We start from the raw sequence: 114,218 nt of genomic DNA, 5'->3' as shown, positions 1-114,218 counted from the left end.
ATGGGAGCACTACGCGCGCACGCGCGCGAGGGATTTGGTGGAAACTTAGTGGTAACTGGCAATCAGTGAGAACACCATGGACGACGTTGACGAAGCCGAGCGCCGCCGGTTGCGGAAGCTGTGGCGAGAGCACTTTGCCGAGCACGAGAAGGTGGCGGCCGAATGGCGTGCCCGGGATTACCAGTACCCGCCTCCGGTGTTCCCGCCGTTCCCGGATGAATTGAGGGGCCTGACCTGTGGAGCCAAGACCAGGGCCGGGACACCGTGCAAGCGAAAAGACCTCTACACAAGCGCCCGCTGCCCGCTCCATGGCGGTCTGTCCACCGGGCCGACGACGCCCGAGGGCAAGGCCAAGGCCGCCAAAAACGGCCGCAAACCGAAGCGGAAAAAGCGGACCCCATGAGAGGTAGATAAAACTCTATTTTTTACGGCGAGTTTCGGTGACGGGATTGCCGTCAAGACAAAGTAACTTGAAGTGACTTGCCCGTTGGCCCGAAAAATACGGACAAATACGGCCGAGGCCCCGGCCCGGCATCACGTCGTCCGCAAGATTACGTACTCCAAGACCAGTTCCCGCATGTGGTAGAAAGACGGCGCGTCCAGCCCTCGCTGGTGAAGCTCCCGGGCTTCGTCATGGAGGTCGGCTTTCCGTAGCGCGGAGACGGCGGCGAGGTGAAACTCGTACATATCCCAGCCGGGGAGGACGGTAAGCGACGGCTTGGCCATGGCGGGCTGGTATCAGGCCGAGGCCCCGGCGGTCTACCAGTGGACAGTGAGTGGACACCTGAAAAAGGGCTGGCAGTTTACACCGAGTTTACACCTGAAAAAGCCCCCCGCTGCTGACAATCGACTTACACCTGAAAAAAGGGTAGCGACGTGTCATGATGAAGGGGAGAGATGAGAGAAAAAAATGCAGGGCGAGCACAAACCGGATAACTTTCCGGATAACAGGATTAATCCGAACAAGATTTATTCTGTAAGATAAGTAAGTTATGCCTTCAATGTGAAGTCCTCTCCCTCCGCCATTTTGCGGGCTTTGGCCCATTTTCAAAAAGTCTTCCCCCGCGCTGTCCCACTTCCCATAACAATCCCAAAGCCCGCCCTCTGGCGGCTTTGCCCTCTCCTCTCCATGTTGCTTTGCTGCCTTTGCCTGCCTCCCTCACGCAACCACTTCACCTTTGCCCGGACGTTTTCAACAAGGCGCGCCACTTGCGGGCGCATGGCGTCCTGGTCCGTACCGGTTTCGGCGCCGGCAGCACCATGCGCCGCCCGAAGTCCAAGCGACCGGGGACCGATGCCGGACAAGACCGTCGCTGCCGACCCGGGCCGTGGACGTGCCGGCTCGGCCGTCTTGCCGGACGTCGCGCCCGCCGCGAACGGACGGCCCCGCAAATTCCGGACCGACGGAAAATGAATCATGGTGGCTGCGTCCCGAGTGTGCTAACGAGGGAAGACAATGCAAAATGTCCTCATGCTGCACCCACCGTTGCCCTTGTCGTTCTGGAGCTTTCGCGAAACCCTGGCCATGACCGGAAAGAAAGCCCTGCTGCCGCCGCTGGGCCTGCTGACCGTGGCGGCCCTGCTGCCACGGGACTGGAACATCCGGCTGGTTGACCTCAACGTGCGGCCGCTGGTCGAGGCGGACTGGGACGGGATCGACCTGCTGCTCGTCACGGGCATGCTGGTGCAGCGCGAAAGCCTGCTGGAACTGCTCGCCGAGGCCAAGGCCCGCGGCATCGCCACGGCGGCCGGCGGGGCCTACCCCACCACTTCGCCCCAGGAGGTGCTGGACGCCGGCTGCGACTTTCTCATCCAGGGCGAAGGGGAAAACACCATCCCGGACCTGGTCGCCGCGCTTGCGGCCGGCCGCACCGGCGGCACGTTCGCGTGCGCGGACAAGCCCGCCCTGGCCGCTTCGCCCGCGCCCCGCTTCGATCTCATCAACCCCGGGGATTACGAATCCATGTCCCTTCAGACCTCCCGGGGTTGTCCTTTCGCCTGCGAATTCTGCGACATCGTGAGCCTGTTCGGACGGACCCCGCGCCACAAGACGCCGGAACAGGTCATCGAGGAACTGGAGGCCATCCGCCGGCTCGGCTTCCGCGGCACGGTGTTCGTGGCCGACGACAACTTCATCGGCAACCGTCCCCGGGCCGTGGCCCTGCTCGAGCGCATCATCGAATGGCAGGCCCGGTATGGCGAGCCGTTCGATTTCATCACCCAGGCATCGGTGAACCTGGGCCAGGACATCCCGCTGATCGACCTGCTGACCGCCGCCAATTTCTCCTATGTCTTCGTCGGCATCGAATCCCCGGACGAGGACGTGCTGACCGCCGCGCACAAGCTCCAGAACGTGCGCAATCCGCTGCTGGATTCCCTGCGGGCCATAAACGCCAACGGCCTCAGCGTCATCGGCAGCTTCATCCTCGGCATGGACGGCGAAAAAGCCGGAGCCGGAGAGCGCATGCGGGCCTTTGCCGAGGCGGCGGATTTGCCGTGGGTCATGGTCAACGTCCTGCGCGCCCTTCCTCTCACCGCCCTGTGGGACAGGCTCAAGGCGGAAGGCCGGCTGCACGACGGCATCGAGGAAAGCGGCTGGGACGCCCTGACCAATTTCACGCCCCTGCGGCCCATCGAGACGATCTTCGCCGAACAGGTCTCGGCCTTAAGCGCCCTTTACGCGCCGGGGGCCTACCTGGGACGGGTGCTTCGGGCCACGCTCGGCATGCGCCCGACCCGGGCCTCCATGCCGGGGGCCGCGCCCAGGGCGAAAGCCGATCCGGCCCTGGCCGTGGCCCGGAAAAACCCCAGCCCGGACTTCACGCCTCTGTTGCGCCTGCTCTGGCGACAGGGGGTGATCGGCGAGGCGCGCTGGCAATTCTGGCGGCAGTTGGCCCTCGTTGCCTGGCGCAACCCCAGCCGGCTGCGCCGCTACATTGTGCTCTGCGGCATGGGGGAAAACCTCTTTGCCTTTGTCCGCCACATCCGGGCCCAGGCCGAAACGCGGCGGTGCGCCCCGTCCTGTGCGCAGGCTTCCGCGATCGAACCGCAGCCGGCGGTCGCACCTCCGGCCGTGTGAGGAGCACCCGTCGTTTTTTTGGGGGGGCGATCCGCCATCCATGGACCGTTTCCCGCCCCGGCCCCGGCTGGACGAACCGCTTGCCGGGAGGATAGTGAAGAAGGCCGTCGGGGGGCGGCATCCGGGAACATGCCCGCCGCCACCCGCGCGACACCTTCATGGAAGCCACGACCGTCACCCGCTTTGCGCCGAGTCCGACGGGGCTGCTCCACCTGGGGCACGCCTTTTCGGCGCTCACGGCCTACTGCGCGGCGCGCGAGGCGGGAGGCCGGTTTCTGCTGCGCATCGAGGACATCGACCCCGTGCGCTGCAAGCCCGTCTTTGCCCAGGCGCTTTTTGACGACCTGCGCTGGCTCGGCCTGACCTGGGAGGAGCCCGTGCGCTTCCAGTCCGCGCACGGCGCGGACTACGCCGCGGCCCTCGAAATATTGCGGGAGATGGGGCTGCTCTACCCCTGCTTTTGCACGCGCAAGGAGATCGGAGCGCTTGCCGCGCCGCAGGAAAACGACGACGCGGGGCCGGTCTACCCCGGCACCTGCCGCGACCTGTCCGCGCAGGCGCGCGAGGCCCTGGCGCAAACCCGCCCCCATGTCTGGCGGCTGGACATGGCGCGGGCCTGCGCCCGGGCGGGAGCTTTGTTCTGGCATGACGCAGCAAAGGGCGAGGTCCGGGCCGATCCCGCGCGTTTCGGCGACGTCGTGCTGGCGCGCAAGGACGTGCCCACGAGCTACCACCTAAGCGTCACGGTCGACGACGCGCTCCAGGGCGTCACCTGCGTCACGCGCGGCGAGGACCTCTTCGCGGCCACGGACATCCACCGCCTCCTGCAAGCGCTCCTTTGCCTGCCGACGCCGCGCTATCGCCACCATGCGCTCTTGCGCGACGCCACGGGCCGCCGCTTCGCCAAACGCGATAAGGCCCTGACTCTGCGCTCCCTGCGCGAAGCCGGGAAAACGCCCCGGGACGTGCGTGCCATGGTCGGCTTCGGCGACCTGTCCCTTTGAGGGCTTCCGCCGCGACCGCGCCTACGCCTTGAAGGTGACATGCGCCCGCGACCGCAGCCTCCGTTCCATCTCCAGAGCCTGTTCGGCCACCTCCCTGGCACCGAGCTTTTCACTGAGGCACGACTCGATCCGAGAGAGCGGTCGATCGATATGCTGGAAGCAACCGGAGCAGAGATTCATGGAAAAAAGGAAAGACAACAAGCAAATCGCCACATTCTTCTGCATCGTTTCGACCTCGCCGACGCAACCACACGGCGCGTTCCACGCAGCGCTCCCGACTTTCTCTCGCGCGCATTGATATTGCAGGGTCTGCGAACGGGCCGACCCCAGGCACAGGAAGCCGCGCAAGTGTTTCCTTCCATGGTCCGCCCTGTAGTGCGCCGGGCACCTGTTGTCACTATAACAAATTGTCATGTGCGCCCCCGCCCGGGCAGGGCAGGCGGCGTGGCCGCGGCGGCCGCAACCCCGCATCCGGAGAATGGCAGCCGGGCGCGCGGCGCTGGGCGAAGGGTTGCGTGGGAGGCACGCGCAGGCGGCCGAGTGTGGCGGATTGTAAAAATACGGTCATATTTTATAGTAAAATATTTATTTCAAAGCATTATTCTCTTGATTTGATGCCCGAATTTCGTGAACGCGACACTAGTCGAGCTTGAAGCGCACGGCCAGCAGGGCCTTGCTCGGGACGGGACGGCCATTGCGTTTGGCCGGGAAAAACGACGACTTGCGGATGGCCCGCAGGGCCTCCTCGGCGAATTCCAGACCGGTGTGCGAGACGACTTCCGCATCGCGCAGCAGGCCCTCGGCGTCGATGGACAGGCGCAGGACCACCTTGCCTTCCTGGTTGTCCCGCTTGGCCTCGCTCGGGTATTGCGGCAGGGCGCGATGCCGGAAGACGGGGCCGTCTCCACGGCCGAACTGGCCCACGTACTCGCCGCCCCCCCCGCCGCCGGGGCCTTCCCCGCCGAAACCGCCCGGTCCGGGCCCCTGCCCCGGGCCCTTGCCCTGTCCAGGACCTTCCGGGCCGCCCGTGCCTGTTCCCGCGCCGACGCCCGTCCCCTGTCCCGCCGGTGCGACAGCGACCGCGGCAGGCGACGCCGCGACCGCCGGCCGGGCCTCGCGCGCGGCCGCTTGCGGCTGCGGCTTGCGGCGCGGCGTAGGCTCCGGCTTGGGTTTGGGCGTAACCGCCGGTTTCGGTTCCGGCTTCGGCTCGGGTTTTGGCTCAGGCGGCTTGGCCGGCTCGGGCACGGGCTGCGGCGCGAGGACCGGCTCCGGCTCGGGCGGCGCTTGCTGCGGCAACGCCTCCTGCGGCGGTTCGGGCGGGTCCGCCGCCGCGTCCTGTGTCGGGAACGCAGCCTGTGCTTCGGCAGCAGCCCCACCTGCGCCGCCGCCCGGCATTTGCCCGTCCCCGCCGCTGCCGCCGGGGCCGGCCAGGCTGCCGAGAGTCAGCTCCACCACGGTTTCCACAGGCGGTTGAGGCGGGTCCCAGGAAAAGACTCCGGCGCAGGCCAGAGAAAAAAACAGCATGGCGTGCAGCGTCAGGGACACGCCGAACCAGATGCCGGTCCTCTCGCGCAGGGCACGTGGCGCGGGCACGGCCTCGGCCGCCGGATCGCGCAGGGCGAAGCAGCATTCCCCGAGCCCTTCCAGTTCCTGCGACGCGCACAGCGCGCTCCCGGCGTCGGGACACCCCGGCTCCGGCTCCCTCGCGGAGAGGATCAGCTGGTTATAGTTTTCCATATCGATCTTGCTTGCGAACCAAGCGACAATAACGACTAGAGTGACGAAGGTACTCAAGCCATCACGGTTTTCATTAAATCGTGACGCCTTGCTATTTGTTTGAGCTTTCCCTATGAGACAGCCGTTGTCAAGGCATGCAACTTCGCCAAACGGTGCGTCTTTCAATCAGACCTGTACGTTTTGTGACAACATGCGTGTCGTCACATCACGGATCAATTGACTATCATGCAATTTTTACTATGCGTGACAGTCATTGCACTAGAGCATTTGCCGCGCGCTCCATTCCGCGACCCGTTTGGCCGCAGGCTTCGGGGGTACGGAAAAGGAGGACGGCGCGCGGAAACGGGCCGCGGGAGAGGCCTCCGCCGGATGCCGGCGGGATGTTGCGGCCCGGATCACCGGGCGCAAACGCGGTCGCGGGGCAGGCGTCTCTGTCACGGCTTCCCCGGGGGGGGGTAGGCCGCAGAGGCGCGCTTTCGTGACCGCAGCGCCGCGGCGACGGCGGAGTCGTGCCAAGACGTACCAACCGTAGAGCGATCAAGGGGAGGGAGTATGAAACGTTTTCTCGTCGTGTCGTCGGTCCTGGCCATGTGCCTTGCGCCGCTTGCCGCTTTCGCCCAGGGCGGGGAAGGGGACAACGTGGACGCCAGGATGGACGACATGGTGGTCACGGCCACGCGCACCGAGCAGCCGCTCAAGGAAGTGCCCGGCCGCGTCGCGGTCATCACGCGGCAGGAACTCAAGGACATGCCCGTGCAGACCGTGGACGAGGCCCTTTCCTACATCTCCGGCGCGCACGTGGAGCGCCCGAGCGGCATCTTCAGCTTCAAGTCCGTGGTGTCCCTGCGCGGGCTCGGCAACGAACAGGGCCGCACCCTGGTCCTCATCGACGGCGTGCCGCAAAACACCTCGGACATGGGCGACGTGAACTGGAACCGCATCAACCTCGAGGACGTCAAGCGCATCGAGATCCTCAAGGGCCCCGCCGCCTCCATCTACGGCAACAACGCCATGGGCGGCGTCATCAACATCATCACCGAAAAGCCCACCAAGCGCCTGTCCGGCGCGGCCTCGACCAGCTACGGCACCTATGACGACTGGAAGGTGCGCGCCGTGGCCGCCGGGCGCACGTCCGAGTCCTTAAGCAACGCCCTCTACGCCCGCGTCTCGGCGCTCTATCACAATTCCCCCGGCTACATGGCCACGCCGAGCGACGAGCAGACCCCCTGGTCGGTCGATTCCTACATCCGGGAAAAGACCGTCAACGCCAAGGTCGGCTGGGACATCAGCGAGGGCAACAACCTCGAATTCCAGTACACCAAGGACAACCAGAAGGCCGGCGAAGGCACGGAATACTTCGCCTACGACGGCGTGCACCGCGGCTACGACACCGACGCCTGGCAGGGCAAGTTCACGGGCTCCTGGGCGGGCTGGTCCACCATCATCAACGCCTATTTCACCGACATCCACTACGACCGCACCAACGAGTCCTGGAAGGACACCACGGACATCGACACCTACAGCCGCACCGACACCAAGGTGAACCGCAAGCAGTACGGCCTGCTCACCAACGTGTCCAAGGAAATCGGGTTCAACACCGTCACCGTGGGCTTCGATTGCAGCGTCGGCATCATGGACGGCACGGACTACTACCGCACCGCGCCAAACTTCGCCACGGACTACGGCAAGATCCGCAGCTACGGCATCTTCGCCCAGGATCAGCTCAAGTTCCTCGACGACCGCCTCATTTTCCTGGGCGGCCTGCGCTACGACAACGCCACCACCTTCGACGGCCACTACGACACCAACATCTCCAACCTCAGCAAGTACACCGAGTACTACCCCGACCATACCTGGGACGCCTGGAGTCCGCGCGGCGCGGTCAAATACTTCTTCATGGACAACTTGAGCGCCTACGCCTCCTACGGCCACGCCTTCCGCGCGCCGCTACTCGACGACATGTACCGCAGCGGCAAGATGAAGGGCGGCACCAAGATCTCCAACCCCTCGCTCGGGCCGGAACAGATCGACTCCGTGGAACTCGGCTCGGACTGGCAGCCCGTGGAAAATGTGCGCCTGTCCGGTTCCGGCTACTTCTCCGTCGCCCGCGACCTCCAGTCGTACATCACGGTCGCCTCCGGCATCTACCAGAAGCAGAACATCGGCCAGGTGCAGATCTGGGGCGCGGAATTGAACGGCGAATGGGACCCGTTCAAGTTCCAGAACATCGACGTGCTCAAGAAATTCACGCTGTTCTCCAACTACACCTTCAACGATTCCCGCGTCACGGATTTCACCGGCCGGCCCGACCTCGTCGGCAAGCTCCTGCCCATGGTGCCGCAGAACTCGTTCAACGTCGGGTTTACCTGGCTCAACAAGTACGTCAACAGCAAGGTCGCGGTGCAGTACGTGGGCCTCATGTACGGCGACGACCTCAACACCGACGCCAACATCATCCCGCCCCACGCCCTGCTCAACGCCAAGGTCTGGCGCAACCTGGACTTCCTCGGCAGCTACGGCGAGAAGTTCACCGTATCGCTTTCCGGCGAGAACCTGCTCGACCACCAGTACGTGGACGCCCACAACCCCAATACGCTGAACGTCGGACGGATGCTGTTCCTGGAACTGTCATGCAAGTTCTGAAAAAACGCGGGCTCACCACCGCCCAGGTCGTGTTCTTCGCGTCCATGGTGGCCCTGGACTTCGGCTGGGGCATGGTCTTTAAGACCGCGCTCCAGCTGACGGCCATCCATTCCGTGGCGCGCCTGGAAATGATCGTCTCGGTCATGCTCATGGTGCTCACCCGCCTGATGCTCGACCGTTTCGGCACGCTCATTGCCTACGAACTGGCCTGGGGGCTCCTGGCCGCCGTGTTCATGCCGGCGGCCGGGGGCGAGCCCGGTTTCCTCAAGCTCGTGCCCGCGCTGACCCAGGGCGTCGTTTTCGACGCCCTGTTCACCCTGCTGCGCCGGCCCCTGCCGTTTGGCCGCGCCTATGTCGCCATCCTCGCCGGCGGGCTGATCGGCCCGTCGGCCGCCATGGTCGTACGCACGGCCATGGGCGTACCCTGGGCCACGGCCACGCAGTTCCTCTTCAGCATCTCCCTGGTCACGTCCCTGGCGATAAACGGCCTCGGCGTCTGGCTGGCGCTTTCGGTCTGGAAACGCATCAACGGTCTGCAGGCCGTGGCCATGCTGCGCACGGCATGATCGCGCTGACGGGCGTCTCCTTCACCCCGGCCGGCGCGGACCGGCCCATCCTCGCGGACGTGCGCCTTTCCGTCGCGCCCGGCGAACGCATCGGCATCGTCGGGCCGTCGGGATCGGGCAAATCCACCCTGGGCTACCACCTGTGCGGCGCGCACCGCCTGGCCCTGGCCGGCGAAACCACGGGCAGCCTGCGCTACGACGGCGAGGACGGCACGGACGGCGCGCCGGACGGCTTCGCCGGACTCGTCGGCCAGAACCCCGAGGCGCAGCTCTTCTGCCGCACGGTCTACGAGGAACTGGCGCTCGCCCTTCGCGTGCGCGGCGAACCCGAAGGCCGCTGCGCCGCCGTGGCCGACGCGCTGCTTGACCGCTACGCCTTCGCCGGCAAGCGCGACAGGCCCGTGGCGACGCTGTCGCTTGGCCAGAAGCAGCTCACCGCCGTGCTGTCCATGCTGGCCATGGAACCCCGGGTGCTGCTCCTCGACGAGCCCACGAGCTACCTGGACGCGGCCACGGCGGACCGGCTTTTCGCGCACCTCGGCACGCTGTGCCGCTGCCATGGCTGGATCGTCGTCGTCATCGAGCACGACCTCGCGCGCCTCGGCGGCTTTGCCGAGCGCGTGCTCGCGGTGTCGGACGGCCGCATCGTGGCCGACGGCCCGCCCGGGCGCATCGTCCGCCGCGCACCCGGGGCGCTTGCCGCCGGGCTGCCGCCGTTCGCGCCTGTCGCGCCCAGGGAGCCGGCCGTCGCCTGCGAAGGCGTCGCGTTCGGCTACGCCAAGGACAAACCGGTGCTTGCGGGCGTGGACCTCGCCGTGCGCCCCGGCGAATCCGTGGCCCTGCTCGGGGGCAACGGCGCGGGCAAGTCCACGCTGTTGCGCCTGATCAAGGGCCTGGCCAAACCCCATGCCGGCCGGGTCCGCCTCGGGCCGGGGCTTGGTGCCGCGCGCGACGTGGGGCTCATGTTCCAGAATCCCGAGGAGCAGATTTTCGCCCATACCGTGGAAGCCGAGTGCGGCTACTGGCTGGCCAACCTGGGGCTGCCCGCCGAGGAGCGGGCCGCGCGCTGCGCGCCGCTGCTTGCCGCCCTGGGCCTTGGCGGCATGGAGACGCGCGCGCCGCTCACCCTGAGCTTCGGGGAAAAGCGCCGCCTGTGCCTGGCCGCGATCCTCGTGGCCGAGCCGGCCATCCTCTGCCTGGACGAACCGACCACGGGCCTCGACGACGCCAACATGGCGGCCATGGCCGCGCGCGTGCGCGCCCTGGCCAGCGCGGGCAAGGCCGTGGTCTTCGCCACGCACGAGGAGGCCTTCGCGACCATGGCCGCCACGCGCCGCGTCACCCTCGAAGGCGGGCGCATCGTCGCCGACGTCCCCAATGGCCCCAACGTCCCCGACGCGCCGCAACCGGAGGCCGCACCATGCTCCTGACGCTCAAGCGGTCCAATCCCCTGGCCAAGTGTCTCTTCGCCGCCTCGCTTTCGGCCTACGTCTTCTACTGCCAGGACTGGCGCGTGCTTGTGGCGCTCATCGTCGCCCTGGCCGGGCTGCTCGCGCTGTCGCGCGATTTCGACCGCACGGTGCTGCTCGTGCCGGTCGTTTTCGCCGCGACCCTGCCCACCCTGCTCCTGCTGTTCATCCTGGGCGGCATGGAAAAGGCCCCGGACTGGCAAACGGGCGTGCTCCTCGGTCTCTCGTGGCTCGCGGTCTTTTCCCTGCGCCTGTTCGTGGTGGTTTTGGCCGACATCCTGGTCGTCAAATGGACGACCTTCTCCGATCTGCTGCTCGCCCTGCGCGCCTTGCGCCTGCCGGGCAAGCTCGTGCTTTTCGCCTCCACCCTGGCGACCATGCTCCCCAACGTCTTCGCCCTGGCCATGCACATCCTCGAGGTGCAGCGCTGCCGGGGCTTCGCGCCGAAAAAACTCTGGAACCCGAAAAATTTCCTGCCCCTGTTCGTGCCGGTGTTCCTGGCGCAGATGCGCCGCGCCACGGACCTCGCCCTGTCCCTGGAGTTGCGGGGCATCTCCGGCCGGGCGCTTACCGGCGGCGCGCGCCTTTCGTTTCGCGCCGGCGACGCCGTGCTCGTCGCGGCCGCGCTTGCGGTCTGGTGCGCCGGCAGGGGTTTTCCGGGCCTGCCGGGCTAGTCCGGCTTGCCATTTTACGCACCCGGCGTTCAGATACGCCGGGACGCCTGCCCGGCGTCGCGCCCGAAGCGCCGCGCGGCCAGGCAAGGAGCGGCCTTATGGAATGCGATTACTGCGAACGGCGCTGCCGGCTCGGGCCGGACAGCTTCGGCTATTGCAAGATGTACCGGCAGGAAGGCGGCAGGATCGTGGAGCGCTTTCCGGACCGCTGGTGCGCCTACGCCATCTCGCGCGTGGAAACGATCCCCTTCTACCACGCCTGGCCCGGGGCGCGCTGCCTCGTGGTCGGCACGTCCGGCTGCAACTTCAATTGCCGCTATTGCGCCAACGCCGAGGTGGTCAAGGTCGATCCGGCGGGCCTTGCCGACATCATGCTCGACATCGGCCCCGAAGCCATGGTGGCCAAGGCGGTAAAGCACGGCTGCCACGCCATCGTCTTCGCCGTCAACGAGCCCACCGTCTCCCTGCCGACGCTCTCCCGCGTCGCCGAGGCCGCCAGGGAAGCCGGCATCGCCATGGGCTGCCTGACCAACGGCTACGGCACGCCGCAATCCACGGCCCTGCTCGGACGCATCTTTTCCTTCGTCAACGTGAGCCTCAAGGGACTCTCGCCGGAATTCTGCGTCGATTACCTCAGCGTTCCCGAGGCCGGCCCGATCCTGCGCAACATCGAGGCGCTCGCGCGCACCTGCCACGTGGAGGTGACCACGCCCGTCATCGAAGGCGTCAACGACCACGAGATGGAGGCCATGGCCGATTTTCTGGCCGGTGTGCGCCGCGACATCCCCTGGCACGTCTTCCGCCTGCTGCCGGAATACCGGATGCAGCAGGAGCACTACCCGAGCATCGAGTCCTTAAGCGCCAAGGTCGAAGCCGTCAAAAGCCGCCTGGACTACGTCTATTTCCATAACTTCATCGGCTCGCGCTGGGTCAACACCCACTGCCCGTCCTGCGGGGCCGTGGCCATCTCGCGCCACAGCCTGGGCTGCGGCGGGGACAAGCTCGACACCTTTTTCGCCGCGGGTGGTCGCTGCCCGTCATGTGGCGGCCCCATCGCCCTCTACGGCGGGCATGTGGCCTGGAACGCCAAGGAGGTCTCGGCATGACGCTTGCCCTGCTCGACGCGCGGCAATGGCAACAGGCCGTGGACCTGCGCTCCGGCCGCCCCACCGAGGCCGTTTCGCCGCTCTCCGGCATGGTCGGCGACATCCTCGCCCGCCATCCCTTTCCCGGCGACCGCGACGGCGGCAGCAACGCCTGGGTCACGGACACCGCCCTGGATTTCGTCGCCCGCTACGACCCCGGTTTCGCCTTCCTGGCCTACGCCCAGCAGTACTATTCCAGCCGCTACGGTGCGCTTGCCCCGGAAACGCGCCGCGCATACGTGGAAAACGCCTTTGCCGAGGCGGCGCGCTTCGCCCGGGAGTCGGGCATGACCACCGTGCTCGTGGGCACGGGCGATCTCGTCCCGGCCACGACCCCCATCGACCTCGAAGACCTCGACGGCCTGGCCGTGGCCAGCAACTGGTGCGCGCATTACGCCGGGCTCTACGACCTGTCGGACCGCGACCGGGAGGCGCTCGCCAAAAATCCGCACCTCACGCGCATCGTCTCCAGACAGGAAATCCTCGACCTCTTCGGCGGCGGCCCCGAGGACGGCGGCCGGCTCCCCGACGACATGGCCGTGGCCTGTCGCGGCGGCTACTTCAAGGGCAGCTCGCTGCGCCGGCTGGTCATGGTGCCGGAACCGAGCGCCGTGATCCCGGTCTCGCAAAACCTCGGCCCGGCGACGTCGATCCTGGACATCCGGCCGCGCCTGCTCGAACTGCTCGAAGCCGGCAACCGCGTCGCCCTGGCGCTCATCGAAGGCGTGGGCTGCGCGGAATTCCAGCCCCCCTACACCACTTGCGCCAACGGCAAGGACTGGTTCCGCTACGAACCCGGCGACGCCCAGTACCTGGCGCTCACCACCGGCCGCCACCCCATTTTCGAGCACAACGGCGGCTACCGCTATTACCTGGACGACGGCGAACACAAGCCCTACCCGTTCTCCGGCTATTTCAAGGAGCTCCCCGGCGGGACCATCGGCGAGGCCTACCCGGGCCGCAGCATCGCCGTGGGCAACCGCAGCATGTTCATGCACGTGTGCACGGGCTGCGACGTGACCTGCGAATGCTTCGCCCGCAACCTCTACAACCAGGGGCTCATGTCCGTGATTTTCCGCGACGACAAAGCGGGAAAGTAGGGGGAGAGAGGGGAGAGGGAAAAGACGGGAAGAAATGCCTCCGGCGGCCAGGAGGGGCCGAGGGCCCCTCCTGGACCACCCCGATAGGGGGGAAGGCCCTTGGGCGCTGACGTGGTCGGAGGAAATGCGGCGAAAAAGGAGGTGCGGGACGTGGGAGAGGAACGTGCGGACGGGCCCATGGATGTGGAGGGCTTTCTTGCCATCGCACGGGAGGTCTTTGCGCCGCTTTATCCCTACTACGCCGACCTGTTCCTGCGCGAGTCAGGGCTGACGCGCGGCGTGTGCCTGGACATCGGCTGCGGCGGCGGGGACCTGGGCCTGGCCGTGGCCGGGCGCAGCGCAATGCGCGCGGTCCTGCTCGACCACGCCCCGGCCATGCTAAAGGCGGCGGCGCGTTGCGCCCGGGAACGCGGCCTCGCCCGGCGCGCGCTGGTCCTTGCCGGCGACGCCTGCGCCCTGCCCCTTGCCGACGCCAGCGCGGACCTCATCGTCAGCCGGGGCTCGGTCATGTTCTGGAAGGACCTGCCCCGGGCCTTCGCCGAAGTGCGGCGCGCGCTCGCCCCGCACGGCCGGGCCTACCTCGGCGGCGGGCTCGGCACGCCGCAGATGCGCGAGGCCATCTGTCGGCAGATGGCTTCCCGCCATCCGCGTTGGGCCTCGGGCTCGCCACCGCCGCCACGGCCCGGCACCGATCCCGAAACCCACGAAAAAGCCCTGCGCGCCGCCGGCGTCACCGACTACCGCATCGAGCGGGAAGACGCCGGCCACTGGATCGTCATCGGCGCGTAGGCTATCCTCGTGGTCCGGCCGACGCGGACGCTACGGATGGCGCCCCCGGCCCCGCGCGACCCTTTTCCCTTTCGGAGGTGCCCTATGCGACGCCCGATCCCCTGGCTGTTCCTGCTGCTGTTTCTGCTGGCTTCGCCCCTGTCCCTGCCCGCGGCCGAGAGCGTCCCGGCCCCCGGGCAGCCCATCGACTTCACCCGGCTGCTGCCGCCGCCCCCCGCCCCGGGCTCGGTCGCGGACCGCGAGGACAAGGCCGTGGTGCGGGCATGGCAGCAACGCCGCACGCCGGAGATGGAGGCCCTGGCCCAGGCCGACGCCGCGCGTACGGCGCAGCCCTTCCTCCCGGCCCTGGGACGGGATCTCGCGCCGGAAAAGCTCCCCCTGACCATGGCCTTCTTCGAAACGCTGCGAAAGGACGCCGACGCCATGCTCGGCGAAGCCAAGGCGCACTGGAACCGGCCGCGCCCGCCCCAGGCCGACCCCGACATCCGCCCGAGCCTGCGCCTTCCCCACAACGCCTCCTACCCCAGCGGCCATTCCACGTACGCCACGGCGGCGGCCGTCATGCTCGCCGGCATGGTGCCCGAACGCGCAACGGAAATTTTCGACCGGGCGGAAGCCTACCGCCTGAGCCGCATCATCGGCGGCGTGCACTACCCGAGCGACATCGTGGCCGGGCGCATCGCCGGCACGGTCATCGCGGCGACCCTGCTCGAAAACGCGGCCTTCGTGGAGGGCATGTGCGCGGCAGGCGCGGAACTGCGCCAAAACCTCGGGCTTGCGCCCCGGCCCTGCCCCGGGCCGGGCATCGCGGCCAAGCCCGCGAACTGAAGAAGGCGCGAAAGGAGACGCCCCGGCTGCTGCCGGCGGCGGAAAGCCTGTTGCGGGGACGGCGCATTGCCGTCCCCGCAACGGGAAAAGCGGGACCTAGTTGGCCCGGGCCTGCCAGCGCGCCGCGGCCGCGCGCACGGCCTGACCGGCAAGGCGGGCGTGCCGGCGGGCCTCTTGGGGGAAGTCGCCGAGCGTGGCCACGATGGCCGCTTCGTCCGTGGCGGCAACCTCGTCGAGCGTGCGCCCCATGGCCCAATGCGCGGCCGCGGCCGCCGCGATCTTGGCCGAGGGGCAGCCCTCGGCGTCGAAATCCGTCTGCGCCACGATCTCCCCGTACATGCCGAGCGCGATGGAAATGCGGCAGCCTTCGGCATCGGTCGCCGTGCCGATGGACGTGGGCGCGAGCAGACGCTGGGGATGGCGCGCGTCGCACCAGAGGCGGTAGGCCTTTTCGCCGAAGCGGGCGATCAGCGCTTCGCGATGTTCGGGTGCGGCCGCCTCCTTGGCGGTCAGGACGCAAGTGTGGTCATGGTGCGTGATCATGGTCGGTCCCGTGGTTGACGTGCAAAGGAAAGGCACATTCCAATGACGGCAGGAAAACCGGACTACGCCCGCAACCGGGGCCGCGTGTCCCGCTGCGGCCGGGGGCGCGCGGCCGGGGCCGGCGGCGCGACGGGCGTAACGCGCGGCTCGCCGGTGACGGCGTCGCGCGAAAAATAGACGTACCAGCCGGTTTCGCTCCCCGCCGTCAGGGCCTCGCCCACGGCGGCCAGCGGCCGGGACAAGCCGAGCGCCCCGGCCAGGCGCGCAAGGACGCCCGGGATGCGGTCGGCAAGCGCAACGGCGCAAAAGGCGATCAGGAATTCCGTAAAAGCCAGCCGCATGTCCATGGCATCCTCCTGGGATAAAGGTTCTCAGGGATCGAGCGCGCCGACCACGTCGTCGGGGTCGCCGGGCCCGGACTTGACGATGAGCACCGGGCACGAAGCCAGGGCGAGCACGCGCTCGGCCACGCTGCCGAGCATGAGCCGGCGCAGGCCGCTTTTGCCGTAGGAACCGAGCACGAGGCAGCCGGCCCCGATCTCGGCGGCGAACCCGGCGATGGCCCGGAAGGGCGCGCCCTCGAGCACCGTCGCCAGGGCCGTGACCTCCCTGGCCTGGGCCGCCTTGACCACCGCGCTGACGGCGATCAGCGCCCGGCGCTTGATGTCCTCGAAAATGCCGTAGATGAGGTTGCGCTCGACCGGCACGTCCACCACGGCCAGCACGTCCAGCTTGCCGGCGTAGGCGGCGCACAGCCCGATGGCGCGCCCCGCGGCGGCCATGCTCTGGCGCGAGCCGTCCACGGCCGTGACCACGCGGGTGAAATCCAGTCTGGTCCCTTCCGGGACCACGAGCACGTCGCAGGGGCTGTAGCCGATGACCTTGGCCACGTTGCGTCCGAGCAGCACGCGCTCCATGTAGGCGCGCCGGGCGTCGCCGATGACCACGAGGCTCGCTTCCTCGGCCTCGGCCACGTCCACCAGGCGTTCGAAGGATTCGCCGGCCTCCAGCACCTTTTTTAGCGGCAATCCGGCCTGCGCGGCCGCGTCCGACGCGTCCTCCAGGGCCTGCTCGAAGGGGCGCGAAAGCTCGCGAATCTCCTCGCGGCCGATGCGTTCGAGCCCGGCAAGCGACGGCGCGACGGAGACGGCCACGAGCCGCGCCCGCAACGACGCGGCGAGGATCATGGCCTGCTCGAACGCCCCCCGGGAGGCCGGGGAGCCGTCGAGCCCGACGACGATGGTCTTGGGTCGATGCATGATCATGCGCGCACCGCGATCCTCGCCGTTTTTCCCGCCATGCGCCCCGGAATGGTTTCCGGGACGCCATGGCGGGAGTGATGGTTCGCTGAAAATCCTACCGACTTGTTCCCGGGCGCGGTCAGGCCTGGTTTTCCAGACGGCGGGCCTTGAACATGGAGGCCAGGATGATGCCCGCGCCGATGAGCAGGGCGACGACCATCACGCCGAAGCTGGTCTTGGAGAGGATGGACACCGTGGTGTCGCCGAAGTTGGTCAGCGACAGCTTGTCCAGGTACTTGGGCATGGCCAGGAAGCGGCTTAAGGCCACGATCAGCATGATGACGGCCATGACCATCTTGATCATGTATTCCTTGACGTAGGTGGTGCCGATGGCGCCGAGCTGCACGCCGAAGAGCGACCCGCCGAGGATGATGAGCGTGAGGCGGATGTCCACCATGCCGTAGTAGGCCCAGATGAGCGTGCCGCCGAGGCCCATGACGAAGGCGATGACCAGCTCCGTGGCCGAGGCGACGATGCTCGTGACGCCGATGACGTACATGAGGCCGGGCACGCCGATGAAGCCGCCGACGGCGATGGTCGCGGCCAGCATGCCCGTGGCGATGGCGACGGGGATGAGGAACCACACGGAGATGCGCACGTTGGCGCGCTTGAAGGTCATCATCGGCCACAGTTCGATGGACTGGAGGCGCTTGCACAGGTTGTTGGGCTTGCCGTCGCCTTCGCCGGACTTGGCCAGGCGCAGGGCGTCGCGCATGACGAAGCTGCCGACCGTGAGCAGCACCGCGACGAAGGCCACGCTCACGTAGAGGTTGGAGCCGGCCTCGCCCCACTTCTCCAGAATCATGGTCTGCGCCTTGATGCCGACCTGGACGCCGATTTCGGCGAAAAGCCCCATGATCACGCCCATCTTGATGTCCACTTGGCCGTAGCGGTAGCGCTTGATGGAACCGACGAGGGCCTTGGGGAACTTGTGGCACATGTTGCTGGCCACGGCCACCGGGCCGGGCACGCCCAGGCTCATCATGCCCGGGGTCAGGACGAAGGCTCCGCCGGAGCCGATGAACCCGCTCACCAGCCCGCCGATGAAGCCGACCAGGAACAGGAAAATGATGGAGTACATATTGAGGTCGATGAAGGTGATCATTTCGCCAGCGCCGTGCATGTCCGTCTCCTCCCGAAAACTCGTTGTGATCGCTGCGGTCTGAACGTTAGGCGTTGACTTGCGCCGTGGCCCGGCTGTCCTTGCGCTTGGCCGCGCCCGCAGTGGCCTGCTTCTTGGCCGCAGTGGCCTTGGAGGCTTCGATGCCGAGCGCGGACCAGAACGCGCCGGTGAAGCTGCCGTGGATGTAGGAGAACAGGAACACGGTGAGGACCGGCACAACGGCGTAGACGCCGCCCTTGGCCGACAGGGTGGTGATGAAGTCGGTGTGGGTGAAAACCGCGGCGTACAAAGCCACGGCCGCAGCGCCGAAAACGATGGTGCGGACCACGTTGCGTTTGCGTGTCGTCTCGGACATGGTCAACCTCCCAGGGGTTCGCTGTTGTAGCATGCTGCGGCTCCGGCCGCGCGCGCCCTTCCCGCCGGCCACGTCCAGGCCGAACACGGGAACGGACGAACGCCGGGCCACGTCCTCAATCCCGATGGCCGGATCGAGCACCACGAAGTCGATGCGCCGGCCGCCGTGCACGATGGCCGGAACGACTTCGCACGCCTTGCCGCAGGCCATGACGTGCTCGAAACCGATGCCGCGTTGGCTCGCCTTGTCCCGAAACGACGCCGCGTCGCCGCTTATGCCGGCGGCGAAGCGTTCGCGCCGGGACAACCTGTCGCCGTAACGAGGCCGCGTATCCACGTAGGCGGCCAGCACCCCGAGCCCCAGCCGCTCGGCCACGCCCAGGGCGTAGTCCACGAGCGCCTGGCCGGCGACGCCGCCCCGGACCACCACCAGCACCTGATGGGGCCGTGCGGTCGGCGTCGTGTCGCCAAAGGGTCGTGCCGTGTCTGCCTGCATGCCGTTTCCTCGTTCGGGCGCGTGCGCCCGTTTGCGCCTTTAAGAACAATTTGCGTGCCAATCTGAAACATTCCACTTGTAATCTGTTTTCATTGGACTTTTTGTAAAATTGCAAAAACCGACTGACCACTCAGTCAGTATTGCGATGTGCAACACCCCCGCAGCCCGGACATGAACGACGCGTTTCAGACCTTGCCAGCGCGGCGTTTCAAGATGAGACGTTTCAGATCGCAACAGGGGGGAGTATCTGTTACAATACGCAACAGTCGCCCGGCGCGCGGATTGCCGCCCCATTTGCGCCGCGCCGGCTTTTGGCGCTAGATTCCCCGCACCCGTCCCGCAAGGAGATGCCCATGCTTTTCGGCAACAAGCCCCGCGCGGCCGCGCCCGCCGCGCCCGCCGCACCAGACGCCGAAGCCGGCGTGCTCGAGACCCTGCGCCGCGCCGTGGACGACGCCGGCCTCCCCGCCCAGGCCGCCGAAGCCGCCCGGCGCGAACTGGCCAGGCTCGAAACCACCGACCCGGCCGTGGCCGAATATGCTGTCGGCATCAATTACCTGGAATTCCTGCTCAAACTTCCCTGGACCACCTGCACGCGCGACACCCTCGACCTGCGCCGCGCGCGGGAAGTCCTCGACGCCCGCCACCGGGGCCTCGACGCCGTCAAGGAACGCATTCTGGAATTTCTCGCCGCCAGGGCGCTTCGCGGCGCAGCCAAGCCGAAAATCCTCATCGTGGACGACGAGGAGATCGCCCGTGCCAACATGGCCCACGTGCTCGGCAAGGAAGGCTACGAAATCCGCACGGCCGCCGACGGCCTGGAAGCCCTGGACATCCTCGCTTCCGGTTTCGCCGCCGACGTCGTGGTCACGGATCTCAAAATGGAACGCCTGGACGGCATGGAGCTTCTGCGGCGCATGCGCCGCACCGCCCCGGACGCCGCCGTGGTCATGGTCACGGGCTTCGCCACCGTCGGCACGGCCGTGGAAGCCCTGCGCGCCGGCGCGGCCCACTACCTGGGCAAGCCCGTCAATCTGGTGGAACTCAAAAAGACCGTGGCCGAAATCCTCGAAGCGCGCCTGTCCGCCTCGCCGGGACGCGGACCGGTGCTGTGCTTCTCCGGGCCTCCGGGCGTGGGCAAGACCTCCGTGGGCCAGGCCGTGGCCGAGGCGCTCGGGCGCGAATTCGTGCGCCTGTCCGTGGCCGGGCTTCGCGACGAGGCCGAACTGCGCGGCCACCGCCGCACCTACGTCGGGGCCATGCCCGGGCGCATCCTCAAGGAACTCGCCCGCATCGGCGTCGCCAACCCCGTTTTCATGCTGGATGAAATCGACAAGATCGGCGCGGAATTCCGCGGCGACGCCGCCGCCGCCCTGCTCGAAATCCTCGACCCCGAGCAAAACGCCCGCTTCTCCGACAACTATTTGGAAATCCCCTTCGACCTCTCGCGCATCATGTTCATCAGCACCGCCAACGACGTCTCGCGCCTGCCCGGCCCCCTGCTCGACCGCCTGGAAATCCTCGATTTCCCCGGCTACACCGACCGCGAAAAACGCGATATCGCCCGCGACTTCCTCCTGCCGCGACACCTGCACGAAAACGGTCTTTCCACCGAACAGGTCGCCTTCACCGACGCCGCGCTTTCCCGCATCATCGACGACTACACCCGCGAATCCGGCCTGCGCGGCCTCTCCCGCACCGTGGCCGCCGCCTGCCGCCGCCTCGCCCGCCTCACCTTCGACGACGCCGCCACCGCCCCGGCAAGCGTGGACGCCGCCGACATCCCAAGCCTGCTCGGCCCGCGCCGCTTCACCCGCGAAGCCGCCGAAGCCGGCGACCGCGTCGGCGTCGTCACCGGTCTCGTCGTCGGCCAGCACGGCGGCGAAATCCTCTTCGTCGAAACCGCGCGCATGCCAGGCTCGGGCCAGCTCCTGCTCACCGGGTCGCTCGGCGAAATGTTGCGCGAATCCGCCCAGGCGGCGCTCAGCCTCATCCGCAGCCGCGCGGCCGAGCTCGGCGTGGACCCGGGATTTTTCGAGAAATCCGATATCCACGTCCACTTCCCCGCCGCCGCCATCACCAAGGACGGCCCCTCCGCCGGCGTCACCATCTTCTGCGCGCTGCTCTCGCTTCTAACCGGCCGCCCCGCGCGCTGCGACACCGCCGCCACCGGAGAAATCACCCTCTCCGGCCGCATGCTGCCCGTGGCCGGACTGCGCGAAAAATGCCTCGCCGCCAAACGCGCCGGCATCGCCACCGTCGTCGTGCCCAAAGCCAACGGCGATGTCATAGCCGGCCTTCCGGCCGACGTGCTGGAAGGCTTGCAGGTGGTCGAGGCAGGCGATGTCGTCGAAGCGGCGGGCGTGGTGCTGCGGGGACGGGAAGAATAGGCGATGGAGGAAGAGGCAAGGCGAAGGCATCTTCCCTCTTTCCTCTCCCCTACCCCTCTACCTCCCTACCCCTCTGCATCTCTACACCTCTGCATCTACTCCAATCCGTACCGCTTCAGCTTGCGCCACAGTGACACGCGGTCGATGGCCAGCACGCGGGCGGCCTTGGATTTGTTGCCTTCGACTTCCTCGAGCACGTCGCGGATGTAGTTTTTCTCGTGTTCTTCGAGGGAGGGCCATTCCTGCCGCGCGGCGCTGCGGGTGGGGCGCACGCCTTCGTCGCGCAGGTCGGCGAGCAGGTGTTCGGGCCGGATGACGTCCCCGTCGCACATGGTGAGGGCCTTCTGGATGATGTTTTCCAGTTCGCGGACGTTGCCGGGGTATTCGTAGAGGAGCAGACGGTCGAGGACTTCGGGCGAGAGCGCGACTTCGCGGCAGGCCTGGCCGGCGTGTTTGGCCAGGAAGTGCCGGGCGAGCTGGGGGATGTCTTCGCGGCGCTGGGCGAGCGGCGGCACGTGCAGGGTGACGACGTCGAGGCGGTAGAAGAGGTCCTGGCGGAACGCGCCGGTTTCGGCTTCCTTTTTGAGGTCCTTGTTGGTGGCGGAGAGCACGCGGGCGTCCATGGGAGCTTCCTCGGTGCCGCCGACGCGCAGGAAGGTGCGTTCCTGGAGCACGCGCAGCAGTTTGACCTGCATGGTCAGCGGCAGTTCGCCGATTTCGTCGAGGAAGAGCGTGCCGCCGGAGGCGGCTTCGATGAGGCCTTTGCGTCGCGCGGCCGCGCCGGTGAAGGCTTCGCGTTCGTGGCCGAAGAGTTCGTTGCTGATGAGTTCCTCGGAGAACGCGCCGCAGTTGACGGCCATGAACCGGCCTTCGCAGCGGGGGCTCAGGTCGTGGACGGTGCGGGCCACGAGTTCCTTGCCGGTGCCGGTTTCGCCGGTGATGAGCACGTTGCATTCCAGGCGCGCGACCTGGACGATGGATTCGCGCAGTGCCTCCATGGCGGCGCTCTGGCCGATGAGGCGCGACAGTCCCGAGGCGGGATCGACCTTGCGCTTGAGGCTGGCCAGTTCCCGGCGCATGGCGGATTTTTCCAGGGCCTTGGCGGCCTGCGCCAGCACTTCCGCGACCTGCACGGGTTTGGCCACGTAGGTGAACGCGCCCAGGCGCATGGCGGCCACGGCCGAATCCACGGCGGCGTGGCCGGTGACGACGATGACCTCCACTTCCGGGTAGCGGCGCTTGATGGCGGCGAGCAGTTCCATGCCGTCCATTTCCGGCATGCGCAGGTCCGTGAGCACGAGGTCGCAGGGCTCCTCGGCCAGGACGGCAAGGGCCTGGCGGCCGTCGGCGGCGGCCGCGGCGCGGTAGCCGGCTTTGGTCAGGCTGTGGACGAGGTTTTCGCGGGCGATTTCCTCGTCGTCCACGACCAGGATGCGTTCGCGGCTCATGCCGGGTCCTCGGCGGGCGCGTTCTGCGGCTCCCCGGCCAGGGGCAGGTGGATAACAAAGGACGCGCCGCGGCGGGGCGCGCTGTCCACGGCGATGGTGCCGGCGTGTTTCTCGATGATGCCGTAGACGATGGAGAGCCCGAGCCCGGTGCCCTTGCCCTCTTCCTTGGTGGTGTAGAAGGGGTCGAAGATGCGGCTCTGGATGGCTTCGGGGATGCCTGGGCCGGTGTCAGCCACGGTGACGACGGCCTGCCCGTTTTCCTGCCGGGCGGAAAGCGTGACGTCGCCCGCGCCGTCCACGGCCTGGATGGCGTTTAACAGCAGATTGAGCAACGCTTCCTGGAGCCGGGAGGCGTCGGCGGCGAGCACGAGGTCGTCCGGCACGTCGGCGCGCAGGCGCACGCCCGAGCCGGCCTGGCTCGAGACCAGGCGCAGGGTGCGCGCGGCAAGCTCGGAAAGCCGCACCGGGCGCAGGGAGAAATCCCGCGCGCGGGAGAATTCGAGCAGCCCCGCGACGATGTCGCGCGCGCGCAGGGTTTCCTGGGCGATGTTGCCGAGGAGCTTGCGCAGAAATGCGGGGTCGGCCGATTCCAGTTCCTCCTGGGCAATCTGGCAGGAGGTGGAGATGTTGTTGAGGGGGTTGTTGAGCTGGTGGGCGACGCCGGCGGTCAGCGTGCCGATGGAGGACAGTTTTCGCGTCTGCACGAGCTGGTCCTGGCGGCGTTCGATCTCGGCCACCATGCGGTTGATGGCCTCCATGACCTGCTCGATCTCGTCGTTGGTGTTGACCACGGGGATGCGGTTGTAGCGGCCGGCGGCGATGTCGCGGGTGGCCAGGCGGATGATCCCGAGCGGCTTGAAGATGTTGCGGAACATCAGCACCGGCAGGGCAACGCCGAGCGCCATGGCCACGACCACCGCGCCGAGCAGTTGCCAGGCGAGCAGCCGCAGCAGGTCATGGATGCGCCGGCGCTCGAAGTCCACGACCTGGTCCGCGGCCTCGGTCAGGGCCTTGCCGATTTCGCGCAATTTGAGCGCCGCCTCGCCTTCGGCCTCCACCTGCCCGGGGCCGGATGCGGCCAGGGCGTCGAGGCCCTGGCGGTACTGCGCGAGCAGCGCGCCCAGGGTGTCGAGCTGCGGCGAGACGCGCAGGTCGCGGGCCTCGGCAGTGAGCACGGCCAGGGTCCTGAAGGATTCGTCCAGGTAGCGCCGGTCTTCGTCGAGATCCTCGGGCAGTCCGTAGAGCAGGTAGTTTTTCTCGTAGCGCCGCACTTCGAGGATGGTGTTGGCGATGACGTGCCCCAGGCGCGTGAATTCCAGCTTGTCCTCCATGGTGGACAAGTCCTGGTAGGAGACGAGCGCCATGGCCCCGATGCCGAACACGTAGAGCAGCAGGATGACGACGATGCGCTGGCGCAGGTTGAGCCTGGTCGAAAAGGGCGCGGTCATGGCGGCGAGCTTACCGCCGGCCGGGGCCGGGGGCAAACCCAATTCTCCCCGCCGGGACGTCGCGACGCGCGCCGCCCCGACAGGGAGGGAGGGGGGTGATCCCTTAGCGTCGGCCGCTGTCGCCGCCGATGGCGAGCGGCGCGCCCCCGCGTGCGCCGGGCGGCAGGGGCACGGCGGACACGGCGCGTCCTGCGCCCTGCATCTCGTCGATCAGGGCCGAAAGCGCGTCCACCTGCCGCGCCAGCACCTTGACCGCTTCGGAGGACTGCTCCATGGCCACGGCGGTTTCCGAGGAAATGGCACTGATTTCCCCGATGGTGCGGTTGATTTCGTCACTCGTGGCGGATTGTTGTTCCGAAGCCGTGGCGATGGAGCGGACCTGGTCCGCGGTGGCGTCGACCAGGGTCACGATGCGCTGCAGCGCCTCGCCGGCCTCGCCGGCAAGGCTGGCGGTCTGTTCGATGGCAACGGCGGCGCTGTCCACGGCCGCGACGTTGCCCCGCGTACCGTCCGTGATGCCGCGCGTGGCCTCGCCCACTTCCTTGGTGGCGTGCATGGTCTTTTCGGCGAGCTTCCTGACCTCGTCGGCGACCACGGCGAAGCCGCGCCCCGCCTCGCCTGCACGCGCGGCCTCGATGGCGGCGTTGAGCGCAAGCAGGTTGGTCTGGTCGGCGATGTCCGAAATGATGCCGAGGATATGGCCGATGTTTTCCGCCTCCCTGCCGAGGGCGGCCATGCGCTCCCGGGAAGCCTGGGCATCGCTGCGCACCCGCTCCATGGCCGTGGCCACGCGGGCCATGGTCGCGCGCCCCGCCTCGGCCTTCTCGCGGGCCTGGGCGGATGTGACGGCGGCTTCGGACGCGTTGCGCGCGACTTCGAGCACGGTGGCGTTCATTTCGGTCATGGCCGAGGCCGTCTCCCCGGCGCGCAGGGCCTGGGCCGCCGCGCCACGGCTGGCCAGATCGACTTGCGACGTCAGGGACTGCGTGGCCGCGGACACCACGGAAACGACCTCCTCCAGACTGCCGGCCGCCTGGAGCATGCCTTCCTCCCGTGCGATCAGGGCCTGGCGCGAGGCTTCCTCGGCCTTGTCCGTGGCCGCCTGGCAGGCCAGGGCCTTTTCCTCGGCCTCACGGCTCTTGGCGCGCACGTCGTCGATGGTTTCGCCCAGGCGCGCGGCCATGGCATTGAGGGCCGCGAACATGGCGGCGATCTCGTCGCGGCGATGCGGGTTCTCCAGGCGAGTGCCGTACTCGCCCGAGCCCATGGCCCGGAGGAATCCGCCGACACGGGAAAGCGGCCGGATCACGGAGCGGTCCATGAACACCCACAGCGCGCCGATGATAAGAACAAGACTTGCAAGGGAGACCCAGGCGATGGCGGTCACGGTCCTGCGCGCCGGCTCCAGGAGCTCCCACTTCTCGATGCAGGTGACGTAACGCCAGCCGTTGCCCGGCGCGTCGTGAACTTCGGCCACGTAGTCCTTGCCGGCAAGCGTCAGCGCGACCTCTCCGGCCGGCCCGGAAAAAAGCGACGCCAGGGCGGGCTCGCCGAGTTCGCCCAGGGGCTTGAGGCTCGCCAGCGGATGCGCGGTGTCGGCGATGACCACGCCGCCCTTTTCGGCAACGACCACGAAGCCGGTCTTGCCCGGGCGGATGGCCGCCACCATGTCGGTGATCACGGACAGGGAGATGTCGGCCGAGACCACGCCGAGCACTTTGCCGGTCGCGTCGGTGAAGGCCCTGGCCGCGCTGATGGTGGGCCGGCCGTCCGTGGAGCGGAAGGGTGCGGAAACCACGGCCGCCCCGGGCGTGGCGGCAGCGTCCTTGTACCAGGCGCGCACGCGGGGATCGTAGGCGCTTCGCGGCGCGTCGGAGCTGCTCACGAATCCGCCGTAGCGCGTGCCGAGGTAGACCTTGCGGTAGTCGGGATGGGTTTTTTGCAGCTGGACGCACCAGGCGCGCAGGCGCTTGCCCAGGACGTCGTCCTCGCGCGGCACGGTCTTCACCTTGTCCCTGGCCTGCAAAAAGTCGGTGAGGCCCGCGTCGGTCTCGCGCAACTCCGGATACGCGGCCAGGTGGTCCATGTTGGCCTTGGCCTCGTCCAGGAACATTTCGACGGCCCGGCTCGTGCGCGTAAGCTCGGTACGGGAGACGGCGATGTAGTTTTCGTGGGACAGATCGACGATATTGCTGGCGATGATGCCGAAGATGCACAGAAGCGGCAGGGTGATGATGGCGACGACGCCGCAGATGAGCCTGACGCGGATGGAACGTCTCATGGTTCGCCTCGCTGCGTTGGAAAGACCTCGCAAAGGCGCGGGCCGCCGGGAAGGGGGCGACCCGGCGGCCGCCCCCTTTCCCGCCTAGCCGCAGGAACCCGCCGCCGCCTTGAGCACGGGCCTGGCGTCCACGATATGCCGGCCAAGCCCCATGGTCTTGGCCGTAAGGCCCAGGGCCTGCCCCACCAGCTGCGCCAGGTGCAGCACGGGCACGGGCGTCTCGCCGCAGGCCGCGGACAGGGCATCGGGCTGGTACATGTCGAGCTGCATGTGGCAAAGCGGGCACGGGGTGAGCAGGCAATCGGCCCCGGCCCTGGCCGCGCTGGTCACGGCGGAGGCGGTCATGCGCATGGCCGTGTGCTCGGCCGGGAACACGGCGTGGAAGCCGCAGCAGCGCAGCCGCTCCGGGATGGCCACGGGGGTCGCCCCGCAGGCGCGGATGATCCGCTCCAGGCTCTGGGGATTGAGGTGGCTCTCGTAGTCCATGATTTCCGGTGGACGCACGGAATGGCAGCCGTAGAAGGGAGCCACGCGCAGGTGGTCCAGGGGCCTCTCGACCTTGTGCGTCCACTGCTCGCTGGTGTCGGCCAGAAGCCAGAGGAAATGGACCACTTCCGAGGCACCCGTGAAACGCAGGCCGATCTCGGCCAGGCGCGCGTTGGCCCGGTCCATGGCCCCGGCCAGCAGCGTGGCCCGGGCCTGGCGCAGCATGAGCGCGCAGGTGCTGCACGCGGTGACGACGGGCAGGCCCATGTTCTCGGCAAGGGCCAGGTTGCGGGCGTTGGCGACAAGCGCCGCCTCGGGATCGACGTCCTGCACGTGACTCGCCCCGCAGCAGGACCAGCCGGGGATTTCCACAAGCTCCATGCCGAGCTTGTCGGCCACGGCCAGGGTGGACGACAGGGCTTCCTTGGCGGCGGCGTGGAGGACGCAGCCGGGAAAAAACGCATACTTCATGACGGGCTCCTCTCGGCGGCGAGGACCTTGCGCAGGCCGTCGATGTTTTCCACAGGGGGATTGTCGGCCATGAACAGCCGGGCCGCTTCCACGACGCCGAGCTTGCCCTTTGCGAACATGCGCAGGGTGAAGGGCAGGTGCTTGGTGGCGGCGCTGACCATGCCCTCGGTGCGGGGCACGAGCTTGACCTCGTTGAGCCGTCCGGTCGCGCCGAGGTCCGTACGGAAGGCCTCGGCATGGCGCGGGCCGGGGCCGTCGGTATGGCCCGCCTCCACGGCCATGCGCCGCATGGCCGCGATGTCCTCGCCGGGACGGATGTGCTTGGGGCATTTGGTCACGCATTCCATGCAATGGACGCATTTCCACAGGCCGTGCTCGAGCATGGCCTCGACGTGGCGCATGGGCACGGCGCTGCGCGAATCCCCGGCGTAGCGGGCGGCGTGGGTGAAGATGAAGGGCTCGAGGAAGTCCTTTTCGGAGTCTGTCAGCTTGTTGCACTCCGAGGCGCAGCTGCCGCACAGGATGCAGTCCCACTGCCTGGCGATGGCCTGCATATCCGCGGGGGCCTGCCGGCAGCCCTTCTGCGCGGAAAACTCCGGCTTGGCGTCAAGCCCTGGCCTGGCCAGGCGCAACCGCTCGACCTTCTCCTCCCAGGCGACCACGAGGTCGCTGACCACCCTGGCGTTGCCGAGCGGGCTCACGCCAAGCGCGCCCTCGCCCCAGATCCGCAGCAGGTCGTCGACCATGGTGTCGCAGGCGAGCAGCGCATGGCCGTTGACCCGCACGGCACAGGCCCCGCAGATGGCGCTGCGGCAGGAGGCCGTGAAGTTGAGCGTGGGGTCCAGGCGTTCCTTGATGTAAATGAGGCTGGCCAGGACCGTCATGCCGGGCTTGTAGGGGATCTCGTAACGCTGCCGCCAGGAATCCGTGCCGTCGAAACGGTCGATGAGAAACGTGAGGGTGTCCATATCAGTACTTGCGCTCCTGCGGTTGGTGCCGGGTGACGGTCACCGGGCGGTAGTCCAGGCGGTAGTCGCCGCCGGACACGGTGACGAGGCTGTGCTTGAGGAAGGCGGCGTCGTCGCGCGCGGGGTAGTCCTCGCGGGTGTGCGCGCCGCGCGACTCGTGGCGCGCCTTGGCCGCGACCAGGGAGCACCGGGCCAGGGAGAGGAGGTTTCCCACCTCCAGAAAGTGGGCGTAGGCCGTGTTGCAGACCGGATTGGCGTTGCCGACCACGGCGGTCTCGAACTCCTTTTGCAGGCCGACTACGGCGTCGAGCGCCCCGGCGAGCTTTTCCTCGGTGCGGAAGATGCCCATGCCCTCCCAGAGTACGGCGGCCAGCTTCTCGCGCAGCTGCGGCGCTGTGGCCCTGTCGCCCTTGCGGGAGGTGGCCTCGCGGAAGTGCTCGCGCCAGGACGCGGCGAGGGTTTCCAGGGCGGCGTCGCCGCCGAACGTGGCGGTCGGGATGGAACAGGCCGCGCCGATGCCGGCCTGCTTGCCCGTGACCATGGCGTCGGCCAGGGAATTGCCGCCCAGGCGGTTGGCGCCGTGGATGGAGACGCAGGAGCACTCGCCCGCCGCGAAAAGCCCGGGCACGGTCGTTTTCATGTGCTCGTGGTCCACCACATCGATGCCGCCCATGGAGTAGTGGGCCGTGGGGCGCACGGGAATGGGCTGTTCCACGAGATCGAGGTTCTCGAACAGCAGGCCGACGTGGCGGATCTGGGGCAGCCGCTCCAGGATGCGCTCGCGGCCGAGGTGGCGCAGGTCTAAAAGCACGTGCGCGCCCAGGCCCTCGCCGTAGCCCCGGCCCTCGAGGATCTCGGTCTCGATGGCCCGGGCGGTGATGTCGCGCGGGGCGAGCTCCATGCGGTCCGGGGCGTAGCGGGCCATGAAGCGTTCCCCGTCCTTGTTGACCAGATAGCCGCCCTCGCCACGCGCGGCCTCGGTGATCAGCACGCCGCCGTTGGCCACACCCGTGGGGTGGAACTGGACCATTTCCGGGTCCTTGAACGCCACCCCGGCGCGCAGCGCCACGCCCACGCCGTCGCCCGTGGCGATGTAGGGCGTGCTCGTGCGCGCCCAGAACATGCGCGTGTAGCCGCCCGTGGCCAGGACCACGGCCCTGGCGCGGAGGGGCGTCACTTCGCCGGTATTGGTGTCGCGCACCACGACGCCCCGGCACACGCCGTCCGTAACGGCCACGTCCAGGAGTTGGGAGTTGATGCGGAAACGCACGCCGCACTTGAGCGCGTAGTCGAAATTGGAATGCAGCAGGATGTGGCCGGTCTTGTCGGCGGAGAAATTGGTGCGGGCGTACTTGTGACCGCCCATCAGGCGGCAGGCCACACGGCCGTCGCCCTCGCGGCTGTAGGGCGTGCCCCAGAAATCGGTCTCGCGCACGGCCTCGGAGGCCTTTTGCACGAAGAACTCGATGGCGTCCTGGTCGCCCAGGTAGTCGCTGCCCTTGATGGTGTCGAAGCTGTGCGCGTCGAGCGAATCCTCCTGGCCGGGAAAATCCAGCACGCCGTTGATGCCGCCTTCGGCCATGCACGTGGCCGAACGGGTGGGCATGGTCTTGGTGACGACCAGGATGTCCAGGCCCGGGTTGGTCTGCAAAGCGCCCACGGCCGCCCGCAGTCCGGCTCCGCCCGAGCCGACGATGACGATGTCATGCGATTCCATGCTGTCCTCTCTCCCTCCGGCGGCTGCCGCTTGCACGCGCCCGCGGAAGGGGGTTGCCGTTATTTTTCGTCCGCGGCCGCAAGCGCCAGGGCCTCGGCCGGTTGTTCCAGGGAGATGCCGTCGCCAGGATCGCCGCAGGAGCGCCCGGCGAGCGTCAGTCGCAGCCGGTTCGCGTCCAGGGCGTTTTCCCACTTGGCCACGACGATGGTGGCCACGCCGTTGCCGATCATGTTGGTGATGGCCCGGGCCTCGGACATGAAACGGTCGACGCCCAAAAGCAGCGTCAGCGAGGCGACCGGGATGGAGCTCACGGTTTGCAGCGTGGCGGCAAGCGTGATGAAGCCGCCGCCCGTGACCGCGGCCGCGCCCTTGGAGGTGAGGAGCAAGATGGCCAAAAGCGAGAGCTGGTGGCCGATATCGAGGGGCGTGGCCGTGGCCTGGGCCAGGAACACGGCGGCCATGGTCAGGTAGATGCAGGTGCCGTCGAGGTTGAAGGAATAGCCCATGGGCAGGCACAGCCCGACGACCGACTTGTCCGCGCCGGCGTTTTCGAGCTTGGCCATCATGCGCGGCAGCGCCGCCTCGGACGAGGAGGTGCCGAGCACGAGGAGGATTTCCTCCTTGATGTAGACGAGGTAGCGCCACAGGGAAAACCCGGCCAGCTTGCAGACCACGCCCAGCACGCCGAAGACGAAGAGGAGGCAGGTGGTGTAGACGCCGAGCATGAGAAAGACGAGCCGCGCCAGGGCGTCCGCCCCCTGGGAGGCGACCACGTAGGCGATGGCCCCGAACGCGCCGAGCGGCGCGAAGTACATGACGTAGTGGATGACCCGGAAAAGCCCCTTGGAGAATGCGTCGAGGATGCCGACGAAATCGCGGGCCTTTCCCCCCAGGTTGGCCAGGGCGATGCCGAAGAGGATGGAGAAGAAGAGCACCTGCAGGATGTCGCCCTTGGCGAAGGCGTCCACCACGGACGACGGCACGATGTGGAGCAGGAAGTCCGCCGTGGACATCTTCTTCGCCGCCCCGGCATAGGCCTCGACCTTGGCGATCTCGGCCTGGTCGGCCTGCATTTTCGCGGCGTAGTCGTCCATGCCCGCGCCGGGCTTGTAGAGGTTGACGACGACGAGGCCGATGGCCAGGGCGCACAGCGTCATGGCCCAGAAGTAGAGCATGCACTTGAGCCCCACCCGGCCGACCCGCCCCATGTCGCCCATCTTGGCGATGCCCGTGACCACGGTGCAGAAGATGATCGGCGCGATGAGCATCTTCACCATGCGGATAAACGCCACGCCGAAGGGCTGCATCTGCATGGCCAGGCCCTTGGTCGCGGGCACGAGTCCGAGGAGGATGCCCGCGGCGATGGCGGCCAGCACCCAGAAGTAGAGCGAGGCGTACAGCGGCTTGCGGCCGCCCGGGCAGGGGGGTCCGGACCCGCCCGCAACGGCCGTAAGTCGTGTCTCGCTTGCGTGAAATCGTTTCATCGCAACTCCCATCGCAAGAATATGCCCGAAGACTTGTCGCGCACGCGCCTCACGCGCCGAGCGCCGCCTCCAGGTCCGGCACGGCGTAAAGATCGCCGCCGTGGCAATCGTTTATGACCAGGACCGGGAAATCGATGACGGTGAGCTCCCGCACGGCCTCTGGGCCGAGATCCTCGTAGGCGATGACCCTGGCTTCCTTGATGCGAAGCCCGAGCAGCGCCCCGGCGCCGCCCGTGGCCCCGAAGTAGACGGCCTTGCGCGCGGCCATGGCCGCCTTGACCTCGGGGGCGCGCATGCCCTTGCCGATCATGCCCCTCAGGCCCTCGGCAATAAGCCGCGGCGCGTAGGAATCCATGCGGTAGCTCGTGGTGGGGCCGGCCGCGCCGATGGGGTAGCCGGGCCGCGCCGGAGAGGGGCCCACGTAGTAGATCACCGCGCCCTTGGGATCGAAGGGCAGTTCCCGGCCGGCGTCCAGGGCCTCGACCAGGCGTTTGTGGGCCGCGTCGCGGCCGGTGTAGATGATGCCCGTGAGGTAGACGACGTCGCCTGCGTGGAGCTTTTCCACGTCCGCGTCGGTCATCGGCGTGGTCAGATGCTGTTCGGCCATTAGAGCGTCACCTCCTTGTGCCGGGCGCTGTGGCACTGGATGTTGACGGCCAGCGGCAGGCTGGCCAGGTGGCAGGGCGCGACCTTGATCTTGACGCCAAGGCAGGTGGTGGCTCCGCCGAGGCCCATGGGGCCGATGCCCAGGCGGTTGATGGAGGCAAGGAGGTCGGCTTCCATGGCCGCGACCTCGGGGTCGGGATGCACGTCGTCCACGTCGCGCATGAGCGCCTTTTTGGAGTTGATGGCGGCCAGCTCGAAATTGCCGCCGATGCCGACGCCGACGAGAATGGGCGGGCAGGGGTTGGAGCCCGATTCCGCCACGCGGCGGATGACGAACTCGCGCACCCCGTTCCAGCCCTGGGCCGGGGCGAGCATCATCACGCGCGACATGTTCTCCGAGCCGCCGCCCTTGGCCATCATGCAGATCCGAAGCGATTCCCCCGCGACCAGGTCGAAATGGACGATGGCCGGCGAGTTGTCGCCCACGTTTTTCCGGGTGAAGGGGTCGCAGGTGGACTTGCGCAGGTAGCCGTCCTTATAGCCCTTGACCATGCCTTCGTTTACGGCCTCGCGCAGCGTGCCCTCCGACAGGCGCACGCCCTCGCCGGCTTCGACGAAGAAGACGCCCAGGCCGCAGTCCTGGCACAGCGGCAGGCCGGTCGATGCGGCGAGCGCCGCGTTTTCCTCGAGCTGGCCGAAGATTTCCCTGGCGGCCGGCAGCGTTTCCGCGGCCTTGGCCCGGGCGAAGGACGCCAGGACATCCTCCGGCAGGTGGCGGTTGGCGTCGATGCACATGGCGGCCACGGCGTCGACGACGGTTTGTTTGGCGAGGGTACGCATGCTTGCTCCTTGTTTTCTCACCGGGAAAACCCGGCCGTTAGCCCCGTGCGACGATCCAGGGAAAACCCACGGCCAGGAAGACGCCGAGGTAGATCACGCCGAAGATGGTGCCGAGCACCCAGAACTCCTTGCTCTTCACGTAGCCGGAGCCGAAATAGATGGGCGAGGGGCCGGTGCCGTAAGGGGTGATGATGCCCATGATGCCGAGCGTGGCGCAAAGGACCATGGAGGCCTTGGCGATATCGAGGCCGGGCACGGCCATGGCCGTGGCCAGCATGACGGGCAAAAGCGCCGCCACGTGGGCGGTGACGCTCGCGAACATGTAGTGGCTGACGAAAAAGAGCACGGTCAGGCCGAGCAGCGTGGCCGTGGGGGACATGCCCTGCAGGTGGGCCGCGGCGGCCCCGGCGAACCACTTGAGAAAGCCCGTCTTGCCCAGGCCGTCGGCCAGGGTGACCAGGGTCGCGAACCAGGCCAGCACGTTCCAGGCCTGCTTGTAGCCGATGACGTCGTTCCAGGTGACCACCTTGGCCACGCACATGACGCAGATGGCGGCCAGGGCGACCGTGGTGCCGTCGACATAATCCTTGAGGAAAATCCAGCCGAGCAGCGCGGCCACGGCCAGGGCGGCCATGGTGACCTCGCGGCCGGAGAGCGGCCCGAGCTTGCGCAGCTCCTCGGCGGCCCAGATCGGGGCGTTTTCCGAGGTCTTCTGGGTCGGCGGATAGATGATGTAGGCCAGAAGCGGCGTGAGCAGGAAAAGGATGATGCCCGCAGGCAGGACGGCGACGAACCACTGGCTCCAGCCAAGGGACACGTGGGCGGTCTTTTCGACCAGGGACTGGGCCAGGACGTTGGGGGCGAGGCCGGTCAAGAACATGGACGAGGTGACGCAGGTGGTGGCGAGCGCCGTCCACATGAGGTACGCGCCCATGCCCCGGGGATTTTCCTCGGGCGTGGAGCCGTAGAGCGGCGGAATGTTCTTGATGATGGGGAAGATGGTGCCGCCGCTGCGCGCCGTGTTGGAGGGCATGAACGGCGCGAGGATGAGGTCGGCCAGGGCCACGGCGTAGCCCAGTCCCAGGGTCTTTTTGCCCATGCGCCTGATGAGCGTGAGCCCGAGGCGCTTGCCGAGCCCGGTCTTTTCGTAGCCCAGCGCGAACATGAACGCCGCGAAGATGAGCCAGACCGTACCGTTGGAAAAACCCGACAAGGCCCATTTGACGGCCTCGCCCGGGGACGGGACCTTGCCCGGGGCAAGAGGCACCAGGCGCAGGATGGCGGCCAGGGTGACGCCGAAAAGGCCGGCCAGCGCCGGGGGCACGGGTTCGAGCACCAGGGCGAGCACCACGGCGGCGAACAGGGCGAAGTAGGTCCAGGTGGCGGGCGTGAGGCCTTGGGGGACCGGCAGCAGCCAGATCACGAGGCCAAGCAGGATCGGGGCGAGGGCCTTGAGGGAGCGTTGCATGGGAGTCTCCTTGGGAATGGGGTCGTTGCCCGCCAGCGCCTGGCCTGTCCGCGTCTGATCCCTGGCGCGGCGGTGGGTCGCCGCGCCAGGGCGGAGCGAGGCCGCATGGCGAAACAGCCTTTGCGGCGGATAAAAGCAGGATGAGTGCCAGGAGGGTGACGTGCGGCGCAACATGCAGGGATGACGAAAGAAAACAGCGCCGGCGTGTGAAAAAACAAACAAGAACCCCCATAACCGAGGTTATGGGGGCGCGGCGCAATCTCAGGGAATACTCTGGGGAATCAAGAAGTTATGTGGCATAACCGCAGGTTATGCCCATACCCTGGGCTATGAGGGTTTGGCCGCGGCGTGCTTGAGGCGCTTGCTGAGCGCAGGCTGGGAGATGCCGAGCAGGCGCGCGGCCAGTGTCTGGTTGCCGCCCGAACGCGAGAGCGCCTCCTCGACGAGAAAGTGCGCCGCTTCGGCGAAGGTGGGCAGCTGCTCGAACGGGGCGAAGGGATTAAGCGGCGGCGCGGCCGGTTGGCAGGCCTGCTGCGTGCGGCCCATGGCGGCGAGGAAGCTCTTCATGGAGAGCATCCGGCCCGTGTGCAGGCTCACGGCGTCGAAGACCATGGCCCGCAACTCCCGGATGTTGCCCGGGAAATGGTAGGCGGCCAGGCAGGCCGTAAGCTCCGGAGGGAAAGTGGGCACGGCCTTGCGCATGGCGGCGGCGGCCTCGGCCAAAAAGTGGCGCAGCAGCGGTTCGATGTCCTCCTTGCGCTCGCGCAGGGGCGGAATGTGGACGTGGTGGGTGCGCAGGCGGAAATAGAGGTCGCGCCGGAAGCGCCCCTCGGCCTCGTGGGCGGCGAGGTCGCGGTGGGTGGCCACGATGACCCGCGCGCGCAGGCGCTTGGGCAGGTCCGAACCCAGAGCGAAGTATTCGCCCTCCTGGAGCAGACGCAAAAGCTTCACCTGGGAGGCCACGGACAGGTCGCCGATCTCGTCGAGAAAAAGCGTCCCGCCGGCCGCCTCCTCGACCATGCCCCGGCGCGCGGCCTCGGCACCGGTGTAGGCCCCGCGCACGTGGCCAAAAAGCGTGTCCGCGAAAACCGCGTCGTCGAGCCCGGCCACGTTGACGGCGACGAGCGGCCCGTCGCGGCCGCTCACGGCATGGGCGGCGCACACGAGGTTCTCCTTGCCCACGCCCGATTCGCCGGTCACGAGCAGGGGCTGGGGGCTTGCCGCCACGGCCTCGATGTAGGCGAACACGGCGTGCATGGCCCGGGAGCGGGTGACGATGCCGGCAAAGGCCTCGGGATGGGCCGGGCCGCCGGCCACCAGGCGGTTCTTGACGGCGAGGTTCTCGTCGCGCAGCTCCTGCATGCGGATGGCGCGCAGCACGCCGCCGACGATGCGGTCCTCCTCGTCGGTCTTGACGTAGTAGTCGAAGGCGCCGAGCCGCATGCAGCGCACGGCCGTGTCCAACTGGCTCACGCCGCTGATGATGATGCAGGTCACGTCGGGGTGGCGCTCGGCAATGGCGGCGAGCAACTCCTCGCCGGAGAGCCCGGGCATGGTCAGGTCGAGCAGGACCAGGCCGATGCCGCCCTTGTCCAGAAGCGGCAGCACCTCGCGGCTGTCCTGGCAGAGAAACGTGTTGGTGATGCCGGCCGAGGACTCGAGCGTGAGGGAGAGCGAACGCAGCCAGGCCGGCTCGTCGTCCACGATCAGGATGCCGAAAGCGGGATACGGGGCGGTGTTCACGCGGCGGATTCCTCCTTGGCCACAGGCAGCTCCAGGCAGGCCAGGGTAAACTGGCCCGGGCTCGACTCGAACACCAGCGCGCCGCCGTGCTCCTTGGCGATGCCGGCGGAGACGGACAGTCCAAGGCCCGTGCCGCCCGCGTCGCGCTTGGTGGTGAAAAAGGGATCGGTCAGGTGCGGCAGGTGTTCGGGCGCGATGCCGCTGCCCTCGTCGCGCACGCACAGGACGACGAGCCCCCGCGCCGCGTCGTGGCGCGTGGTGACGGCGATGCCGCGGGACTTGTCGGGCAGGGCCTGGCAGGCGTTCAAGACGAGATTGACCACGACCTGCTCGATGCGCTGGGAATTGCCCCAAACGAGGGGCAGGTCCTCCTCGTAGTCGGCCGTGAAATGGTCGGTGTGCTTGCGGATGGTGGCCTCGACGAGGCGCACGGCCTTGCGCGAGGCGTCGCCCACGTCGATGAGCGCCTTGCCGGCCCCCTCCTCGCGCCGGGCGAAGTCCTTGAGGTCGTTGACGATGCGCTTGATGCGCAGCGCCCCTTCCTGCATCTCCTCGAGCATCTTGGGAATCTCCTGACGCATGCGCACGTAGGCGATGCCCCCAAGCGTAAACTCCCCTTCCCGCTCGCGCAGGCCGTCGAGCAGCCGCGAGACATCGGCCTGTACCTTGCGCAGGATGGGGATATTGAGCAGAATCAAGCCGTTGGGATTGTTGATCTCGTGGGCCACACCCGAAACCAGGATGCCGAGCGCCGCCATCTTGTCGGCCTGGACGAGCTGGCGCTGGTTGCGGGAAAGCTCCTCCAGGGCTTCGGTGAGGGAACGCGTGCGCTGGGCCACCTGCTTGCGCAGGAAATGGGTCCAGAGCATGGCTCCGCCGAGCAGGGCCAGAAGCGGCGTGACCACGGCCCCGACGTAGAGGCCGATGGTGTCCCAGCGGACCTTGCCGCTTTCGAGCACGCCCAGCCACTTGTCGTGGATGGCCTGGTAGCGCCCGGTCTCTCGCAGGATGGCCAGCCCCTCGCTGAAGCGGGCGAGCAGGGCCTCGTTTTTCGGGGTCACGGCGTAGCCGTAGCGCACCGTGGCCACGGAACGGGCCACGGGCAGGATGTTGTCGAGCTTGTTCTCGCGGATGATGTAGATGCCCGGCAGCATGGCCACCACGGCGTATTCGCCCTTGCCCGAGGCGAGCAGGCGCAGGCCGTCGGCCGGGGTGTCGGAGAAGACCAGGTCGGGCTCGAACCCCCTGGCGGCCAGGACGTCGTGCATGTAGCCGCTGCGGTGCACGATGACCTTCTTGCCGGCCAGATCGTCGAGGGTCGCCACGGGCGGCGTGCCGCGACGGGCGAAAATGGCGTGGTTGACGATGGTGTGCGGGGCGAAGTCCAGGTACTGGGCGCGCTCGTCGGAGTAGGTCATGCCCTCGAGGATATCGATGTCCCCGTCCATGAGGGCCTGGCGTTCCCCGGCCCAGGCCCCCAGGCGGAACTCCACCTGCATGCCCATGACTTCGGCCACGGCCCGGGTGAGGTCCACGTTGAACCCCGCCGGCTTGCCGTCCTTGTCCAGGAACTCGTAGGGCGGGTAGTCCCGGTCGCCGCCCACCCTGACAGGGCGCAGGATGCCGGGGATGACCCGGGCGAGGTCCTCGACGGCGGCGGCCTGGGCCGCGTCCAGGGCGACGCAGGAAAGCAGCAGGACCCAGGCCCAGAGGAACAGGCGCGGCGTGCGGCGTGTCATGGCCCTGCCCTGCCGGGTTTCCCGTTGCGCGTCAATTCCCTTGCTCCGGGGAGCCCTTGCCTCCGCCTTCGCTTATGCTATGCTAGAACCATTCCCCGTCCGGGGCGAACACGCCGCGTTCGCGCCAAGCGAGGAGCGACGAACACCAACCACGGAGTCTCCGTATGCCGCTCGTCCGCGAAGTCACCTTCGACCTGCTGCGCCGCCTGGGACTGACCACCGTCGTCGGCAATCCCGGCTCCACCGAAGAGACCTTTCTCAAGGACTTCCCGTCGGATTTCACCTATGTCCTGGCCTTGCAGGAGACCAACGTCGTGGCCATCGCCGACGGCCTCGCCCAGGGCCTGAAAAAGCCGGTGCTGGTCAACGTGCACACCGGCGCGGGGCTCGGCAACGCCATGGGCGCGATGCTCTCCGCCTTCCTCAACAAGACGCCGCTGATCATCACCGCCGGCCAGCAGACCCGGCAGATGCTGCTCGCCGAGCCGTTCCTCACCAATTTCGAGCCCACGCTCCTGCCGCGGCCCTACGTGAAGTGGAGCTACGAACCGGCCCGGCCCCAGGACGTGCCCGGCGCGTTCATGCGCGCCTACGCCATGGCCATGCAGCAGCCGACCGGCCCGGTGTTCCTGTCCCTGCCGCTTGACGACTGGGACCAGGAGATGGCGGACGTGGACGTGCTGCGCGGCGTCTCCACGCGCGTCGCCCCGGACCCGGCGCGCATCGCGGACTTTGCCGCGCGCATAAGCGCCAGCGAAAACCCCGTGCTCGTCTACGGCGGCGACCTTGCCCGCAGCGAAGCCTGGGACGCGGGCATCGCCCTGGCCGAAAAGCTGCGCGTTCCGGTCTGGCTCGCCCCTTTTACGGAAAACGTGCCCTTTCCCCAGACCCATCCGCTCTACGCCGGCACCCTGCCGCCGGCCATCGGCCCCCTGGGCAAGGCCCTGGCCGGCCATGATCTGATCGTGGTCGTGGGCGCGCCGGTCTTTCGCTACTATCCCTGGGTGCCAGGCGAGTACCTGCCGGCCGGAGCCAAGCTCCTCCAGGTCACGGACGACGCCTTCGACGCGGCCAAATCCGTGGCCGGCGACAGCCTCGTCGGCGACAGCGGGCTCGCCCTGGAGGCGCTCCTGCCCCTGGTGCGCGCACGGACGGGCAATCCCGCGCGCGAGCCGTACCTGCGGCGCGAGCCCGCCGCGGACATCCTCAAGGACGCCCGGGAGCCGCTCACCGCCGAGCAGGTCTTCGCCGTGCTCTCCGAGCGCGTGCCCGAGGACTACGTGCTCGTCAACGAGTCGCCGTCCAACATGGGGGAGCTGGCGCAAACGAGGCTCGGGACCATCGCCAAGCCCGACAGCTGGTACATGATGGCCTCGGGTGCGCTCGGCTGGGGCATGCCCGCGGCCGTGGGCCTGGCCCTGGCCGAGCAGCGCACGGGCAGGAACCGGCCCGTGATCGCCGTCATCGGCGACGGCTCGTTCCAGTACGCGCTCCAGTCCGTCTGGACGGCGGTGCAGCACGGGCTGCACATGGTCTTCCTGGTGCTGCGCAACGGCGAGTACGGCATCCTCAAATCCTTCGCCATGCTCGAGAAGACGCCTGGCGTGCCGGGCCTCGATTTGCCCGGGCTCGACATCGTCTCCCTCGGCAAGGGCTACGGGGCCGCATCCTGGCGCGCCGCGACGGTTGCGGACATCCGCGACGGCTTCGCCAAGGCCCTTGGCGAAAAGGGCGTGAGCGTCATCGAAATCCCCATCGACACGGCGATTCACACGCTGCTCTCCGCCGGCTAGGGACGCTTCTGCGTACGACGCGACAGGCCGGCGCTCCCCCGCAAAAGGAGAGCGCCGGCCTTGCCATCCGCGGCGCGGTTTCGCGCCCGGCTTACACAATTCTAATGTTCGTGGTCGTGGGGCTCGTGCTCGTGTCCTTCGTGGGCATGGTCGTGCGCGCCGTGCTCGCCGGGATGCTCGTGGTCGTGGACGCCTGCCGCCGCGCCATGGTCGTGGGGATGCTTGTGGTCGTGGCCGTGCTCGTGGGAATGGACATGCACATGCTTGTGGCTGTGCCGGCCGGAGCCCGGATGTTCGTGCTCGTGCTCGTGTTCGTGGGAGTGCTCGTGGGCATGCTCGTGGTGATGTTCGTGGTCGCCTTGCATACTGCACACCTCCTTTTCCTGTCTTATGCGTCCTCTCGCCGCCCCTGTACAGACGGCATGATTTTTTTCGCCATCGCACAAGATGCCCGAAACGAACCGTCTTGCAGTTTCCCGCGCATATGAAACGCGCGTGCGTGCGCTTTGGCCCCGCACGCGCCGCGGGAACCGGCTCGGGGCAGTCCGGCCTTGCCTTGGCGCACGAGGCGGATTACGAACCTCGCACTTTCTTGTGACGGATGCGCCTGCACTCCCCGCGGCCGTCTCCGGACACAGCGGAGCCGCTCCTCGGAAATGCGCTTTTTCTCGGGGAGAACACCCTTATATGATTATTAAAAAATACTGACGTATTTTTTGGGGACGCGGCGTCAGGCGTTGCGGACCGCTTCGCGATGTGCAGTGGGGGAAAAGATGCACGACAACCGGACGCAGACGCTTGCGCGGGCGCTCGGCGATGCGGATTTCGAGGTTCCCAAGGCATTCCGGGGCCGGGGGGCGCTTGCCGCCATGCGCGCCGGCCTGTGGGTCCCCATCGGCTGCGACGGCGCGACCGTGCTGGTCGCCGCCGCGCCACCCGAACGCGAGGGCCTGGCGCGGGAAGCCGCGGCCGCCCTCGGCGCAAGCGACGTCACGGTGCTGCCGGCCGACCGCGAGGCGGTTGCGCGCATCCTCGACAATTCCGCCGACGTCTGCCCCGGATTCCCGCCCGAGGCCGGCCGGGTGGAGCTGGCCAAGGTGCGCACCTACCTGGCCGCGCGCCGCTCGTTTCTCGCGGGTTTCCGCACCACCCTGGCCCGGGGCCGCACCGGGCTTTCCATGTTCCGCACCGGGATCGCCTTCCTGACCGTCGTGCTCGTGCTGTTGCGCATTTTCGGCCTCGGACCGGCGCTGCCGTTCGAGGCGCTGCTGTGCGGCGCGGGGCTTTTTTTTATCGTGGACGGCATCCTCTGGTATTTGCCCGCCAGGCGCATGTCGCGCCGGGGACTGCCCGCGTGCGTGCCCGAGCCGGACCCGGCGCTCGGCAACACGGGTGTGCTCGCCGTGTCGGCCGACCTGCGCTGGCCGCGCTTTCGCTGGCTGCCGGCCGTGCCCGGCGCGCGGGCGCTGCGCGCGGCCTGGGAGCTCCTGTCCCCGGTGGCGCGCCGCCGTTTCCTGGCCATGGACCGTACGGCCCTGGCCCTGGAGCGCACCACCCTGGCCGAGCTGCGTTCGATCATGGCCCGCTCGCGCACGGGCCTGGCGCTCGGGCGCACGGGCATCGCCGTGGCCGGTGTCGGCATCGCCATGATCCGCCAGTTCCACCACGGCCCGTGGGATGTCACGAGCTTCGGCCTGATCGGCGTCGGCGCGGTCATGGCCCTGGAGGGCCTGTCGTGGTACCTGCCGGCCCGGCGCGCCGGCAGGCTCTATCAGGCCGCGATGTGCCGCGCCGCGGCCTGCCCGAGCCCCCGCACCCTGGACCGGCCCGACGCAGCTTGCGCGCAGGGCATGGAAGACGCCTGCGACGGCCTCTGCGGCACGACGGGGCTGGCGCTTAAGCGCACCGTCCTCGCCGAGGAGCGCAACGTCCTGGCGCGGCTGCGCACGCAGATGGCCAAGGGCCGCACCGGGCTTTCCTTCATCCGCACGGGGCTCAACGCCGTGGCCGTGGGCCTGGGCCTGCTCGCCTGGTTCGGCACGGCGTCCACGGGCTGGACCGTGTTCGACCTGTGCCTGCTCGGCACGGGGCTCGCCCTGCTCGCGGACGGCCTGTACTGGTATCTGCCGGCGGCGGCCGAGCGCCGGAGCTCGGGCCTGTGCACGGCCGATTTCGAACTGGCCGTGCCGGACTACGCCGCGCCCGAGTCCTCCTGGGGCCGCGCCAGCGCCGGATTGGGCGGAAGCCATGGCGCATAAGCAAGACGCCCCCTGCTTTTTCGAGGAACGGCTGCGGATTCCGGCCGACCTGCTCGCCCGGCTTGCCGCGGAGGATTTCCGCCAGGACAGCTGGTTTCCCCTCTTCCGCGACGCCGACGGAACCGCCGTCGTCGCCCTGGCCCAGGGGCGCGAGGCCGCCGGGCGCGAGGCCGCGGCAACGGCCCTGGCCGGCCTGCGGCTGCGCTTCGTTCCCGCCGCGCCCGGGGACATCGCCCGCGTGGCCGCGGACTACAAGCCGGCCGTGACCGGCGCGGCCGTGGGCGTGGTGCGCACCAACCTGGCGCACTGGCGCAACACCATGGCCCATTGGCGTACCCATCTGGCCTGCTGGCGCACGGACATGGCCACGGGGCGCACCTGGCTGAGCGTTTCGCGCTTCGGCCTGGGGCTCATGGCCCTCGGCAACACGCTGCTGCGCGGCGCGCAAACGCCTTCGGCCCAAAACGCGGACATCGCCTGCCTCGTCTTCGGCCTCGTCCTGGCCGGGGCCGCCGCAGGGGGCTACCTGCGCCTGCGCTTTTCAAGGCGTAGCCTGCCCGGCGTCCAGACCCTGGTCGAAATCTCCGCCGCCACGCTCCAGTTCCTCGAGGAATACCACTTCATCGACAGCCCGGGCCGGCGGCGGCCGCCGTCGAAACCCACCATGCTGGCGCGCCTGGGCGACATGCTCGAAAACCACGCCACCATCCTGGAAATCGCCTCGGGCGCGCCGGAACGCATCCACCTCGCCCGGGAGCGCAACGTCCTGGCCGCCCAGCGCACGGTCTGCGCCTGCTACCGCACCATCGCCGCACGGGCGCGCACGGGCCTGGCCTTCATCCGCACCGGCGTGGCCGTGCTCAGCCTCGGCATCGGCCTGCTGCGCTACTACGGCGGCGGCCCGCTCTCCCTGGTCGACTGGCTGCTCGCCGTGGTCGGCGCGGCCATGGTCGTCGATGGCCTGTTGTGGTATTGGCCGGTGCGCCAGGAGCCGGTCCGCACGCCCAGGTGCGTGGACCCGCCGGGGGAACGGGCATGAGGATCAAGACCAAGCTGATCGTGGGCAGCTGCACGAGCCTGGCCCTGCTGGTGCTTCTCGCCGTGCTCGCCCGGCACGACATGGACCGGGTGGTGGACAAGCTGCGCTTCGTGGAGGTCCAGGACGACCTCAACACCGGCTTCCTGGAAATGCGCCTGGCGGAGAAAAACCTGTTCCTGTTCGGCGACAAGGCGGCGCTCGGCGAGATCGCGACCAGGATCGACGCCACGCGCGAGGTGCTGTCCAAATCGCGCGGCCGCATCGTCCGGGGCGCGGGCGAGGCCAACTACCAGTCCCTCACGCGCCATCTCGACGCCTACGCCGCCGCCGTCAGGCAGGCCGCCGCCGCGGACATGCCCCGGGACGACGTGGAGGCGGCCATGCGGGAGTCCGGCCGCGCGCTGCGGGAATTCTCCACCGCGCTCGTGCGCCGGGAGCGGGCGCAGGTCGGGGAGATCATCGCCTCGTCCCGCAGCACCATGACCTTGTCCCTGGCGGCCGTGGTCTGCACGGCGGTGCTCGCCGCGCCGCTTCTGTTCCGCAAGGTGCTGCGCTCCCTGGCCCAGGTGGAGCGGCTGGCCGGGGCCATCGCCGACGGCAAGTTCGAGAGCATCGAGGAGCCCAAGAGCCACGACGAACTGGCGTCGGTCATCCGGGCGGTCAACACCATGTCCGAGCGCCTGAGTTCCCGCGAGGCCGAGATCCTGCAATCGAAAAAACTCGCCTCGCTCGGCACCCTGACCGCAGGCGTGGCCCACGAGATCACCAACCCGGTCAACAACATCTCCATGATCGCCGAGACGTTCGAGGCCATGGGCGAGGAGCTCCCCCCCGACGACCGCCTGGAGATGGTGCGGCAGATCCGGAAGGAGTGCGGCCGCATCCACGGCATCGTCACCAACCTGCTCGACTTCTCCAAGCCCAAGGCCGCCAGCATGCGCGCGGTCGGCATCAACGCCCTGGTCGCGGACACGCTGCCGCTCGTGCGCAACATGCTCCACGTCTCCAACATCGACCTCGCCCTGGACATCGCCCCGGACGAGACCCGGGTGTTCGCCGACACCGCGCAGATGCACCAGGTGCTCGTCAACCTCATCACCAACGCCATCCAGTCCATGCGGCCCGGCGGAGAGCTGCGCGTGTCCACCCGGGGCCAGCCCGGGCAAACGGCGCATATCGTCATCGCCGACAACGGCCAGGGCATTCCCCCCGACGCCCTGCCCCACGTCTTCGACCCGTTTTTCAGCACCAAGGGCACCGAAGGCACGGGGCTCGGGCTTTCGGTCAGCTACGGCATCGTCAAAAACCACGGCGGGCGGCTGCGTGTGGAGAGCGCGGTGGGCAAAGGCACCACCTGCTCCGTCGAGCTGCCGGCCCTTCCCCCGACGGAGGCTTCTCATGGACACGCAACGACTTAGGATCATGGTCATCGACGACGAAAAAGTGGTCGGGGACATGCTGCGCATCCACCTGACCAAGCACGGCTTCACGGTGGAGACCTTTCTCGACGCCGCTTCGGCCCTGCGCCGCCTGTCCGAGGAGCGCTTCGCCCTGATCGTCACGGATTTCAAGATGAAGGGCATGGACGGCATGGAACTGCTCAAGACCGTCAAAACGCTCTACCCGGACATCCACGTCATCATGATCACTGCCTTCGCCCACCTGGACACGGCCATCGAGGCCTTCCGCGGCCAGGTGCACGACTTCTTTCCCAAGCCGTTCAAGATCAAGGAACTGCTCGAATCCGTGGAACGCGCCTTGTCGCGGGACGCGGGCGCGCACCAGGACGCCTGACCGCGCCGGCGCACGCCGGCTCCCTTACCCCCGCCCCGAACACGGCGGCACGACGCAAAGCCCGGCCTTGCACCGTGTCGCTCTTTTTATGCCCCGCGCAACGGATGCGGCGCGCACGAAATCACCGCTGCAATACCATATACAAGGCGTTGTGCCCTGGAATATCCCGGCCTGACGGAGCCCACTTTTCGTCATGAATTCGTAACGCCATGGTATCATGAATTATTACTCGCAATGTAAAATCTACCGTCATTTTTATTTTCCCTTCAAAAACAATTATGCTATGCGATATTCGAAATTACTGTCAGACAGCGGCAACCGCCCCCGCGCCCATCGCATCCCCATCACCGTCGGCCAAAGAGGGTACCCACGCATGACCGGAAAAACGAAACTCTCGGTGTTTACGCTGTGCATGATGACCGTTGCGGCCGTGGTGAGCCTGCGCGGCCTGCCCATGATGGCCAAGGAAGGGCTGTCGCTGATTTTCTACATCCTCTTTTCCACGATCATGTTCCTCATCCCCGCCTCCCTCGTGGCGGCGGAGCTCGGCAGCGCCTTCAGCAGCCAGGGCGGCGGCGTCTACACCTGGGTCAAGGAGGCCTTCGGCTCGCGCTGGGGCTTCACCGCCATCTGGCTGCAATGGATCCAGAACGTGGTCTGGTATCCCACGGTGCTCGGGTTCGCGGCCAGCTGCCTGGCCTACGCGGTCATGAAGCCCGCCCTGGCCGAAAACGGCGTCTACACCGGCCTCGTGATCCTGGCCTGCTACTGGATGGCCACGTTCCTGACCCTGGCCGGCTCGAGCGTCGCGAGCTTCGTCACCAAGTACGGCGCGCTGTGCGGCACGGTCCTGCCCGGGCTGATCGTCATCGTCCTGGGGCTTCTCTGGGTCGACCAGGGCAACCCCATCGCCTTTTTGACCCCCGGCCCGGTCGCCGACGCGGCGGGAAGCCTCGCCCACTCGGGCGCGCACGCCCGGCTTTTCCCCCACATCACGAGCCTTGGCAGCATCGCGTTTCTGGCCGGCATCATCCTGCTTTTCGCCGGCGTGGAAGTGCATGCCGTGCACGCGAGCGAACTGGAAGAGCCCGCCAAGCAGTTCCCGGAAAGCATGTTCCTGGCCGCGGCGGTCATCTTCCTGCTCTTCATGCTCGGCTCCCTGGCCGTGGCCGCCGTGGTCCCGGCCGCGGAAATCAGCCTCACGGCCGGGCTCATGCAGGCCTTCGAACTGCTGCTTTCCAAATTCCATCTCGAATTCCTCACCCCGGTCATGGGCGTGCTCACGGCCTTCGGCTCCATCGGCGGCGTCATGTCCTGGGTCGGCGGCCCGAGCCGGGGCCTGCTCGAAACGGCCAAGCAGGGCGAGATTCCGCCTTTCATGGCCAAGGTCAACAAGCACGGCGTGCAGATCAACATCCTGCTCATCCAGGCCGTGATCGTCAGCCTCCTCGCCTGCCTCTACTTCGTCATGGACAACGTGAGCGTGGCCTTTTTCGTGCTCTCGGCCATGACCGTCACCCTCTACCTCGTGATGTACATCCTCATGTACGCCGCCGCCATCAAGCTGCGCCGCACCCGGCCCGACCTGCCGCGCGCCTACAAGGTGCCCGGCGGCCTCGGCGGCATGTGGTTCGTCGCCGGCACGGGCCTCGTCGGCGTGTGCTTCTCCCTGGTGGTCGGGTTTTTCCCGCCGACCAACCTGCCTGTGGGCAATCCCGCGCTCTACGTGGGCCTGGTGGCGGCCGGCATGGTGGTCTTCGTCGGCCTGCCGCTTGTCATTAACGCCTGCAAGAAACCCGGCTGGCGCCAGGGCGGCAACTAGGCCGCCCGGCGACGCCCCAACGAAGGAGGCGATGCATGGTCTTGCATCAGAAGGAAACGGTCCGCGGCGATCTCCTCGACGACGTCTACGCCTCGAGCGACCTGTCGGTGCGCATGCCCAAGTACCGGTTTCCCGAAAAGGAAATCGAGCCCAGGCACGCCTACCAGGTCGTGCACGACGAACTCATGCTCGACGGCAACTCCCGCCAGAACCTGGCCACCTTTTGCCAGACCTGGGCCGATCCCGAAGTGCACCGGCTCATGGACGAGTGCCTCGACAAGAACATGATCGACAAGGACGAGTATCCGCAGACCGCGGAACTCGAGGCGCGTTGCGTACACATGCTGGCCGACCTGTGGCATTCGCCCGAGGCCGCCAACACCATGGGCTGCTCCACCACCGGCTCGAGCGAGGCGGCCATGCTCGGCGGGCTGGCCATGAAATGGCGCTGGCGCGCCGCGCGAAACGCCGCGCACAAGCCGACCGACAAGCCCAACCTCGTCTGCGGCCCGGTCCAGATCTGCTGGCACAAGTTCGCCCGTTACTGGGACGTGGAGCTGCGCGAGATCCCCATGGAACGGGATCGGCTCATCATGAGCCCCGAAGAGGCCGTGGCGCGCTGCGACGAGAACACCATCGGCGTCGTGCCCACCCTCGGCGTGACCTACACCTGCCAGTACGAGCCCGTGGCGGACGTGTGCGCCGCGCTCGACAAGTTGCAGGCCGAAAAAGGCTTCGACATCCCCGTCCACGTGGACGGGGCCAGCGGCGGCTTCCTCGCCCCCTTCTGCGACCCCGGCCTCGCCTGGGACTTCCGCCTGCCCCGGGTCAAGTCCATCAACGCCTCGGGCCACAAGTTCGGCCTGTCGCCCTTGGGCGTCGGCTGGGTGGTCTGGCGCGACGCCAAGGAGCTGCCCGAGGACCTGATCTTCAACGTCAACTACCTGGGCGGCAACATGCCGACCTTCGCGCTCAACTTCTCGCGCCCGGGCGGCCAGATCGTGGCCCAGTACTACAACTTCCTGCGCCTGGGCCGGGAAGGCTACCGCAAGATCCAAAGCGCCTGCTACGCCACGGCCGCCTACCTCGGCGACGCGTTGCGCAAGATTCCCTGCTTCGACGTCATCTACGACGGCCGGGGCGGCATTCCGGCCGTGACCTGGAGCCTCAAGGAAGGCGCGGCCAAGGGATTCACCCTCTACGACCTGTCCGACCGGCTGCGCTCGCGCGGCTGGCAGGTGCCGGCCTACTCCATGCCCGCCGACCGCACGGACCTCGTGGTCATGCGCGCCCTGGTGCGCCACGGCTTCAGCCGCGACCTGGCCGACCTGCTCATGGAAGACATGGAACGCTGCCTGGACTACTTCGCGAAAAACCCCGTGACCCATTCCCTCACGGCCGAAACGGCCTCGGGATTCAGCCACACCTAAGCCGTTCCGGGCACGCCGCCGGACCGCGGGCCGCCACGGCGGCCCGCGGCCGTGCGCCCGGGAAGGGAGTTCCCATGCCACGCCCGCGCTTCGCCGCCGCCTGCCTGGCCGCGCTCTGCCTCGTCGCCGCCGTTCCCGCCTTGGCCACGTCCGTGGCCATGTACGGCGATTTCCGCGTCCAAGGCACGTTTTTCAGCGGCCAGAACTACACCGGCTGGAACGCCGCCGGTACGCAGACCGAAGACACCCTCAACATCTGGCAGCGCATGCGGCTGCACGTCGATTTCACCGCCAACGAGAACCTTTCCTTCCGGCTCGGGCTGCGCGTCAACAACGAAACCTGGGGCCACGGCACCCTGACCGCGGCCAACCCGACCGTGGCCGTGCAGCCCTACCAGTGCTACCTCCAGTTCACCGTGCCGGATACGCGCGTGCAGGTGACCGCCGGCTACCAGCCCGTGTCCCTGCCGCATACCGAGGTTTTTTACGATTCGCTGGTCTTTGGCACCGATTCGGGCAACAGCGACGCAGCCGCCCTCATCGTGCGCGCCCCGCTGCTCGACGACGCCCTCGCGGTCACGGCGGGCTACGCCCGGCTGGTGGACACGAACAGGACCTACGACACGACCACGACGCAGGTCGGCGACGAACTGGATTTCACCTTTCTCACGCTGCCGATAACGGTTTCGGGCCTGCGCCTCACGCCTTGGGGCGCGGCGGCCATCCTCGGCCGCTCCGCCGACCTGCCGAGCCCCATGGGCAACACCCTGCTGGCCGCCGGCAGCTACGCCTCGCCGTCAACGGCGTTCGCCAACAACCAGAACGCCGCGTTCTGGACCGGCGCGGCCCTGACCTACGAACTGCCCATCCCGGTCAAGGTCTATGCCGACGGCATCTACGGCAACGCCTTCGCCGGCGACCGTTCGCGCAACCACCGGCAGGGCTGGTTCGCGGACGCGGCCCTGGAATACACGGGATTTACCGCGGTCGCGCCGCAGTTGCTCGGCTGGTGGGGCAGCGGCGAGGACGCCGGGCTCTCCAACGGCTCCGAGCGGCTGCCGGGCGTCAATCCGCAGTGGGGGCCGCGCGGCTCGTTTCTCTTCAACGCCGACCAGTACCTGACCCAGGCGTCCATGAACACCACGCCGCAAGGGAGCATGGGCCTTGTGGTCAACTTCGACCGCATCAGCCTGATCGACCGCCTGACCTCGCTCGTCGCCTTTTCCTACGCCACGGGCACGAGCTCCCCTGCCGGGCTGCGCAAGGCCGTGGCGGCCACGGGCGGCCCGGGGCAGTACGTGACCATGGGCCAGGACCTCGCCCAGGGGGAGCGGCTGCTCTCCATCGCCAGCGAGCACGCCTTCGCCCTCACGGATGCCGTCAACCTGATCGTGGAAACGGGCTGGGCCAGGGGCTACGACTTCCGCGCGAGCATCTGGGGCCGGCGCATGGTCAACCAGGCCGGCGACGCCTGGCAGGGGGCGATCGGCCTCATCTACAAGTTCTAGGGCGGCTGCGCCCCGAAAACGCCGACGGGCCTGCGGCACCGGAGTGCCGCAGGCCCGTTTTTCACGTCCGGGTCCGCGCCGGGCGTCTAGGCCCGCGCCGCGCCGCGCAGTTCGAGCGCCAGGGCGAGCACACCGCAGGCCGCGCCCATCACGCACACGCCAAGCCAGCCGAACCGGGAAAACGCCTGTGCGCCAAGAGCCGTGCCCAGCGCGCCGCCGACGAACATCAACGTCATGAAGACCGTGTTGACGCGGCTGCGCGCCGCGGCGTCCAGGGCGTAGATCCGGGCCTGGTTGGCCACGAGCGCCCCTTGCAGGCCGACGTCCATGAGCAGGATGCCGGCGACCAGGGCGAGCCACGACTCCCGAAACAGCGCCAGCAGCACAAACGCCGCGGCAACGTTCACGGCCCCGTAGGCGACGAGCCTGCCCTGGCCGCCCCGGTCCGCCAACCGCCCGGCCAGGGGCGCGGCAGCGACGCCGGCCACCCCGACCAGGCCCAGCATTCCCGCCGCCGCGCTGCCCTGGTGAAACGGCGGCTGTTCGAGGAACAGGGCCAGATTGGCCCAGAAGGCCACGAAGCCGCCGAAAAGCACCCCCTGCACGAACCCCGCCCGCCGCAGTTCCTTGTGCGCGGCAAAAAGCCGCACCAGGGAGGCAAGCATGCGCGGATACGAGATCGTGGTCACGGGCGTCACGCGCGGCAGCCACAGCAGCAGCACGGCGCTCATGACAAGCGACGCGCCGCTGGCAAAGGCGAACATCTCCCGCCAGTCGCCATACGCGGCCACGAGCCCGCTGACCGTGCGCGAGAGGAGGACGCCCGCGAGCACCCCGGCCATGACCGTGCCGAGGACGCTGCCCCGCCGCCCCTCCCCGGCCAGATGGGCGGCCATGGGCAACACCTGTTGCGCCACGGTCGCCAGCACGCCGATGCCGAGGCTCGCCCCGAGCAGCATGCCGAGCCCCGTGGACGCCGCGGCCGTGGCCAGAGCCACGGCCAGGGCGAGGAACGTCACAACGATGAGCCCCCGCCGCTCGAAGCGGTCCCCGAGCGGGGCCAGCAGCAGCAGGCCCAAGGCGTAGCCGACCTGCGTGAGCACCGCGATCCAGGAGATGGACGCCGCATCGGCATGGAACACCTCGGCCAGAATGCCGAGCATCGGCTGGTTGTAGTAGATGCTCGCCACGGCGAGCCCGGCCGCGCCGGCCATCAGGGCCACGACGCCCCGTCCCGGCTCCCGGGCCTCGGACGTTTCGAGGGAAAGACATGCGCAGTGGTGCATGGGAAGTCTCCTGCTTAAATAGAAACGGTACGTATCGTAAACAATCAATCCCCGTCGGACGTCAAGAGGCAGGCCTTGGCCGCTGTCCCGCTCAGTCCGCGGCGCTTACGCGCTTTCCCGCGAAGCTCGGGCAACGGATGCCTTCGCCGGCGAAAATCGGCGCGTAGCAGGCATTGTCCGACACGCACAGGGCCGGGCGGCGATCGCCTTCCCGCCAGCGCCCGATCAGGCCGGGTTCGCAGACAAGGGGGCGGCTTAGGGCGACATAGTCGGCCACGCCCGTGCGCACGAGCGCCTCGGCCACGCCGTGGGAGCGGATGCCGCCGACCAGCGCCAGCGGGATGCGCAGCCGCTCCTTGAAGCGCACGGCCGCCGCCCGGTAGTAGGCCTCCTGGTCCGGGCCCTTGATCCTGCCCTTGCGCGCGGGCATGAACGCCGGTCCGGCCTGCTTGCAGCCGCCCGAGAGCTCCAGCGCGTCCACACCGGCCGCCTCCAGCATCCCGGCCACGGCCAGGGATTCGTCCACGGTCAGGCCGCCCGGCACGAAATCCTCGCTGTTGCACTTGACCAGCAGCGGAAAGTCCGGTCCCACGACGGCGCGCACCGCGTCCACGACTTCGAGGAGCATGCGCGCCCGGTTTTCGAGTGCGCCGCCGTAGGCGTCGTCGCGGCTGTTCCAGGCCGACGAGAGGAACTGGTGCAACAGGTAGCCGTGGGCAGCATGGACCTGCACGGCGTCGAACCCGGCGGTCTTGGCCCGGGCGGCCGCCCTGGCGAAAGCCGCGACCAGGGCGGCGATGCCGGCGACGTCCAGGGCCTCGCCCCCGGGCTGGTCCGGATCGGGGCTCGGCCCAACGGGCGGCAGGCCGGAATGCGCCGTATCGGCGATCTCGCCCGCATGGGCCAGTTGCAAAGCGATGCGCCCCCCTGCGGCATGCACGGCCCCGGTCAGGGCGGCAAGGCCCGGGACGCGGGCGTCGTCCTGCACGCCGAGCTGCCTGTGGCCGCCCCGCCCCTCCGGGCTGACAAAGGCGTTGCCCGTGATGACAAGCCCCACTCCCCCCCGGGCCAGAGCGACCAGCTTCGCGATGTACGCCGGGGTCACGCCGCCGTCGTCGGCGGCGAGCCCTTCCCAGGTGGCGGAACGGATGGTGCGGTTTTGCAGCGACATGGTCTTGAGGGCGGTTTCCTCGAAAAGCGTATTCATGGCTGCCTCCTTTGCCGGCCGCGCGGCGGCAGGCAGGATGGTTGTCCTGGTTTGTTTCGAAACGATACGTTTCGTATATAATCAAGACAAAACCGGAGTCAAGGAGAAAAGGCAAAAACCATTCTCCTGCGATTACGGGAGAACATACCTCAAGGGAGCGAGGAGGCGGGGGATGGCGGGATTATTTCGGGGCGAGGCTGGTGAAGACGAGGGCGGCGATGCCGCGCACGAAGGCATCGTCCAGGGGCTGGTGGCGCAGCAGCATGCGGTGGAAGATCGGGGCGTAGAGGGCGTCCACGGCAAGCTCCAGGTCGGCGTCGGCACGGATCTCCCCGGATGCGATGCCGCGTCGCAGCGCCTCCTTGGCCGCGTCGCGGCGGGGAAACATGTATCCGTCGAGAAAGGCGGCGCGAATCTCGGGGTCGGCCTGACCCAGGGCGATCATTTCGCACACGATCTTGCCGATCGTCCCCCGGTAGGCTGCGGCCAGGCGCAGCATCTGCGCGGTGATGTCGGCCACGGCGGAAACGGTGTGGGGAAAGGCGATCTTCGGGGACACGACGGCCAGGAAGGCCTCCATGGCGACCGCGCCCTTGCCCGGCCACCAACGGTAGAGCGTGGCCTTGCCCACGCCGGCCCGCGCGGCGATACCCTCCATGGTCAGCCTGGAAAAGCCCGCTTCTTCGAGCAGGCCGTAGGCGGCCTCCAGCACGGCGCTGCGCGCGGCGTCGCTTCGCGGCCGTCCCGGCAGGCGTTTGGCGCCTGCCGTGCCCTTTGGCTGTTCCCCGCGCATCCTAGAAGCCCTTGTCCAGCGCGCCGGCGATGGCCCCGGGCGCGCCGCCTGCGGTGCGGGGCATGAGCCGCCCGAGCAGGGGCACGCGCCGCGCGGCTTCGCGGAAGGCCGTGGAGCGGCGCAGGTTGACCACGAGGAGCGTGGCGATCATGACCGGAAAAGGCGCGATCTGGAACAACGCGCCCGAAAGCCCGGGCAGCGCGTCCTGGAGCGCGATGCCGGCCACCTGGATGGCTGCGAAAAAAAGCGCGCCGAGCGCCACGCGCACGGGTTTCCAGCCGCCGAAGATGACGATGGCCAGCGCAATCCAGCCCGCGCCCTCGCAGCCCTGCGGATGTCCCCAGCCGGGCTTGACGGAGAGGGAGTAGAGCCCTCCGGCGCAGCCGGCGAGCGCCCCGCCGGCCAGGCAGCACAACAGCTGCACCTTGCGCACGGCCACGCCCCGGCTGGCCGCGGCCTTGGGTGATTCGCCCACGGCGCGAAGCGTGAGGCCCGCCCGCGTGCGCGCGAGAAACCACCACACGCCCCCCAGGCCCGCGAGGCTTAGCAGCACCACCGGACTCTGGCCGAACAGCGCCTTGCCGAAAAGCGGGAGGTCGGAGAGCACCGGCACGGCGAGGCTGCCGAGGTCCGGCCCGGGTTGGCGGGACACGCCGTGGCCCAGGAAGTAGGCGAGTTCGCGGCAAAAAAGCGTCAGCACGAACCCAACGGCCAGCTCCGACGCGCCGAGAAAGAGGCCGAACACGGCCAGGACCAGCGCGATGCACGCGCCGGCCGCGGCCCCGGCGGCCAGTCCCAGCCAGGGATCGCCGCTGCCCCGGGCCACGGCGAACGCGGCCATGGCCGCAAAAAGCACGGTGCCGTCCAGGGACAGGTTGATCATGCCGCCCCGCTCGGACACGGTCTCGCCGAGCGCGGCCAGAATGAGCGGCGCGGCGGCGAAAAAGACGGCCGCGACCAGGGCGCCGGCGTACTCGAGGCTCACCGTTCCCTCCCGGGCGACGCCGGACGCAGGCGTCTGGCCGCGAAAAGCGTGAGCACGAACACGCCCTGGATCACGCCGGCCAGGGACGAATCCAGGGAAAGCGACAGCGGCAGCTGCACCGAGCCGACCGTGAGCACCGCGAAGAAAAGGCATGCGGCCGGCAGGGCCCACAAGCTCCCCGAGGCCAGCAGCACGGCCAGGATGGCGGTGTAGCCGTAGTTGCCGGAAATCGACGGGATGAGCCGGTGGTAGAGGCCGGCGACGAGAATGCCGCCGGCAAGGCCGGCCAGCGCGCCGCAGATGGCCATGGCCGCCAGGATGCGCATTTTCGGCCGCAGGCCCAGGCGTGTGGCGGCCAGGGCGTTCTGGCGCACGGCGGCGAGGGTCAGGCCGAAAAAGGTGCGGGTGAGCAGCCAGGCCACGGCGGCGAAGGCGACGACGGCGAGGATCGGTCCGACAAGGCTCATGGGCCGCCCGCCCAGGGCCGGCAGCCACAGCGCGGCGTCCAGCGGCTCGGTGCCGCTCATGGAGGCCATGCCCGGCCGTTTCCAGGGGCCGAGAATGAGCCACAGCGATATGCCCATGGCCACGAAATTGAGCCCCAGGCCGGAAAATATCTCGTGCACGCGGCCATGAGTGCGCAGCACGCCGGCCAAAAGCGACCAGAGCATGCCGCCAAGGGCCGCCGCGCCGAGCCCGAGCGCCATGTCCAGGCCCTGCGGCAGCCCGCCTGCCGGATCGGCGGCACGCAGCACGCCCTGGGCGAAGATCGCGCCCAGGGTGATCTGGCCCTCGACGCCGATGTTCCAGAGGTTGGCGGCGAAGGTGACGCAAAGGGCCGCGCCGCACAATAAAAGCGGCGTAAAGGCGGCGAGCGTGCGCAGGATCGCCGCTTCGGATCCGAGGCCCCCCTGCGCCATGACGGCGAGGGTGGCGAAAGGCGGCGCGCCGGTTGCGACCACGATGGCGAGCGTCACGCCGAGCGCCGCGGCCAGGGCATAGGCGGCGCGCAGCAGCACGGTCGCGCGGCCGCTCACGAGACGCTCCCGGCGGCCGTGGCGCGGCCGGTCATGAGGTCGCCGACACGGCCCGGATCGAGGCTTGCCGCGGGAAGGTCGGCGGTCATGTCGCGGTTGTAGAAAACGAGCACCCGGCCGGCATGGGCGAGCAGTTCGTCGAGATCCTCGGAGAAAAAGAGCACGGCCGCGCCGGCGGCGGCGCGTTCGCGGAAATGGTCCCAGATCTGGGCGATGGAAGCGGCGTCGAGGCCCCGTGTGGGGTTGTCGGCGAGCAGGAGCCTGGTGTCGTCGGGAATAAGCGACAGGAGCAGACGCTGCTGGTTGCCGCCGGAGAGCGCGTCGGCGCGGGCGTGCGGCGTATCGGTCAGGCGGAACTTGCCCACGCAGCGTTCGGCGAAAATGGTCTTGGCCTTGCGCCGCCTGTCCGGGAAGGCCAGGCGCACGTGGTCGAGAAGCGAGAGCCCCGGGAAAAGCCCCTCCTCCATGCGCGCCGCGGGCAGGTAGTGGATGCCGGCGGCCAGGAAGTCCGTGGCCGGCCGGCCGGCCAGGGCGCGGCCGCCCACGTCGAGGTTCCCGGCGACGCTCGGCGCGATGCCGGCCAGTCCCCGCAGCAAGGCTTCCTGGCCGCCGCCGGAAATGCCGGCCAGCCCCACGATTTCGCCCGGCCAGATTTCCAGGCAGACGTCGTCGAGCACGGCCTTGTCGTCGGCGATGACCAGATGGGCGGCGCGCAGCACCGGGACGTCGCCAGCCCCGGGCGCGGCCTTTGGCGGCGGCGGGGGCGCGGCCTCGGCAACGGCCGCGACCTCGGCCCCGAACATGGCCGTGAGGATGGCCTGGCCGTCGAGCGGCGCGGCGAAGCTGCCGGCGAGGCGGCCGTGGCGCAGGATGGTCACGGCGTCGCACAGCTCCCGGGCCTCGGCCAGCTTGTGCGTGACCAGGGCCACGAGCCGGTCGCCGCCCGAGACGAAGGCGCGCAGCACGGCGAAAAGCGTCTCGCGCTGGGCCGGGGAGATGCCGGAAGTGGGCTCGTCGAGGATGAGCAGGCGCACGTCGCGGTCGAAAAGCCGCGCCAGTTCCAGGTGCTGCCGCTCGGCCACGGTGAGGTCGGAGACGGGGATGTCCGGGCGCAGGCAAAAGCCCATGCGCGCGCACACCGCATCCAGGCGCTTGCGGGCGGCGGCGCGGGGAAGCACGGGCCCGCCGCCCAGGGCGAAGTTCTCCCAGACCTTTAGCGGCGGGAAATCCAGGGGGTCCTGGGGCAGCATGCCGATGCCGCAGTGCGCGGCCATGTCCGGGGTCAGCCGCCTGTGGGCGACGCCGTCCACGACGATTTCGCCCGCCTCCGGGGCCAGCTGGCCGCACAGCACCTTCATGAGGGTGGACTTGCCGGCCCCGTTCTCGCCCAATAGCCCGTGGATGCGCCCGGCCTCGAGGGTCACGCTGACGTCGTCGTTTGCGACAAGCCGCCCGAAGCGCTTGACGATATGGTTAAGGACGACGTCCATGCCGGGCACTCTCCGCCGCGCCCTACTTGGAGGCGCTGGCCCCCTCCATGCCGTGGAGCAGCTGCGGGCAGAACCACAGTTCCTTGTCCGTGGCCGTGCGGCCGGCGGGAACGAATACCGTGCCGTCCTGGTAGGCGAGCGGTCCGGCGAAGAGGTTGACCTTGCCCGAGCCGAGGTCGGCCGTGAACTGGTCCAGGGCCTTTTTGTTCTCGGGGGAAAGCCCCTGGCCGGGCAGGAAGCCCACCGGGCTCTTGTCCGGGTCGTTTAGGGCGGCGAAATCCGGGGCGAGCCAGACGAAATCAGGCTTCCAGGTGCCGTCGGCGACGTCCTTGACGATGGGCAAAAGCGCCGGGCCCCAGTTGAAATAGGGCACGCCGAGGCAGGCCTCGGGAGCACTGGCGCAGGCGTCCTTGTAGTCGTAGGGCAAGGCGTGGACGTCGGCCCCGGCCTTGCGGCGGGCGGCGGCCACGGTCAGTGCCTCGGGGGTGTCGATGCCGGAGATGACCACGTCGTAGCCCTGGTCGAAAAACGACCCGGCGACCTGGTTGGGGTCGGAGGTCACACCCGGGATGTTGAACCAGAAGCCGATCCAGGTGACCTTGAACGAGAGGTCCCCGGCCTTTTGGCCACGCACCTTCTCCCAGGCGTAGCGCGCGCCGAGATAGGCGGCGTCGGCCAGGCGGCGGGTCTCGTCGTTAATGAGCGGCCCGAGGAAGGCGATCTTGCCGGTCTTGGTGGTCATGGCCGCGGAAAAACCGGCCATCATCTTGGCGTATTCCATCTTGGAGAAGAGGTTGCCCATGTTCTTCGGAGCCTTGCCCGTGAGCACGTCGTCGCCGGAAATCTGGATGAAGGTCAGGTCGGGATGCTGTTCGGCGGCCTCGCGGATGCCGTCCTTCATGTCGTCGGAGCCGGCGAAGATGAGCGTCGCGCCCTTGGCCGCCAGATCGTCCACCACCTGCGGCACGGTGACGCCCGGGCGGTCGGCGGGATTGAGCTTGTCGAGATAGAGCATCTTCGCGCCGGGGAGGTGCGCCTCGACGTACTTGCCGCCCTCGTACTGGGCCTGGCTGTAGCCTTTGTCGTTGTAGGGGCCGACGAGCAGCATGCCGAAGGTCAGCGGCTTTTCGGCGGCCGGGGCGGGGACGACCAGGGCCAGGCAAAAGGCCAGGGCCGCCAGGGAGGAAAGGATGCGGCGCATGGGGCACTCCTTTTGGCAGTTGATGGGGCGTGGCGAATGTAAATGAAGCCGGTGCGATGCGCCAGGGGCAAGGCCCGGATTCATGACCTTCCCGGCAGCGCGCCGTCGCGCAGGAAATCCTCGACCAGGGCGAGCACGGCCTCGTTGCCGCAGAAACTGCCGCCGGCGATGCGACGGCGCATGGCGTCGAGGCTCTTTTCGAAATCCGGCAGCAACTCCGGCGTCAGGCGCTCCATGGACGCGGACCGGCCGTAGCCCAGGCGCTCCAGGTAGAGGGCGTTCAACTGCTGCTCGAACGCCCCGGGCACGGGGAACGACAGCACGGGCTTGCCGTAGTAAAGCGCCTCGCTCATGAGATTGTGGCTGCCGCCGCAGATGACGTAGGCGCACGACGCCAGATCGTCAAGAAACCCCTCCTCGGAGTAGTCCCGGAAGGTCAGGTTCCCGTCCACCTTGTCCATGCGGTAGCCGTAGACGCGAAATTCCCGGTCGATGGCGCGCAGGTAGGGCGCGAAGGCGTCGCAGATGCCACAGCTCTGGTAGACGAGGATGTGGCCGCCCCGGGTGGGCGTTTTCGCGCGCACGCTCTGGCGCAGGATGGCCGGGGCGATGCGGGCGCGCGCGCCGGGTTTGGGCGGCGGCTGGAAAAAGGAAATGGCCAGGTAGTCCGTGGCCGCGGAAAAAAGGAAGCGGATGGAGGCGCGGATGCCCCAGTAGTCCGGCCACAGGCGCGGCGGGATGTCGTGGTCGCAGCAGGAGACGACGTGCTGGTGGTCGATGGACAGGCAGGGGATGCCGGCGCGCCGGGCGGCGATGGGCACGAAATATTCGTAGTCGGAGATGGCGCGGTCGGGCCTGAATTCCGCGATCATGCCCGCCAGGCGCGCCAGTTCGCCCGGGCGTTTGGCCAGGGTGCGCGCCGCGAGCTTCAGTGTTGCCGGCATGTCCAGGCGCTGGTTCCTGTAGCGCGTGCCGGGGTTTTCGAACCGCTCCACCGGGAATTCGCGACCGACCAGCTGCAGGCCCTCTTCGCTGGAGACGAACAGGAACTCGTGCCCGAGCGCCTTGAGGTGCCGGGCCAGGATGAGCGCGCGGATGGCATGCCCGTGCTGGGTGCCGTGCACGCCGTAGAGGATGCGGGCCATGGTCGCCTCCCGGGATGACTGCGCGCCCCGTACCGGGCGCAGCCGCCGGCGTCAAGTCGGAGGCCGGACGCGCGGCGGGGGGGCGCGGATGCGCCGGAGGCTAGAAGAGCCAGATGTGGTCGAGCTCCGCCCCGCTTCTGCCCTCGGTGCGGCGCTCGCGCAGGACCGTGGCCGGCCGGCCGGCCACAACCATGTTGTCCGGCACGTCGTGGGTGACCAGCGCCCCGGCGGCGACGATGGCCTGTGCGCCCACGGTCACGCCCGGCAACAGCACAGCCCCGGAATAGACCTTGGCATAGTCGCCGACGACGACCGGGGCGTACGTGCGCTCGATGTGGGACGCCTCGCCGTGGTTGTGGGTGAAAACGCGCACGTCCTCGGCGATGGCCACGCCGTCGCCAAGCGTCACGCCGCCCTTGGTGTCGAGAAAGACGTTGCGGTTGACGAACACCCCCGCGCCCACGCGCAGAAGCGGCCCGAAATTGAAGCGCAGGTTCTCCTCGGCGGTGAACGCGCTGCCGCACGCGCCGAAAAGCCGCTTGGCGATGAGCCGGCGAAACGGAATGGCGAAGGGCACGATCAGGCAGATCGGCAGCTTGTCGAAGGCGTCCCAGAGAAAATGCAGATGGCGCTGCGCCGGTGTCAGCGGGCAGTCCTCGGCCCGGGGCAGGGTCTCGGCGTAGAGGTGCATGTGGCAAAGCGCTTCCAGGGACAGGCGCGGCGCGGACAAATCGGCCATGACGTCCTGGAGCACCTCGGAGTCCCCGATGGCGTCCAGGCGTTCCTCGATGCGTGACAGCAGGGCTTTGTAACACGCGGTCATAGGGTGTCTCCCGGTCGTTCGGCCAGGGGATGGCGAGGCGCGGCGCGCGGCCGAGCGCGCGCCGCGCCGGACAGACGTCTTGCGAGTCCTTCCCTACCGCAATCCCTCGCGCAGCGCCACCACGCCGAAGCCCGCGGCCTTGAGCATCCTGCCGGCAAGGGGGCTGACCTCGCCCGAGACCACGAGCTTTTTGCTCTTGACCTTGAGCGCGGCGGCGGAGGCCCCCACGGTCCTGGCGATGCCGGCCATGGTCGGCGTCCAGGCCAGGTAGTCCAGGGGATAGCCGACGAGCAGTCCGTTATCGGCGGTCACGGCGGCGATGTATTTGTCGGCGCGCACGAAGCGGGCCACCTTGTCGGTGGTGGCGTTCAAGTTGGCGTAAAGCTCCGCCTGCCGGGTGCGGAACCAGGCCATGTCGTCGCTGTCGGCCAGGATGGCCTGGTGGATGAAAACCGTGCGGTCCGCGACCTTGGTCATGCGGTCGAGGGCAAGAACCAGCCGCGTCTGCTCGATGGGCGTGTAGTGGGTGTTTTCCACGAGCAGATCGGCCATGTCGGCGGTTGCGCCCATGGCCTTGAGGCGCTCGCGGTTGGCGGTGAAGAGGTCCTCGGGGGGAATGGAGACGTCCACTGCGCTGGCCGGCGCGCCGGTCTGGGAAAAGGCGACCAGGGCCGCGCCGCCGGGAATGGCGGCCGTGGCCGTAAATGAACCGAAAAAGCCCGCCCCGGCCAGGCGCTTGAGGCTTTGCTGGAGCACGGGGTTGCGCGAATAGGGGTCCACGCCGTAGGCCTTGGCGTATTGCCGCATGGCCTTGTTGTAGCCGAGCAGTTCGCCCACCGTGCCCTTGTCGTCGCTCGGGCGCTGCTCCTTGGAGGACGCCTGGGCGCGGCTGAAGCTCTTGCCCACGCTGGAGAGGGTTTCGCCGGGCTTGGTCAGCAGGTTGAACACGCCCTTGACGGCGTTGACCCCGGACTGGCCGATGGATTTGCCGATTTCCGCGCCCTTGTTCACGTCGTCCATGGCAGCGGCGGCCTGCAATTCCTTGATGCGGGTATAAAGCAGCGACGTGGACTCCACGTGCAGGTCGCCCTTGGGCGTGTGGATGACGTAGAGGTTCATGTAGCCGTCGTTTGCCACCTTGTCGTCCACGGCATAGTTGGATCCGGAGAGGATTTTTTCCGGCAGGATGGCCTTGGCGGAAAAGACCGGCGGCGTTTCCGTCTCTTCCGGATTGGCTTTCGCGGCCCGGGCGGCGGCCCCGGACGGCAGCAGGAAGACGCAGGCAAGAAAAAGGGACAGGAAAAGGCGTATGGTCATGGCATGCTCCAAGCAAGTGATGTGAACGACATGGCGACTGCCGTGCTTACGCGTCCGGGCGAAATTTGTCATGGCCGACTTTACACGCCGGGCTGCTTGGTTTAGAGGGCCGCCAAATCGCGGGAGGCATGCGATGAATATCGTCAAGGACCCTCAGGAATTGCGCGAGCGCTGCCGCGACTGGCAGCGCCGGGGCGTCGTGACCGGGCTTGTGCCGACCATGGGCTATCTGCACGCCGGGCACGCGAGCCTGCTTCGCATCGCCCGGGAGCGCGCCGCGCGCGTGGTGGCGAGCGTGTTCGTCAATCCGACCCAGTTCGGGCCGGGCGAAGACCTGGACGCCTATCCGCGCGACCTGGACCATGACGCGGCCCTGGCGCGCGAGGCCGGCGTGGACGTGCTTTTCACCCCCTCCGCCGAAGCCATGTACGCGCCCGGGGCCGCCACGTGGGTGGAGGTGCCGGAACTTTCCAAAATGCTCTGCGGCGCGACCCGGCCCATCCATTTCCGGGGCGTGTGCACCGTGGTGTCCAAGCTCTTTCTGCTCGTCCAGCCGCGCCTCGCCGTTTTCGGGGAAAAGGACTGGCAGCAACTGGCGATCCTGCGCCGCATGACGGCCGACCTGGGCTTTCCCGTGGAAATCGTGGGCGCGCCCATCGTGCGCGAGGCCGACGGGCTGGCGCTGTCCTCGCGCAACGTCTACCTGACGCCCGAGGAACGTGCCGCCGCGCCGCACATTCACAGAGGACTGGAGCTCGCCGCGTCGCGCGTCGCGGCCGGCGAACGCGACGCGGGGCGCATCCTTGCGGCGACGGCGGCCTATTTTGCGGAGAAGATGCCGTCCGCGACCCCGGAATACCTTGCCTGCGTGCATCCCGAGCGGCTTTTTGCCCTGGACGTGATCGACGGCCCGGCGCTTTTCGCCACAGCGGTGAAATTTTCCCGGGCGCGGCTGATCGACAACCGCCTGGCCGGCGTCACCGCAACGCCAAGCTGACGCCGCGGTATTGCAACTTGCTTTTTGACGATACGCCGGGTATCGGACTAAATTTCGAATCAGTGAACGTCGTTTTCCTATAAGACATGTCATGTCCGCTCTGAACGGACCGCTGACACACGGAGGATATCGTATATGATCAATGCCAAGGGCCGGTACCTTTTCAGTTCCGAGTCCGTGACCGAGGGGCACCCGGACAAGGTCGCCGATCAGATTTCCGACGGCATCCTGGACGCCATCCTGACCCAGGACCCCGACGCCCACGTGGCCTGCGAAACCCTGGTCACCACCGGCCTGGCTTTCATCGCCGGCGAGATCACCACCAAGGCCTATGCCGATTTTCCGTCCATCGTGCGCGAGACGGTCAAGGAGATCGGGTACAACAGCTCAACCATGGGCTTTGACTGGGAAACCTGCGCCGTCATCTCCTCCGTGGACAAGCAGTCCGTGGACATCGCCCAGGGCGTCACCCGCGAGAAGCCCGAGGAACAGGGCGCGGGCGACCAGGGCATGATGTTCGGCTTCGCCTGCGACGAGACCGAAACCCTCATGCCCGCGCCCATCTACTGGGCGCACAAGCTGTCGCGCCGGCTGTCCTACGTGCGCAAGAACAAGATTCTCGACTTCCTGCGCCCTGACGGCAAGACGCAGGTGGCCGTGGAGTACGTGGACGGCAAGCCCGTGCGCATCGACAATGTGGTCGTGGCCTGCCAGCACGACGAGAACATCTCCTATTCCGACCTCGTGGACGCGGTGCGCCAGGAAGTCATCTTCCACACCCTGCCCGAGTCCCTGGTGGACAAGAACACCAAGGTCTACATCAACACCACCGGCCGGTTCGTCATCGGCGGCCCCATGGGCGACTGCGGCCTGACCGGGCGCAAGATCATCCAGGACACCTACGGCGGCATGGGCAACCATGGCGGCGGCGCGTTCTCGGGCAAGGACCCCTCCAAGGTGGACCGCTCGGGCGCGTACATGGCCCGGTACGTGGCGAAGAACCTCGTCGCCAGCGGCGCGGCCAGCCGTTGCGAAGTCCAGATCGCCTACTGCATCGGCGTGGCCGAGCCACTGTCCGTGCTGGTCACCTCCATGGGCTCGAGCGACATCCCCGACGAGACGCTGACCAAGGCCGTGCGCGAGGTCTTCGACCTGCGCCCCTACTTCATCTCCAAGCGCCTGGACCTGCGCCGCCCCATCTACAAGCCGACCTCGTGCTACGGCCATTTCGGCCGGGAGCGTCCCGAGTTCACCTGGGAACGCACCGACGCGGCCGCCGACATCAAGACGGCGCTCAAGCTGTAGCCAGCCAGCCGCCAGGGCGGCCTCCGTCCGAACCGGGCCGGAGGCCGCCTGCGGCAAAGCGCCCCCCCATGCTGCGCCGCCTGTCCGAATCCATCGACCGTTTCGTCTCCGCGCAGGAGGCGGCGAGCCGGCGCAATTTCGTGGCCGTGTGCCGGCGCTGGTCCGAAATCGTGGGGCCGGAGACGGCCGAGCTCGTGCGTCCGCTGGGGCATCGCCGCCGCGACCTGCTGCTCGGGGCGGACGATCCGGTGGTCATGCAGGAGATGCATTTCGCCGCGCCGGAAATTTTATCGCTGGTCAATGCCGCCTTGGGGCACGAAGCCTTTGACAGAGTGCGGTTCGACTTGCTAGGAAACCAAGTTTCCTTGGATGCGCTACGGGCCGTGCCCCCCCGTTTTGCCGTACCGCCGGAGCGAAAGCCGGAGCAGTTGGGCGGTTTGCTGGGGGCGCTTGATCCGGCGACGCCTGTCGGGCGTTGTTATGCGAAGTATGTCGCGTATTTCGAGGCCGGGCCGCAGCCGTCCGGCCGGGACCGCCGGATGGCCGCAGGCAAGCGGACGCGGCGGCCGAAGACGGCGTGAAGAGATATTTTTCGTGGAGGCGAACATGAGCGAAGGTATGCAGCTTGATCTGAAGAAGCCGCTGGACAAGATGACAGCCAAGGAGCTTCGTGATCTGGTGCTCAAGCAGATTCCGCAGATCACGGGCGCATCGGGCCTGGGCAAGGAAGAACTGCTTGTGCAGATCAAGGGAGTGCTTGGCATCGGCGGCGAGGAAGGGCCTGCGGTTTCCCCGTACAAAACGAAGATCCTGTCGATGAAGGGCAAGATGCGTGAACTGCGCGTCAAGCGCACGGCGGTTGCAGGCGACGGCGGGCGCAAGCAGAAAGAGATCCTGCGTCGGCAGATCAACAAGCTGAAGAAGCGGACGCGCCGTCTGGCCAAGGCGTCCTGATTTTTCGGGCCGCCAAGAAAGTTCTTGACGGCCCGCCCCCGACTGCGTAAAGCAATGGGCTCTTGAGCCTGCTGGGGGATCGTCTAGCGGCAGGACTATGGACTCTGACTCCATCAACCTAGGTTCGAATCCTAGTCCCCCAGCCAAGATACATACTGCGTCCCCATCGTCTAGCCTGGTCCAGGACATCGGCCTTTCACGCCGGTAACAGGGGTTCAAATCCCCTTGGGGACGCCAAGAAATTCAGCGGGTTACCTGTCCAGGGTAACCCGCTTTTTCGTTGGTCCACACGAAGTCCACATTTACGACTTCAATAGTCTGGTATTTCCTCTCACTCTTGGGAAGCTTTCTGGATGCTGACGACTTTATTGGGACCGCGCTGTCCCATTACAGCTTCCATAGCTTCCTGGGTCTGCTTGAGACCAAGGGTCTGGAGGTAGCGGGTCGTGGTCTGGGGACTTTTATGACGAAGGACAGCTTGGGCCACCGCCACGGGCTGCCCCTCACGGTAAAGGAGACTCGCCGTGAGGTGACGGATCGCGTGAAACCCGAACTCTTTGACCCCTGCTTTCTTGCACAGTCGCTCCATGAAGTGCTGCCGGTTTGTGAACGGCTGCCCCAGGTATTCCTTGCAGAAGGCATGCTCCTCCACATTGACGAACACGTACTCGGAGACAATGGGGCGGTGCTCCCACCACGCCATGAGGACCTTCTTGAGCCGTTGCACCATGGGGACCGGGTCAGGCTCCAGATCACCTCCTGCGCGTTTTCTCGTCCAAAGGGTGACGGTATTCCCTGCGAAATCGATATCCGCCCACTTGAGTCGGAAAACTTCTCCACGCCGTGCAGCGAGGAAAAGGAATACCAGCAGCATAACCCGGTCTTGTCCTGAAGCGACCTCGTAGACCTTCCAAAAGTCTTCCTCGGGTGGGACATACCGGGGCTGTCGCGTCTCCGGGAACCGGTCGATGACCTGAAATGGACACTGGCGGTCAGGAAAGTTCGCCAGATACCTCTTGCCCCAATTCCAGGCGGTGACGAGGACCTTTCGCTCTTTGTTCGCCGCGTACCCCGAACGCTTCCTATACTGCTCTGTAAGGAACTTTAGTCCTTCGGGGACGGTGATGTCCTCAAGGAACGTGGACTTGCCAAATCGGCTGACAAAGCGCTTCAAGACCCCATGCTTCTCAGCGTAGGTTTTTTTGGACTGTCGTTCCTTGACGAAGTCGAGGTAGGAGTTTGCCAGGTCAATCACCGTCGGCGGCGAGTCCGTGTCGATCGGGGTCGGTTTCTTCAGCTTGCGCCGTTGTCTTTCCTCCCATTTTTCCGCAGATCGTCTGCTCTTCTCGGTCCCGTCGGGAAAGAGTTTTTCCTTCCGTTTTCCGTTGACGGTGACGACCGCTCGCCACCGAGGCGGACTGAATTTCGTAATCAGTGCTGGCATGGATTGCCTCCCGAACTTTGTTTTCAAAGAACCTGAGTTTCCCAGGGACCACCTCAACACCACCCCACCGGTCGCGGTACTTCCGTACCGTGTTCGTGCATACGCCAAGCATTTTAGCGAGTTGCTGTGGTGTCATGGTCCGCCCCAGCTCTTCTTCCAGCGCCATAAGCGTTTCCAGCGGCATCTACTCCTCCTTAACCCATCGAAAATATTTGTTTTTAAACAGACAAGCCGCGTGACTCTGTGCCAGTGGATTTTTTATGGAGTTGCACTGCAACAAGGCAGTATATCACTGTATAAAATCCGTGCAAGATAAAATATAAATTTTATATGATCCGATAATTCATCTTTAATCTACTCAAACCAAATAGTTTTGATGGGCCTCGCTATGAGGCCCATCTTGTTTATATTGTGTGGTGAAGAATCTCAGTGACGCACTCATCTGTCAGGCCCAGATAACATCGAGTGATACTGGGCGAGCTATGATTGAGTCTTCGGCTCAGGACCTCCCAACTGGTTCCGTACTTGGTCCGTTGGAACCAGCAGAAGGTTTTACGAAGCGAATGGGCACCCAGATTCTGCTTCAATCCGATCATGGCTCCCCATTCCTTCACGAGCCGGGTGACTCGGAAAGTCGTCAGGGGGTAGTTCGACCCTTTGCGGCTACGGAACAGAAAATGGGTTTCGTCGGGTTTCACCTCCGCGTAGTATTCGTCGAAGGCTTTCTTGATTTCCTTATTGACCACGAAGACATTGGTCTTCCCCGTCTTGCGTTCCTTGACGGTGATGCTGTCGCCCAGCTTTGCATAAAGCAGATGCTTCACACGAAGCTCAGTGAGGATCGTTTGAACTCTTAATCCTGAATTAATTCCGAGGATAAATAGCAATCTGTCTCTTGGTTTGTCGCGAAGCAACTTCTTTATCGCCTTGACTTGCTGTTCCTCTCGAATTGGTTCGACTCGCATGGTCCCTCCTTGAATGTCCGTTTTCAGTTCCAGGATGGTAGAATCATCCTTTTGAAATGGCACGACGGGGGATGCCCAAGGGGCAATCCCATATAAATAGTCAAAATACTTCGACGTTTTCAGGGGATGGGCTCGAATGTCCGTTTCTATGATAAAACGGACATTGGCACCCTATGATTTAATATCTCTTTCAAGACAGAGAAAAATGCTGAAGGAGAGCAGCGAAATTGCCGTTATTTCTAAGCGTTCAAAAGAAGAAGGCACCACATAAGAGTGCCTTCCCCGTGAAAAGTACTGCTACAGTGATTTTCGTATTACGACGATAATAGCTGCTTTTAGTACCTCCCTGAATATATCTGACTGCATAGCGCCAACGACAAGCCCTAATGGGCCAGATAGTGCTAGTAGCATCAGGCAACCTCCTGGTTAAAGGTGTATTCATTGACTATTAATATCTGTATGTAGAGGATTATATCCTCGTCGTTTTGCAGGGCATTGGCCTGATGTGACTGTCGCAATGCGTGTCAACGTAGTGCAGAGGCTGACAATCCGTCGCAGAGGTGTTAGGGAATGAGGAAGAAGGGGCTGCGAGTGGACGGCAGTGCCGTTAATGAAATCCAAAAACCAGACGTTGTCTTGTTATGGAAAGTAAAACATGGAAATTGCATTGGGAATACGTAGATGAAATCCGTCAATGACAAACAAGATGTCGGAAATATATTTCAAAATCGTACTAAGTTTAAGGAGTATTATAATTATTTATGTAATTTTTCAAAAAACTCAGAATTTGACTCCATCGAGTATTTAAAGACTAAAGACGCGTCAAAGCTCTCCTACCTCCAACAGCATCTTGACTTCGACTATTTTGATATATCAATTGCTCTATCAATAGATTTTGTGAAAATTTTTTATCCGGTAAAATGTTTCAGCAGATCAACTGCAAAAGAAATTATTAAGAACCACTGTACGAATGTTCATTATGTCAAAGATTCAAAGTCGATTTCTTGTGGATTCGTTGATGTCAAAGGGGTTAAATATAAAGTTGTTTTTACTTTTGTTTCGTTTCAGGGCTTCTACAAGGGGCTGTCCATTCGACTGATCCACCCTTCTCCAGATTTAATTGAATACATTGAGAAAGTATTTGGATTGGTCTATGTGATTACATCTGTAGAGTACTCGATGGACCTTCGAAGCAATGACAATGAAAGGCTTTTAAGTATCATTGCCTGTACCATGGTCCAGAAGTATTCCAGGAAGTCGTTGGCGAAAGTATACAACACTACTTATTATTGCAGTAACCCAAGAACAGCCGCAACACTTGGGTCGTATGTGTACCATAAAACTGTTGACACCGATGACTTTGTTAGAATCGAGTGCCGTTATAAAAATCCATTCTTTAAGAAGAATAAAATAACGAAGATGAAAGATGCGTGTTCTGTTAGCCCCCAGGTAATAATTCAAAGTATTGACTTTAAGTTGTTCAATCTACGTCGATTCCTTAAAAAATTTCTCCGTATGATGTCCGTTACAGATGGTGACGACACTTCAAAAGCGCGAACATTTGAGGAATACTTCTTTGAAAATTTTAACGAACGGCAAGGTGGTGGCATCCTTTCTGTGGCAAAGATGCTCCAACAGATGCTGAAAAATTGTCATACCTATTTCGATACGTATCCATTTAAGGATTATTTGGAAAAGCTGATGGTTGGTAAATCTTTTATGTAGCGTGTTTTTTTTGTTATCTTTGTGTCTCTGTTCTATTTGTTCAATTGCGAGCATGTGTTGACGTGGATTGTCCATCGATATTGGATCACGATTTTAAAGATAATATTTTGATAAAGAAAATTGAGAACAGGCTTATGGTGTATTGATGTCGTGCAAGACAAGATGAAAGAGCTTGATAGCTATTGCTTTGATAACGGCAAAGTAGCTTGTCTCGTTTGGTGAATTTTCTCTGAGAGTTGAGGGGATATTTTCATATCCCAAAAAATGAAAAAATGCCGAAGGACACCTATGCCCTGCGAATGGTCACACCCACCATTGTAGGCAGGTGTGACCGATTCCAGTTATAGCCCCTCCGAGCTTTCCGGTTCAGGTGCCGCAGTGGGTACCGCATCAATGATCCTGAGGAGAACGATCTTTTCGTTATCGATCTCGATTTCGAATTGGTCATTGGGCTCGTAGGTCGATCCGGGGAAGTCCAGCATGTTCCTGGTAAGGCGGACTTCGCCCTTAAAATTGACCATGGGCCTTTTCAAATTTCGGACGTACAGGCCCGGCACCTCGTAGACCTTGCGGTCACGGGTGATGAGCTTCAAGACGTGCTGCCTGAGACTCTGCTTGCTGACCACGCCAAGGGCCTGCTGAATTTCGTCAGCGGTTTTCCCGGCATTGATCATGTCCCTGAGGACCTTCTCATCAAACTTCGATTCGAAGTGCTTCCGCTTGGAACCATCCTTGGGAGTATCGGCAGTTTTCTTGGACATAGAGATAACCTCCTGTGTTTAAGAGGTAATATCTCTATCACTGGTCCCAAAAAATCGGGATGTCAGGTAGTGACGGGACCGTTTGCGCAGGATGCTGCGCATTTGGTTGGCATTGAACATAAAAAAAGGACCGGCTCGACACCGGTCCCTTGGCATTGAAATCTGACCATTTTACTCGAACGTGATCCCCCTCAGTCGGTTGTCTTCGTTGATCCGCTCCTCCAACTCCATGAAGTAAAGGGCATTCACCAGACTCAGCGACATTGATTGGGTCTGTGCAGCGATGAGGTCATCCTGGACAAGGCCAAGCTTGGACTTAATGTGAGCCAGAAATGCATCCATGTACTTGTAGTCCTTGTAGTAGACAGCATTCCCAAGGTTGCTGAATTTTTCCTTATTGGGGAAGTAGATCAAGTTTTCCTTGTTCAGGAATTTTACTTCGGGGTTATAGTACAGGGCGCGCCCCCTGCTCGCGTAATCATTCCACGTCACAGAGTCGCACGAGTAGGCAGGAACGTGGCTGACGAGGCTGGGGGTCGACATACCGAAGAGATGGACCTTGATCCTTTCCCTGTAGAGCTTGTCTACCGCCTCGAAGAGGACGCTGAGATTGGTCCGATCATCCCCCCGGCACTGACCAATGGCAACGAGCGAATATTTGGGCTTCTCGTTAATGAAGAAGTCGATCTCATGGTTGTGCAGATTATGGATGACCGGCACCGCCCTGACACCGGCAGCTTCAAGGTCGAGCAACCGCTGGAAGTTATGGTCGAATCCATCGGGAGTGAAGTCATCGTCGAAGCTGAACAGGAAGTCGTAATCGTTTTGGGTCAGCTTCGTGTAGTCCCTGTACTGCATGAAGAGCTTGTCACATTCAAGAACGTGAGCCTCATAGCCAAGCTTTTTATTGTTCAGACTGAATGCACCGCAGTCCAGGATCAACCCGTTGATCATGTTTCTGTAGGTCTTTGTGTAGTCCTTGGGGGAATTGAGCCCATAGAAGGTGATAAGCACGTTGGGCTTCAACGCAGGGTTGATTTCGTGCAGCCGCTTGAGCACGGGGATGCTCAGAGAGGAAAGAAATATCTTCATTATGGTTTGTCCTTGTGGTGGCCCCTCCAGGTGATCCCAGAGGGGCCTTGGTGGTCATTCAGGTTAAGCAGCCTCGACCTGCGCGTCCTGGGGAAGTTCCAGCAACTGCTCGATGTAGACCTTGAGCTGGACCAACGCGTCCCGGTCGAACTTGCCATCGAGCTTGACAGTGTTAGAGGCAACGGGCTTCAGCGACTTGCAAAGGGTGCTCACCATCCGGTCGATATTCGGTCCCGTCAGAGAATCGTCGGGGCTGGTATCGGTGGAAGCCTTCTGGGTATCACCGGACGCCCCCGTTTCGGATGAAGGAGTGTCAGTCCCCGCGATGAAGTTCTTGCGGTTCAACTCCTTGGTGATGATCTGGGTGAGGAGCTTGATCGCCTCTTCCTTGCCCAGCTTCTTCAGGTGTTTGCGCTCTTCACTCGTCAGCGGGTCCTGCACACGAAGGAAGTTGATCATCACATCCAAAGGGAAGTCGACCCCGATACGGTTCAGCTTGCTCACCTCGATGACGGCATCAACATAGTTCTTGCGTTCGTCGTGGCTGGTGCCCATCTCAAGATTGAACGACTTCATATAGTTGCTGAAGGGGTCGCTGCCCAGCGCAGTCTTATCCGTTTCGCTCTTCGGGGAGTAGATGGCGCCGAACTCAGCCAGGCGTTCGACCCCGTACTCAAAGTGGTTTTCCACTCCGGGAACAGCTGCCAGGCTCATATACTTCTCCCGGGTACGCTTTTTGAGGTTGGGGAGCTTGGCGGTGATCCACTTGATCCAGTCGCGGCTGTTCTGCATGCTGCGGATGGACTGGAGTTTGAGGAGGCGCTTGCCCTGCATGAACGCGAAGTAGGCATTGACCGCGTTGGTTTTTGACATGACAAGGTTGAACACACCCTGGCACTCGTTGAAGTCCTTCAAGATCTCCTCGGTGTCCTCCAACTTCCCGATCTGCTTCGAGAACTTTTTGCTGATGTCCGCAAGCGACACGTTCTTGTTGGCAGCGTCTTCAAGAGTGCCGATCCCGCCCGCTCCGCCGGTGGCGCCGTAAAGTCCAGCGTAAGCAACATGCTTGGCAAAATCCTCAACGCTTTCATTCATGTCCATGATGGAGTTGATGGCTTTGCCGACATCACCACCAAGTCCAGAAGCACCGGTACTGCCAATGAAACCGGTGCCGCCAGTGCCGCCAGTGCCACCGGTGAAACCGGCACCTCCGGTACCGCCAGTGCCTTTGGTGGGATCGACATCGTTGCTGGGGTCACGGTGTTGCGAGTTGTCGACATTCGGCGAACCAACGATCTTTTTCATGGCCTCGTTCATGGTAGCCTCCAAGAAGCACCCCGAGTTGGGGGCTGGTGGAACTTTGAAGTGCGGTCTCTGTAACCGCCCTCCATCGCGCCGTTCATGTTGGCTACGGTCTAATCAAGGCACGCGGGACGATGTGGACAAGAGGTCTAGACACCTTTTGTCTCTCACAAGACCAGAAAGATCAGATGGTTATCGTTCGGTTTTCGAAGGAAGTTTTGAGAAGGGGCGGAAGAAAGGCGATGAACGCGGCGGGAAGAGCCTTAAAGGCTGAGGACGTCTTTTATCGAGGGGAGTTGCCTTCCATTTTGCTTGGTGCAAAGCGGATTCATCGTATTGATCTTGTTGCAGATCTTTTCGTAATATTCGAGAAGTCTCTGCTTTTTTTGAAGCAATGTGGCTATCTTGTCATTATATCTGTACTTTAACGGGATAGCTTGCTTGAGGAGCTTTTGAACAGTATCGAAATCAAGTGGGCTATTTTCATCTTCCTCATGGGCCTTGTCCCACATCCATAATAGAATGAGTCGTGTTATGTCGGCGCTTACGATATTTTCTCCAGAAAGACAGAGTTTGTAAACCGCTTCCAATGTTTCATCGCTTATCCGTTTGTTTGTAAAAATACTCTCCATGGTTGCATTGAATATCTTGACGGCATGAAGTTCACGCATAACTTGTTCAGGATCTTTGAGTGCTTGCTTGTGGTCCAAAAGAATGCCTGATGTCTTGTCCAAGTCAGACATGTAATGATTCGGAGCCTCCTCATCGATGCTCATCGCCCATTTATAATAAGAACGAAGTAAAGCATTGATATCAGAATGGTCTTTGCTCTCAAATACGACAGGCTTACCCTTGAGGACGGCAGTGAGTGCTTCGTCAGTATCTAGCCCGATGTAGCAGTTGCGGTACAGTCTATGGAAACGTCTCCTCACTGCTTCAACCAAGAATGATAGCTTGCAGAAAGCAAGGCGAGCTTCCCTTCCGTATTTCTCCTCAAGATACAAGGCATAGGGATGGTTCTTCGGATTGGGGTCTTCCATGTCAAAGGCGTCGGATTCGAATTTTTTGCAGCCCTCTTCAGACTCGATGACTTCAAGTTCGCCAAGCTCTTCGAAATAAGACCTATAATATTCAATGGCATATGAGAATTTGCGGTAGGCGGGGTTCCTCCGCTGGTACTCCCAGAACCAGAAGGCAACGCTTTTGAGCCTGTGGGAGTCGAACCGGATGACTTTTTTCTCGTCAGACTTCTTGGCCATGGTCCCGAGGTAGCAAATCTCCCTTCGAGCGACAATCCAGGCGGATTCCAGGATAATCCCGCCACTGAAACCAGTTGCGCAGCATCCTGCGCAAAGAGTTCACGACGATCTCGGGCAGTGGCCCAGCTGGGGGATGCGAGAAACGGACATTGGGCCATATCTGCGATTTCCTGCGATTTTGTCCAGGGGGGGACACCCAAACCCCAGGACCAGCCCCAAATCCCAGGAAGGGGGTGCCCCGCGCGAATCCAGGGGGCCGGGGAAGATGCCGGGGTGGTGGAGCACAAGTTTTTTCAGAATACCAGCATGATAAGCACGGTATGAAGGCTCCTGCCGTTCGTATTTACCCCGAATATCGAGAGCCTCACGGATCAGCGTGCAAGCACCGTTTGCGGCACCACTTAAATTGCCATGCGTTACCACTTTACCCATGAACTCTGAAGGCTGGTGCTCGAAAAACCGGGGTTAGAGATTTGAGTTTGCCACTTCCTCAGGGGATTCGGTCTGAAGATCATGATCTGTCACCACTTTGTTTCGAATGGAATCGCGGCTATTTCATCTGAAAATCGCATGAAATTGCTGCGTGGCAAGAGAAACCTGGGTCGATCTCTTTGCTCCGCATTGCTTGTTAAATCAGTGTGATGGTAAACACTCAAGGAGCTTGGCAGGCTAAGGCAGGTTGGCGCGTGAGAGTCATAGGAAGACAAGGTGACAAGAGGGGCAGGGTAATTTCCCTACCCGCCCTATCTCACTCAGGCAGGAGCCGCGTCTTCTCTGGACCTGGGGTCAGGCAAGATGGTTCCCAACAAGAGAGCCCAGGGACGGGCTTTGTGAGTTTGCTTCCCTTGGTCAGAAGGCGGTGATCTGGGCGAGCTTCAACGTCATCAGCACCCGGTTGACGGTGGCCAGGGAGAAGTCGTCAGCCAGCAAGGGTCTTATCTCGTGCATCGCGAAAGCCGGTTTCGAGGGATCGGTCGACCGCAGGGCCATGATGAGTCGGTCGATTTTGTTCTTCGAGAAGTCCTCGGAAAGCAGCCCCCTAATGTCGTTGATTTCAAACGTGTTGTTATCGCTACGATCTGTATTCATGATTTCCTCCGGTGAAATCGGCTATCCAGTGATCAACTGCAATGCCATCTTCGGCATCGAATTGGCTTGGGTCAGCATCGCCGTCGCGGCCTGGGTCAATATTTGCTCACGGACAAAAGACGTCATTTCCTGCGCGACGTCGGTGTCGGATATTTGCGATTCGGCAGCCTGAAGATTCTCGGATTGGATTTGTAAGTTCGAAATGGTGTTCTCAAGGCGGTTCTGAGTTGCTCCGAGGTTGGCACGAACAGTATCTGTTTTTATCATTGCGGAAGAAAGCTCGCCCAGCGAATGCTGTGCTCCATATTGAGTCCTTATGTCTAAGTATTGAATGTTTAATCCATCAACTCCGGTTGTCATATTTGACCGCATGACATAATAATAATCTTCAGCAGAGCTATTTCCTGTCCCGAAATGTATTTTTATATTTTGATTTTCAATTTTATCGAGAGCCCATATTTGAGTTCCAGAAGTTGAATTAAATGTTCCAGCGACTAGCTGGTTGTCATATACAAACAAGCCGTTTGCGTAAACATTATCGCTTGTCCCAAAGCCACTAGTGTTTATTTGAGCCCAATTAGTTCCGTCATAAGCCCAAACTTGTGTGCCTTCCGCAGAGTTGTTTGTTGATGCATAAATCCTATTGTTAAACATTGTTACATTTTCGATATAATCATTGTTCGAATCGCCAAATCCAGCTTCGCTTATTTGAGTCCATGACTGTCCGTCGTAAACATAAACTGAACCTCCGTCAGAAAAATTCGCGGTTCCAGCATAAAGCTTGTCGTTGTATGCTGTTAAAGACTGTGTTTGGACGTTGTCAGTGTCTCCATATCCTGATTGGTTTACTTGAATCCAAGATGATCCACTAAGTTTATAAACTTGCGACCCGGCGACATTATTGACTGTGCCAGCATATAATTCTCCTCTGAATTCTTCTAGCGATAATGTGACAAAGTTATTTGAATCACCAAATCCACCAGTTGAAACTTTTGACCAGCTACTGCCGTCATAAGAATAAACCTCGCTTCCAGTTGCGTCATTTCTTGTAGCCACATAGAGCTTGTCATTGTAAACTTTCATTGTCTCAGAATATATATTGTTTGCATTGCCAAATCCGTCCGTATTAACTTTTGACCAGTTTGATCCATCATATTTCCAAATTTGACTTCCTGACGCGGTGTTGTATACGCTGGCATACAGCGAACCATTATATGTTTTTGTATTATATACAGTTGTATTATTAGGGTCGCCGAATCCATCGGTATTTATTTGGGACCATTGCGTACCATCGTACGCCCATATTTCCCCTCCGGTGGCGTTTCCAGTCCCTGCTATTAAATCTCCATTGTAATTTTCAAAGGCATTCGTAGTGATATTGTCTGGGCTGTTGAATGAAGATTGATTCAACTGCTCCCAATTTTGAACAGACATTGGGTCAAAGTCTGGATTTATAGAATTTATCAGTGTTATCCCGTTAAAATTGGTGGCATTTGCTATCCTATTGATTTCGATGGACATTGCTTGAAATTCACTGTTGATGATCATTCGCTGATCGGAGCTGTAGGTCCCTGTTGCAGCTTGTTCGGCAAGTTCCTTCATCCGAATCAGTTTTTCATCGATGATCTGCAAGGCCCCGTCAGCAGTCTGGATCATGGAGATGGCATCGTTGGCATTCCTGATCCCCTGGTTCAGGGTCGAGATGTCGGACCGCATCAACTCACGGACGGCGAGTCCGGCAGCGTCATCGGCGGACGAGTTGATCCTGAGCCCGGATGACAGCCGCTGCGTCGACGTGCTCAACGACCCGTAATGGTCCGATAGATTTCTGGCGACGTTCTGCGCCATAAGATTGTGGTTTATGCTCAATGCCATAGATGGCATCCTTCTCATCCGCCAGCGACTCTCCCGAGTTTCGCCGAACGTCAGTAATCAAATACGGAGCCTGCATCGCCAGGGGCGAGCTAGCTGGGCAAATTCAGTAAGTTGAGCAGCGTTAATATGCTAACTTGCATATCGCATACCGACATCCCGATTGTGGCATGGCTAGTGATATTTCGGCAGGATGGCGTCGAATATCGGTCAACAAATTGACTATTCTTCCGCTCCTGCCTGAGGTTTTCCGTGATCCACCGGGAATTGTTTTCCGGCGACCCGCAGCCGCACCGCCCCTGTGCACAGTTTAGGCGGAAAATTTGGTAAAATTTAAAGTTAACTTGCTATCTACTAGCAATATACATACCTGACTTGCTTATACGAAATGAAAACTAGCCCTAGACTCTCCCGAAAAGGATGGTCCCATGGGCGAAATTCTTAAGGTTTTCGGAAAACGCATCCGTTCCCTGCGACGGGCCAAGGATCTGACCCAGGAGCAGGTTGCCGAACGTGCGGGGCTTTCGCTCCAGAGCGTTGGCGAAATCGAACGGGGCAGGGGGAATCCGACCTTGGTGAACATCGAAAGGCTGTCCGCCGCGCTCGGGGAAGATTTGACGACCCTCTTCGACCTGGGTGACGTGAAGCTGTCCAAGGAACAGGCGCAGCAAGAGCTTTTAGAGCTCCTGAACCGGGCCACCGAAGAGCAGGTCCGGGCCATCCTGACGATGGTCAGGGTGCTGATTCTCAAGTGACGGGGAATCGCCAGCGTCAACATTCAGTCGTCTTCGGGGAGCATGATGGCCAGGACAGGTTCCCCTTCGTCGCCGGGACCGATGTGGACGAGGACCTCCACGGTCTCTTTGCGTCCTGGAGCCATCAGGAAATCGACCTTGAAGGTGACGCGGTCGGTGTTGATGGTTCTGCGGGCAGCGAACAGTGCCAGGACCATGAGATCATGGAGCCGACCCGTTACGGATTGACCTTCAGCTTCCAATCCGGTTGGTGGTTCGACATATCCGTGATAGAGCGTGGCAGTGACGACGGTGGGAATCCTGAACCCGATCTTCTTCGCCTGCTCACTGACGTCGACGAGCACGCCATCGGCAATCGCTTGTGCCTTAGAGTAGGAGTAGATGACGTTCCAGTCGTTATTGGCAGTCATCATCCATCTCCTGCTCCTGCTCCTGAGTGTTCAATATAGTATCAAGTCTGCGACGAAAATTACGACACAGTTCAAGACCAATCTCGCCATAGGCACGAATCAGTTCTCCAGAAGACTCTGGAGAAGACTTGTCCATAATCTTTAAGAGTTGCTCGATAGGACGAAATGCGGTGACTATCTCGTCCTTGAGCGTGAGAGTGTCCAGGTATTGTTGTGACATATGTTATCCTTCTCCTGGTTCAACAAGTGAGCTTTGGGGAAAAGGATACCCTGGACCAGGGAGGTGGTCACGGGAGAAGTACGAAAACTGAACGCGCAGGATGCTGCGCAGTTGGTTCAGAGAGATGCATTGGGGGATCGGAGCGTTTGGCTCAGGGAAAGGCAGAGACTGTGGGAGTGAGGGCTGTCGGAGCTTGTAAATCCGCTGATGTCGGAGTATTGGAAAAACGTATTTTGTCGGACAGATGGATACTTGGGAAGTCAAAAAAGACAGGCCCCATTCTGGGATCAACTCCGCCGGGGCTTCGAGATGGACCACCTCAAAGAGAGTCTTTGATTTATAAGTTGCAGAGAACAAGAATGTCTAAATCAAAATATAGCATAAAGCAGGCTGTTATTGAGAACCCTGAAGCAGCTTGCGAGTTGGCGTTCAATTGCATAGAAGCTCTTTCGTCAGTGCTTTCGGATGAAAATAAACAAGTTATAAAAGAAAGTGTCGGGCAGTCGTGTAGATTTATAGGGACGAAACTTGGCAATATTTTCTCTCTGTCCCAAAAATCAAATAAATTGCACGAGAAAAAAGGATATAGACAAGAGGAGGGCAAAGTCTTCTCTGGATCAGAAAATCATCTTAAAGAGGATTATGGAAATCAACTTGAAGCATTTATGCCAATGATCGAAATTATTTACGAGATGAGTGCCGCTTCAGAGCTTGTTTGGGAAAAAGGCAAGAAAGAGTCTTGCTATGTTTCTTCTTTTACAGAAGACGATACAGAATATGATTGCCAAGTGTTTTTAGAAAACAATAGCCGAGCCGTTCTTGATATTGATGTTTACAATGACGATGAGCTCGAAAGTTCTTTTTGCATAGGTCGCAATTTGCACCCTATCCATCCTGCGTTAAATAAAAAATTGAGTGACTTATTTTTCTTTGCCGAAGATGCTGTTTTGAGAAACAGATGTGCTGAAACAAATCAGCAGGAGACATCGCCCGACAGTCTCTCTGCTTTACATGCAAATATACTAAAATTTCTAGAGCAGTTAGTTAATCTTACCGAGAAGAAGTCTGTATTCTGGAAAGTCAAGGATGAAGGAGTCAGAAAATATAGGGCGTTGCTAAAGAAGGCTGATGGCTCAGTGATTGTGGTAGAATTAATCACTCCTGGGGTTGGATCAATAGGATGTAGAGCAGCGAAAATTGTAGATAAAAAGCTGACTAAGCTATTCAATGTTACTGGTGAAACAGATTGTGCCTGTACGCAGATTTATGATATAATTGAGCGCCTTTACCGGTTTGTTGACAAATAGTTTCAGTGACCATCAAGGGGTTATGTATGAAAACAAAATTTTCCTTGTTGACGATTTTTTTTATAATTTTATGCTCGATATCTCTTTCGTATGCGTCACAAGCCTATGTCTTTGAGGGGAGTTCAGGGGATTGGTCGGGGGATCTTGTTCTGAAAAACCTAGGGAAAGATTTATATGCTATAAGAATTTTTGCCCAATATCGACAAAATACGGGAAGTGTTGATGGAAAGACAACACTCATAGACGGTAGATTAAGTTTTTCACCTGTTGGATATCCTGAATGCAAAGTGATTGTGCAAATACAAGGCAAAAGTGCAAAAGTAGAACAGAAAGGGAGCGATGGCAGTTGTGGGCTTGGAGTTGGTGTCTATGTTTCAGGGGATTATAAATATATAAAATTTTCTGATGAGTCAGCACTTAGTGAGTATCAAAAATTTCCTAAAGAAAGCACCCCTGTTGCTGTTTCTCGTGAACCTATCTCATCCAAAAGTTCAGCGCAAAATATCTCTAACAATAAGCCGAGTAACAGTGTAGTAGTTAGATGTAAAGGATTAAAAAGGGCTGGAGAAGAATCTATCGAAATGCTCACGGATGACGCAAATGTTACTTATATAATTGCACCATATCAAAGTGGATTTGTAACGGAACAACAGGAAGATAAGAATTTTGATGTTTTGAAATCGGCCAATGGCAAGATGGTCGCTGTTCAGTATGAAATAATGAATGGCGTTAATTATGTAGTCAAAGCTGAATTAGTTAACGGGAATGCGCGTTCGCAGAGCGTTCAGGCAAATAGCGCAAAAAACAACAAGCCCGCAGAGAACTTTGGCCAGTACTCACAGAACACAGCTCTTGAGATTGTCAATGTATGTCCCAACAAAATTGAATTATTAAAATCCCTTGCCAACCTACATGAGTTGGCAAGAATGGCTTACTTTGCCGCAAAAAATAAACAGCTAAACAATAATGGCAACCTTCATAAGTTGTTGTACTTTGTGTTTACCTACAAAGGATACGCAACTTGCGCATATGATCAATTCAAATGCTCTGGCGATAAAAAGTTTAAAGAATTTGCTGACCTGTTACTATTTGAGGGCTCCGAGTTAACAAACTCTGTAAATATCATGATTCGTGAGTACAAGAAAATAAATGATTATAAAAACGCTGAAAAATTTGAAGACATAATAAGGCAAGGCGATCTAGTGAATGGAATATATACGTCTCACTCAGGGAGACTTGCTAATATTTGCAACTAAGGCATCAGATAGCACCACAAAGTTTATTCGACCATTCTAGGGCGAGTGGATTGTCTTATTTAAATGGTTTATTGCTAGCACGATGACGATATTGAGCTTGTTACGCGGGTGTTTTTATAGGTGTCTTGACCCGTCAATGATTGTGCGTAATCACTTGATTGGTTAGTTTTTAGTGCTTTTAAATCTCCGTTGGCTAAAATAGCTTGCATTCAGAATTATTTAACACCCTTGTCGCAAGGATGTAAAATGAGCTTTCGAGATAGCCTTAATAAGGCAAAGGATGCAGTCAAGTCAGCCAAAGACACTGTTGTTGATTTTGTATCTGAAGAGATTGTAGACACTGAACCTGGACCGGGCAGTGAACGGAAAAAGAAAAGAAAGTTGAAGCAATGGGTAGTGGTTACAGGGACTGCCTGTGTTTCGATTGCTGCGGCGATTGCGACCAGGGGTGGTGGAGACTCTACAGCTTCTGGTGCAGTCGGGAATAGCTGGTCAAAAGATTCAAGCAAAGCACTCCCTTGTCAGTCTAAAGGATATAACCATCCGAAGGGAAAAGTTGAAAACCACCGTGCGATAAATTCTAAAGACACATCTCTTGATAATCTTATTAGAGCTTCTTCAAAAATAGAAAGCATCCTTGAAGACAAAGGTGGTTCTGGTCGAGGTCTTCACGAAAAAGCATCAAGCGTGAAATGTATCGTTTCAGAAAAATCTGTCGATTCCATACGATTTATTGCATCAATTAGAAATAAACTTGTCCATGAAGGTCCAGACACCGTTACCCCTGAAATGAAACGCAATTACCTTAACGCTTGTATAAGAGTTCTGCGAGACTTTAAATCTTCTAAATAGCACTGACATTTATCGTGCGCGGCAACTAGCAAAAATGCTTTTGCTCGGGAAATGGTGGAGATTGTCACGGGGGAGTGCGTTGGAAGGCTCCAAAATCCAAGAAAAACCATTTGCGCAGCATCCTGCGCATTTGGTTCAGGTTGTTTTGGAGACCGGAAGTGTCTGGGATGAAGACCCCTCCGAAGCATGCTGTTTAACTGTATAATTTAATACAAGGAAATTATTATGTATCGATTGATCGTCGTTGTGCTTGTTTCTTTCACTCTGGCTGCGTGTAATAACCCTTTCAGTGATGTAAAAAAAACAGTCATCCCTAAAGATGAAGCTGCTCTGAAAGTCACCATGGAAAGCATCGCTGAAAAACTTGACCCCGAAGATAAAAGATTGCTCGCAACCTATATCGTTAGGACCAAGCTGGCAGAAGCATTTGGCAAAAAAAATACGGAAGACAATACAACCGTAGGACAAGCTATCCAAAATCAGCGTACGTTTGAAGATCTGCAGAAACAAAAACAAGCCGAGCAGGAAGCTTTAAAATTAAAGATGGAGAATGAGAAACTTGCACTAAAGAAGAAAGTTGACAGTATTCTTACAGTGACAATTTTGAGTAAAGAATATGTTCCAAGCAACGCGCAAGCAGGTAGATATAAAGACTTGGTTGAGCTTAAACTAGGGTTTCAGAACAAAAGCGACAAAAAAATAGTTGGTGTTAAGGGAATCACAAAGTTTATCGACATATTTGGTGACCCTATAAAATTGATAAATTTGTCTTACGATGACGCCATCCCTGCCAACGGAACGTCAACATTTATTGGGACCGTTGACGTGAATAACTTTATCAATGCTGATATGAAATTTGCTAATGTAGAAAAAGGAAAATATACTTTTGAGTTTGAGCCGCTAATGATAATATTTGACGGTGGCGAGAAATTAACACTTACAAATTGATCATCAATTCGCAAAATTGGTTTGTATTTGCACAATGCGCAGGATGCTGCGCATTGGGTTCAGGTTGTTTTGGAGATCGGAACTGTCTGGGATGAAGACCCAGGGGAAGGATTTCTAACCAGTTAGCTCAGCGAAGGAAAGTGAAACTAAAATTGTGAATTATACGACAAGGATATCCGCAATTTCAGAGGGAAATTACAGGAGCGTGTGCAGCGGTAGAAAAGTGCACGAAGCTGGGATGTTACTGCTATTTCAGCAAGGAAATCAGCGGGCGGTGGTGTCCTGAAAGAAGTCCACACGGGGTCCACACCACGCCATGAAATGTGCGACCTTCTTGACCATGGTGATCAGAAAAAATCAAAGTATATGAAGGTGTTTGATGAAGTATTTGAGCCGACTCGGCCACTTTCACGCCGGTAACAGGGGTTCAAATCCCCTTGGGGACGCCAAAGAAAATCAAGGGTTTACGGCAAAAACGCTGTAAACCCTTTTTTCTTACCCAACACTATTCCCAACACCGAGAGTGAAATGACTCCCTCAGGGGGACGGGACTCTCGGTTCCTTACGCCACCCCGCGGTCAGGCAGGTGCGCTGCTTACAGCCCGTTGTTGGCCGATTCAATATATTTCTTGAATGCTTCCATATTGGGCGGGTTCAAACCTCTTTTATTGAACTCAGCGAAGTCGTCCAGGATGGCCTGCCGGAATGTTTTCTCTTTAATCATAATGGTGGCATTTTCTTGGTAGAGCTGTTTCGCCTTGTCGACCGCGCCGGAGAAGAGGTGCCCGTGCAGAAGATTGGTCTTGATCCAAGTCTGACTCGGATCAAGTTCGAGGCCTTTTTCCGCTGCAGCGACAGCTTTGTCATATTTTCCGATAAAAAGCATTTCCTGGGCGAAACCTCCCCAAGAATAGCTTTCATTGGGCAACAGGGAGAGAGCCTTTTGCAACTCCGTTTCTCCGCCCACCGGGTCACCCATACGTATGAGGCAAGAAGCAATATCTTGATGGGCTTCACTGAGGAATGATTGCCAGATGTCCGGATTATTCGCGAACAATCGCTCGCTGATCGCCAACTTCTGCCGGTATTGCTCGAGCGCTCCGGCGGTGTCACCCATTGCCTTGAGCTTGTTGCCGATATTGTAATGTATGAAGAAGAGAGGCTCCTGATAACTGGTGCTTTTCGGGTCTGCCGTGGCCAGATGCAACAAAATCGCCAGCTGCTGCCGGTATTCCCCCAGCCCCTCTGTTATGTCGCCTTTTCTTACGAGCTCGTCTCCAATTCTATCGTGGGCGAGGCCTGCCTTGCGCTGCCATTCGACGTTCTTCGGGTCTCTAGCGACCAGTCGCTCCCAAATTGCCAGTCCCTGTCGATATTCCGCCAATGCCCCGTCAATATCGCCCATGGCCCGAAGCGCATTGCCTATCTTGTCATGGAAAAGAGTCAAATTCTGCTGCCAATTGGTGTTTTTGGGGTCTCTATCGGCCAGTTTTTCCCAAATCTCCACGCACTGCCGGTACTCCTCGATCGCTCCTGCGGTATCCTCCGTATCCTTTAGAATCGTGCCAATTTCGTTGCGGGTCGAACTCAGATCTCGCCGCAAGGAAACGCTATCCGGCGCGGCGGCGATGAGTCGCTCCAGAATCTCCACACTCTGCCGGTAGTGCGACAACGCCCCGACGGTGTCGCGATTGTTCTTGAGTTTACTGCCTATCTTGCCATGCAACATGCTCAGGATATGTTGCCAATGGGTACTGTCAGGATATGCGGCTGCGAGTTGCGCGGCGATGTTCAAGAGCTGGAGATAATCTTCAAGATTGGTGGCATCATGTTGTATTGTCAACAACTTGTCGCCATCGGGGACGCTCTGGCATTGCTTCGCCAACGCCAGGGTCTGCTCGAAATAAGGGAGCAGGCTTTTGCCGCCGTCCCCACGCCACCAGATGCGGCCGGCCTTGGCGGCCTCAAACCGAGCCCGGGCCAGAGGCATGGGGTTTTTGGCCACGGACTGGCCATTGGTATCGGTATCATCCGTTATGCCTACGTCGGTAACGGTGGTCAGCCGGTCCAGAAAGGCCTTGTCCTGTCCGAGGTTCCAGAGGCGGACGGTCGCATCCCCGGAACCCGATGCGACTTCGCGGCCGTCGGGGCTGAAGGCCACGGAGGAGATCGGCTTGTCATGTCCCTTGAGCACGGCCAATTCCTTGCCGCTGGTTACATCCCAGAACCGGATGGTCGCGTCGCCTGAGCCCGATGCGAGGACTTGGCCGTCAGGGCTGAAGGCCACCGAGGTGACCCAGTCGGTATGGCCCCTGAGTCTGGCCAGTTCCTTGCCGCTGCCTACCTCCCAGAGATGAAGGGTCTTATCCGCGGACGTCGAAGCGATGGACCGGCCGTCCGGGCTGAAGGCCACGGACATAACTAAGTCCCTACGACTCCCGAAAGCAGCCAACTCCTTGCCGCTGGCCACGTCCCAGAGTCGAAGAGGGAAGTCATTGGATTTGGGAAAAAGTTCAGCGGACCCCGATACGATACTCCGACCGTCAGGGCTGAAAGCCACGGAACTAACTTCGTTCTGGTGTCCCCTGAGCACGGCCAGTTCCTTGCCGTTGGCCACACCCCAGAGCCGGATGGTTTTGTCCATGGAGCCTGAGACAAGGGTTTTCCCGTCAGGGCTGAAGGCCACGGAGAAAACCTGGTCCTCATGTCCCCGCAGCACACGCAGTTCCTTACCCGTGGCCACGTCCCAAAGCCGGCCGGTCTTGTCCTTGGACGCCGAGGCGACTATCCGGCCATTCGGGCTGAAGGACACGGAAAGAACATCCCCTTCATGCCCCCTGAGGACGGCCAGCTCCTGGCCGCTGGCCCGGTCCCAAACTCGGATGGTTTTGTCCGACAAGCCCGATGCGATGGTCTTCCCGTCCGGACTGAAGGCTGTGGAAAAAACGATTGTATCATGCCCTCGCCGCATTACCGGGCCAGCGGCGCTGACCATGTCCCAAAGCCGGACGGTTTCGTCCCATGACCCCGATGCGATGGTCTTCCCATCCGGGCTGAAGGCCACGGAGGTAACCACATCGTTCTGCCTGAGCGCCGCAAGTCCCTGACCGCTGACCACGTCCCAGAAACGGATGGAGTCATCCAGCGATGCCGATGCGAGGGTTCGACCGTCGGGACCGAAGGTCACGGAGGTGACTTGTTCTTCATGCCCCCTGAGCACGGTCGGTTCCTTTCCACCGGCCACATCCCAAAGCCGGACGGTCTTGTCCTTCGAACCCGAGGCAATGTACCGACCGTCGGGACTGAAGGCCACCGAGGCGACTGCGTCTCCATGCCCCCTGAGCACGGTCGGATCCTTATCACCGGCCACATCCCAAAGCCGGACAGTCTTGTCCTCCGAAGCCGAGGCAATGTATCGGCCGTCCGGGCTGAAGGCCACCGAGGCAACTTCCTCTTCATGCCCCTTGAGCACGGCCAGCGTCGTGCCCGCGGCCACGTCCCAAAGCCGGACGGTCTTGTCATGCGAACCCGAGGCGATGCTCCGGCCATCCGGGCTAAAAGCTATGGAAGTGACCACCTTGTCATGTCCCCTGAGCACGGCCAACTCCTGGCCGCTGGCCCGGTCCCAGAGCCGGATGGTACCATCCCAAGCCCCCGAGGCGATGTTCCGGCCGTCCGGGCTGAAGGCCACGGTATTTACCGATTGTCCGTGCCCCCTGAGTGTGAACAATTCCTTGGCGCCGGCCACATCCCAGACCCGGACGGTCCCGTCGTTTGAACACGACGCCACGGTTCGGCCGTCTGGGCTAAAAGCCACAGCTTTCACCCACGCTTCATGCCCTCGCAGTACGACCAAATCATAAGCGTTCAGCTTCATCGCGTCGGCGGCTCCAATCCGGGCGGCGATGGTGTCCTTGGCGGCCAAGGCGCGTGCATACCACAGGAGCGCCTTTCCTGATGCATGGGTTTCACGGAACTTGTGCCCTTCGCGGGTGTAGATGTCGGACAGGGTTGCGTTGGCCCTGGCTTCATTTCGTGTGGCCCGCCCGTACTGGATATAGCTCAAGGCGAGCCCGCCCAGAGCGACGACCAGGAGGATGCTGAGAGCACCAATGACCAGCCGTGTACGCCGCTTACGCCGCCGTTGCCGCTCCCGAGCGGCGTCGACGGACCGCTTGATGTAGGCCAGCGACTCGGGCAGCAGTATCTCGGGGTGCTCCTCAGCCAGAGCCTCGGCCTCGGTCAGGGGCAAGCCCTCGGGCAGCAGCAGGCTTGGCTTGTCAGGGTTCGCCGCCTTTTCCCAACGCGAGGCGCTCAGTTCCACCCGGGCACGAGCCTGGAGGTGGCGGCGATCCCTCTCGATCTGTTCGGCCGCCCGGTCCCAGCGCGAAAGGAGCGCTTCGTGGGCCACGCGCACCCGGCCGCCTGCCACATCGCCCTCGGCTACGAGCAGCCGTGCCTGTTGTCCGGAAAAGGCTTCGACAAGTTGCCGGGCCGCTCCGCCCTCTGGAAAATCCGCCAACCTGGCCGTGCGGGCCACGGTGCGCTCCTCCTGGGTCGGATCCACCGTCACCAAAGCCCGGAGCAGGTCCGGAAACGCGGCCCGCACATCCTCGTCCAGGGTCGCCAGGACCGACTCCGCCCGGCGGCCCAACGCCCCTTCGAGTCCCCCCAATTCCTTGAACGCGGCAAAGGGGAGCACGTTGCCCTGGCGGCGCTTGTAAAGCTCCTCCAGGGTGAATTCGAGCAGCGGCAGACTTTCCGGACTCTTGATGGCTTCGTCCAGAAGCAGTTCCTCCAGCCCCTGTCCGGTGTCGGCGTCGGTCTCGAAGAGCAATCCCGCGGCTTCGGCCGGCAAGGTAATCATCTGGCGCAGTTGCGACCCCGTGGCCGGTTCCAGATGATACTGCCCCTGCCCCTCCTTAAGGGCCATGAGTTCCGGCAGTTCCTCGCAACGATGGTAGAAGTCGCTTCGCAGGGTGGCCAGGACGCACACTGGGCCGCACACGGCCAGATCGGCCAGGGCGCGGACGAAACCGGCCCGCTCTTCGGGCGCGACGGGTGGTTGGAAGATCTCCTCCAGCTGGTCCACCACCAGGACCAGCCGGGCCTGGGGCGAATCACCGAGCAACACGCCGTCGCGTTTGGCCAGATCGGCGACATGGGCCAGCCCCTGGCGCAAAACCATGCCCACGCCCCCCGGCGCTTTGCGCAGGTCGGCGGCCAGCCGTTCAAGACTCGTTCCCCCCGCGAGGAGCTCCGGCATGGCCTCCTCGTCCGCCAGGGCCTTGGCCAATCCCATAAACAGATCCTCGGCCATATCGCTCGGGCGCAACATGGCCCGGCGCCACAGGCCGACTCCGTCCACAACCCCGGGTTCGATCAATAGAGGCAGTACCCCGGCCCGGACCAGGGACGACTTGCCGCAACCGCTGGCCCCGAGCACGAGTACAAAGGCCCGGCCAGCGGCGGTCTGGCCCTTGAGGGCGTCGATGACCTCGGCCGTGGCCTTGGTGCGACCGAAATAGACGGGCGCGTGTTCGAAATCGAAAGGAAGCAGGCCGCGAAACGGCGATTTTTCCAGCCAGACAGCCGAGGCCCGGCGCAGCTCTTCCTCGGTCAGGGACAAGCGGCGCAAGACGAGCTTGTCCAGGTGCGCGGTAAGGGCCTCCTCGAACTGGTCGGGCCTGTCGAAGGCGTGAAACGCCGAAATCAGCGTGCCTTCGTCGGGATCGTGGAACCATTTCCTGAGGAACTGCTCCAGGGCCTTGCGTTGGGTAAGCCCCTCCAGAACGCGTTCCTCTTCGTCGAAGTCCACTTCGCGCACGGCCTTGGCGGTCTTGCGATAGACGAGCAGGTCGGGGGTGCCCCGTTCCTTCCAGCCCGCGTAGGCGTTCTCGAACTCATAGGCGGTGCCCGAATCGTAATGCGTACCGTCCTCGCGCTTGAAGGCCTCGGGCAACGGGGTGCCGAGCCTGGACCAGAGGATGCAAACCACGATGTCCATCTCCGAGGGCGGAGGGAGCTGTTTCTGAAAGGTGGCGTGGGCGGTCAGCGGCTCGTGTTCCCAAAAAAGAGGGGAAATGGCGGCCACCCGTTCATAGCGGGTTTTCAGCCGGTTGATGACGCGTTCGGCGAGCTGGCGCTCCAACATTACGTCGCCAGGCGAGGACACGAAAATGCGAATCTCCGGCAAATTCATGGAGGGCTCCTCTTCGGCATCAGGCGGGGCAACGGACCTGACCGGTGGGATGCAATCTCAGACGAACAACCGTAGGCAATTTGATCCCGGCCTACAAGAATTCCATGGCAAGGGCCTGAGTTCCGTTAATCGCCAGGGAGCGCCGCCCAGCCTGCCGACGGGGGCGAAAAAACCACCCCAAAATCAGAACGAAATTACGCGCAAATGGGTCATGTCGGTCCCCGACCCATGCAATCCAGACTTTCGCCCCCCCTGGCTGAGGCGAGCATCGCCCCCCCCCCTTTTATGGGGTTCAATTTTGCGCAGCCCTCGCGGAAGCGGTTACCGCCCTCGCGCGCGAGGGATTGGTGGTAACCCCGCTGGTAACCGTCGTCAGGTTGCCACTCGCACGCGAAGGAGCTTTGGCAACCACCGTGGCAACATGGCCACCGCGCATCCCCTCGCGCGCGAGGAAGCAATGCGAACTGAAGTGCGAACAGCGAACCAGGGACAGAGGCCGCGCCTACAGCGTGATGCCGAACCGTTCCGCTGTAGCAATCCAGAAGCCGGCTTCAATTGCTTCGATCTCCCAGCGGATGCGGTCAAACGTCCGCTGGTGCATGCCTTTGGGCTTGAACAGAACCGGGTACGCCGTGCCGGCCCTGGCCTGAACCCGCTCGCGCAGTTTGTTTGACCGCCGCAACACCCGGGACAGCTTGTCCTCGTTTTCGACCGCATAGGCGATACCGTGGCAATGCCGACACCAGAAGCGCCGGCCGGCGAATAACACGCCCACGCGCCGCCCACAGCGAGGACAGAGAAACCATGTCCGCGTCCCGCCGTAGTTGCAGGGGGTCCGGTCTAGGTCCACAAGTTCGTCCACATGCTCGCCGTCCTTGGTCCCGTACATGAGGCGGATGGAATCGGGGTTGGTGAAGACGCCGATGCTGGCGGTGGGTTCGCCGCCCCAGGACCAGGACAACGTGAAGGACAACCCTGGCCGTAGCCAGTCCTTGCGATGCAGGAAGCACACTTCCAAGCGCAGCATGTGTTCCCCGACAGGCCGCCAGCCCGTTCGACCTCTACCCACGTCGGCACCTCCGAATTATTTTCCAAATCAATAGGCAAAAACACACTTTCCCGGCCTCTGAATCGTCCTAACACATTGATGCCATGCGGATTTCCGGGGCGTTGCCCGATGACCGTTTTTTCAGTCTGCGTCGAGCGGGAAATCGCGGCTCCGCGCACCCGCCTTGAAAACCGTTCAGAAAGACCCGCGCGAAGTCGCCAGTCACCAGAAAGTCGCCACCCCAGCCTCGCGCGCGCGTGCGCGTGTAAGTGTCGGCAAATCCCTTCGGCGAACTGTTCCCCGTGGCGTTCAACGCGCGCGTGCGTGTGTGCGTACAGTTCCCTAAATGCCGAAGAGTTCACCCCCCCACGGCGTCGTTGGGGGGCATGCACCGGGGGGTTATCCGTCCTTCCCCTCTCCTGATCGTTGACCAGGGAGGGGGGGCCTATCCCGTGTCGAGTCCCTCGAAGTCATCGCGGTCCAGGGCAGGGCCGGCCGCAAACCAAAGAGCTTGCACGGTTGCGTGTTGCCCGGCGCTCCAGGTCCGGGGATAGATCGGCCACATGCTCCCGCCCTCGCCACGACAGAACCGAAGGCCCCTGTGCTGGCGCATGATTGCTTTGATGGTGGTCACGGCCTCGGTCGGGGTCAGGCTGGGCAGGCGGTCTATGCGCTGGCGCAAGTAGTCCCGGGCCTCGACTAAAAGCGAACTGGCATGGGCGATAAGTTCGGGTTCGAGGCTGGGAGGATAGACGGCGAAGATGCGCTCGCCGGAGTGGACAACACGCACGCCATGGAGCTTGCCCCGGTCGCGCAGATCGACGGCCGCCCATCTGGCGTCGAAGTCGGGGTCGGCGTCATCGACTGGCCAGACGATCCACTCCAGGCCGGTGGAAAAATCGGCTGGGGCAATGAACGGGACAACGCCGTTTGTTTGTCCCATGCCCTCTCCCCCCGTGGGACGATATTTTTGCCCTTGTCCCACAGCCTGTCCCACGGGTTGTCCCGCTTTCGAGCGTTGCAACACCTTGTTTGCCAAGAACTTTAGAGAAGTTGTCCCATTGCTTGTCCCACGGGCTGTCCCACGATTTGGGCTTTGTCCCAGCGTCCCACGCCCTAGGGGCTGGGACAGCGGGACAAGCCCGCTTTGGGCGGTTGCGGTATTCATGCGGCCCCCTGCTTCAGGCGTTTGACCAACCGGCCGACCTTGCTTTTGGATAGCCCGGTTTCTTCGGCGATGTCGCGGATCGGAAGACCATCGGCATGGAGTCGGGCCACCATTTCAAGTTCCATGTCCTCAATGTCGCGGCAGGCCCAAACAAGGGCATCGCCGTTTTGTATGAGCTTGGCCTCGAAGGGCTTGGCGTCGTCCCCGATGATGCCACGGGCCTTTTCGAGGTGGACCTCAAAGCGTGCGCCTTCCTCGGGCCGGTAGTCCTGGGGCCGGCGCAGGGAAATGACGGTATCGAGCACGTCCTCGCGGCTGGACGTGCCGCGTTGCCCTCCTCCCTTGTTGGCATGATGAACCAGCAGAGCGGACATGCCCCGGCGACGCAGGGAGAGAATCCATTCCTGAACCGGCAACCAGCCTTCGGACTCGTTTTCCCGGCCGGCGCGGCAGAGCGTGGCAAGGTTGTCCACCACGAGCAGGTCCACGCCCTCCAGATAGGGAGCTATGGCCGCCTGCCCCTCAGGTGTGGCGAGGTTCGGCATGAAGTCGGGTTGCGTGTCCGGCGTGATGATCCGCATGAATCCCGGCGTCGGCTCCTGGCGGTAGCTGGCGACGATGCCGGCGATCCGTTCCTGCATTGCGGAGGCGGGCATTTCCCCGTCAATGTACAAGACGCGCCGGGGCGTGGCCGCCTTCCAGCGAAACACCGTCTGCCCCGACGCCACGGCGTAGGAAACGTGCAAGGCGAAGTGCGTCTTGCCGATGCCGCGCGCGGCGTAGACCATGACCAAACCTTGGCAGGGAATGACCGGGGCGAGGATCAACTCGCGGGGTTTGATGTCCAGAGCCAGGAAGTCGCGGATGTCGAGGACCACCAGCCCCGACTTGTCGGCCTTGGCGTCGGTTGCCCCCGGGGCCACGGCCGCAGCCAGACACGCCTTGACCGCCTCCATGCCCTCGGCCGCCGCCAAGTCGTTGAAATCGGTCCCTTTGGCCGGGTCCGTAAACCTGGGCACGGACAGCAAAGCCTTAACCGCGAGCGCTGCCTCGGTCGCCTTGGTCAGGCCCGGGTTGCCCTTGGTCCTGGCGTCGTCGTCAGCGCACAGGATGATCTCTCGATCCGGGTATTGCGCCCTGGCCATTTCCGCCACGGCCAGCAGGTTGCCGGCAGTGAATGACACCAGCACGGCGGCATCGGTCGCGGCGTGGATCGTTGCCCCGGTCGCATAGCCCTCGCAGACGTACAAAGGGCCATTTTTCTCCCCGTTGGCGGCGAGGATGGGGAAATACCCACCTTTGAGTTTTCCACCAGCGAGAAAGAGCTTATCGCCGTCTGGTGTGATGAATTGGAGCGATTGAACCGCCCCCTTGGCGTCGAGGACAGGCAGCACAAGGCGGCCATCGCCGGCTATGCGGAGGTCGCCCACCAGGGAAACGTGCTTTCGGACCAAATACCCGTGATCCGCCGGGGCCGGCATGGTCGCGGCCAGGATGCGCTTTGCCTCGGCGCGGGCCTCGTCATGGCGCTTGGCCTCCTCTTCCTGGCGGCGCTTCTTGTCGGCCTCTACGCGGACCTTGAGGCGATTGCGTTCCTCGGGCGTCAACTCGAGGTCGCCCTTAACGCAGAAGGTCCAGGATTCGCCCGTGCGCCAGTCACCATACGCAGCGGACACCGGCTCGTCACCATGGGCGACATACCAGCCATTCAATCCATGCGGCTTGTCGGCCGTGCCGCATCGGTGAAGCTGCCCATCGAGGGCCACCTCGCCCGGGGCCAAGCCGTTGTGCTCCATGGCGGCAGACAGGACGTCCACGATCTTTTGCGCGTCACTTACGAGCGGCGGCATGGATGATGTTGCCAGAGGAAAATCAAGCGTGCTGTTGGTCATCGCACTCCCCCGGCCCTACAGAGCATGGCCAGCATGACGGCAACCTTGACGAACGCGGCGCAGACGTCGGAAAAGAGGCTCACCACGCTCCTTTTCCAGCCATGGCCGCCCCTGGTCGTTTTTTTTTGTGTGCTCATGGTTCGCCCCTACGCATTTGCCTCTGGGTCAATCCGGTGGGCAGCGAGAAAAGCGTCCAAGTCCACCAGACGATAGCGGATGGAGCGACCGATTTTTAGGAAGGCTGGGGCCTTGTGGGCGGCCCGACGAGCTTGCAGGGTTTTGACGGACAGGTTGACGTAGGCGGCGGCCTGCTTCTCGTCCACCACCACATACTGGATAGGCTGCTTGTCGCCCGTCGTAGCTTTGATGGTCCTTTCCATAGCGATGCTCCTTGAGTGCCGGGCCATGGTTTTTGAAGTGGCCCGAGGCGTCGCTATAGGAATAGAGGCGGCTATGGAGAGGGTGAAGCTGTCCCGTTGTCCCGCTCTGGGACTTTCTTGTCCCGCCTGATTGGTGGGAGAGGTAGGGAAATCGAAGAGGAAACCGACAAATAAACTTCAAAACAAGCAGGAATAGTAAACAATTTCAAGCTGTCCCGTCATGGCTTTGAGCGGAGCAGTCACAGACGGAAACCACAGGGCGGGGCTATTTTTTCTTGGGATCTTGTTCTTTCAGGTGCCCAGGCAATGCGCGTCGAAAAGCCTCAAAGGCTCGCTTGCGGACTTTGCCGCGTAGCGTTTTCCATTCCACTTCATGGAAGGCCGTGCATCCTTTCTCGCCAGCCTTCATAAGTTGGGCCGTAAGGACAACGGCACATTCAACGTCCTTGATCCATTCATTAATGTGGTTGTCTTCAGACTTGCAACTGGCGCAGTCAGGAGCCGCAGTTTCGCAAGACTTCAGCCGCTTGTTTTCTTCTTGGAGCTGTTCATTTATACAATCTAATTCATAAGTTCTTTGTTTTTGTGCCTCTAGCTCTTCACTAAATTTTCTTATTTCTTCATTAATTCTCATTTTGTTTTCATATTCCTCTCTTTCTCTTTTCAAATAATCAATTTTACATGACGCTCTCTTAGGATAGTATTTGCATTCTCAAAAGCATTTATGCTTTCATCGCGTATATAAACGCCAGATGGTTTGCGAAACAATTCACCATCATTGTCGAGCCAACAGCTGATATCTATAAATGCATTCAGCCTTCCGTCGTCAACCATCTCCTTTATTAATGGCCACGGCAATTCCCATATAGCGCAAATATCTTCAATTGAATGTCCCAGAGGTCTAAGGCGAAATTTGTTCACATATTCAACGATATCCATGCCTTTTGTTTCTTCAATATGTTCTCTCCATAAAGACTCAGCTAAGTTGGATTTCCATGTTGAAAAAAATTTATCATCTGTGGAACATATCTGGCCAAATTTTAAGCTGTATAGTTTAGAATCTTGATATACATCTTCACTCATCAGTTCCCTTCAACTTCTTCCTTGAAATAACCAGGGCCAGACCGCCAAGGGAAGCGGCTTTTCGTCGGGGTTCATGAGGCCCCGGCTAGACCCTGGAAATGTGGTTTACAGGTCGAGCGCCACCTTTAGTGCTTGGTCAAGCGCGTCCCTGTCCATGCGGCCGATGATGCGATGCACGGCCTTGGTGGCGATGGTGGCCACGCAATCGGCCATGACCACGGAGTCGGAGAGCAAGCCGGAGGCCCGGCCTTCGGGGCTGGCCAGGGGGATGGATACCCGAAAGGCTTTTCCGGCGCGGCGCGAGTTACTTGTCACCATGGCCACCAGGACTTGCGGCAAGCCCGTGTCCAGCCCGTCAGCCTGGATGATGACCACCGGGCGCAGCTTCGCCGTCAGGCCGTCCGTGTTGGGAAAGACGGCGAGCGCCACGTCACCGCGTTTCAATGGGCTTCCTCGCTTCGTCGTAACGGTCGTAGGCGTCCATCTCCGGTGAATCCCAATCCGTGGCAAACGCCTCCAGGCGGGAACGTGTCTCCCTCCCCTCGGCCGGAGTCATACCGAAGTCTTCGATGGGGAGAGGGCCGCCCGGTTGGCTGGCAAGGCGTTCCTGGATGGCTTCCCACTCGGCAAGGGGGATGACCACGGCCACGCGGTTACCCTGTTCGTCTATCTGGTACTGGATGCCCATGATGTCACCTTCCTTGCCGCCGGAGCGGAAGCGGCCAGCCTGCGACGTTGAGGCCCTTTCTATCATCGCTCTTTCCCCATTGAAATAACCTTGCCATCCATGGATTCCCTTGGCTTGCCGACATTGCCCAAGAGATTGCCGGCCACTTCGGACGCCTGCTTGAGGGCGTCGTCACGGAGGTGCGAATATCGCTTGGTCATCTGCGGCGACTTGTGGGTCAGGAGTTTTTGCAAGGTCAGCATGTCCACCTGCCCGGATGAAGCCAGCGTGGACGCGAAAAGATGCCGCAGGCCGTGCAGAGGGCGGAAGTCGGCAGGCAGGCCGGCGCGGGCCTTGATGCGGTTGGAAGCCACCTGGATAGTCACGCGCTGCTTGCCGCCCTGGCCCGGGAAGACGTAGGGCGTCCCGTCCACATGGGGATGGCCTTCAAGCACGCCCCTGGCCGCGTCGTTGAGCGGGATTTTCTGACTTTTGCCGCCCTTGGGATGGCGAATGTGGATAAAGCCCCGCTCGAAATCCACGTCCCGCCATTCGAGCTTGAAAAGCTCGCCGCGCCGCATTCCGGTAAACAGGGCCAGCCGCATGAAATTGGCGGCCTGAATATTGGGTTCGTCCTCGATGGCCTGGACAAGGCGGGCCAGTTCGTCGGCGTCGAGGTCTTCCGTGGTTTCGTTGTCCACGCGCGGCATGCTGATCGTCTGCTTGCGAGGGTCGGGGGAATCGCACAGGCCCTTTTTGACGCCGAAACGGACAAGACGCTTGAACAGGGCCAGGACGTGTTTGACGGTTTGCGGGGACTTGCCTTGTTTGAGCAGGCGTGAGCGCAGGCGGTCGAGGTCCAGGGTCAAGACCTCGGCGGGTTCCTTTTCCCCGAAGGTTGGCTTGAGGTATTTCTCGAAGCGGCTCCGATCCGTCGTAAGCGCTGGGCCGGGCGTTTTCTGTGATGCATATTCCTCCCACAGCTTCGCCAAGGTCCAGCGCCCGGCCTCGGCTTCCTTGGCGGCCTGCTCCTCTTCCCGGCGGGCCTGATTGGACAGGGCCTTGCCTTCGATGCGTTCCGCCCTGATCCGCGCCGCCTTGGCTGGGGTCATGGCGTCCTTGTGCTGGCGACCGGCCTTTTCCTCGATGAGCTTCCCGTCGCGGCGGTACATGACGTAATAAATCCGCTCGGGCTTGCCCGTGGCCACGGCCTGCCCCTCGACGTAGTAGACCCCCGGATAGGATGTCTTGAAGCGTTTCTTTGCCGGCATGCCGATAACCTCCCCCGGAATTCGTACCCAACACTATACCCAACAGCCAAGGTAAAAATACAGGCGACAGGGTAGGAGTCAAGAGGAAAGCGTGAAGAAAATTTATTCAGTAAATTAGGATATTATGAGACTATAGAGGAAATGACAGAAATTGAGGGGGAAGATAGGTTGATGGCCTTTCACGCCGGTAACAGGAGTTCAAATCCCCTTGGGGACGCCAAGAAATTCAGCGGCTTACATGTTCAGCGTAAGCCGCTTTTTCTTTGGTCCACACGAAGTCCACATCCCTCCCCTCGGAAATTACGCGACGTTCTGGACGTTCCCCGTGATTGACCTCGTACCAGGCTGACGCCTATTGTAAAGGCTCCCTGGGAGCGGAAAGACCGAGAAATGTACGTCCAACTATGCGTAGACTCGACCGGCTGCTCGGCCTGATCCTCTTTCTGCAATCCCGCCGCTTCGCCACGGCCGCGTCCATGGCGGAGCACTTCGGTCTGAGCCAGCGTACCATCTACCGGGACATGAAAGCCTTGGCCGAGGCCGGCGTGCCGGTGCTGGCCGAGGCAGGGGTCGGCTTCTCCCTCATGCGGGGCTATCTGCTGCCACCCGTCAACTTTTCCGAAAAGGAGGCTTTCGCCCTGGCGACTGGCGGCATGCTCCTCGAACGCACAGCGGCATCCTCCCTTTCAAGCCATGTGTCCTCGGCCCTGCAAAAAATTCGGGCCGTGCTTCCACCGGGGCGCCGCGATGAGCTGGCGAACCTTATGCGCGGCATGGGCAGCGCGGCCGCTCCCCCGCCCCCGGCCCGGCAACCGGACCTTGGCCTGATCCAGAAGGCCCTTGTCCGCTGCCGGCTCCTTCGTTTGCGCTATCAGGGCCACGGCAAAGCGGACGCCGAGGAACGCATGGTCGAGCCCATGGGCCTGCTCTACTACCTCGGCCGCTGGCACCTCATCGCCTGGTGCCGCCTACGCCAGGGGCTGCGCGATTTTCGTGTCGATCGCATGCACGAGGCGGAAATGCTCGGCGAGCGCTTCGTTGCGCGCGGCAACTTCGACCCGGCTGCCTATGTCCGCGAGAACATGCCTCGTCCTCTCCTCCACGCCCGCGTGCACTTCCATCCCGAGGCCATGGACCGCGCCAGGCGGGAGTGGTGGCTCGGCGTGGACGAGGACCGGCTCCAGCAAGACGGTGAAACGGTCCTCAACCTGTCTACCGTGGACTGGGATCACCTCGCTTCCTGGCTGCTCACCTTCGGCCCCAGGGCCACGGTGGTCGAGCCGGCCGCACTGCGCGAGCGTGTCGCCGCCCTGGCCGAGGCTGCGGCCAGGCACCACCGGAACGGGCCGCCTGCGACCTAGCGCGTCAAGACGATCTTGCCGCCAAGCCGCCCTGCGCACATGGCCGCAAAGCCTTCCCGCGCCCGCTCCATGGGCAACACCTGCGCGATCTGCGGCGCAATGCCGTGGCGGACGACGAAGTTCATCAGGTCGAGCATTTCCTCCCTTGTGCCCATGATGGAGCCCTTGATGGTGAGTTGATTGACGATGACTGGCAACAGGTCCAACTGTACCATGCGCCCCGTGGTCACGCCCATGGTAATGACGGTTCCGCCGCGCCGTACCGAGGCCAGGGAGTGCTCCCAGGTGACGGTGCCCACGCTGTCGAAGACCGCCTCGACCCGACGCGGCAGGACCTCGCCTGGAGCAAAGACCTGGCACGCGCCGAGGCGGCGGGCTAATTCCCGTCCCTCCTCGGAGCGGCTGGAGGCCCATACCTCCATCCCGGCGGCACATCCCATCTGGATGAGCGCCGTGGACACGCCGCCTGTGGTTCCCTGCACCAGCATGGCCTGCCCGGGGCGCAGTCCGGATTTAACGCAGAGCATGCGGTAGGCCGTCAGCCAGGCCGTGCCCAGCACCGAAGCGGCGAGCGGCGGGAGCCCCTTCGGTAGGGCTAGGGCATTGCGGTGTGGCACGACCACATAATCGGCAAATGTGCCCTGGACCTTTTCGCTCAGCACATGCCAGCCTGGGTCCAAAGTCTCGTCACCTGCCCGATCGGCGTTGGTGATGAGCGGATAGAGAACGACCTCCGTCCCGTCATCCAGGCGGCCAACGGCGTCGTTGCCAAGGATCATGGGGAAGGGGATGGGCGTGTCCTGGCCGGTGATGCCGCGCAGGGTGAAGATGTCGTGGCGATTGAGGCTTGCATGCGTGACGCGGACCCGCACCCAACCCTCGGGGACCTCCGGTTCCGGGCGCTCCCCCACCTCGAGTGCCTGAAGCGGCTCGGCATCGTTCGGTTTCTCGCAATACACCGCAAACATGGTGATCTCCTTTGTTGGATGGTTGCAGAGGCCAGCCAGCTTGTCTCACGCCCCTGACAGCCCTGTGGCCACAGAGGCGCTTCCCAGCCTGTTGACAATGGGCTGTCAGGGACCTGCCCTAGCCCTGGACTCAGGGTAACAATGTGGTACCCGACAACATGTCACAAAAGGAAAAGGTCATGCCCATCGAACTGCCCACCGCCATTGCCGGTTACTTCATGGCTGCCAACGCCCACGATGCCACGGCCATGCTGCGTTTTTTCACTCAGGACGCGGCTGTCATCGATGAAAAACAGGAACGCCGCGGCCACGTGGCCATTGGCACCTGGGAAAAGGAAACCAACGAACAGTACCAACCGCATGCGGAGCCCATCTCCGTCCAACAGTCCGGGGAAGAAGCCGTGGTCATGGCCACTGTTTCCGGCAACTTCGCCGGCAGCCCCGTGACCTTGCGCTTCGCCTTCCGGCTCACAGGGGATCTGATCGGCCGGCTGGAGATCACCGTACCGTAGGATGGCAGGACAGGCCAAACCTACGCGCTCTCCGCTCGTTTCTCCTTGGCAATACCTGTTGAATTCAGCGGCTTACGTGTTCAGCGTAAGCCGCTTTTTCATTTGTCCACACGCAGTCCACATTTCTGACCTCGGAAGTCCAAAACTTTACCCCTGCTCTTGCGCGACCCTCTGGAGGCTGACGACTGCGCTGGTCCGCGCTTGCCCATGACCGCTTCCATGGCCTCCTGGGTCTGCTTGAGGCCGAGGCTCTGGAGATAACGTGTCGTGGTCTGCGGCGACTTATGCCGGAGCACCGCCTGGATAACGGACACAGGCTGTCCCTCGCGGTACATGATACTCGCGTTGAGATGCCGGATGGCGTGGAAGCCGAACTCCCGGACGCCGGCCTTCTTGCACAGCCGCTCCATAAGGTGCTGCCGGTTGGTGATGCGTGGGAGTCGCCGGCACGCACACAGAAACTCTCCGTGGCGACGACAGACAGAGCCGAGACGTTCTTAGGTCATGCCACGGAGATGGCTGTATTCCTTGGGATTGAGACCGTAGCGCTCCCGGAAGGCTCGACTGAAATGGCTCAGGCTCTGATATCCGATCTGATAGGCGACTTCGCTGACGGTCACACCGCCGGAAACAAGCAACTCTCTGGCATGCTCAAGACGGGAGTCCCGAAAATATTCGAAAACAGGCTGCCCATAGACCTGCTTGAACCCGTATTTCAGCTTCTTCTCATTGAGCCCCACCGCCCTGGCCAGCGCAGACAGGCCCGGCGGGCTGTCGTAGTCCCGGACAAGCAGGTGTCGCGCTTCCCGGATGCGTTCGATGTCGGCCTTGTATATGCGGGGCGGTGCCTTTCGTTTCTTTTCCAGAGAGCCAAGGCACTCCTCCACTTGCATTGCCACCAGCTCCAAGACCCGGCTTTCAAGAAACAGCCTGGCTGTCTGCCTGGCATACGGTTGGAACAATATCTGAGAGAGCAGAGATTTCTTGGGCGCTCGCATGGTACCGTTCCAATGGAACTGCTCCTTGCCTCCTTTGATCATGGCAGCGAATGATCTGGGGAGTGTTTTGCTCGGTTCTTGCAAGTATTCATCCAGGAAATCCGGTGTAGCCAGAATGCTTACAAGAGACACTCCGGCGTGCCTGTCGCTTTCGATAGAGCCGGATGTGTGAGGAAAATAGTAGATGCCATTACTTCCGGACGGATGGAGACGTTTTTGATTTTTAAGCATGCCGTCGTAATAGCAAAACCGATTGGCCCCGGAGAGGATGAACCCGAATTGGACAGGCGCGTTTTCGATTTCAAATTGGAACTTCGCCTCCTCAATCGGGAGCACACCGGAGACGTTCAACAAAAGGCCTGGGCGTAATGCAGCCTGTCTGGTTTCCGGGGCCAGTACCCCGTCTCGCGACTCCACGGAGAGCGTAATTTCTCCGTTGCATCCAGCCTGTTCCTTATGGATATTTATACGATATTTCATCACTAATGCTCCATGACGCCCTCTCTCATTATTGATAAAGATTGTCAATCTCGCCTAAAACCATCCCATGACAGGAGGAATAATGAAACTCTCTCCCGTCGTTGCCCACATCTGAGCCTGATCCTGCTTGTCGGGAAAATCTCGCCCGACCATTTGAGCCGGAAGAATACGCTGCGTCTTGCTCCGCTGTGGAGGTAAGCCAGGAGCAAAACCTTGTCCTGGCCCGCAGCGGCGTCGAGATTTTTCCAGAAGTCTTCCTCGGACGGGACGCATCATGGCTCCTTTTCTTCCGGGAAGCTGCTGGCCTCAGGCTCGCCACCGGCGCACTCTCGACGTCATGCCGCGCATGGCGTACCAAAGTTCACGCCCCCCCGCTTCACGAGAGACCAGATCTGAATTCACCACGACGACGGCTCAGCCAGGAAACCCAGGGGGTGTAGCTGGAGACGCGGGTGACGCGCGTGCCGGTCCGACCGGGACGCCGAGCTCGCGCATGCGTCCGATGGGCGGCGCACGCCTGCCGGCCTCGCTGCCATAGCGGGCCACGAACTACCCGCCCTGGAAGACCATGCGGTCCTGGATGGCGATGCCGCCGCCAAGGCGCGCACGCGTTCGAGATTGCGCGGCGAGATCGTCCCGGCGGCGAAATCCTCGTATTCCGCCCCGGACCTCTGGGTGAACAGGTTGTGGGCCAGGCGCACGTTCAGCTCGCCCCGCCCGGCCAGATGGTCGTCACTTCGTAGTCGTCGGGAGAGTTCTGGAAATCGTCTCCGGCGTCGATGCAGTTGGTCAGCCCAGGCGGTTGCGCTCGCGCAGGAAGTGCCGGGTGGAGTTCCCTGGTCGTCGAAGCCGAGCTTGGAGCCCATGGCCAGGGAGGCGCAGCGACTCAGGCCCGGCGTGCTGGGCCAGATCCGCCCCGTCGCCGACGGCCAGGATGCGGCCATCGACCATGGCCACGTCCGTGACCTGCGGTTTTTTCGAATCCAGGGTGGCGATGCGTCCGTTGGCCAGCGCGAGAGCGGCAGTTTGCGTTCATGGCGGCGCATCCTTTGCGGCAGGAAACAGCCAGCGGGCCAGCATGCGGGTGACGGCGGGCATGACCAGATAGGTCATGAGGAGCACGATGACCGCCGTTTCCACGAAACCGACGAGCCAGGGCGAAAGGCCACCCACGAACGGGGCGAAGACCATTCCCACGAGATTGACGAGGACATAGATGGCGACGATCGTCACCAGCGCCATCTTCCAGCGCGGCGGCGGGCCGTCCGCGGCGGCCCGGGGCGAGGCGAACCAGAACTCCAGGCCGTAGCCTTTGCGGTAGCGGATGGGGGAGGCCCGGAAATGCTCCGACTTGCGCAGCCATTCGCCGCGCGCGTGGGAGGTTTCCCAGGCCAGCAGATGCTCCAGGGAATCGAAGCGGAAGATGACGCGGTATTCATCGGAAGCCTCCCCCGGCCGCATGACGATGTTGCCGAGGTGCCCGGGAAAACGTGCCGCTTCCGCGAGGATGCCCTGATGCCAGGCTTCGAACGCCGCTTCCATGCCCGGTTTGATCCTCCAGGCCGCGATCACGGTGAGCGGTCCGGAAGCGTCGATCGCGGCCTTGTCGTCCATGTCGCCCCTCACTTCCCCGCTACCCGGCTGGCGGGCGCACCGTGCACCATGGTGTAGGCGTATTCCACGCCCTGGCCATACGCGCCGCCATGTTCCTTCACCACGGCCAGCACGTCGTCGTAGGTTTCCTTGCGCGCCCAGTCGCGCTGGTATTCGAGCAGCACCTGGAGCGCCGTGACCGGAACGGCCCCGGCCTGTTCGATGCGACGCATGGCGGCGTTGTGGGCGGCAAGGCTCGTGCCGCCCGAGGCGTCCTCCACCGCGTAGACTTCGTAGCCCGCGCCCAGGGCCTCCAGGGCCGGAAAGACCAGGCAGACCTCGGTCCACAGGGCGGCCATGACCAGCTTCTTGCGCCCGGTCGCGGCCACGGCCTTCACAAAAGCCTCGCTCTCCCAGGAGTTCATGCTGGAGCGTTCGATGGGCTCCTGTCCCGGGAAGATAGCCAGGAGCTGCGGCCACATGTTCCCGGAGAAACTCTTCGTTTCCACGGTGGTCAGGATGGTGGGGATCTTGAAGATGCTGGCGGCCTTGGCCAGCAACAGCACGTTATTGAACAGCGTCTGGCGATCGATGTTCGCCACGCCGAAAGTCATCTGCGGCTGGTGATCGATAAAGATCACCGCACTATTTTGGGGGTTCAACAGCTCGGTTTGCATCGCCTCCTCCTTTGGGAGTCGCAAATTTCATACCTTTGCCGTATATAAACATGGAACGGTAAATGTCACCGCCTTTCCCTGGAACATCCCCCAGCCCCATCGGCCTCGCCCCCCCCGGTCGCGCCCGGAGGCGGCGGCTCTGTCTTGCCAAGCGTGCATCCACAGGATACCAGCAGGTAAGCACACGATATTCCCAAGGGAGTATGCACGCATGGTTGGAAACGAATACGCCGACGACCTCAAGCAGGAATTGCTCACGGAGATGGCGGACAATTTCTTTTCCCGCCGCCGCCGCCTGGACGAACGCCTGGAGGCCTTTGCCGGCATGCGCGAAAAGGTCGCCCGCCAAGGAGTACTCGCCCTGGCCAGATGGCGGGCCTTCCGCAAACTCCTCCTCGACAGCGCCCCGGCCGACCTGTTCCTCTCCAGCCTGGGCTACGACATCGCGCAACTGTCCGCCTTCGAGGATAAAAACGCCATCACCCCGCATACCCGCACCGCCATGGGCCTCACCGCCAGCGGCCGCTACCGGAGGACCGTGCGCAACGCCTACGAAGACCTGCGCCGGGAACTGGAACTCTACAACGAAGGCACCTTCGTCCCCGACCCCCGCGACCCGCGCCGCAAGGCCCGCGTGCCGGGTTTCAACCACCTCATGGCAACCGCAAAGGCGCTCAACCAGGAAATCGAATCCGTCAACTCCTGCCAGTGCCCGTCCGAGATGCTACGCTTCACCCGATCGCTCGACCCCGAACGCCAGGAACAGGAACATACCTGCGGCGGCATCGGCGACGCCTGCCGCCTCAACGAAGAACTCGCCTACGCCTGCCTGGACCTCTCCTGCCTCAATGTCCCCGTGCTGCCCACACCCCCTGCGCTGGACAACGTCAGCGACACCCTCGACGCCCTCACCGACGTCCTCTACCAGGTCGATCCGGCCGGCGTGAAAGCGGCGATGACGGCAAACTGAAGACGACGGGATGGAAAGGGGAAGATAGGCGAAGGAAGGAGAGCAGAGCAGAGAAAGATGCCTCCGGCGGCCGGGGGGGATCATCCCCCCCGGACCCCCTGGACGGGGAGGTTGGGAGCGGGTGGAAGCGTGGTCGGTGCGCGGTGCGTCGGGGTCTGTGTTCTCGGAAATGGGTCGTCCGTGCTGGCCGGCTTTGCGGCCTGCGGGGCCGACCCATTTCCGAGAACACGGGCGCCAGCGGCGAAGCGCCGCATTTTGAGAAATTAGGTCAGTAAAATTCCTTCAAACTCGCCCCGAAGGGGCGACGGGCCTGCGAGGCCGGAATTTCCCCGGCGAGCCAGGAGCGCAGCGACGGCATCGCCGGGGAAATTCCGGCCTCGCCGACGCACGCCCGCCCACGACCACGCTTCCACCCGCTTACCATCTCCCCCATTGAGGAGGTCCAGGAGGGGGTCACCCCCTCCTGGCCGCCGGAGGCATCTTCACTCTTCTCTTCCTCTTCTCTTCCTCTCCGCTCCATCTACGCTCCCATCACAAATATCGCCGCAACCACAGTTCGAGCATGACCAGCGCATAGATCCGCTTGCCGTGGTCCGCCACTCCCGTCTCATGCGCATCGAGCACCCCCTGTACGGCTTCCGGGCGGGCGATGTCGCGCTCCACCCGGCCGCCTGTCAGCAGATCGCGGGCGAATGCGCGCAGGGGGCCGCGAAACCAGCCGCTGACGGGCAGGCCGAAGCCGCGTTTGGGTTGGCCAACGATGCGCGGCGGCAGCATGTCGGCAAACGCCCGACGCAGCAGGTATTTGCCGGTGCGACCGCGCAGTTTGAGCCGTGCGGGCAGGCGTGCGGCGAAGGAAGCGAGTTCCACGTCGAGGAACGGCGAGCGGCCTTCCAGGGCGTGGGCCATGGCCATGCGGTCGGCTTTGACGAGGAGGTCGCCGGGCAGGTAGACGCGCACGTCCGCGAACAGGCCGCGATCGAGGTTGTTGTCGGCCGTGGCGGCGGCGAAGGCTTCGGCGTAGAGGCCGACGGTGTCGTCGGGTCTGGCGGCGCGGGCGAAATCCGGGCGCAGGAACGCCTCCCGGTCCCAGGGGGAGAAGTAGGAACCCCAGCGCACGAGGCTGGCGGCGCGGGGCACGCGCACGGCCTGGGCCAGGCGTTTGAGGCCGGCGCGCCAGTCGGCTTCCACGGGCACGTCGCCGCGGGCGCGGAGTTTTTCCGCCAGCCAGGGCACGAACCGGCGCGTCAGGCCGTGGGGGAGCTTCGCGTAGAGGTCGGCCAGGGGATCGAGCCAGTAGCGCTGGTAGCCGGCGAACATTTCGTCGCCGCCGTCGCCGTTTAAGGCCACGGTCACGTGCTCGCGGGTGAGGCGGCACAGGTGCCAGGAGGCCAGGGCGGAGGGATCGGCAAACGGCATGTCCGTGGCCGCGACCACGTCTTCCATGACGGCGCGCGCCGCGTCGAAGCCGACGGTGAATTCGGTGTGCTGCGTGCCGTAGCGCGCGGCAACGGCCCGGGCCTTGTCGGTTTCGTTGAAGGCTTCCTCGGTGAAGCCGATGGAGAAGGTGCGCACGGGCCGGTCGGTGAGCCCGGCCATGACCGCGGTGACGATGCCGGAATCGACGCCGCCGGAGAGGTGCGCGCCGAGCGGCACGTCGGAAACGAGGCGCAGGCGCACGGCCTCGGTGACGCGCGCGCGCAGTTCGGCGGCGAGGTCATCCGCGCTGCCCGTGAGCTTGGGCAGGTAGTCGAGCTGAAAATAGCGCTCGGGCCGGCCTTGGCCATTTCGCCAGGTCATGGCGTGGCCGGGCGGCAGGGAGCGGATGCAGGCAAAGCCCGTGGCCGGCTCGGGCACGTGCTGGAGCGTCAGGTAATGGGCCACGGCCGAGGGGTCGAGGCGCGGATGCACGTCCGGATGGGCGAAAAGCGCCTTGGGCTCGGAGCCGAAGGCGATGCCGCCGCCGGGAAGCGCCGTATAATAAAGCGGCTTCTTGCCGAAGGGGTCACGGGCCAGGAAGAGTTCCCGCTTCGCGGCGTCCCAGATGGCCAGGGCGAACATGCCGCGCAGGCGCGTGACGCAGCGCGGCCCCATCTCCTCGTAGAGGTGGATGATGGTCTCGGTGTCGCCGGAGGTGGCGAACACGTGGCCTTTGGCCGCAAGCTCCTCGCGCAGCGCGGCGAAATTATAGATTTCGCCGTTGAAGACGATGGCGAGCCGGCGGGATTCGTTGAAAAGCGGCTGGTCGCCGGTGACGAGGTCGATGATGGCGAGCCGGCGGTGCCCCAGGGCCGCGCCGCCGCCGGAAGAAAACAGGTCGCGGTAGAAGCCTTCGCCGTCAGGGCCGCGGTGGGCGATGGCGTCGGTCATGGCGGCAAGGCTCTCGCCGACCTCCCCTTCCCCGCCCCGCAGGCTCACGAATCCGCAGATGCCGCACATAACAAGCGTCGCCTTTTGCTATCCGACTACAACAACGAACAACGGCACCCCGAACCTCAGCGCGCCGCCTGGGCGCACAGCGCCGCATACGCCTCGGCCACCACGCGCCAGGAGTATTCGCGCACGACTTTTTCCCGGCCGGCCTGCCCCAGCCGCCAGCAGAGGTTGCGATCGGCGACGAGCCGGGCGACGACCGCCGCCAGCGCGGCGGCATCGTCCGGGGGCACGAGAAAACCCGTGCGTTCTTCTTCCACAAGCTCCTCGTTGCCGGCGATGCGCGTGGCGGCCACGGCCAGTCCCGAGGCCATGGCCTCGAGCACGGCGTTGGGCATGCCCTCGTCGCGCGAGGGGAAAACGAACGCGTCGGCATGACGCAGCGTTTCCGGCATGTCGGCGCGGGACACCCAGCCGGCGAAGCGCACCTTGGCGGCAAGCCCCAGGCGCGCGGCCATGGCGGCAAGATCGGCGCGCAGCGGCCCGTCGCCGATGATCGTCGCCTCGAAGCAGGCCTCCCCAGGCAGGCGGGCCAGGGCTTCGAGCAGCACGTCGAGCCCCTTTTGCCGCACGAGCCTGCCGACGAAAACGAGTCGCACCGGCCCTTCGCGCGAGAGCTCCTCGGCGGGCGTAAAGCGCGTGGCGTCCACGCCGTTCGGGATCATGCGGATGGGGACCGCGCCGGCCGAGCGCGCGGCCAGATCGGCCAGTCCCCGGCTGTTGGCCACGACCGCGGCAGCACGGCGCCACAAGAACCGGATCAGCGGCGCGGTCAGACGGTGGTAGCCGGCCAGGTCGTAGGGCTGGAAGCCCGGCACGTCGCCGCCGCGCAGGGAAACAACGTAGGGCACGCCGCGAAGGAGCCTGAGCAGCCATGCCGCCGGCCCGCATGGGATGCCGAAAAAGGCCACGCAGGCGCCCGGCCGCCACGCCCCGGCCGCAACCGGCAGATACGCGCACGCGCTTGCCAGAAACGACAGCATCTCGAGCGGCGAACAATGGTCGGCATGCCTGCGCACGGCCGGAAGGCGGCGGATTTCGAAGCCGTCCACCCGCTCACGCGCCGGCAGACCCTTGTACGCGGCCGTGACCACGCGCACGTCATGCCCGAGCGCCGCCAACTCCCGCGCCATGTTCGCCGTCGCATTCCCCGCTCCGCCGCCTAGCGGGGGGTACTCGTAATTGAGGAGAAGAATGCGAGAGAGGAACCCTTTTTGAGGAAAAGGGTTCCTCTCTCGCGCTCTCTCCTCCCAAAAACTTTTTATAGGGGGTTGGGTAGCCATATGAAGTCCCTACTGAGCATCGGTCAAAGGGGGCCGGGGGGGATTATCCCCCCCGGCGGAGGAATCCAGGGGAGGCAGCGCCTCCCCTGGCCGCCGGAGGCACGCCACGAGCGTCGCACGCGTGACGGCGAGCAGGCCATGGTCGCGGTCGCGGTAGTCGGGGTGCAGGCGGCCTGCGACCTGGGCGAAGGCTTCGGGGTCGCTTTCGTAAAATGGCACGGTGACGTCGAAGCCGGCGGCGGTCAGGGCACTGATGTGGTCGTCGCAGCGCCAGGGGCCGCGTTCGCCGGGCGCGGGCCGGCGTTTCCCGGCGCGGCCGGACAGGAGCAGCCGGTGGTAGGGATAGCGGGAAAGCGGTTCGCGGAAATCCACGCACGTGACGACGACGCCGCCGGGGCGCAGCACCCGGCGCAGGATCGCGACCATTTCGCGCGGCTCGCCGGGACCGGCCGGCTCGGCGATCACGGCGTCGAAAAAAGCGTCGGGAATATCGGCCAGTCGCGCGGCGCGCGCGACCGAGACGGCATACTTCACCTTGGGGTGCATGGTGGTCATGGCGGCGAGGTGCTTGGCGTCCGCGCCCACGTCGAAGCCGGGCCGGGAATCGTGGCACACGGCGCGCGCCGCGCCGTGTGCCGCCAGGGCGTAGCCCGCGCCATTGGTCGGGCCGCAGCCGATCACGAGCAGGCTGGCCCCGGGAATGGCCAGTCCCTGCCGCGTAAGCTGCAACACGGCGGCATCGACCACCGTGAAAGGGTCCAGGGCCTGCGCGGGCTCCAGCCGGAACTGCGGCACAATGCGGCCGAGGCGGGCGAAACGTTCCTCGCCAAGGAGCGCGCGCAGGCGGCGGGCGACGACGTAGCCGAGCAGATCGCGGTCCATGCTCACACCCCCGAAAGCGCGGCGTGGCGCAACACCCAAAGGTTCCACAGGAAAAGGCGGTGGTCTGCCCTGCCCTGGCGTTGCTCGCGGATGCGGTCCGCGGCGTAGCCGGCATCGAGGGGCGCCTCGAGAGGCGAGGGATCGCCCATGGGCAGCAACCCTTCCGCCAGCCAGCGGCCGACGGGCACGCCGAAACCCTGCTTCTTGCGGTAGATGACGTGCCTTGGCAGAAGCGGCTCCAGGGCTTTTTTGAGGATGTACTTGGTGGTGCCGTTTCGGAATTTGAAACGGTGCGGGATGCGGCGCACATAGTCCGTAAGCTCGCCGTCGAGAAACGGCGCGCGCACCTCCAGGGAATGCATCATGCCGGCCCGGTCGGTTTTGACCAGGATGTCGTCCTGCATATAAAGCCGCGTGTAGAACTCCATGGTCTTGTCCACCATGTCGCGCGACGGGCAGGCGTCGAAGACTTCGACGGCTTCGCTGTAGAGTTCCTCGGGGTCCACGGGCTCGCGAAATAGCGCGGCGATGCCCTCGGGATCGAGCGGCCCGAGCCAGACCGGGTTCCAGAACCTGGCCGGATGGGAAAGGCCGCGCAGGAAGCGGTTTATCTTAAACGACATCGCCATGTAGCCGTGGCCCACGGGCAGGCGCGCGGCGAGCAGCGCCAGGGCGTCGTGCAGGGGCTTCGGCGCAAGGCGGGAATAGCACTTCGCGACGCGGATGGCCTTGAACGGATCGTAGCCGGCGAAAAGCTCGTCCGCGCCGTCGCCGCCAAGGGCCACGGTGACGTGGCTGCGCGTCTCGCGGCACAGGAGCGCCGTGGGGATGAGCGACACGTCGCCCATGGGCTCGTCGAGGCGGCCGACAATGTCGGGCATGAGCGCCAGGGCGTTGCCAAGGGTCAGCGTGGCGACGTGATGCGCGACGCGGCAGCAGGCCGCGGCCTCGCGCGCCTTGCCCGACTCGTCGAAAGCCGGGTCGTCGAAGCCGATGGAAAAGGCGGCCACATCCGGGGCGTGGCGCGCGGCCAGGGCGGTCACGGCCGAGGAATCGACGCCGCCGGAGAGAAACACCCCGAGCGGCACGTCGCTCATGAGCCGCCTGGCCACGGCCGCGTCGAGCAGCTCCAGGACACGCGCCGCCATACGCGCCTCACCGGCCGCGACAAGGGACTCGTCCGGCTCCAGGCAAAACGACCACCAGCGGCGTTTGACGACCGCGCCGTCGCGCACGTCCACGAGCAGGCTTTCGCCGCCCGCGAGCTTGTGCGTGCCGGCATAAAGGGCGTTCGGCGCGGGGATGAAGCCGTAGGCGAAATACTTGCGAAGCGCCGTGCGGGAAACCGTGGCCCCGGCCAGGGCCGGATGCGCGACCAGGGCGGTAAGCTCGGAGGCGAAAGCGAAGAAACCGGGCCGCGCGGCATAGAAAAAGGGCTTCTTGCCGAAGCGGTCACGGCAGCAGAAAAGCACCCCCCGGCGCTTGTCGTAGAGGGCGAAGGCCCACATGCCGCTTAAGTGCGAAGGCAGTTCCTCGCCCCACTCGCGCCAGCCGTGGAGCAGCACTTCGGTGTCGCTGTGGTCGGTAACGAAGCGGTGGCCGCGCGCCTCGAGCCGGCTGCGCAGGGCCTCGTGGTTGTAGATCTCGCCGTTGTAGGTGACGACAAGGGCCCCGTCAGCCGTCGCCATGGGCTGGCGGCCGCCTTCGAGGTCGATGATGGCGAGGCGGCGATGGGCCAGATGCACGCCCGCGGCCGGGTCGGCATAGACGCCCTCCCCATCCGGACCGCGCCGGGAAAGCCGCGCGTTCATGGCGGCAAGCGCTGCCGCGTCCCCGGGGCCGAGGAAACCGCAGATGCCGCACACGGCCTAGCCCCCCTTGCCTGCCCGGCGCGTTCGCGCCGGCCGCCGGTCTGTCTTCGTCGTACTGGACAAGGCCGCAGATTTCCGCACGGAAGACCCCCTTCAGGGCTCCTTACAGTTACGCGTGCAGTCCACGATATAGGTCGGCTTGTCCTGGGATTCGTGGTAGGTGCGCATGAGGATCTCGGCGATAAGGCCCATGAAGATGGCGATGATGCCGATGAGCATGAACATGACCACGGCCAGGGGCAGCGGCGTCTCGATGAAGCTCTTGCCCAGAAAGAATTTGCAATAGAGCATGAAGAGGAAAAACCCGATCGAGGCCGCGATGCTGGCCAAACCGAAGCCGCCGAAGAGGTACATCGGCTTCTGGGCGTACTTGTCCAGGAATTTGACGGTCATGAGGTCCAGGATGACCTTGACCGTGCGCTCGATGCCGTACTTGGACTCGCCGTGGATGCGCGGATGGTGGGCGACGCCCACCTCGGTCACGCGCGCGCCCTGCCAGGCGGCGTGGATGGGGATGAAACGGTGCATCTCGCCGTAGAGCTTCACGCCCTTGATGATCGCGCGGCGATAGGCCTTGAGCGAACAGCCGTAGTCGTGCAACCGCACCCCGGAGATGACGGAGATGAGCCCGTTGGCCACGCGGCTGGGAAAATTGCGCTTGATGGGGTTGTCCTTGCGGTCCTTGCGCCAGCCGGAGACCACGTCGTAACCCTCGTCGAGCTTGGCGAGCAGGCGCGGGATGTCGGCCGGGTCGTTTTGCAGGTCGCCGTCCATGGGGATGAGGATATCGCCCCGGGCCATGTCGATGCCGGCCATCATGGCCGCGGTCTGACCGAAATTGCGGCGCAGATGCACGACGCGGATGCGGTCGTCGCGACAGGCCAAAGCGTCCAACCGTTCGCGCGTGGCGTCGCCCGAACCGTCGTTGACCAGAATGATCTCGTACGGATGGCCCAGGCCCGGCAGCACGGCGTCGAGCTTGTCGTAAAGCGGCGCGATGTTGTCTTGCTCGTTGTAAAGCGGAATGATGATGGAAAGCATATCCGGCATGGCTTACGACCTTGGCTATTCGACGTTGCAGGCGCGCTGGGACATTTTACGGTGCGGCGGCCGGCGTTTTTTCGGACAGAAGCGGCCGCAGGTCCACCAGACGCACGCCGGGTTCGGGGCTTGTATAGGGGAATTTCGCCGCGTCGAGAAGGGCGAATTTGCCGGGCGTCGCGGCAAGGGCCGCGATGCGGGCGTCAAAGGGCGCGAAAAGCGGCCCCTTGACGGCGGCCCCGGGCGTCAGGTCCGCTTCGCGCACGACCATGTGCGTGACGCCGTAGGCCCTGGCGAAATCGAGCACCATGGCCGGGTCCTTGGCGTAATAGGCCTCGGCCTGATGCGCCAGGCGCGGATAATACATGGCCCAGTACCCCGTACTCCAAGGGTGTGCCAGCTCATAGGAGGCCACGACGTTGCGCCGGCCGAAAGTGAGTACGTTGTCGAGCAGCTTGGGATTGCCGGCTAGAAGCGCGTCCTTGGGCAGGCGCGCCACGGCCGCGTAAAGCGGCGCGTCCGCGCGGTAGTCGTAAAGTCCGGCGCCGCTCAAGCGCCACATGCCAAGCGCCAGGGCCGCGACGCAAAGGGCGGCGCGCCCGGCCGGCGCGGCCAGGGGCCGCGCCAGGGCGTGGCGCAGTGCCACGGCAAGCCCCAGGGCGTAGAGCATATTGACGGTGTAAGCGATGTAGCGGTCGGGCACGAAGAGCCTGAGCGCCACGATCCGCGCCAGCACATAGAGCAGCAGGGACCCGACCAGCAGCGCGGCCGCCTGCCGCCCGGCACGGGAGGCAAGTTGCGGCCACGGCGCGCGGCGCAGGCCGATGACGAGAAACGGCAGCAGCACGGCAAGGCTCACGATGCCGGCGAAAAGGCCGATGTCGAGAAAGAGGCCGATGCTCTCGAAGGGCCAGTACACGAGGTCGAAAAAGGGGTTGGGCAGAGGGTAGAGATCCAGGCGGCCGGCAGCGGAAAATTCGGGCGCGGCGGCCAGGGTCTTGCGCCCGACAAGGGGGCCGAACCCGGCCGTGGTCAGGCCGTGGTTGAAGGCCCAGACCAGGGCGGCGGCAGCGAGAAGCGCCGCACCGTGCCAGGGCCGCGCCGGAAAGACGCCGGCTTCCCGGTCCGTGATGCGGGCCCAAAAGACGTCGCAACAGGCGCAAAAGGCGCAGAGTACGGCGATATAGGGAATAAAAAGCGCCTGGGCGAGCAGGGAAAGCGCCATGCCCAGGCCGCTGCGGCGCACCCAGGCGAGAAAAAAAAGCGCCAGAAACGGCGGCGCAAAGGAGCGCGACAGGCCGCCGGAAATGCTTTTGATGAAATACGGCAGACAGCAGGCCATGGCCGCGCAGACAAACCCCAGCATCCGGCCTTCGAGAGCCGCGCCCATGCCGAAAAAGGCCAGCGCCAGCACGACGAACAGGCCTCCGGTCAGCCATTTGGAAAACGCCAGGGGATCGATGCCGCTGCCTTTGGCCGCGGCGTAGTACAGCGCCTTGAGCGCGGGCGGCACATAGGCCGCGGCGTAGTCGCCGAGCAGATCGGACGGATAGAGGGAAGGGTCGAGCCAGCGGGCCATCCAGAAGAGTTGCTGGCGCACGTCGTCGTTGACGACACAGGGCGAGGCCAGCCCCAGGCGATGGGCCACGAAAAAGACGGCCAGGGCGCACAGCGCGACGGCGAACCAGTCGCGCCGCAGCGCCGGCCCGTCAGACGGCGCGGTCATAAAGCCGGAAAATCTTGTACCGTTCGCCACCGTAATCGAGCAGCGTCTTGTTCCACTGTTCCAGGGATTCCGGGATCAGGGAGCAGTCGCAGTATTCCATCTTGGGATGGTTTTCGAGGAAGTTGACGATGATGTTGAGGATGATGGCGTGGTGCAGGCGTTTCCACTGATGGGACTTGGCCACGCCCATGATGATGGCGCGGCAGTGGGTAAGCGGGCGCACGCGGCAATCCCAGAGCAGCCGGAGCTTCTGCCACAGACCGAACTTGCCGTTGAACTTCTTCACCGAGCGGTTCATGTCCGGGGAAACGACGGAAAAGGCCACAATGTCGTCGCCGTCGAGGATCATGCTTTCGAGATCCGGGCGCACCAGGGGCTGCAACGTGACGAAGATATCCTGGAACTGCCGGTCGGTGAGGGGAATATGGCCCCAGTTCTTGCCCCAGATGTCGTTGAAAAGCTCCTTGACCTGCGGCGCGCGCTTGGCGAAATCCTTGCGCTCGATGGGCAGGATTTCGCACTTCTGGCGCGAAAGAATGGCGTCGCGCATCTTGGCCAGCTTTTTCGCGTCCATGCCCGGCTTCCAGCAGATGCGGTAGGCGTACCAGTCGTAGGTTTTGGTAAAACCCCAGGAGGTGACGAGGTCTTCGTAATAGGGGGGATTGTGCGTCTGCATCATGCACGGCGGGCTGTCGTAGCCGTACACAAGCAGGCCCACTTCGTCGTAGATGGAAAAGGACAGCGGCCCGAGAATCCGGGTCTTGCCGCGTTCGCGCACCCAGGCGGCCGCGGCGTCGAACAGGGCGTGGGCGGTCTCGCGGTTGTTTTCGCACTCGAAGAAACCGAAAAAGCCGGTCTCGGCGTCGTGGTGCTTCTCGTAGAGGCCGTTGATCTGGGCGCTGATGCGCCCGACGATGCGGTCGCCCCGCCGCGCCAGGAAGTATTCGGCCTGGCCGAACTCGAAAAACGGCCCCTTGTCCCGGTCCAGGAATTCGCGCTGCATGGGAACAAGCGGCGGCACCCACAGCGGGTCGTCGCGGTATATTTCCCAGGCGTAGCGGATGAAGGCCTCCAGATCGGCCTGACCGGCCACTGGTGCGATAACGAGAGTGGAATCGCTCATGATAAGGGTCCGATCATTTCCCGGGCTGGATGATGATCTGCCCCTTGAGGCCTTCCTTGAGTTCGAGACCCGGATTGGGGATGGTCAACTCCACATCGTAATACGAGGGCTGCTGCAACGTGGCGGGGATGGGCGCCCAGGGGATACGCGACACCGAAGCGGCGTATTTCTTGCCGGGAATGGAGTCGAAGGTGACCGTGGCCGCCATGTTTTCCTTGAGCTTTTGCGCTTCGATTTCGTGGACCTGCGCGCGGATGATCATCGGGTCCAGGGTGCCGACCTGGAACAGCTCCGCTTCCTTGGCCAGCTTGACGCCGCTTCGCAGTTCCGGGTTCATCCACATGACGAAGCCGTCGATGGGCGCCTTGATGATGCCTTCCTTGGGCACCTTGCCAATGCCCGCGCCCTTGCCGAAATGGTCTTCGGCCAACTCCACGCGATCGTTCAGGATCTCCCTGGTCAAGGCGAGCTGTTCGGTAATCGAGATTTTGTCCTTGCGGAACACCTCGATTTCCTTGGCGTTCATGGCAATGGACTGCTGGGAGGCCATGTTGCGCTGGCTCATGGCCGCAAGTTCCTTGGACTTGGCGGTAAGGCGGTCGATCTCCTTGTCCGCTTCGGCGAGCTTGTGCTCGAGCTCCTTGATGTTGGCCGGCGAGAGTTTGGTCTTCTCGTCCATGCGCGTTTCAAGGGGAATCTCGTAGGTGGCGAGCACCTCGTTTTTCTTGACCTTCTGGCCGATATGCCCGGAAAGCGCGGTGATCTTGGCGTTATACGGCAAGAAGACCGACAATTTGACCGGACTGTAGAGCTTGCCCGAGAAATTGATTTCCGCGGGCCGGAAAGAGGCCGCTTCCGGCTGTCCTGCGGCAGGCGCGGCGGGCTTGTCCTGGGCCGCGCACGGGAACGCGGCGGCCGCGACGAGGCAACCGGCGGCCGCAAGCGAGGCGAAAAACCGCATCTAGTTGTTCTCCATGACACTGGCGTTGATGTAGCGGTCCTGGAAGTCGCCGGAGATGCTGCGCACGCTCAGCATGGCGACGTCCCGGTCGTACAGCTTGAGCAGCAGGCTCTGGCGGCTGTCGAGGTAGTCGGCCATGGCCTTGACGATGGCGTCGTACTCGGCCTGGCCGGAGTCGTAGCGGAACTGGGCCTGCTGGGTGGTGAGCTTTTGCAGTTCCGCCGAGGATTCGGCCAGCTTGACGTCG

General features: G+C 63.4%; 99 protein-coding genes, 2 tRNA genes and 1 pseudogene (1 of these 102 only partly in view). 36 read left to right on the top strand and 66 right to left on the bottom strand.

Features of this window, described 5'->3' with window-relative positions:
* The first annotated feature begins 76 nt into the window (after nt 1–76).
* The 3 genes from Q368_RS26735 (at nt 77) to gluQRS (ending at nt 4,083) form a co-directional block, all read left to right on the top strand.
* Nucleotides 77–403 (top strand): HGGxSTG domain-containing protein, encoded by a 327-nt coding sequence (locus Q368_RS26735; protein WP_043784751.1) that lies wholly within the window; start codon nt 77–79, stop codon nt 401–403.
* A gap of 1,053 nt (nt 404–1,456) precedes the next feature.
* Nucleotides 1,457–3,079: a B12-binding domain-containing radical SAM protein gene (locus Q368_RS0103010; protein WP_052359993.1), complete on the top strand. Its 1,623-nt coding sequence runs from the start codon at nt 1,457–1,459 to the stop codon at nt 3,077–3,079.
* A gap of 158 nt (nt 3,080–3,237) precedes the next feature.
* Entirely contained in the window at nt 3,238–4,083 is an 846-nt protein-coding gene (gene gluQRS / locus Q368_RS0103005; protein WP_029457249.1) for a tRNA glutamyl-Q(34) synthetase GluQRS, read from the top strand.
* Between the two features lie 21 nt (nt 4,084–4,104).
* Here gluQRS and Q368_RS0103000 read toward each other — a convergent pair whose 3' ends face one another.
* Together Q368_RS0103000 and Q368_RS23695 are read right to left on the bottom strand one after the other, a co-directional pair.
* Nucleotides 4,105–4,431 (bottom strand): hypothetical protein, encoded by a 327-nt coding sequence (locus Q368_RS0103000; protein ID WP_029457248.1) that lies wholly within the window; start codon nt 4,429–4,431, stop codon nt 4,105–4,107.
* A gap of 291 nt (nt 4,432–4,722) precedes the next feature.
* Complete coding sequence (locus Q368_RS23695; protein WP_052359992.1) at nt 4,723–5,820, bottom strand: energy transducer TonB; 1,098 nt, start codon at nt 5,818–5,820, stop codon at nt 4,723–4,725.
* 552 nt (nt 5,821–6,372) lie between these two features.
* Between Q368_RS23695 and Q368_RS0102990 the strand changes: the two genes are divergently transcribed.
* The 8 genes from Q368_RS0102990 to Q368_RS0102955 all read left to right on the top strand — a co-directional run bounded on the left by Q368_RS0102990 (nt 6,373) and on the right by Q368_RS0102955 (nt 15,034).
* Nucleotides 6,373–8,463: a TonB-dependent receptor gene (locus Q368_RS0102990; protein ID WP_029457246.1), complete on the top strand. Its 2,091-nt coding sequence runs from the start codon at nt 6,373–6,375 to the stop codon at nt 8,461–8,463.
* Nucleotides 8,451–9,029 carry a hypothetical protein gene (locus Q368_RS0102985; RefSeq protein WP_029457245.1) on the top strand — a complete coding sequence of 193 codons (579 nt, stop codon included), beginning with the start codon at nt 8,451–8,453 and terminating at the stop codon, nt 9,027–9,029. Before Q368_RS0102990 ends, Q368_RS0102985 begins: the two co-directional genes overlap by 13 nt.
* Nucleotides 9,026–10,459 (top strand): ABC transporter ATP-binding protein, encoded by a 1,434-nt coding sequence (locus Q368_RS0102980; RefSeq protein WP_052359991.1) that lies wholly within the window; start codon nt 9,026–9,028, stop codon nt 10,457–10,459. Before Q368_RS0102985 ends, Q368_RS0102980 begins: the two co-directional genes overlap by 4 nt.
* Nucleotides 10,450–11,172 (top strand): energy-coupling factor transporter transmembrane component T family protein, encoded by a 723-nt coding sequence (locus Q368_RS0102975; RefSeq protein WP_029457243.1) that lies wholly within the window; start codon nt 10,450–10,452, stop codon nt 11,170–11,172. Before Q368_RS0102980 ends, Q368_RS0102975 begins: the two co-directional genes overlap by 10 nt.
* A gap of 98 nt (nt 11,173–11,270) precedes the next feature.
* Complete coding sequence (locus Q368_RS0102970; protein ID WP_029457242.1) at nt 11,271–12,278, top strand: radical SAM protein; 1,008 nt, start codon at nt 11,271–11,273, stop codon at nt 12,276–12,278.
* Nucleotides 12,275–13,417: a hypothetical protein gene (locus Q368_RS0102965; protein WP_029457241.1), complete on the top strand. Its 1,143-nt coding sequence runs from the start codon at nt 12,275–12,277 to the stop codon at nt 13,415–13,417. Before Q368_RS0102970 ends, Q368_RS0102965 begins: the two co-directional genes overlap by 4 nt.
* 150 nt (nt 13,418–13,567) lie before the next feature.
* A complete protein-coding gene (locus Q368_RS0102960; protein WP_084158649.1) occupies nt 13,568–14,206 on the top strand; it encodes a class I SAM-dependent methyltransferase in 639 nt (212 codons plus the stop codon).
* 84 nt (nt 14,207–14,290) lie between these two features.
* The gene (locus tag Q368_RS0102955) at nt 14,291–15,034 is read left to right on the top strand and encodes an acid phosphatase (RefSeq protein ID WP_052359990.1); all 744 of its coding nucleotides are present in this window, start codon (nt 14,291–14,293) and stop codon (nt 15,032–15,034) included.
* 96 nt (nt 15,035–15,130) lie between these two features.
* Here the strand turns inward: Q368_RS0102955 and Q368_RS0102950 are convergent, their stop codons facing one another.
* The 5 genes from Q368_RS0102950 to Q368_RS23690 form a co-directional block, all read right to left on the bottom strand.
* Nucleotides 15,131–15,577: an iron-sulfur cluster assembly scaffold protein gene (locus Q368_RS0102950; protein ID WP_052359989.1), complete on the bottom strand. Its 447-nt coding sequence runs from the start codon at nt 15,575–15,577 to the stop codon at nt 15,131–15,133.
* 62 nt (nt 15,578–15,639) lie between these two features.
* Complete coding sequence (locus tag Q368_RS0102945) at nt 15,640–15,924, bottom strand: hypothetical protein (protein WP_029457237.1); 285 nt, start codon at nt 15,922–15,924, stop codon at nt 15,640–15,642.
* A gap of 24 nt (nt 15,925–15,948) precedes the next feature.
* Nucleotides 15,949–16,842, bottom strand: coding sequence for a universal stress protein (locus tag Q368_RS0102940; RefSeq protein ID WP_029457236.1), 894 nt, complete (start codon nt 16,840–16,842; stop codon nt 15,949–15,951).
* Nucleotides 16,843–16,957: 115 nt separating this feature from the next.
* Nucleotides 16,958–18,001, bottom strand: coding sequence for a sulfite exporter TauE/SafE family protein (locus Q368_RS0102935; protein WP_029457235.1), 1,044 nt, complete (start codon nt 17,999–18,001; stop codon nt 16,958–16,960).
* A 46-nt stretch (nt 18,002–18,047) separates the two neighbouring features.
* Nucleotides 18,048–18,851 carry a universal stress protein gene (locus Q368_RS23690; RefSeq protein WP_052359988.1) on the bottom strand — a complete coding sequence of 268 codons (804 nt, stop codon included), beginning with the start codon at nt 18,849–18,851 and terminating at the stop codon, nt 18,048–18,050.
* A gap of 353 nt (nt 18,852–19,204) precedes the next feature.
* Here Q368_RS23690 and Q368_RS0102925 point away from each other — a divergent pair, with 353 nt between their 5' ends.
* On the top strand, nt 19,205–21,241 hold the full coding sequence (locus Q368_RS0102925; RefSeq protein WP_043784746.1) for a S16 family serine protease: 2,037 nt from the start codon (nt 19,205–19,207) through the stop codon (nt 21,239–21,241).
* Nucleotides 21,242–21,336: 95 nt separating this feature from the next.
* Here the strand turns inward: Q368_RS0102925 and Q368_RS0102920 are convergent, their stop codons facing one another.
* From Q368_RS0102920 to Q368_RS0102865, 12 genes are all read right to left on the bottom strand, one after another.
* Entirely contained in the window at nt 21,337–22,689 is a 1,353-nt protein-coding gene (locus tag Q368_RS0102920; protein ID WP_029457232.1) for a sigma-54-dependent transcriptional regulator, read from the bottom strand.
* Nucleotides 22,686–24,173, bottom strand: coding sequence for a sensor histidine kinase (locus Q368_RS0102915; protein ID WP_245611265.1), 1,488 nt, complete (start codon nt 24,171–24,173; stop codon nt 22,686–22,688). Before Q368_RS0102915 ends, Q368_RS0102920 begins: the two co-directional genes overlap by 4 nt.
* Before the next feature lie 67 nt (nt 24,174–24,240).
* Complete coding sequence (locus Q368_RS0102910) at nt 24,241–26,418, bottom strand: methyl-accepting chemotaxis protein (RefSeq protein ID WP_052359987.1); 2,178 nt, start codon at nt 26,416–26,418, stop codon at nt 24,241–24,243.
* Between the two features lie 84 nt (nt 26,419–26,502).
* Complete coding sequence (locus tag Q368_RS0102905; RefSeq protein ID WP_029457229.1) at nt 26,503–27,375, bottom strand: CoB--CoM heterodisulfide reductase iron-sulfur subunit B family protein; 873 nt, start codon at nt 27,373–27,375, stop codon at nt 26,503–26,505.
* On the bottom strand, nt 27,372–28,343 hold the full coding sequence (locus Q368_RS0102900) for a succinate dehydrogenase/fumarate reductase iron-sulfur subunit (protein ID WP_029457228.1): 972 nt from the start codon (nt 28,341–28,343) through the stop codon (nt 27,372–27,374). The genes Q368_RS0102905 and Q368_RS0102900 overlap by 4 nt, the downstream gene beginning before the upstream one ends.
* A gap of 1 nt (nt 28,344) precedes the next feature.
* A complete protein-coding gene (locus Q368_RS0102895; RefSeq protein WP_029457227.1) occupies nt 28,345–30,060 on the bottom strand; it encodes an FAD-binding protein in 1,716 nt (571 codons plus the stop codon).
* A gap of 59 nt (nt 30,061–30,119) precedes the next feature.
* Complete coding sequence (dctA, locus tag Q368_RS0102890; protein WP_084158648.1) at nt 30,120–31,544, bottom strand: C4-dicarboxylate transporter DctA; 1,425 nt, start codon at nt 31,542–31,544, stop codon at nt 30,120–30,122.
* Between the two features lie 49 nt (nt 31,545–31,593).
* Nucleotides 31,594–32,151, bottom strand: coding sequence for a Fe-S-containing hydro-lyase (locus Q368_RS0102885; protein ID WP_029457225.1), 558 nt, complete (start codon nt 32,149–32,151; stop codon nt 31,594–31,596).
* The gene (locus Q368_RS0102880) at nt 32,151–32,990 is read right to left on the bottom strand and encodes a fumarate hydratase (protein WP_029457224.1); all 840 of its coding nucleotides are present in this window, start codon (nt 32,988–32,990) and stop codon (nt 32,151–32,153) included. Before Q368_RS0102880 ends, Q368_RS0102885 begins: the two co-directional genes overlap by 1 nt.
* Before the next feature lie 37 nt (nt 32,991–33,027).
* On the bottom strand, nt 33,028–34,458 hold the full coding sequence (locus Q368_RS0102875) for an anion permease (RefSeq protein ID WP_029457223.1): 1,431 nt from the start codon (nt 34,456–34,458) through the stop codon (nt 33,028–33,030).
* A gap of 327 nt (nt 34,459–34,785) precedes the next feature.
* On the bottom strand, nt 34,786–36,201 hold the full coding sequence (locus Q368_RS0102870) for a sigma-54-dependent transcriptional regulator (protein ID WP_029457222.1): 1,416 nt from the start codon (nt 36,199–36,201) through the stop codon (nt 34,786–34,788).
* The gene (locus Q368_RS0102865) at nt 36,198–37,940 is read right to left on the bottom strand and encodes a transporter substrate-binding domain-containing protein (protein WP_043784741.1); all 1,743 of its coding nucleotides are present in this window, start codon (nt 37,938–37,940) and stop codon (nt 36,198–36,200) included. The genes Q368_RS0102870 and Q368_RS0102865 overlap by 4 nt, the downstream gene beginning before the upstream one ends.
* A gap of 164 nt (nt 37,941–38,104) precedes the next feature.
* Here Q368_RS0102865 and mdlC point away from each other — a divergent pair, with 164 nt between their 5' ends.
* From mdlC to Q368_RS0102820, 9 genes are all read left to right on the top strand, one after another.
* Nucleotides 38,105–39,733, top strand: coding sequence for a benzoylformate decarboxylase (mdlC, locus tag Q368_RS0102860; protein ID WP_029457220.1), 1,629 nt, complete (start codon nt 38,105–38,107; stop codon nt 39,731–39,733).
* 104 nt (nt 39,734–39,837) lie between these two features.
* On the top strand, nt 39,838–40,221 hold the full coding sequence (locus Q368_RS0102855; protein WP_029457219.1) for a hypothetical protein: 384 nt from the start codon (nt 39,838–39,840) through the stop codon (nt 40,219–40,221).
* A gap of 285 nt (nt 40,222–40,506) precedes the next feature.
* Nucleotides 40,507–41,991, top strand: coding sequence for a hypothetical protein (locus Q368_RS0102850; protein WP_029457218.1), 1,485 nt, complete (start codon nt 40,507–40,509; stop codon nt 41,989–41,991).
* Complete coding sequence (locus Q368_RS0102845) at nt 41,981–43,030, top strand: DUF202 domain-containing protein (RefSeq protein WP_029457217.1); 1,050 nt, start codon at nt 41,981–41,983, stop codon at nt 43,028–43,030. Before Q368_RS0102850 ends, Q368_RS0102845 begins: the two co-directional genes overlap by 11 nt.
* Nucleotides 43,027–44,448, top strand: coding sequence for a sensor histidine kinase (locus Q368_RS0102840; protein ID WP_029457216.1), 1,422 nt, complete (start codon nt 43,027–43,029; stop codon nt 44,446–44,448). Before Q368_RS0102845 ends, Q368_RS0102840 begins: the two co-directional genes overlap by 4 nt.
* On the top strand, nt 44,429–44,824 hold the full coding sequence (locus Q368_RS0102835; protein ID WP_029457215.1) for a response regulator: 396 nt from the start codon (nt 44,429–44,431) through the stop codon (nt 44,822–44,824). Before Q368_RS0102840 ends, Q368_RS0102835 begins: the two co-directional genes overlap by 20 nt.
* A 373-nt stretch (nt 44,825–45,197) precedes the next feature.
* Complete coding sequence (locus Q368_RS0102830) at nt 45,198–46,646, top strand: amino acid permease (RefSeq protein ID WP_029457214.1); 1,449 nt, start codon at nt 45,198–45,200, stop codon at nt 46,644–46,646.
* A 35-nt stretch (nt 46,647–46,681) separates the two neighbouring features.
* Nucleotides 46,682–48,076, top strand: a complete 1,395-nt coding sequence (gad, locus tag Q368_RS0102825) for a glutamate decarboxylase (RefSeq protein WP_029457213.1) — start codon at nt 46,682–46,684, stop codon at nt 48,074–48,076.
* Nucleotides 48,077–48,150: 74 nt separating this feature from the next.
* On the top strand, nt 48,151–49,584 hold the full coding sequence (locus tag Q368_RS0102820; RefSeq protein ID WP_029457212.1) for an outer membrane homotrimeric porin: 1,434 nt from the start codon (nt 48,151–48,153) through the stop codon (nt 49,582–49,584).
* An 86-nt stretch (nt 49,585–49,670) separates the two neighbouring features.
* On the opposite strand, the gene Q368_RS0102815 is transcribed toward Q368_RS0102820, so the two are convergent.
* From Q368_RS0102815 to Q368_RS0102770, 10 genes are all read right to left on the bottom strand, one after another.
* Nucleotides 49,671–50,870, bottom strand: a complete 1,200-nt coding sequence (locus tag Q368_RS0102815) for an MFS transporter (RefSeq protein WP_029457211.1) — start codon at nt 50,868–50,870, stop codon at nt 49,671–49,673.
* A 91-nt stretch (nt 50,871–50,961) separates the two neighbouring features.
* Nucleotides 50,962–52,077, bottom strand: a complete 1,116-nt coding sequence (locus Q368_RS0102810; RefSeq protein WP_043784737.1) for an NADH:flavin oxidoreductase — start codon at nt 52,075–52,077, stop codon at nt 50,962–50,964.
* A gap of 181 nt (nt 52,078–52,258) precedes the next feature.
* Entirely contained in the window at nt 52,259–52,870 is a 612-nt protein-coding gene (locus Q368_RS0102805; protein ID WP_052359986.1) for a TetR/AcrR family transcriptional regulator, read from the bottom strand.
* 1 nt (nt 52,871) lies between these two features.
* Nucleotides 52,872–53,855, bottom strand: coding sequence for an ABC transporter permease (locus Q368_RS0102800; RefSeq protein WP_029457208.1), 984 nt, complete (start codon nt 53,853–53,855; stop codon nt 52,872–52,874).
* Nucleotides 53,852–54,892 (bottom strand): ABC transporter permease, encoded by a 1,041-nt coding sequence (locus Q368_RS0102795; RefSeq protein ID WP_029457207.1) that lies wholly within the window; start codon nt 54,890–54,892, stop codon nt 53,852–53,854. Before Q368_RS0102795 ends, Q368_RS0102800 begins: the two co-directional genes overlap by 4 nt.
* Nucleotides 54,889–56,382 (bottom strand): ABC transporter ATP-binding protein, encoded by a 1,494-nt coding sequence (locus tag Q368_RS0102790; protein ID WP_029457206.1) that lies wholly within the window; start codon nt 56,380–56,382, stop codon nt 54,889–54,891. The genes Q368_RS0102795 and Q368_RS0102790 overlap by 4 nt, the downstream gene beginning before the upstream one ends.
* Before the next feature lie 22 nt (nt 56,383–56,404).
* Nucleotides 56,405–57,583, bottom strand: coding sequence for a BMP family lipoprotein (locus Q368_RS0102785; RefSeq protein ID WP_029457205.1), 1,179 nt, complete (start codon nt 57,581–57,583; stop codon nt 56,405–56,407).
* An 80-nt stretch (nt 57,584–57,663) separates the two neighbouring features.
* Nucleotides 57,664–58,728, bottom strand: a complete 1,065-nt coding sequence (locus Q368_RS0102780) for a glycosyltransferase family protein (protein WP_029457204.1) — start codon at nt 58,726–58,728, stop codon at nt 57,664–57,666.
* 100 nt (nt 58,729–58,828) lie between these two features.
* A complete protein-coding gene (locus Q368_RS0102775; protein ID WP_029457203.1) occupies nt 58,829–59,551 on the bottom strand; it encodes an acyltransferase in 723 nt (240 codons plus the stop codon).
* A 93-nt stretch (nt 59,552–59,644) separates the two neighbouring features.
* Complete coding sequence (locus Q368_RS0102770) at nt 59,645–60,868, bottom strand: hypothetical protein (RefSeq protein WP_029457202.1); 1,224 nt, start codon at nt 60,866–60,868, stop codon at nt 59,645–59,647.
* A 133-nt stretch (nt 60,869–61,001) separates the two neighbouring features.
* On the opposite strand from Q368_RS0102770, the gene panC reads away from it, so the two are divergent.
* From panC to Q368_RS0102740, 6 genes are all read left to right on the top strand, one after another.
* Nucleotides 61,002–61,865, top strand: a complete 864-nt coding sequence (panC, locus tag Q368_RS0102765; protein ID WP_029457201.1) for a pantoate--beta-alanine ligase — start codon at nt 61,002–61,004, stop codon at nt 61,863–61,865.
* A gap of 135 nt (nt 61,866–62,000) precedes the next feature.
* The gene (metK, locus tag Q368_RS0102760) at nt 62,001–63,170 is read left to right on the top strand and encodes a methionine adenosyltransferase (RefSeq protein ID WP_029457200.1); all 1,170 of its coding nucleotides are present in this window, start codon (nt 62,001–62,003) and stop codon (nt 63,168–63,170) included.
* 68 nt (nt 63,171–63,238) lie between these two features.
* Nucleotides 63,239–63,751 (top strand): DciA family protein, encoded by a 513-nt coding sequence (locus tag Q368_RS0102755; RefSeq protein ID WP_029457199.1) that lies wholly within the window; start codon nt 63,239–63,241, stop codon nt 63,749–63,751.
* Between the two features lie 25 nt (nt 63,752–63,776).
* Entirely contained in the window at nt 63,777–64,124 is a 348-nt protein-coding gene (locus Q368_RS0102750; RefSeq protein ID WP_029457198.1) for a hypothetical protein, read from the top strand.
* Between the two features lie 72 nt (nt 64,125–64,196).
* Nucleotides 64,197–64,270 (top strand) — tRNA-Gln (locus tag Q368_RS0102745).
* Between the two features lie 13 nt (nt 64,271–64,283).
* A tRNA-Glu gene (locus Q368_RS0102740) sits at nt 64,284–64,361 on the top strand.
* Nucleotides 64,362–64,455: 94 nt separating this feature from the next.
* Here the strand turns inward: Q368_RS0102740 and Q368_RS0102735 are convergent.
* The 3 genes from Q368_RS0102735 to Q368_RS0102730 all read right to left on the bottom strand — a co-directional run bounded on the left by Q368_RS0102735 (nt 64,456) and on the right by Q368_RS0102730 (nt 66,533).
* Nucleotides 64,456–65,379 (bottom strand): tyrosine-type recombinase/integrase, encoded by a 924-nt coding sequence (locus tag Q368_RS0102735; protein ID WP_245611264.1) that lies wholly within the window; start codon nt 65,377–65,379, stop codon nt 64,456–64,458.
* Complete coding sequence (locus Q368_RS26900) at nt 65,372–65,752, bottom strand: helix-turn-helix domain-containing protein (RefSeq protein ID WP_245611263.1); 381 nt, start codon at nt 65,750–65,752, stop codon at nt 65,372–65,374. Before Q368_RS26900 ends, Q368_RS0102735 begins: the two co-directional genes overlap by 8 nt.
* A gap of 220 nt (nt 65,753–65,972) precedes the next feature.
* The gene (locus Q368_RS0102730) at nt 65,973–66,533 is read right to left on the bottom strand and encodes a tyrosine-type recombinase/integrase (RefSeq protein WP_029457196.1); all 561 of its coding nucleotides are present in this window, start codon (nt 66,531–66,533) and stop codon (nt 65,973–65,975) included.
* 681 nt (nt 66,534–67,214) lie between these two features.
* Between Q368_RS0102730 and Q368_RS25505 the strand changes: the two genes are divergently transcribed.
* A complete protein-coding gene (locus Q368_RS25505; protein WP_156955626.1) occupies nt 67,215–68,258 on the top strand; it encodes a hypothetical protein in 1,044 nt (347 codons plus the stop codon).
* Nucleotides 68,259–68,599: 341 nt separating this feature from the next.
* Here the strand turns inward: Q368_RS25505 and Q368_RS0102725 are convergent, their stop codons facing one another.
* The 7 genes and pseudogenes from Q368_RS0102725 to Q368_RS26725 all read right to left on the bottom strand — a co-directional run.
* The gene (locus Q368_RS0102725; protein ID WP_052359985.1) at nt 68,600–69,019 is read right to left on the bottom strand and encodes a hypothetical protein; all 420 of its coding nucleotides are present in this window, start codon (nt 69,017–69,019) and stop codon (nt 68,600–68,602) included.
* Nucleotides 69,020–69,190: 171 nt separating this feature from the next.
* Entirely contained in the window at nt 69,191–70,111 is a 921-nt protein-coding gene (locus tag Q368_RS0102720) for a hypothetical protein (protein ID WP_029457194.1), read from the bottom strand.
* Between the two features lie 63 nt (nt 70,112–70,174).
* On the bottom strand, nt 70,175–71,428 hold the full coding sequence (locus tag Q368_RS0102715; protein ID WP_029457193.1) for a hypothetical protein: 1,254 nt from the start codon (nt 71,426–71,428) through the stop codon (nt 70,175–70,177).
* A 248-nt stretch (nt 71,429–71,676) separates the two neighbouring features.
* The gene (locus Q368_RS0102710) at nt 71,677–72,672 is read right to left on the bottom strand and encodes a hypothetical protein (RefSeq protein WP_029457192.1); all 996 of its coding nucleotides are present in this window, start codon (nt 72,670–72,672) and stop codon (nt 71,677–71,679) included.
* A gap of 849 nt (nt 72,673–73,521) precedes the next feature.
* A complete protein-coding gene (locus Q368_RS0102705) occupies nt 73,522–73,761 on the bottom strand; it encodes a hypothetical protein (RefSeq protein WP_029457191.1) in 240 nt (79 codons plus the stop codon).
* 21 nt (nt 73,762–73,782) lie between these two features.
* Nucleotides 73,783–74,028, bottom strand: a complete 246-nt coding sequence (locus tag Q368_RS26895; RefSeq protein WP_052359984.1) for a flagellin — start codon at nt 74,026–74,028, stop codon at nt 73,783–73,785.
* 1,191 nt (nt 74,029–75,219) lie between these two features.
* Nucleotides 75,220–75,636, bottom strand: a pseudogene (locus Q368_RS26725) (flagellin N-terminal helical domain-containing protein); the annotation flags it as partial.
* A 425-nt stretch (nt 75,637–76,061) separates the two neighbouring features.
* Here Q368_RS26725 and Q368_RS0102690 point away from each other — a divergent pair.
* Nucleotides 76,062–76,388, top strand: a complete 327-nt coding sequence (locus tag Q368_RS0102690; protein WP_029457189.1) for a helix-turn-helix domain-containing protein — start codon at nt 76,062–76,064, stop codon at nt 76,386–76,388.
* 23 nt (nt 76,389–76,411) lie between these two features.
* Here Q368_RS0102690 and Q368_RS0102685 read toward each other — a convergent pair whose 3' ends face one another.
* Nucleotides 76,412–76,798, bottom strand: a complete 387-nt coding sequence (locus Q368_RS0102685; RefSeq protein ID WP_029457188.1) for a DUF6573 family protein — start codon at nt 76,796–76,798, stop codon at nt 76,412–76,414.
* Nucleotides 76,785–77,018, bottom strand: coding sequence for a hypothetical protein (locus Q368_RS0102680; protein ID WP_029457187.1), 234 nt, complete (start codon nt 77,016–77,018; stop codon nt 76,785–76,787). Before Q368_RS0102680 ends, Q368_RS0102685 begins: the two co-directional genes overlap by 14 nt.
* 146 nt (nt 77,019–77,164) lie before the next feature.
* On the opposite strand from Q368_RS0102680, the gene Q368_RS25500 reads away from it, so the two are divergent.
* From Q368_RS25500 to Q368_RS0102675, 4 genes are all read left to right on the top strand, one after another.
* Nucleotides 77,165–78,325 carry a hypothetical protein gene (locus tag Q368_RS25500; protein WP_156955625.1) on the top strand — a complete coding sequence of 387 codons (1,161 nt, stop codon included), beginning with the start codon at nt 77,165–77,167 and terminating at the stop codon, nt 78,323–78,325.
* Between the two features lie 26 nt (nt 78,326–78,351).
* Nucleotides 78,352–79,581, top strand: a complete 1,230-nt coding sequence (locus tag Q368_RS25495; protein ID WP_156955624.1) for a hypothetical protein — start codon at nt 78,352–78,354, stop codon at nt 79,579–79,581.
* A 246-nt stretch (nt 79,582–79,827) separates the two neighbouring features.
* Nucleotides 79,828–80,433 (top strand): hypothetical protein, encoded by a 606-nt coding sequence (locus Q368_RS25490; RefSeq protein WP_156955623.1) that lies wholly within the window; start codon nt 79,828–79,830, stop codon nt 80,431–80,433.
* Between the two features lie 225 nt (nt 80,434–80,658).
* On the top strand, nt 80,659–81,381 hold the full coding sequence (locus Q368_RS0102675; RefSeq protein WP_029457186.1) for a hypothetical protein: 723 nt from the start codon (nt 80,659–80,661) through the stop codon (nt 81,379–81,381).
* Between the two features lie 595 nt (nt 81,382–81,976).
* Here Q368_RS0102675 and Q368_RS22880 read toward each other — a convergent pair.
* From Q368_RS22880 to Q368_RS0102630, 11 genes are all read right to left on the bottom strand, one after another.
* Nucleotides 81,977–87,583 (bottom strand): nSTAND1 domain-containing NTPase, encoded by a 5,607-nt coding sequence (locus Q368_RS22880; protein WP_043784724.1) that lies wholly within the window; start codon nt 87,581–87,583, stop codon nt 81,977–81,979.
* Between the two features lie 502 nt (nt 87,584–88,085).
* Nucleotides 88,086–88,610 (bottom strand): hypothetical protein, encoded by a 525-nt coding sequence (locus Q368_RS0102665; RefSeq protein ID WP_052359983.1) that lies wholly within the window; start codon nt 88,608–88,610, stop codon nt 88,086–88,088.
* Nucleotides 88,611–89,076: 466 nt separating this feature from the next.
* On the bottom strand, nt 89,077–89,574 hold the full coding sequence (locus tag Q368_RS0102660; protein WP_029457184.1) for a hypothetical protein: 498 nt from the start codon (nt 89,572–89,574) through the stop codon (nt 89,077–89,079).
* Between the two features lie 221 nt (nt 89,575–89,795).
* Nucleotides 89,796–91,649 carry an AAA family ATPase gene (locus Q368_RS24345; protein WP_029457183.1) on the bottom strand — a complete coding sequence of 618 codons (1,854 nt, stop codon included), beginning with the start codon at nt 91,647–91,649 and terminating at the stop codon, nt 89,796–89,798.
* A 38-nt stretch (nt 91,650–91,687) separates the two neighbouring features.
* Nucleotides 91,688–91,828, bottom strand: a complete 141-nt coding sequence (locus Q368_RS26570) for a hypothetical protein (protein WP_169740586.1) — start codon at nt 91,826–91,828, stop codon at nt 91,688–91,690.
* A gap of 9 nt (nt 91,829–91,837) precedes the next feature.
* Nucleotides 91,838–92,071 (bottom strand): helix-turn-helix domain-containing protein, encoded by a 234-nt coding sequence (locus tag Q368_RS0102645; protein ID WP_029457182.1) that lies wholly within the window; start codon nt 92,069–92,071, stop codon nt 91,838–91,840.
* Nucleotides 92,072–92,336: 265 nt separating this feature from the next.
* The gene (locus tag Q368_RS25485) at nt 92,337–92,705 is read right to left on the bottom strand and encodes a hypothetical protein (protein ID WP_156955622.1); all 369 of its coding nucleotides are present in this window, start codon (nt 92,703–92,705) and stop codon (nt 92,337–92,339) included.
* 29 nt (nt 92,706–92,734) lie between these two features.
* Entirely contained in the window at nt 92,735–93,154 is a 420-nt protein-coding gene (locus tag Q368_RS25480; protein WP_156955621.1) for a hypothetical protein, read from the bottom strand.
* A 105-nt stretch (nt 93,155–93,259) separates the two neighbouring features.
* Nucleotides 93,260–93,598 (bottom strand): type II toxin-antitoxin system PemK/MazF family toxin, encoded by a 339-nt coding sequence (locus tag Q368_RS0102640; RefSeq protein ID WP_029457181.1) that lies wholly within the window; start codon nt 93,596–93,598, stop codon nt 93,260–93,262.
* Complete coding sequence (locus Q368_RS22875) at nt 93,585–93,908, bottom strand: hypothetical protein (protein WP_043784720.1); 324 nt, start codon at nt 93,906–93,908, stop codon at nt 93,585–93,587. Before Q368_RS22875 ends, Q368_RS0102640 begins: the two co-directional genes overlap by 14 nt.
* Entirely contained in the window at nt 93,905–95,092 is a 1,188-nt protein-coding gene (locus tag Q368_RS0102630) for a tyrosine-type recombinase/integrase (protein WP_029457180.1), read from the bottom strand. The genes Q368_RS22875 and Q368_RS0102630 overlap by 4 nt, the downstream gene beginning before the upstream one ends.
* Before the next feature lie 404 nt (nt 95,093–95,496).
* Between Q368_RS0102630 and Q368_RS0102625 the strand changes: the two genes are divergently transcribed.
* A complete protein-coding gene (locus Q368_RS0102625; RefSeq protein ID WP_029457179.1) occupies nt 95,497–96,453 on the top strand; it encodes a helix-turn-helix transcriptional regulator in 957 nt (318 codons plus the stop codon).
* On the opposite strand, the gene Q368_RS0102620 is transcribed toward Q368_RS0102625, so the two are convergent.
* Nucleotides 96,450–97,421 (bottom strand): zinc-binding dehydrogenase, encoded by a 972-nt coding sequence (locus tag Q368_RS0102620; protein ID WP_029457178.1) that lies wholly within the window; start codon nt 97,419–97,421, stop codon nt 96,450–96,452. The genes Q368_RS0102625 and Q368_RS0102620 overlap by 4 nt on opposite strands.
* A 179-nt stretch (nt 97,422–97,600) precedes the next feature.
* Here Q368_RS0102620 and Q368_RS0102615 point away from each other — a divergent pair, with 179 nt between their 5' ends.
* Nucleotides 97,601–97,933, top strand: coding sequence for a nuclear transport factor 2 family protein (locus Q368_RS0102615; protein WP_029457177.1), 333 nt, complete (start codon nt 97,601–97,603; stop codon nt 97,931–97,933).
* Between the two features lie 98 nt (nt 97,934–98,031).
* Here Q368_RS0102615 and Q368_RS0102610 read toward each other — a convergent pair whose 3' ends face one another.
* From Q368_RS0102610 to Q368_RS0102590, 4 genes are all read right to left on the bottom strand, one after another.
* Complete coding sequence (locus Q368_RS0102610) at nt 98,032–98,343, bottom strand: tyrosine-type recombinase/integrase (protein ID WP_029457176.1); 312 nt, start codon at nt 98,341–98,343, stop codon at nt 98,032–98,034.
* A gap of 87 nt (nt 98,344–98,430) precedes the next feature.
* The gene (locus tag Q368_RS0102605; RefSeq protein ID WP_052359982.1) at nt 98,431–99,411 is read right to left on the bottom strand and encodes an AraC family transcriptional regulator; all 981 of its coding nucleotides are present in this window, start codon (nt 99,409–99,411) and stop codon (nt 98,431–98,433) included.
* 1,032 nt (nt 99,412–100,443) lie between these two features.
* Nucleotides 100,444–101,025 (bottom strand): antibiotic biosynthesis monooxygenase, encoded by a 582-nt coding sequence (locus tag Q368_RS0102595; protein WP_029457174.1) that lies wholly within the window; start codon nt 101,023–101,025, stop codon nt 100,444–100,446.
* Nucleotides 101,026–101,033: 8 nt separating this feature from the next.
* Nucleotides 101,034–101,681, bottom strand: a complete 648-nt coding sequence (locus tag Q368_RS0102590; protein WP_029457173.1) for a hydrolase — start codon at nt 101,679–101,681, stop codon at nt 101,034–101,036.
* A 211-nt stretch (nt 101,682–101,892) separates the two neighbouring features.
* Here Q368_RS0102590 and Q368_RS0102585 point away from each other — a divergent pair, with 211 nt between their 5' ends.
* Nucleotides 101,893–102,651: a hypothetical protein gene (locus Q368_RS0102585; protein ID WP_029457172.1), complete on the top strand. Its 759-nt coding sequence runs from the start codon at nt 101,893–101,895 to the stop codon at nt 102,649–102,651.
* A 531-nt stretch (nt 102,652–103,182) separates the two neighbouring features.
* Here the strand turns inward: Q368_RS0102585 and asnB (Q368_RS0102575) are convergent.
* From asnB (Q368_RS0102575) to Q368_RS0102535, 9 genes are all read right to left on the bottom strand, one after another.
* The gene (asnB, locus tag Q368_RS0102575) at nt 103,183–105,090 is read right to left on the bottom strand and encodes an asparagine synthase (glutamine-hydrolyzing) (protein WP_029457170.1); all 1,908 of its coding nucleotides are present in this window, start codon (nt 105,088–105,090) and stop codon (nt 103,183–103,185) included.
* A 56-nt stretch (nt 105,091–105,146) separates the two neighbouring features.
* On the bottom strand, nt 105,147–106,367 hold the full coding sequence (locus Q368_RS0102570) for a glycosyltransferase family 4 protein (RefSeq protein WP_029457169.1): 1,221 nt from the start codon (nt 106,365–106,367) through the stop codon (nt 105,147–105,149).
* A gap of 9 nt (nt 106,368–106,376) precedes the next feature.
* The gene (locus Q368_RS0102565) at nt 106,377–107,249 is read right to left on the bottom strand and encodes a class I SAM-dependent methyltransferase (RefSeq protein ID WP_029457168.1); all 873 of its coding nucleotides are present in this window, start codon (nt 107,247–107,249) and stop codon (nt 106,377–106,379) included.
* 2 nt (nt 107,250–107,251) lie between these two features.
* Nucleotides 107,252–109,114: an asparagine synthase (glutamine-hydrolyzing) gene (asnB, locus tag Q368_RS0102560; RefSeq protein WP_029457167.1), complete on the bottom strand. Its 1,863-nt coding sequence runs from the start codon at nt 109,112–109,114 to the stop codon at nt 107,252–107,254.
* A gap of 99 nt (nt 109,115–109,213) precedes the next feature.
* On the bottom strand, nt 109,214–110,170 hold the full coding sequence (locus Q368_RS0102555) for a glycosyltransferase family 2 protein (RefSeq protein ID WP_029457166.1): 957 nt from the start codon (nt 110,168–110,170) through the stop codon (nt 109,214–109,216).
* Between the two features lie 46 nt (nt 110,171–110,216).
* Nucleotides 110,217–111,887, bottom strand: a complete 1,671-nt coding sequence (locus Q368_RS0102550; protein WP_029457165.1) for a hypothetical protein — start codon at nt 111,885–111,887, stop codon at nt 110,217–110,219.
* Nucleotides 111,871–113,010 carry a hypothetical protein gene (locus Q368_RS0102545; protein WP_029457164.1) on the bottom strand — a complete coding sequence of 380 codons (1,140 nt, stop codon included), beginning with the start codon at nt 113,008–113,010 and terminating at the stop codon, nt 111,871–111,873. Before Q368_RS0102545 ends, Q368_RS0102550 begins: the two co-directional genes overlap by 17 nt.
* Nucleotides 113,011–113,023: 13 nt before the next feature.
* Entirely contained in the window at nt 113,024–113,971 is a 948-nt protein-coding gene (locus tag Q368_RS0102540) for an HlyD family secretion protein (RefSeq protein ID WP_029457163.1), read from the bottom strand.
* Nucleotides 113,972–114,218 carry the 3' portion of a TolC family protein gene (locus Q368_RS0102535; protein ID WP_029457162.1) on the bottom strand. It continues 1,427 nt past the right edge of the window, so only the last 247 of its 1,674 coding nucleotides appear in the window; its start codon lies beyond the right edge, outside the window — the gene reads right to left on this strand; it ends in the stop codon at nt 113,972–113,974.

Origin of the sequence: Solidesulfovibrio alcoholivorans DSM 5433, from assembly GCF_000702665.1 — a bacterium.
Classification (GTDB): domain Bacteria; phylum Desulfobacterota; class Desulfovibrionia; order Desulfovibrionales; family Desulfovibrionaceae; genus Solidesulfovibrio; species Solidesulfovibrio alcoholivorans.
Note: the sequence above shows the minus strand (reverse complement) of the source record. Positions and strands in the feature narration are given on the sequence as shown.

What these genes read in the sequence shown, in the direction of transcription:
- Q368_RS26735 (WP_043784751.1), top strand. Translation starts at nt 77, where the DNA reads ATGGACGACGTTGACGAAGCCGAGCGCCGCCGGTTGCGGAAGCTGTGG.
- Q368_RS0103010 (WP_052359993.1), top strand. Translation starts at nt 1,457, where the DNA reads ATGCAAAATGTCCTCATGCTGCACCCACCGTTGCCCTTGTCGTTCTGG.
- gluQRS (WP_029457249.1), top strand. Translation starts at nt 3,238, where the DNA reads ATGGAAGCCACGACCGTCACCCGCTTTGCGCCGAGTCCGACGGGGCTG.
- Q368_RS23695 (WP_052359992.1), bottom strand. Translation starts at nt 5,820, where the DNA reads ATGGAAAACTATAACCAGCTGATCCTCTCCGCGAGGGAGCCGGAGCCG.
- Q368_RS0102990 (WP_029457246.1), top strand. Translation starts at nt 6,373, where the DNA reads ATGAAACGTTTTCTCGTCGTGTCGTCGGTCCTGGCCATGTGCCTTGCG.
- Q368_RS0102985 (WP_029457245.1), top strand. Translation starts at nt 8,451, where the DNA reads ATGCAAGTTCTGAAAAAACGCGGGCTCACCACCGCCCAGGTCGTGTTC.
- Q368_RS0102980 (WP_052359991.1), top strand. Translation starts at nt 9,026, where the DNA reads ATGATCGCGCTGACGGGCGTCTCCTTCACCCCGGCCGGCGCGGACCGG.
- Q368_RS0102975 (WP_029457243.1), top strand. Translation starts at nt 10,450, where the DNA reads ATGCTCCTGACGCTCAAGCGGTCCAATCCCCTGGCCAAGTGTCTCTTC.
- Q368_RS0102970 (WP_029457242.1), top strand. Translation starts at nt 11,271, where the DNA reads ATGGAATGCGATTACTGCGAACGGCGCTGCCGGCTCGGGCCGGACAGC.
- Q368_RS0102965 (WP_029457241.1), top strand. Translation starts at nt 12,275, where the DNA reads ATGACGCTTGCCCTGCTCGACGCGCGGCAATGGCAACAGGCCGTGGAC.
- Q368_RS0102955 (WP_052359990.1), top strand. Translation starts at nt 14,291, where the DNA reads ATGCGACGCCCGATCCCCTGGCTGTTCCTGCTGCTGTTTCTGCTGGCT.
- Q368_RS0102950 (WP_052359989.1), bottom strand. Translation starts at nt 15,577, where the DNA reads ATGATCACGCACCATGACCACACTTGCGTCCTGACCGCCAAGGAGGCG.
- Q368_RS0102945 (WP_029457237.1), bottom strand. Translation starts at nt 15,924, where the DNA reads ATGGACATGCGGCTGGCTTTTACGGAATTCCTGATCGCCTTTTGCGCC.
- Q368_RS0102940 (WP_029457236.1), bottom strand. Translation starts at nt 16,842, where the DNA reads ATGATCATGCATCGACCCAAGACCATCGTCGTCGGGCTCGACGGCTCC.
- Q368_RS0102935 (WP_029457235.1), bottom strand. Translation starts at nt 18,001, where the DNA reads ATGCACGGCGCTGGCGAAATGATCACCTTCATCGACCTCAATATGTAC.
- Q368_RS23690 (WP_052359988.1), bottom strand. Translation starts at nt 18,851, where the DNA reads ATGCAGGCAGACACGGCACGACCCTTTGGCGACACGACGCCGACCGCA.
- Q368_RS0102925 (WP_043784746.1), top strand. Translation starts at nt 19,205, where the DNA reads ATGCTTTTCGGCAACAAGCCCCGCGCGGCCGCGCCCGCCGCGCCCGCC.
- Q368_RS0102920 (WP_029457232.1), bottom strand. Translation starts at nt 22,689, where the DNA reads ATGAGCCGCGAACGCATCCTGGTCGTGGACGACGAGGAAATCGCCCGC.
- Q368_RS0102910 (WP_052359987.1), bottom strand. Translation starts at nt 26,418, where the DNA reads ATGAGACGTTCCATCCGCGTCAGGCTCATCTGCGGCGTCGTCGCCATC.
- Q368_RS0102905 (WP_029457229.1), bottom strand. Translation starts at nt 27,375, where the DNA reads ATGAAGTATGCGTTTTTTCCCGGCTGCGTCCTCCACGCCGCCGCCAAG.
- Q368_RS0102900 (WP_029457228.1), bottom strand. Translation starts at nt 28,343, where the DNA reads ATGGACACCCTCACGTTTCTCATCGACCGTTTCGACGGCACGGATTCC.
- Q368_RS0102895 (WP_029457227.1), bottom strand. Translation starts at nt 30,060, where the DNA reads ATGGAATCGCATGACATCGTCATCGTCGGCTCGGGCGGAGCCGGACTG.
- dctA (WP_084158648.1), bottom strand. Translation starts at nt 31,544, where the DNA reads ATGAAACGATTTCACGCAAGCGAGACACGACTTACGGCCGTTGCGGGC.
- Q368_RS0102885 (WP_029457225.1), bottom strand. Translation starts at nt 32,151, where the DNA reads ATGGCCGAACAGCATCTGACCACGCCGATGACCGACGCGGACGTGGAA.
- Q368_RS0102880 (WP_029457224.1), bottom strand. Translation starts at nt 32,990, where the DNA reads ATGCGTACCCTCGCCAAACAAACCGTCGTCGACGCCGTGGCCGCCATG.
- Q368_RS0102875 (WP_029457223.1), bottom strand. Translation starts at nt 34,458, where the DNA reads ATGCAACGCTCCCTCAAGGCCCTCGCCCCGATCCTGCTTGGCCTCGTG.
- Q368_RS0102865 (WP_043784741.1), bottom strand. Translation starts at nt 37,940, where the DNA reads ATGACACGCCGCACGCCGCGCCTGTTCCTCTGGGCCTGGGTCCTGCTG.
- mdlC (WP_029457220.1), top strand. Translation starts at nt 38,105, where the DNA reads ATGCCGCTCGTCCGCGAAGTCACCTTCGACCTGCTGCGCCGCCTGGGA.
- Q368_RS0102855 (WP_029457219.1), top strand. Translation starts at nt 39,838, where the DNA reads ATGTTCGTGGTCGTGGGGCTCGTGCTCGTGTCCTTCGTGGGCATGGTC.
- Q368_RS0102850 (WP_029457218.1), top strand. Translation starts at nt 40,507, where the DNA reads ATGCACGACAACCGGACGCAGACGCTTGCGCGGGCGCTCGGCGATGCG.
- Q368_RS0102845 (WP_029457217.1), top strand. Translation starts at nt 41,981, where the DNA reads ATGGCGCATAAGCAAGACGCCCCCTGCTTTTTCGAGGAACGGCTGCGG.
- Q368_RS0102840 (WP_029457216.1), top strand. Translation starts at nt 43,027, where the DNA reads ATGAGGATCAAGACCAAGCTGATCGTGGGCAGCTGCACGAGCCTGGCC.
- Q368_RS0102835 (WP_029457215.1), top strand. Translation starts at nt 44,429, where the DNA reads ATGGACACGCAACGACTTAGGATCATGGTCATCGACGACGAAAAAGTG.
- Q368_RS0102830 (WP_029457214.1), top strand. Translation starts at nt 45,198, where the DNA reads ATGACCGGAAAAACGAAACTCTCGGTGTTTACGCTGTGCATGATGACC.
- gad (WP_029457213.1), top strand. Translation starts at nt 46,682, where the DNA reads ATGGTCTTGCATCAGAAGGAAACGGTCCGCGGCGATCTCCTCGACGAC.
- Q368_RS0102820 (WP_029457212.1), top strand. Translation starts at nt 48,151, where the DNA reads ATGCCACGCCCGCGCTTCGCCGCCGCCTGCCTGGCCGCGCTCTGCCTC.
- Q368_RS0102815 (WP_029457211.1), bottom strand. Translation starts at nt 50,870, where the DNA reads ATGCACCACTGCGCATGTCTTTCCCTCGAAACGTCCGAGGCCCGGGAG.
- Q368_RS0102810 (WP_043784737.1), bottom strand. Translation starts at nt 52,077, where the DNA reads ATGAATACGCTTTTCGAGGAAACCGCCCTCAAGACCATGTCGCTGCAA.
- Q368_RS0102805 (WP_052359986.1), bottom strand. Translation starts at nt 52,870, where the DNA reads ATGCGCGGGGAACAGCCAAAGGGCACGGCAGGCGCCAAACGCCTGCCG.
- Q368_RS0102790 (WP_029457206.1), bottom strand. Translation starts at nt 56,382, where the DNA reads ATGGACGTCGTCCTTAACCATATCGTCAAGCGCTTCGGGCGGCTTGTC.
- Q368_RS0102785 (WP_029457205.1), bottom strand. Translation starts at nt 57,583, where the DNA reads ATGCGCCGCATCCTTTCCTCCCTGGCGGCCCTGGCCTTTTGCCTGGCC.
- Q368_RS0102780 (WP_029457204.1), bottom strand. Translation starts at nt 58,728, where the DNA reads ATGGCCCGCATCCTCTACGGCGTGCACGGCACCCAGCACGGGCATGCC.
- Q368_RS0102775 (WP_029457203.1), bottom strand. Translation starts at nt 59,551, where the DNA reads ATGACCGCGTGTTACAAAGCCCTGCTGTCACGCATCGAGGAACGCCTG.
- Q368_RS0102770 (WP_029457202.1), bottom strand. Translation starts at nt 60,868, where the DNA reads ATGACCATACGCCTTTTCCTGTCCCTTTTTCTTGCCTGCGTCTTCCTG.
- panC (WP_029457201.1), top strand. Translation starts at nt 61,002, where the DNA reads ATGAATATCGTCAAGGACCCTCAGGAATTGCGCGAGCGCTGCCGCGAC.
- metK (WP_029457200.1), top strand. Translation starts at nt 62,001, where the DNA reads ATGATCAATGCCAAGGGCCGGTACCTTTTCAGTTCCGAGTCCGTGACC.
- Q368_RS0102755 (WP_029457199.1), top strand. Translation starts at nt 63,239, where the DNA reads ATGCTGCGCCGCCTGTCCGAATCCATCGACCGTTTCGTCTCCGCGCAG.
- Q368_RS0102750 (WP_029457198.1), top strand. Translation starts at nt 63,777, where the DNA reads ATGAGCGAAGGTATGCAGCTTGATCTGAAGAAGCCGCTGGACAAGATG.
- Q368_RS26900 (WP_245611263.1), bottom strand. Translation starts at nt 65,752, where the DNA reads ATGCCGCTGGAAACGCTTATGGCGCTGGAAGAAGAGCTGGGGCGGACC.
- Q368_RS0102730 (WP_029457196.1), bottom strand. Translation starts at nt 66,533, where the DNA reads ATGCGAGTCGAACCAATTCGAGAGGAACAGCAAGTCAAGGCGATAAAG.
- Q368_RS25505 (WP_156955626.1), top strand. Translation starts at nt 67,215, where the DNA reads ATGAAATCCGTCAATGACAAACAAGATGTCGGAAATATATTTCAAAAT.
- Q368_RS0102725 (WP_052359985.1), bottom strand. Translation starts at nt 69,019, where the DNA reads ATGTCCAAGAAAACTGCCGATACTCCCAAGGATGGTTCCAAGCGGAAG.
- Q368_RS0102720 (WP_029457194.1), bottom strand. Translation starts at nt 70,111, where the DNA reads ATGAAGATATTTCTTTCCTCTCTGAGCATCCCCGTGCTCAAGCGGCTG.
- Q368_RS0102715 (WP_029457193.1), bottom strand. Translation starts at nt 71,428, where the DNA reads ATGAACGAGGCCATGAAAAAGATCGTTGGTTCGCCGAATGTCGACAAC.
- Q368_RS0102710 (WP_029457192.1), bottom strand. Translation starts at nt 72,672, where the DNA reads ATGGCCAAGAAGTCTGACGAGAAAAAAGTCATCCGGTTCGACTCCCAC.
- Q368_RS0102705 (WP_029457191.1), bottom strand. Translation starts at nt 73,761, where the DNA reads ATGAATACAGATCGTAGCGATAACAACACGTTTGAAATCAACGACATT.
- Q368_RS26895 (WP_052359984.1), bottom strand. Translation starts at nt 74,028, where the DNA reads ATGATAAAAACAGATACTGTTCGTGCCAACCTCGGAGCAACTCAGAAC.
- Q368_RS0102690 (WP_029457189.1), top strand. Translation starts at nt 76,062, where the DNA reads ATGGGCGAAATTCTTAAGGTTTTCGGAAAACGCATCCGTTCCCTGCGA.
- Q368_RS0102685 (WP_029457188.1), bottom strand. Translation starts at nt 76,798, where the DNA reads ATGACTGCCAATAACGACTGGAACGTCATCTACTCCTACTCTAAGGCA.
- Q368_RS0102680 (WP_029457187.1), bottom strand. Translation starts at nt 77,018, where the DNA reads ATGTCACAACAATACCTGGACACTCTCACGCTCAAGGACGAGATAGTC.
- Q368_RS25495 (WP_156955624.1), top strand. Translation starts at nt 78,352, where the DNA reads ATGAAAACAAAATTTTCCTTGTTGACGATTTTTTTTATAATTTTATGC.
- Q368_RS25490 (WP_156955623.1), top strand. Translation starts at nt 79,828, where the DNA reads ATGAGCTTTCGAGATAGCCTTAATAAGGCAAAGGATGCAGTCAAGTCA.
- Q368_RS0102675 (WP_029457186.1), top strand. Translation starts at nt 80,659, where the DNA reads ATGTATCGATTGATCGTCGTTGTGCTTGTTTCTTTCACTCTGGCTGCG.
- Q368_RS22880 (WP_043784724.1), bottom strand. Translation starts at nt 87,583, where the DNA reads ATGAATTTGCCGGAGATTCGCATTTTCGTGTCCTCGCCTGGCGACGTA.
- Q368_RS0102665 (WP_052359983.1), bottom strand. Translation starts at nt 88,610, where the DNA reads ATGCTGCGCTTGGAAGTGTGCTTCCTGCATCGCAAGGACTGGCTACGG.
- Q368_RS0102660 (WP_029457184.1), bottom strand. Translation starts at nt 89,574, where the DNA reads ATGGGACAAACAAACGGCGTTGTCCCGTTCATTGCCCCAGCCGATTTT.
- Q368_RS24345 (WP_029457183.1), bottom strand. Translation starts at nt 91,649, where the DNA reads ATGCCGCCGCTCGTAAGTGACGCGCAAAAGATCGTGGACGTCCTGTCT.
- Q368_RS26570 (WP_169740586.1), bottom strand. Translation starts at nt 91,828, where the DNA reads ATGAGCACACAAAAAAAAACGACCAGGGGCGGCCATGGCTGGAAAAGG.
- Q368_RS0102645 (WP_029457182.1), bottom strand. Translation starts at nt 92,071, where the DNA reads ATGGAAAGGACCATCAAAGCTACGACGGGCGACAAGCAGCCTATCCAG.
- Q368_RS25485 (WP_156955622.1), bottom strand. Translation starts at nt 92,705, where the DNA reads ATGAGAATTAATGAAGAAATAAGAAAATTTAGTGAAGAGCTAGAGGCA.
- Q368_RS25480 (WP_156955621.1), bottom strand. Translation starts at nt 93,154, where the DNA reads ATGAGTGAAGATGTATATCAAGATTCTAAACTATACAGCTTAAAATTT.
- Q368_RS22875 (WP_043784720.1), bottom strand. Translation starts at nt 93,908, where the DNA reads ATGATAGAAAGGGCCTCAACGTCGCAGGCTGGCCGCTTCCGCTCCGGC.
- Q368_RS0102630 (WP_029457180.1), bottom strand. Translation starts at nt 95,092, where the DNA reads ATGCCGGCAAAGAAACGCTTCAAGACATCCTATCCGGGGGTCTACTAC.
- Q368_RS0102625 (WP_029457179.1), top strand. Translation starts at nt 95,497, where the DNA reads ATGCGTAGACTCGACCGGCTGCTCGGCCTGATCCTCTTTCTGCAATCC.
- Q368_RS0102620 (WP_029457178.1), bottom strand. Translation starts at nt 97,421, where the DNA reads ATGTTTGCGGTGTATTGCGAGAAACCGAACGATGCCGAGCCGCTTCAG.
- Q368_RS0102615 (WP_029457177.1), top strand. Translation starts at nt 97,601, where the DNA reads ATGCCCATCGAACTGCCCACCGCCATTGCCGGTTACTTCATGGCTGCC.
- Q368_RS0102610 (WP_029457176.1), bottom strand. Translation starts at nt 98,343, where the DNA reads ATGGAGCGGCTGTGCAAGAAGGCCGGCGTCCGGGAGTTCGGCTTCCAC.
- Q368_RS0102605 (WP_052359982.1), bottom strand. Translation starts at nt 99,411, where the DNA reads ATGAAATATCGTATAAATATCCATAAGGAACAGGCTGGATGCAACGGA.
- Q368_RS0102595 (WP_029457174.1), bottom strand. Translation starts at nt 101,025, where the DNA reads ATGGACGACAAGGCCGCGATCGACGCTTCCGGACCGCTCACCGTGATC.
- Q368_RS0102590 (WP_029457173.1), bottom strand. Translation starts at nt 101,681, where the DNA reads ATGCAAACCGAGCTGTTGAACCCCCAAAATAGTGCGGTGATCTTTATC.
- Q368_RS0102585 (WP_029457172.1), top strand. Translation starts at nt 101,893, where the DNA reads ATGGTTGGAAACGAATACGCCGACGACCTCAAGCAGGAATTGCTCACG.
- asnB (WP_029457170.1), bottom strand. Translation starts at nt 105,090, where the DNA reads ATGTGCGGCATCTGCGGATTCGTGAGCCTGCGGGGCGGGGAAGGGGAG.
- Q368_RS0102570 (WP_029457169.1), bottom strand. Translation starts at nt 106,367, where the DNA reads ATGGCTACCCAACCCCCTATAAAAAGTTTTTGGGAGGAGAGAGCGCGA.
- Q368_RS0102565 (WP_029457168.1), bottom strand. Translation starts at nt 107,249, where the DNA reads ATGGACCGCGATCTGCTCGGCTACGTCGTCGCCCGCCGCCTGCGCGCG.
- Q368_RS0102555 (WP_029457166.1), bottom strand. Translation starts at nt 110,170, where the DNA reads ATGCCGGATATGCTTTCCATCATCATTCCGCTTTACAACGAGCAAGAC.
- Q368_RS0102550 (WP_029457165.1), bottom strand. Translation starts at nt 111,887, where the DNA reads ATGACCGCGCCGTCTGACGGGCCGGCGCTGCGGCGCGACTGGTTCGCC.
- Q368_RS0102545 (WP_029457164.1), bottom strand. Translation starts at nt 113,010, where the DNA reads ATGAGCGATTCCACTCTCGTTATCGCACCAGTGGCCGGTCAGGCCGAT.
- Q368_RS0102540 (WP_029457163.1), bottom strand. Translation starts at nt 113,971, where the DNA reads ATGCGGTTTTTCGCCTCGCTTGCGGCCGCCGGTTGCCTCGTCGCGGCC.